At 59.5% G+C, this 114152-nt stretch carries 104 protein-coding genes and 2 pseudogenes (1 of these 106 running past the window's edge); 36 read left to right on the top strand and 70 right to left on the bottom strand.

From position 1 onward, the window contains the following. The 3 genes in view from AEQ67_RS16090 to AEQ67_RS16080 are tightly spaced (at most 3 nt apart) and all read left to right on the top strand, a layout consistent with a single transcriptional unit that may run on beyond the window. Positions 1–723 carry the 3' portion of an amino acid ABC transporter ATP-binding protein gene (locus AEQ67_RS16090; protein WP_059404823.1) on the top strand. It extends 54 nt beyond the left edge of the window, so 723 of the gene's 777 nt are visible here — the last part of the coding sequence; the start codon falls outside the window, past its left edge; it ends in the stop codon at positions 721–723. 3 nt (positions 724–726) lie between these two features. Then, a complete protein-coding gene (locus AEQ67_RS16085; protein ID WP_059404822.1) occupies positions 727–1407 on the top strand; it encodes an amino acid ABC transporter permease in 681 nt (226 codons plus the stop codon). 1 nt (position 1408) lies between these two features. Further along, positions 1409–2056: an amino acid ABC transporter permease gene (locus AEQ67_RS16080; RefSeq protein ID WP_059404821.1), complete on the top strand. Its 648-nt coding sequence runs from the start codon at positions 1409–1411 to the stop codon at positions 2054–2056. An 823-nt stretch (positions 2057–2879) separates the two neighbouring features. Here AEQ67_RS16080 and AEQ67_RS16075 read toward each other — a convergent pair. Then, positions 2880–3899, bottom strand: coding sequence for a GlxA family transcriptional regulator (locus AEQ67_RS16075; RefSeq protein ID WP_059404820.1), 1020 nt, complete (start codon positions 3897–3899; stop codon positions 2880–2882). A 191-nt stretch (positions 3900–4090) separates the two neighbouring features. Here AEQ67_RS16075 and AEQ67_RS16070 point away from each other — a divergent pair, with 191 nt between their 5' ends. After that, a complete protein-coding gene (locus tag AEQ67_RS16070) occupies positions 4091–5299 on the top strand; it encodes an NAD(P)/FAD-dependent oxidoreductase (RefSeq protein WP_059404819.1) in 1209 nt (402 codons plus the stop codon). A 236-nt stretch (positions 5300–5535) separates the two neighbouring features. Continuing rightward, positions 5536–6465 carry a LysR family transcriptional regulator gene (locus AEQ67_RS16065; protein ID WP_059404818.1) on the top strand — a complete coding sequence of 310 codons (930 nt, stop codon included), beginning with the start codon at positions 5536–5538 and terminating at the stop codon, positions 6463–6465. Here the strand turns inward: AEQ67_RS16065 and AEQ67_RS16060 are convergent. From AEQ67_RS16060 to AEQ67_RS16050, 3 genes are all read right to left on the bottom strand, one after another. Beyond that, positions 6458–7441 (bottom strand): cyclase family protein, encoded by a 984-nt coding sequence (locus AEQ67_RS16060; RefSeq protein ID WP_059404817.1) that lies wholly within the window; start codon positions 7439–7441, stop codon positions 6458–6460. The two genes, AEQ67_RS16065 and AEQ67_RS16060, sit on opposite strands and share 8 nt — an antisense overlap. A 169-nt stretch (positions 7442–7610) precedes the next feature. Then, the gene (locus tag AEQ67_RS16055; RefSeq protein ID WP_059404816.1) at positions 7611–7925 is read right to left on the bottom strand and encodes an NIPSNAP family protein; all 315 of its coding nucleotides are present in this window, start codon (positions 7923–7925) and stop codon (positions 7611–7613) included. Between the two features lie 31 nt (positions 7926–7956). After that, positions 7957–9120 (bottom strand): iron-containing alcohol dehydrogenase, encoded by a 1164-nt coding sequence (locus AEQ67_RS16050; RefSeq protein WP_059404815.1) that lies wholly within the window; start codon positions 9118–9120, stop codon positions 7957–7959. Positions 9121–9274: 154 nt separating this feature from the next. Here AEQ67_RS16050 and AEQ67_RS16045 point away from each other — a divergent pair, with 154 nt between their 5' ends. From AEQ67_RS16045 to AEQ67_RS16030, 4 genes are all read left to right on the top strand, one after another. Next, positions 9275–10063 carry an SDR family oxidoreductase gene (locus AEQ67_RS16045; protein WP_059404814.1) on the top strand — a complete coding sequence of 263 codons (789 nt, stop codon included), beginning with the start codon at positions 9275–9277 and terminating at the stop codon, positions 10061–10063. Between the two features lie 271 nt (positions 10064–10334). Beyond that, positions 10335–11648 carry an MFS transporter gene (locus AEQ67_RS16040; protein ID WP_059404813.1) on the top strand — a complete coding sequence of 438 codons (1314 nt, stop codon included), beginning with the start codon at positions 10335–10337 and terminating at the stop codon, positions 11646–11648. Positions 11649–11664: 16 nt separating this feature from the next. After that, positions 11665–12774 carry an NAD(P)/FAD-dependent oxidoreductase gene (locus AEQ67_RS16035; protein WP_059404863.1) on the top strand — a complete coding sequence of 370 codons (1110 nt, stop codon included), beginning with the start codon at positions 11665–11667 and terminating at the stop codon, positions 12772–12774. A gap of 245 nt (positions 12775–13019) precedes the next feature. Continuing rightward, entirely contained in the window at positions 13020–13616 is a 597-nt protein-coding gene (locus AEQ67_RS16030; protein WP_059404812.1) for a DinB family protein, read from the top strand. Here the strand turns inward: AEQ67_RS16030 and AEQ67_RS16025 are convergent. The 10 genes from AEQ67_RS16025 to gcvA all read right to left on the bottom strand — a co-directional run bounded on the left by AEQ67_RS16025 (position 13537) and on the right by gcvA (position 23354). Next, complete coding sequence (locus AEQ67_RS16025; RefSeq protein ID WP_059404811.1) at positions 13537–14457, bottom strand: LysR substrate-binding domain-containing protein; 921 nt, start codon at positions 14455–14457, stop codon at positions 13537–13539. The genes AEQ67_RS16030 and AEQ67_RS16025 overlap by 80 nt on opposite strands. Before the next feature lie 200 nt (positions 14458–14657). Next, positions 14658–15779 (bottom strand): RHS repeat-associated core domain-containing protein, encoded by a 1122-nt coding sequence (locus tag AEQ67_RS33870; protein WP_082377864.1) that lies wholly within the window; start codon positions 15777–15779, stop codon positions 14658–14660. Between the two features lie 316 nt (positions 15780–16095). Continuing rightward, a complete protein-coding gene (locus AEQ67_RS16015; RefSeq protein WP_059404809.1) occupies positions 16096–17307 on the bottom strand; it encodes a CaiB/BaiF CoA transferase family protein in 1212 nt (403 codons plus the stop codon). 9 nt (positions 17308–17316) lie between these two features. After that, positions 17317–18123 carry an enoyl-CoA hydratase/isomerase family protein gene (locus tag AEQ67_RS16010; RefSeq protein WP_059404808.1) on the bottom strand — a complete coding sequence of 269 codons (807 nt, stop codon included), beginning with the start codon at positions 18121–18123 and terminating at the stop codon, positions 17317–17319. A gap of 10 nt (positions 18124–18133) precedes the next feature. Beyond that, positions 18134–18361: an SDR family NAD(P)-dependent oxidoreductase gene (locus AEQ67_RS36520; protein WP_269084736.1), complete on the bottom strand. Its 228-nt coding sequence runs from the start codon at positions 18359–18361 to the stop codon at positions 18134–18136. 35 nt (positions 18362–18396) lie between these two features. Further along, positions 18397–18897 (bottom strand): SDR family NAD(P)-dependent oxidoreductase, encoded by a 501-nt coding sequence (locus AEQ67_RS16005; RefSeq protein ID WP_269084735.1) that lies wholly within the window; start codon positions 18895–18897, stop codon positions 18397–18399. A 4-nt stretch (positions 18898–18901) separates the two neighbouring features. Next, entirely contained in the window at positions 18902–20047 is a 1146-nt protein-coding gene (locus tag AEQ67_RS16000; RefSeq protein ID WP_059404807.1) for a thiolase family protein, read from the bottom strand. Further along, positions 20044–20403, bottom strand: coding sequence for a Zn-ribbon domain-containing OB-fold protein (locus tag AEQ67_RS15995; protein WP_059404806.1), 360 nt, complete (start codon positions 20401–20403; stop codon positions 20044–20046). The genes AEQ67_RS16000 and AEQ67_RS15995 overlap by 4 nt, the downstream gene beginning before the upstream one ends. Before the next feature lie 1055 nt (positions 20404–21458). After that, on the bottom strand, positions 21459–22355 hold the full coding sequence (locus AEQ67_RS15990) for an NAD(P)-dependent oxidoreductase (protein ID WP_059404805.1): 897 nt from the start codon (positions 22353–22355) through the stop codon (positions 21459–21461). A gap of 93 nt (positions 22356–22448) precedes the next feature. Next, complete coding sequence (gene gcvA / locus AEQ67_RS15985) at positions 22449–23354, bottom strand: transcriptional regulator GcvA (protein WP_059404804.1); 906 nt, start codon at positions 23352–23354, stop codon at positions 22449–22451. A gap of 195 nt (positions 23355–23549) precedes the next feature. Between gcvA and AEQ67_RS15980 the strand changes: the two genes are divergently transcribed. Next, positions 23550–24827 carry an OprD family porin gene (locus AEQ67_RS15980; RefSeq protein ID WP_059404803.1) on the top strand — a complete coding sequence of 426 codons (1278 nt, stop codon included), beginning with the start codon at positions 23550–23552 and terminating at the stop codon, positions 24825–24827. Positions 24828–25029: 202 nt separating this feature from the next. Here AEQ67_RS15980 and AEQ67_RS33865 read toward each other — a convergent pair whose 3' ends face one another. The 3 genes from AEQ67_RS33865 to AEQ67_RS15975 all read right to left on the bottom strand — a co-directional run bounded on the left by AEQ67_RS33865 (position 25030) and on the right by AEQ67_RS15975 (position 29226). Then, complete coding sequence (locus AEQ67_RS33865; protein WP_082377863.1) at positions 25030–26112, bottom strand: RHS repeat-associated core domain-containing protein; 1083 nt, start codon at positions 26110–26112, stop codon at positions 25030–25032. A gap of 310 nt (positions 26113–26422) precedes the next feature. After that, positions 26423–27559, bottom strand: coding sequence for an RHS repeat-associated core domain-containing protein (locus AEQ67_RS33860; RefSeq protein WP_082377862.1), 1137 nt, complete (start codon positions 27557–27559; stop codon positions 26423–26425). Between the two features lie 233 nt (positions 27560–27792). Further along, positions 27793–29226 carry an aldehyde dehydrogenase family protein gene (locus AEQ67_RS15975; RefSeq protein ID WP_059404802.1) on the bottom strand — a complete coding sequence of 478 codons (1434 nt, stop codon included), beginning with the start codon at positions 29224–29226 and terminating at the stop codon, positions 27793–27795. Between the two features lie 291 nt (positions 29227–29517). On the opposite strand from AEQ67_RS15975, the gene AEQ67_RS15970 reads away from it, so the two are divergent. Further along, complete coding sequence (locus tag AEQ67_RS15970) at positions 29518–30861, top strand: MFS transporter (RefSeq protein ID WP_082377861.1); 1344 nt, start codon at positions 29518–29520, stop codon at positions 30859–30861. 107 nt (positions 30862–30968) lie between these two features. Here the strand turns inward: AEQ67_RS15970 and AEQ67_RS15965 are convergent, their stop codons facing one another. Continuing rightward, a complete protein-coding gene (locus tag AEQ67_RS15965; RefSeq protein WP_059404861.1) occupies positions 30969–32162 on the bottom strand; it encodes an MFS transporter in 1194 nt (397 codons plus the stop codon). Between the two features lie 204 nt (positions 32163–32366). Continuing rightward, positions 32367–33266: a LysR substrate-binding domain-containing protein gene (locus AEQ67_RS15960; protein WP_059404801.1), complete on the bottom strand. Its 900-nt coding sequence runs from the start codon at positions 33264–33266 to the stop codon at positions 32367–32369. 194 nt (positions 33267–33460) lie between these two features. Between AEQ67_RS15960 and AEQ67_RS15955 the strand changes: the two genes are divergently transcribed. From AEQ67_RS15955 to AEQ67_RS15945, 3 genes are read left to right on the top strand one after another with little or no spacing between them, the layout of a single operon-like run. Then, the gene (locus tag AEQ67_RS15955; protein ID WP_059404800.1) at positions 33461–34477 is read left to right on the top strand and encodes an aldo/keto reductase; all 1017 of its coding nucleotides are present in this window, start codon (positions 33461–33463) and stop codon (positions 34475–34477) included. A 2-nt stretch (positions 34478–34479) separates the two neighbouring features. Then, the gene (locus AEQ67_RS15950; protein WP_059404799.1) at positions 34480–35277 is read left to right on the top strand and encodes an SDR family NAD(P)-dependent oxidoreductase; all 798 of its coding nucleotides are present in this window, start codon (positions 34480–34482) and stop codon (positions 35275–35277) included. Positions 35278–35304: 27 nt separating this feature from the next. Continuing rightward, complete coding sequence (locus AEQ67_RS15945; protein ID WP_059404798.1) at positions 35305–35715, top strand: SRPBCC family protein; 411 nt, start codon at positions 35305–35307, stop codon at positions 35713–35715. Positions 35716–35847: 132 nt separating this feature from the next. Here the strand turns inward: AEQ67_RS15945 and AEQ67_RS15940 are convergent, their stop codons facing one another. Both AEQ67_RS15940 and AEQ67_RS15935 read right to left on the bottom strand, forming a co-directional pair. Further along, complete coding sequence (locus AEQ67_RS15940; RefSeq protein WP_059404797.1) at positions 35848–37242, bottom strand: sensor histidine kinase; 1395 nt, start codon at positions 37240–37242, stop codon at positions 35848–35850. After that, on the bottom strand, positions 37220–37903 hold the full coding sequence (locus tag AEQ67_RS15935; protein WP_059404796.1) for a response regulator transcription factor: 684 nt from the start codon (positions 37901–37903) through the stop codon (positions 37220–37222). The genes AEQ67_RS15940 and AEQ67_RS15935 overlap by 23 nt, the downstream gene beginning before the upstream one ends. Before the next feature lie 358 nt (positions 37904–38261). Here AEQ67_RS15935 and AEQ67_RS15930 point away from each other — a divergent pair, with 358 nt between their 5' ends. Beyond that, a complete protein-coding gene (locus AEQ67_RS15930; protein ID WP_059404795.1) occupies positions 38262–39191 on the top strand; it encodes a hypothetical protein in 930 nt (309 codons plus the stop codon). 258 nt (positions 39192–39449) lie between these two features. Here the strand turns inward: AEQ67_RS15930 and AEQ67_RS15925 are convergent, their stop codons facing one another. After that, positions 39450–40061, bottom strand: coding sequence for a glutathione S-transferase (locus tag AEQ67_RS15925; protein ID WP_059404794.1), 612 nt, complete (start codon positions 40059–40061; stop codon positions 39450–39452). Between the two features lie 355 nt (positions 40062–40416). On the opposite strand from AEQ67_RS15925, the gene AEQ67_RS15920 reads away from it, so the two are divergent. The 3 genes from AEQ67_RS15920 to AEQ67_RS15910 all read left to right on the top strand — a co-directional run bounded on the left by AEQ67_RS15920 (position 40417) and on the right by AEQ67_RS15910 (position 43195). After that, complete coding sequence (locus AEQ67_RS15920) at positions 40417–40821, top strand: TraR/DksA family transcriptional regulator (RefSeq protein WP_007907888.1); 405 nt, start codon at positions 40417–40419, stop codon at positions 40819–40821. 214 nt (positions 40822–41035) lie between these two features. Then, positions 41036–42640: a methyl-accepting chemotaxis protein gene (locus tag AEQ67_RS15915; protein ID WP_059404793.1), complete on the top strand. Its 1605-nt coding sequence runs from the start codon at positions 41036–41038 to the stop codon at positions 42638–42640. 351 nt (positions 42641–42991) lie between these two features. Continuing rightward, positions 42992–43195 (top strand): hypothetical protein, encoded by a 204-nt coding sequence (locus tag AEQ67_RS15910; RefSeq protein WP_059404792.1) that lies wholly within the window; start codon positions 42992–42994, stop codon positions 43193–43195. Positions 43196–43202: 7 nt separating this feature from the next. Here AEQ67_RS15910 and AEQ67_RS15905 read toward each other — a convergent pair whose 3' ends face one another. From AEQ67_RS15905 to AEQ67_RS36515, 4 genes are all read right to left on the bottom strand, one after another. After that, the gene (locus tag AEQ67_RS15905) at positions 43203–43442 is read right to left on the bottom strand and encodes a DUF2789 domain-containing protein (RefSeq protein ID WP_059404791.1); all 240 of its coding nucleotides are present in this window, start codon (positions 43440–43442) and stop codon (positions 43203–43205) included. 131 nt (positions 43443–43573) lie between these two features. Beyond that, positions 43574–43804: a hypothetical protein gene (locus AEQ67_RS15900; protein WP_033057642.1), complete on the bottom strand. Its 231-nt coding sequence runs from the start codon at positions 43802–43804 to the stop codon at positions 43574–43576. A 159-nt stretch (positions 43805–43963) separates the two neighbouring features. Continuing rightward, positions 43964–44212 (bottom strand): hypothetical protein, encoded by a 249-nt coding sequence (locus AEQ67_RS15895; RefSeq protein WP_059404790.1) that lies wholly within the window; start codon positions 44210–44212, stop codon positions 43964–43966. Positions 44213–44524: 312 nt separating this feature from the next. Further along, the gene (locus tag AEQ67_RS36515) at positions 44525–44650 is read right to left on the bottom strand and encodes a hypothetical protein (protein ID WP_269084737.1); all 126 of its coding nucleotides are present in this window, start codon (positions 44648–44650) and stop codon (positions 44525–44527) included. Between AEQ67_RS36515 and AEQ67_RS15890 the strand changes: the two genes are divergently transcribed. From AEQ67_RS15890 to AEQ67_RS15880, 3 genes are all read left to right on the top strand, one after another. Further along, entirely contained in the window at positions 44624–45094 is a 471-nt protein-coding gene (locus AEQ67_RS15890; protein WP_063854453.1) for a hypothetical protein, read from the top strand. The genes AEQ67_RS36515 and AEQ67_RS15890 overlap by 27 nt on opposite strands. Beyond that, positions 45094–45297, top strand: a complete 204-nt coding sequence (locus AEQ67_RS15885; RefSeq protein WP_059404788.1) for a hypothetical protein — start codon at positions 45094–45096, stop codon at positions 45295–45297. The genes AEQ67_RS15890 and AEQ67_RS15885 overlap by 1 nt, the downstream gene beginning before the upstream one ends. A gap of 118 nt (positions 45298–45415) precedes the next feature. After that, positions 45416–46429 carry an ABC transporter substrate-binding protein gene (locus tag AEQ67_RS15880; RefSeq protein ID WP_059404787.1) on the top strand — a complete coding sequence of 338 codons (1014 nt, stop codon included), beginning with the start codon at positions 45416–45418 and terminating at the stop codon, positions 46427–46429. 93 nt (positions 46430–46522) lie between these two features. Here AEQ67_RS15880 and AEQ67_RS15875 read toward each other — a convergent pair whose 3' ends face one another. Continuing rightward, positions 46523–48655: a TonB-dependent receptor gene (locus AEQ67_RS15875; RefSeq protein ID WP_059404786.1), complete on the bottom strand. Its 2133-nt coding sequence runs from the start codon at positions 48653–48655 to the stop codon at positions 46523–46525. Positions 48656–48744: 89 nt separating this feature from the next. Further along, positions 48745–49131: a DUF2946 domain-containing protein gene (locus AEQ67_RS15870; RefSeq protein ID WP_059404785.1), complete on the bottom strand. Its 387-nt coding sequence runs from the start codon at positions 49129–49131 to the stop codon at positions 48745–48747. Between the two features lie 95 nt (positions 49132–49226). Between AEQ67_RS15870 and AEQ67_RS15865 the strand changes: the two genes are divergently transcribed. Continuing rightward, positions 49227–49664 (top strand): DUF3995 domain-containing protein, encoded by a 438-nt coding sequence (locus AEQ67_RS15865; RefSeq protein WP_059404784.1) that lies wholly within the window; start codon positions 49227–49229, stop codon positions 49662–49664. Positions 49665–49820: 156 nt separating this feature from the next. Here the strand turns inward: AEQ67_RS15865 and AEQ67_RS15860 are convergent, their stop codons facing one another. The 7 genes from AEQ67_RS15860 to AEQ67_RS15830 form a co-directional block, all read right to left on the bottom strand. Next, complete coding sequence (locus AEQ67_RS15860) at positions 49821–50183, bottom strand: Na+/H+ antiporter subunit G (protein ID WP_059404783.1); 363 nt, start codon at positions 50181–50183, stop codon at positions 49821–49823. After that, positions 50180–50458, bottom strand: a complete 279-nt coding sequence (locus AEQ67_RS15855; RefSeq protein WP_059404782.1) for a K+/H+ antiporter subunit F — start codon at positions 50456–50458, stop codon at positions 50180–50182. The genes AEQ67_RS15860 and AEQ67_RS15855 overlap by 4 nt, the downstream gene beginning before the upstream one ends. After that, positions 50455–50943, bottom strand: a complete 489-nt coding sequence (locus tag AEQ67_RS15850) for a Na+/H+ antiporter subunit E (RefSeq protein ID WP_059404781.1) — start codon at positions 50941–50943, stop codon at positions 50455–50457. Before AEQ67_RS15850 ends, AEQ67_RS15855 begins: the two co-directional genes overlap by 4 nt. Continuing rightward, positions 50940–52625: a monovalent cation/H+ antiporter subunit D gene (locus AEQ67_RS15845; RefSeq protein WP_059404780.1), complete on the bottom strand. Its 1686-nt coding sequence runs from the start codon at positions 52623–52625 to the stop codon at positions 50940–50942. Before AEQ67_RS15845 ends, AEQ67_RS15850 begins: the two co-directional genes overlap by 4 nt. After that, a complete protein-coding gene (locus AEQ67_RS15840) occupies positions 52622–52966 on the bottom strand; it encodes a Na+/H+ antiporter subunit C (protein WP_059404779.1) in 345 nt (114 codons plus the stop codon). Before AEQ67_RS15840 ends, AEQ67_RS15845 begins: the two co-directional genes overlap by 4 nt. Next, positions 52966–55884, bottom strand: coding sequence for a monovalent cation/H+ antiporter subunit A (locus AEQ67_RS15835; RefSeq protein ID WP_059404778.1), 2919 nt, complete (start codon positions 55882–55884; stop codon positions 52966–52968). The genes AEQ67_RS15840 and AEQ67_RS15835 overlap by 1 nt, the downstream gene beginning before the upstream one ends. Before the next feature lie 251 nt (positions 55885–56135). Continuing rightward, positions 56136–57161 (bottom strand): DMT family transporter, encoded by a 1026-nt coding sequence (locus AEQ67_RS15830; RefSeq protein ID WP_082377860.1) that lies wholly within the window; start codon positions 57159–57161, stop codon positions 56136–56138. Here AEQ67_RS15830 and AEQ67_RS15825 point away from each other — a divergent pair. The 6 genes from AEQ67_RS15825 to AEQ67_RS15800 all read left to right on the top strand — a co-directional run bounded on the left by AEQ67_RS15825 (position 57156) and on the right by AEQ67_RS15800 (position 63729). Further along, positions 57156–57719 (top strand): helix-turn-helix domain-containing protein, encoded by a 564-nt coding sequence (locus AEQ67_RS15825; RefSeq protein ID WP_059404777.1) that lies wholly within the window; start codon positions 57156–57158, stop codon positions 57717–57719. The genes AEQ67_RS15830 and AEQ67_RS15825 overlap by 6 nt on opposite strands. A gap of 156 nt (positions 57720–57875) precedes the next feature. Continuing rightward, the gene (locus AEQ67_RS15820; RefSeq protein ID WP_059404776.1) at positions 57876–59078 is read left to right on the top strand and encodes an SfnB family sulfur acquisition oxidoreductase; all 1203 of its coding nucleotides are present in this window, start codon (positions 57876–57878) and stop codon (positions 59076–59078) included. Positions 59079–59088: 10 nt separating this feature from the next. Next, entirely contained in the window at positions 59089–59526 is a 438-nt protein-coding gene (locus tag AEQ67_RS15815) for an acyl-CoA dehydrogenase (protein ID WP_059404775.1), read from the top strand. Next, on the top strand, positions 59526–60929 hold the full coding sequence (locus AEQ67_RS15810) for an LLM class flavin-dependent oxidoreductase (protein ID WP_059404774.1): 1404 nt from the start codon (positions 59526–59528) through the stop codon (positions 60927–60929). Before AEQ67_RS15815 ends, AEQ67_RS15810 begins: the two co-directional genes overlap by 1 nt. Positions 60930–61248: 319 nt before the next feature. Then, positions 61249–62154: an AMP-binding protein gene (locus AEQ67_RS15805; protein WP_059404773.1), complete on the top strand. Its 906-nt coding sequence runs from the start codon at positions 61249–61251 to the stop codon at positions 62152–62154. 144 nt (positions 62155–62298) lie between these two features. Continuing rightward, entirely contained in the window at positions 62299–63729 is a 1431-nt protein-coding gene (locus AEQ67_RS15800) for an FAD/NAD(P)-binding protein (protein WP_059404772.1), read from the top strand. A gap of 552 nt (positions 63730–64281) precedes the next feature. Here AEQ67_RS15800 and AEQ67_RS15795 read toward each other — a convergent pair. The 5 genes from AEQ67_RS15795 to ribBA form a co-directional block, all read right to left on the bottom strand. After that, a complete protein-coding gene (locus tag AEQ67_RS15795; protein ID WP_059404771.1) occupies positions 64282–65436 on the bottom strand; it encodes an ABC transporter ATP-binding protein in 1155 nt (384 codons plus the stop codon). A 17-nt stretch (positions 65437–65453) separates the two neighbouring features. Beyond that, entirely contained in the window at positions 65454–66263 is an 810-nt protein-coding gene (locus AEQ67_RS15790) for an ABC transporter permease (RefSeq protein WP_059404770.1), read from the bottom strand. Positions 66264–66269: 6 nt separating this feature from the next. Continuing rightward, entirely contained in the window at positions 66270–67211 is a 942-nt protein-coding gene (locus tag AEQ67_RS15785; RefSeq protein WP_152974860.1) for an ABC transporter permease, read from the bottom strand. Continuing rightward, a complete protein-coding gene (locus AEQ67_RS15780) occupies positions 67196–68221 on the bottom strand; it encodes an ABC transporter substrate-binding protein (protein ID WP_059404768.1) in 1026 nt (341 codons plus the stop codon). Before AEQ67_RS15780 ends, AEQ67_RS15785 begins: the two co-directional genes overlap by 16 nt. Before the next feature lie 394 nt (positions 68222–68615). Continuing rightward, the gene (gene ribBA / locus AEQ67_RS15775; RefSeq protein WP_059404767.1) at positions 68616–69725 is read right to left on the bottom strand and encodes a bifunctional 3,4-dihydroxy-2-butanone-4-phosphate synthase/GTP cyclohydrolase II; all 1110 of its coding nucleotides are present in this window, start codon (positions 69723–69725) and stop codon (positions 68616–68618) included. Between the two features lie 71 nt (positions 69726–69796). Here ribBA and AEQ67_RS15770 point away from each other — a divergent pair, with 71 nt between their 5' ends. Further along, entirely contained in the window at positions 69797–70093 is a 297-nt protein-coding gene (locus tag AEQ67_RS15770; RefSeq protein ID WP_059404766.1) for a DUF1330 domain-containing protein, read from the top strand. A gap of 595 nt (positions 70094–70688) precedes the next feature. Here the strand turns inward: AEQ67_RS15770 and AEQ67_RS15760 are convergent. The 23 genes from AEQ67_RS15760 to AEQ67_RS15650 all read right to left on the bottom strand — a co-directional run bounded on the left by AEQ67_RS15760 (position 70689) and on the right by AEQ67_RS15650 (position 98969). Continuing rightward, positions 70689–71252: an NUDIX hydrolase gene (locus AEQ67_RS15760; RefSeq protein WP_059404764.1), complete on the bottom strand. Its 564-nt coding sequence runs from the start codon at positions 71250–71252 to the stop codon at positions 70689–70691. A gap of 2 nt (positions 71253–71254) precedes the next feature. Next, positions 71255–72007 (bottom strand): GntR family transcriptional regulator, encoded by a 753-nt coding sequence (locus tag AEQ67_RS15755; protein WP_059404763.1) that lies wholly within the window; start codon positions 72005–72007, stop codon positions 71255–71257. An 88-nt stretch (positions 72008–72095) separates the two neighbouring features. Next, the gene (locus AEQ67_RS15750; RefSeq protein WP_059404762.1) at positions 72096–72485 is read right to left on the bottom strand and encodes a carboxymuconolactone decarboxylase family protein; all 390 of its coding nucleotides are present in this window, start codon (positions 72483–72485) and stop codon (positions 72096–72098) included. Positions 72486–72587: 102 nt separating this feature from the next. Then, positions 72588–74045 carry an NAD-dependent succinate-semialdehyde dehydrogenase gene (locus tag AEQ67_RS15745; RefSeq protein WP_059404761.1) on the bottom strand — a complete coding sequence of 486 codons (1458 nt, stop codon included), beginning with the start codon at positions 74043–74045 and terminating at the stop codon, positions 72588–72590. Between the two features lie 137 nt (positions 74046–74182). Beyond that, entirely contained in the window at positions 74183–74668 is a 486-nt protein-coding gene (locus AEQ67_RS15740; protein ID WP_059404760.1) for a flavin reductase family protein, read from the bottom strand. Between the two features lie 12 nt (positions 74669–74680). Then, the gene (locus tag AEQ67_RS15735; RefSeq protein WP_059404759.1) at positions 74681–76162 is read right to left on the bottom strand and encodes an aldehyde dehydrogenase; all 1482 of its coding nucleotides are present in this window, start codon (positions 76160–76162) and stop codon (positions 74681–74683) included. After that, the gene (locus tag AEQ67_RS15730) at positions 76159–76992 is read right to left on the bottom strand and encodes an alpha/beta fold hydrolase (protein WP_059404758.1); all 834 of its coding nucleotides are present in this window, start codon (positions 76990–76992) and stop codon (positions 76159–76161) included. Before AEQ67_RS15730 ends, AEQ67_RS15735 begins: the two co-directional genes overlap by 4 nt. A 45-nt stretch (positions 76993–77037) precedes the next feature. After that, positions 77038–77628, bottom strand: a complete 591-nt coding sequence (locus AEQ67_RS15725; RefSeq protein WP_059404757.1) for an amino acid synthesis family protein — start codon at positions 77626–77628, stop codon at positions 77038–77040. A gap of 433 nt (positions 77629–78061) precedes the next feature. Then, positions 78062–79159, bottom strand: a complete 1098-nt coding sequence (gene tssA / locus AEQ67_RS15720; protein ID WP_059404756.1) for a type VI secretion system protein TssA — start codon at positions 79157–79159, stop codon at positions 78062–78064. 94 nt (positions 79160–79253) lie between these two features. Next, positions 79254–79772: an Hcp family type VI secretion system effector gene (locus AEQ67_RS15715; RefSeq protein WP_059404755.1), complete on the bottom strand. Its 519-nt coding sequence runs from the start codon at positions 79770–79772 to the stop codon at positions 79254–79256. A gap of 165 nt (positions 79773–79937) precedes the next feature. Further along, positions 79938–82433 carry a type VI secretion system membrane subunit TssM gene (tssM, locus tag AEQ67_RS15710; protein WP_059404754.1) on the bottom strand — a complete coding sequence of 832 codons (2496 nt, stop codon included), beginning with the start codon at positions 82431–82433 and terminating at the stop codon, positions 79938–79940. Next, positions 82430–83356, bottom strand: a complete 927-nt coding sequence (tagF, locus tag AEQ67_RS15705) for a type VI secretion system-associated protein TagF (protein WP_059404753.1) — start codon at positions 83354–83356, stop codon at positions 82430–82432. The genes tssM and tagF overlap by 4 nt, the downstream gene beginning before the upstream one ends. Before the next feature lie 31 nt (positions 83357–83387). Next, positions 83388–87272, bottom strand: a complete 3885-nt coding sequence (locus AEQ67_RS15700) for a type VI secretion protein IcmF/TssM N-terminal domain-containing protein (RefSeq protein WP_059404752.1) — start codon at positions 87270–87272, stop codon at positions 83388–83390. 30 nt (positions 87273–87302) lie between these two features. Continuing rightward, positions 87303–88016 (bottom strand): type IVB secretion system protein IcmH/DotU, encoded by a 714-nt coding sequence (gene icmH, locus AEQ67_RS15695; RefSeq protein WP_059404751.1) that lies wholly within the window; start codon positions 88014–88016, stop codon positions 87303–87305. Further along, the gene (gene tssK / locus AEQ67_RS15690; protein WP_059404750.1) at positions 88013–89356 is read right to left on the bottom strand and encodes a type VI secretion system baseplate subunit TssK; all 1344 of its coding nucleotides are present in this window, start codon (positions 89354–89356) and stop codon (positions 88013–88015) included. The genes icmH and tssK overlap by 4 nt, the downstream gene beginning before the upstream one ends. Continuing rightward, positions 89349–90107, bottom strand: a complete 759-nt coding sequence (tssJ, locus tag AEQ67_RS15685; RefSeq protein ID WP_059404749.1) for a type VI secretion system lipoprotein TssJ — start codon at positions 90105–90107, stop codon at positions 89349–89351. The genes tssK and tssJ overlap by 8 nt, the downstream gene beginning before the upstream one ends. 23 nt (positions 90108–90130) lie before the next feature. Then, positions 90131–92734, bottom strand: a complete 2604-nt coding sequence (tssH, locus tag AEQ67_RS15680) for a type VI secretion system ATPase TssH (protein ID WP_059404748.1) — start codon at positions 92732–92734, stop codon at positions 90131–90133. After that, a complete protein-coding gene (tssG, locus tag AEQ67_RS15675) occupies positions 92731–93801 on the bottom strand; it encodes a type VI secretion system baseplate subunit TssG (protein ID WP_059404747.1) in 1071 nt (356 codons plus the stop codon). Before tssG ends, tssH begins: the two co-directional genes overlap by 4 nt. Further along, positions 93765–95597, bottom strand: coding sequence for a type VI secretion system baseplate subunit TssF (gene tssF / locus AEQ67_RS15670; RefSeq protein WP_059404746.1), 1833 nt, complete (start codon positions 95595–95597; stop codon positions 93765–93767). Before tssF ends, tssG begins: the two co-directional genes overlap by 37 nt. After that, positions 95597–96079: a type VI secretion system baseplate subunit TssE gene (gene tssE / locus AEQ67_RS15665; protein ID WP_059404745.1), complete on the bottom strand. Its 483-nt coding sequence runs from the start codon at positions 96077–96079 to the stop codon at positions 95597–95599. The genes tssF and tssE overlap by 1 nt, the downstream gene beginning before the upstream one ends. 25 nt (positions 96080–96104) lie before the next feature. Beyond that, entirely contained in the window at positions 96105–97607 is a 1503-nt protein-coding gene (gene tssC / locus AEQ67_RS15660; RefSeq protein WP_059404744.1) for a type VI secretion system contractile sheath large subunit, read from the bottom strand. A gap of 10 nt (positions 97608–97617) precedes the next feature. After that, the gene (tssB, locus tag AEQ67_RS15655) at positions 97618–98151 is read right to left on the bottom strand and encodes a type VI secretion system contractile sheath small subunit (protein ID WP_059404743.1); all 534 of its coding nucleotides are present in this window, start codon (positions 98149–98151) and stop codon (positions 97618–97620) included. 68 nt (positions 98152–98219) lie between these two features. Beyond that, positions 98220–98969, bottom strand: coding sequence for a hypothetical protein (locus AEQ67_RS15650; protein ID WP_059404742.1), 750 nt, complete (start codon positions 98967–98969; stop codon positions 98220–98222). Between the two features lie 705 nt (positions 98970–99674). Between AEQ67_RS15650 and AEQ67_RS15645 the strand changes: the two genes are divergently transcribed. Next, complete coding sequence (locus AEQ67_RS15645) at positions 99675–101840, top strand: M48 family metallopeptidase (RefSeq protein WP_059404741.1); 2166 nt, start codon at positions 99675–99677, stop codon at positions 101838–101840. Here AEQ67_RS15645 and AEQ67_RS15640 read toward each other — a convergent pair. The 7 genes and pseudogenes from AEQ67_RS15640 to AEQ67_RS15615 all read right to left on the bottom strand — a co-directional run. Then, positions 101837–102115: a DUF6966 domain-containing protein gene (locus AEQ67_RS15640; protein ID WP_059404740.1), complete on the bottom strand. Its 279-nt coding sequence runs from the start codon at positions 102113–102115 to the stop codon at positions 101837–101839. The genes AEQ67_RS15645 and AEQ67_RS15640 overlap by 4 nt on opposite strands. Before the next feature lie 9 nt (positions 102116–102124). Beyond that, positions 102125–103033: an immunity protein Tsi6 family protein gene (locus tag AEQ67_RS36200; protein WP_236710349.1), complete on the bottom strand. Its 909-nt coding sequence runs from the start codon at positions 103031–103033 to the stop codon at positions 102125–102127. 61 nt (positions 103034–103094) lie between these two features. Then, positions 103095–103358, bottom strand: coding sequence for a hypothetical protein (locus AEQ67_RS15630; RefSeq protein WP_059404858.1), 264 nt, complete (start codon positions 103356–103358; stop codon positions 103095–103097). 103 nt (positions 103359–103461) lie between these two features. Then, positions 103462–104577, bottom strand: coding sequence for an ADP-ribosylarginine hydrolase Tri1 (gene tri1 / locus AEQ67_RS15625; RefSeq protein WP_059404739.1), 1116 nt, complete (start codon positions 104575–104577; stop codon positions 103462–103464). Between the two features lie 236 nt (positions 104578–104813). Continuing rightward, a complete protein-coding gene (locus AEQ67_RS15620) occupies positions 104814–105128 on the bottom strand; it encodes a hypothetical protein (RefSeq protein WP_059404738.1) in 315 nt (104 codons plus the stop codon). A 107-nt stretch (positions 105129–105235) separates the two neighbouring features. After that, positions 105236–105457: pseudogene (locus AEQ67_RS36590) on the bottom strand (hypothetical protein); the annotation flags it as partial. Between the two features lie 120 nt (positions 105458–105577). Beyond that, positions 105578–105958: pseudogene (locus tag AEQ67_RS15615) on the bottom strand (DUF6861 domain-containing protein); the annotation flags it as partial. Between the two features lie 706 nt (positions 105959–106664). On the opposite strand from AEQ67_RS15615, the gene AEQ67_RS15610 reads away from it, so the two are divergent. The 6 genes from AEQ67_RS15610 to AEQ67_RS15585 all read left to right on the top strand — a co-directional run. Beyond that, positions 106665–107708, top strand: coding sequence for a hypothetical protein (locus AEQ67_RS15610; protein ID WP_059404737.1), 1044 nt, complete (start codon positions 106665–106667; stop codon positions 107706–107708). Continuing rightward, a complete protein-coding gene (locus AEQ67_RS15605) occupies positions 107705–108433 on the top strand; it encodes a hypothetical protein (RefSeq protein ID WP_059404736.1) in 729 nt (242 codons plus the stop codon). Before AEQ67_RS15610 ends, AEQ67_RS15605 begins: the two co-directional genes overlap by 4 nt. Positions 108434–108504: 71 nt before the next feature. After that, positions 108505–110352 carry a type VI secretion system tip protein TssI/VgrG gene (tssI, locus tag AEQ67_RS15600; protein WP_059404735.1) on the top strand — a complete coding sequence of 616 codons (1848 nt, stop codon included), beginning with the start codon at positions 108505–108507 and terminating at the stop codon, positions 110350–110352. Between the two features lie 12 nt (positions 110353–110364). After that, complete coding sequence (locus AEQ67_RS15595) at positions 110365–110946, top strand: hypothetical protein (protein WP_059404734.1); 582 nt, start codon at positions 110365–110367, stop codon at positions 110944–110946. A gap of 34 nt (positions 110947–110980) precedes the next feature. Beyond that, positions 110981–111448 (top strand): DcrB-related protein, encoded by a 468-nt coding sequence (locus tag AEQ67_RS15590; RefSeq protein ID WP_059404733.1) that lies wholly within the window; start codon positions 110981–110983, stop codon positions 111446–111448. Between the two features lie 5 nt (positions 111449–111453). Next, a partial coding sequence (locus AEQ67_RS15585) for a DUF6531 domain-containing protein (RefSeq protein WP_177333653.1) occupies positions 111454–114152 on the top strand: 2699 nt, incomplete at its 3' end.

Raw genomic sequence — 114152 nt, 5'->3', positions numbered from 1 at the left:
AGCCTGGACGTTCTCAAAGGCATCGACCTCAACGTTCAGCAGGGCCAGAAGATCTCGCTCATCGGCCCCAGCGGCTCGGGCAAGACCACCTTGCTGCGTTGCGTCAATTACCTGGAAGAACCGACCAAAGGCGACATTTACATCGATAACGAACTGATCGGCCAGCGCCTGGTGGGCACCCGCAAAGTGCCCATGAGTGACAAGGAGCTGGCGCGGATGCGCACCGAAATCGGCATGGTGTTCCAGCGCTTCAACCTGTTTCCGCACCTCTCGGTGCTGGACAACATCATCCTTGGGCCACTCAAAGTGCAGCAGCGCAGCCGCGCCGAAGCCGTTGAACTGGCCGAGGACCTGCTGAACAAGGTCGGCATGTTCGCCAAGCGTGACGCGTTCCCGGAACAGCTCTCGGGCGGGCAACAGCAACGCATCGCCATCGCCCGGGCGCTGGCGATGCAACCCAAGTTGATGCTGTTCGACGAAGCGACTTCGGCGCTCGACCCGGAACTGGTGGGCGAGGTGCTGACGGTCATGCGCAAGCTGGCGGAGGAGGGCATGACGATGATTATCGTGACCCACGAAATGCACTTCGCCGAAAGCGTCTCCGACCAGGTGATCTTCATGGCCGACGGCAACATCGTCGAACAAGGCCCGCCGCGGCAGATCTTCCGCGAGAGCCAGATCGAACGCACCCGCAACTTCATCCGCGCCGTGCAGGAGCATTGATCGATGTTCGATTCCACTGCTCTGCACAAAGCCATCGACATGCTTCCGTACTTTTTGAATGTGCTGGGCATCGGTGCGTTGACCACCGTCGGCTTGACCTTTGCGGCGTTCATCGTGGCGGCGCTGCTGGGGTTTTGCCTGGCGCTGATGCGGCTCTCGCGCAGCCGCGTGCTGAGCCTGATTGCCAGCGTGTACCTGGAGGTGTTTCGCAACATACCGATCCTGACGCAGCTGTTCATTCTGTACTTCGGCTTGACCTATATCGGTATCACCTTGCCGGCGATTGGTGCGGCGATCATTGGTTTCGGGTTGAACGGTGCGGCGATTCTGTCGGAGGTGTTTCGCTCGAGCATCCGCACCATCGATCGCGGGCAGAGCGAAGCGGCGTTTTCCATTGGCATGACCCGGTCTTTGGCGATGCGAATTATCGTGCTGCCTCAGGCGTTCAAGGTGGCGATTCCGGGGATGGCCAACTTCGCCATCGGCTTGCTCAAGGACACCTCGCTGGCGTCGGCGGCGGCCGTGCCGGAATTGACGTTCAAGGCAAAAATGCTGGTCAGCGAAACTTATCAGACCAACCTGATCTACTTCCTGTTGGCCATGATCTACCTGGTCTTGAGTCTTGTGCTTTCCCATTGGGCGGCGCGTACCGAACGTCGTCTTAAAGTGGTCAAGGAGAACTGATATGGGCTATGGCGACCTGTGGGAAGCAACCCATGTCGAGTTGATGGCAGCCGCCTGGGCGACGCTGCAGTTGGCGTTCGGCGCGCTGGTGATTGGCTTGATCGTCGGTTTGCTGGTGGCGCTGGCGCGACTGTCGAAGAGCCGGCCACTGCGGCGGGCGGCGTTGATCTACATCGAGGTGTTTCGTGGCACTCCGGCGCTGGTGCAGTTGTTCATCGTGTATTTCAGCCTGACCGAAATCGGCGTTCAGTTCAGCTCGTTTCAGGCGGCGATGATTGGGTTGGGATTGAATGCGGCGGCGTATCTGTCGGAGATTTATCGCTCGGGGCTGGAGGCGGTGCCCAAGGGGCAGGTGGAAGCGGCGAAGGCGATTGGCATGCCGCATCTGAAGGTGTTGCGTTGGGTGGTGTTGCCTCAGGCGATTCGCATTGTGCTGGCGCCGATTGGTAACGTGGCGATCTCTTTGTTGAAAGACACGTCGGTGGCTTCGCTGATCGCGGCGCCGGATTTGATGTTGCGGGCGCAGGATTTAAGCTCGGTGTATTTCATGCCGTTGGAGATCTACATTCTGGTTGGCGCGATTTATTTTGCGTTGTGTTATCCGTTGTCGCTGGGTGTGCGGTTGCTGGAGCGTAGGACGCGGCACTAGAAGCCTGTGTCCTGCATCCCCCTGTAGGAGCTGGCTTGCCAGCGAAGACGGCCTGACATCCAACCCATCTCTCACAGGTACACCGCATTCAAATGTAGGAGCAAGCTTGCTCGCGAAGGTCGTTAACGATGACGCGTTGACACAGGATAAATGTGGCGCATTTGAGTCCTTCGCTGGCAAGCCAGCTCCTACGGGGGGACGCACCTGGCTTGCCAACGAAGACGGCCTGACAGCCAATCCATCTCTCACAGGTACACCCTATTCAAATGTAGGAGCAAGCTTGCTCGCGAAGGTCGTTAACGATAACGCGTTGACACAGGATAAATGTGGCGCATTTGAGTCCTTCGCTGGCAAGCCAGCTCCTACGGGGGAATGCGTATGTTTGAAATCAGGCCGGCCCGCAGGCCGCCGTGCTTTTGATTTTGACGCACCGCCCCATCGTGAGGCCGAGTGGAGGTTCTGCGCAGTGGGTAACCCGGCAAGGATGCCGGGTTAGCCGCCCCCGGCCATGGATGGCCGATGGCGGCGGGCCCACGGAGCAGGACCGGAGCGAGGGCATGCCGAGCCACAGCGAGGCCCCGAACGAAAGGGGCAGAAGCCCTTGGTTACTTGGGGCTTTTCCAAGTGACACGCCGTAAGGGCGTAACCAATAGCCGCCGTTGCCGCAGGAATGGATATGTACACCTGAAAGAGAATGGCCGGCCCGGAGGCCGTCATCGCAGGCAAGCCAGCTCCCACAGGAGATTGGTGCATCCGCAAGAGAATGGTCGGCTATCAGGCCGCCTTCGCGAGCAGGCTCGCTCCCACAGTGAGATTGGATCATTCAACGGGAAAACCGGTTGCGATAATCGCGTGGCGAAACCCCAAGATTGCGTTGAAAGGTCGAGCGCATCCGCTCCTCATCACCAAACCCACACTCCCGGGAAATTTGATCGATATTGCGCCCGGAGTCCTCCAATAATCGCCGGGCGGCTTCCACACGCAGCACCTCCACCGCTTTGGCCGGTGTACGCCCGGTCTTGAGCTTGTACACACGCGCAAAATTTCGCGGGCTCATCTGCACCTGTTGCGCAAGCACATCAACCGATAGGTTTTCGCCGGCCAGGTTCTGCGTGATCCACACATGCAGGTCATCAAACGCAGCACCTTCGCTGGTTTGCGATTTCAGCAATTGACTGTACTGGGCCTGCCCACCGGGACGCTTGAGAAACACCACCATTTCCCGCGCGACCAGCAGCGTTACCTCACGACCACAATCCTCTTCGACCAGTGCCAGAGCCAGATCGATGCCGGCACTGACACCCGCCGATGTCCAGACCGAACCCTGCTGGACAAAAATCGCATCGCTGTCGACTTCAATCGACGGGTAACGCTCCTTGAGCATGTCGCACATCGCCCAGTGGGTGGCGGCGCGTCGGCCTTTGAGTAATCCGGCCTGGGCCAGCAGGAACGTCCCGCTGCACACCGAGGCGGTGCGTCTGGCGTTGGTCGAGGCCTCTGCCAGCCACGCGACCAGGTCCAGAGCATTGCCCATCGCCCGAAGAATATCCGGCGCCCCGGGCACGATCAGCGTATCGATCGATCGGTCCGCGAAGCGGCTCAACGGCACGGTATCGACGGCCAGGCCCTCAGCGGTGTGGATCAAGCCTCCGGCCAGGCTCGCCGTGTGCAATTCATACCCTGGCAAATGATTGCTGGTCATGTACCTGGAGGCGGCCCAAAACACGGTTTGCGCGCCGGTCAAATCCAGCAGGCCCAATTCGGGGTAGGCGAGAAACACGATCAGACGCGGCGGTTCCGGCTGAAGTGCGGGGGTGTCAGGAGTGCTGGCGATATCGTTCATAGGGTTCTGTATCAGCGAGTTGGAATAATCATAATTCGCAAACGGTATAAGCGTGATCGCATCTGATCGGCTGGCAGGAATTCAGGGTTTTATGTCATTGGGTCCGGCGAAGTTCAACCCTACCATCGATCGTTGGCTGCACCAGACAGTCGCTCGCTGTCTGCCTCCATAACGATAACGAAGGTAAGAACATGTCCCAGAAAATACTCATCGTCGGCGCCGGTTTCGCCGGCGTGTGGAGCGCCTTGGGCGCGGCACGCGTGCTGGAAAACCACGGCAAGACCGCCGACGTCGAAATCACCCTGATTTCCCCCAAGCCGGAAATCGTCATCCGGCCGCGACTGCATGAGCACGCACCCCACGAAATGAGCGCGCCGTTGCTGCCATTGCTGGAAGCGGCGGGCGTCAAGTTCATCGAAGCGGAGGTCGAGCGTATCGACACCTCCAACGCGCGGTTCGTGCATGCGCTTACATCCGATGGCCGTCACATCAACGTGCCCTACGACCGACTGGTGCTGACCAGCGGCAGCAAACTGAACCGTCCTCCGGTGCCGGGCCTGCTGGAGAACACCTTTGCGGTGGATCAACTGTCCGACGCAGTGAAACTCGACCGGCATCTGGCGGAACTGGTCAACCTGCCCGAATCGGCGGCGCGTAACACCATCGTGGTGGTCGGAGGTGGTTTCACCGGGCTGGAAGTGGCCACCGAGTTGCCAGAACGCCTGCGCAACATCCATGGCGCGGATGCCCGGTTCAACATCATCGTGGTCGAGCGAGCGGACGAAATCGGCCCGGATCTGGGCCCGAGCCCACGGCCGATGATCACTGAAGCGCTGGCCTCCATGGGCATCGGATTTCAGGTCGGCTCGGGTGTCGTCGCCATCGACGAGAACGGCGTGTTGACTGCTGCCGGCAAGCGCATCAACGCTAAAACTGTGATCTGGACCGGTGGCATGATCGCCAGCAGCCTGACTTCGCAAGTGTCGTCCCGGCTGGACCGGCAGGGTCGCGTCGAAGTGACTGGAGACTTGCGCGTGGTCGGTACGGATCACGTCTTCGCGGCGGGAGATGTGGCCCTGGCGCTGACCGATGACGAAGGTCATTACGCGCTGATGTCCTGTCAGCACGCGATCTTCATGGGGCGCTACGCCGGGCATAACGTGGCGGCCGATCTGGTCGGGGCGCCAACCCTCGAATACCGCCAGCCGTTCTATGCCACCTGCCTCGATCTGGGCGAGTGGGGCGCGGTGTACACCGAAGGCTGGGACCGCCAGGTGCTGCTGACCCACGACGAAGGCAAGGCGCGCAAGCGCATGATCAACACCCAGTGGATCTACCCGCCAGCGGCGAATCGTGCCGACGCGCTGGCCGCCGGCAATCCCGAGCAGTCCTACAGCTAACAGCGCCCCCTGTAGGAGCGAGCTCGCTCGCGAAAAACGTGATAGCAACGCGCAGTCAACAAGAGCGCGTTATCGTTAACGTCCTTCGCGAGCAAGCTCGCTCCTACATTCCATGCCTTTTCTCGAACGACACTCGTGAATATCCAGAACAAATGAATTGCTCACGGCCGCCTGTTTGACCGCCGAGGCGTTGCGTATCCTGCATGTTTTTTTCCTTGAACCGAGAACACACGGATATGGTTCCAACCCTTGGCAGCATCGCCTCGCGCCTGCGCCTGAAACAACTGCGGCTGCTGATCGCACTGGATGATCGCGGCTCCCTGCACAAGGCTGCCGAGCAGATTTCGATTTCCCAGTCCGGCGCCACCAAGGCCTTGCATGAGGTCGAGGCGTTGCTCGGCATGCCGCTGTTCGAACGTCAGCCCAAAGGCCTGGTGGCCAACGAAATGGGCCGTTGCATGATTCGCTACGCACGGCTGATCCATAGCGATGTCGAGCACCTGCACGAAGAAATGCTGAGCATCATGCAGGGCCAGGGCGGGCGGCTTTCGGTGGGCGTGATCATGGGCGCGGTGCCATTGCTGACGCGGGCCTTGACGGAGCTGCGGCTCAAACAGCCGCAGCTGTCTGTCGAACTGGTGGAAAACACCAGCGCCACCTTGCTCGGTTTACTGGATCAAGGGCGCCTGGATCTGGCCATTTGTCGTACCAGCGTCGGCCAGCGTTCGGACGCCTACGACTTTATCGAATTGAGCGAAGAACCCCTGGCGGTCGTCGCCAGTAAAGACCACCCGCTGGCGCGTGCCCAGTCTGTGCAGCTGTCGCAGTTGAGCGATTACCGTTGGCTGGTCTACCCCAAAGACATGCCCATGCGCCAGGCACTTGAGCACGAGCTCAACGAGGCCGGGTTGCAAATCCCGCGTTATCCGCTGGAAACCTCGTCGATCTTTGCCACCATCCTTTTGGTACAACAGGACCCGACCCTGTTGGCCGTGATCCCGTCGGAAGTCGCCGGGTTTTGCGAGCAATTCGATTTGCTGGTGAAGCTGCCGGTGTCGATGCGCGCGTTGATCGAGCCTTTCGGCGTGATCAGCCGGGCCGGCGCCGATTTGTCCCCGGCGGCGACCCTGCTGATCAACGCGCTGAAGCAGGACCTGACTACTTGATCACGATCGGGTTCACCGGTGCGCCCGTGCCGCCGACGATCTTCAGCGGCGCGGCGGTGTAAAGAAACTGCCACTGACCGTCTTCGGCACAATCACTGGCCAGCTCATCCAGCAGCGCCACTTCGGTAAAGGTCACACCGAGGTTGCGCATCAAGGCGTTGTGCAGCGGGATCATCACGCCGGAGCTCGGGTCGACGGCCACTTCGTTGGCCATGGTGTCGGTCACCAGGTTGGGAATTTCCATCTGGTGGAACCATTCCACCAGCTCGCGGCTGAAGGTCAGGCCCGGCTCGGCGAAATCCTTGTAGAACTCTTCCGGCTCGCGCTCGTAGAACGAGCCGATCCAGCCGGTGCGGATGATCAGGATGTCGCGTTTCTCGATCTCGATGCCCTGGGCTTTCGCGGCGGCCAGCAGGTCCAGGTGATTAAAGGTCTCACCCTTGTCCAGCACGGCTTTGCCGCGATGGCGGGCCATGTCGATCAGCACCGCGCGGCCGACAATCCCGCGTTCGGCAATCGGCAGGATGCTGGCCTTGTCCATGCTGCCGATGGTGCTCATGGCGTCGTAGCCGTTCCACAGTTTGTTGTCGTGCCAGACGTGGCCCAGCGCATCGTATTGGGTCGAGCCTTGCAGGTGCATGAAGATCACGTCGTCGGCGTACTCCACATGGCCGTCGAAGTGGGTCTTGCCGGCCAGGAAGTGGCCCTTGTCCAGCACGTTGACCCGCATCGACGGGCGTCGGCCGGGCCAAAGCGGTTCGCCTTTTGGATGGCCGATCTGCACTTGCAGGGTGAAGGTCTTGCCCTGGCGAACCGAGGCGATGCCCCGGAGGATTTCTGCGCTTTGCAGGTAATTCAGGGCGCCGACTTCATCGTCCGGCCCCCATTTGCCCCAGTTGGTTGGCAGGCCTTCGAGCAGGGCCTTGATGTCGGGAGAACGGTCGGCGGCGGTGTTATTGGGATTGTGGTCGCACATGAGGTTGTCCTGTTAATAAGTGGATTGGCAGGCCTGCGCAATCCCTGTGGGAGCGGGCTTGCCCGCGATAGCGGTGTGTCAGGCAACAACACTGTCGACTGACCCTGCCTCATCGCGGGCAAGCCCGCTCCCACAGGTTTTTCAGTGTGTATCGGTCCAATGCGGGGATTTATTTGATCGGCGAAAAATCCGCCGCGATCAACAGTTTCGATTCCATCTTCTCCAGCATCGGGAATGCTTTCGGCACGAAGCCATCCAGCCAGTCCGGGTCTTGATAGAGCGCGGCGCGTTTCTTGATCCGGTCATCGAGGCTCTCGTAGGCCCAGATATGGATCACCTGGTTCAACTCGCCGATTTCGGTGTACCACCAGCCCACCAGCGTGGTGTAGCGGGAGATCACCGGCAGGCCGGTTTCCTCGAAGTGCTTGAGGTAGGTCTGCATTTTTCCGATCTGGATCGTGTAGGTGCGCATTTCGTAAAACATGGGAGTTGTCTCTTGGGAAAGGGGGCTTGAATCAATGAACGCCGTGGTAAGCGTTGCTGATGATCCGTTCGATGTCGGTGGCGGTGGTCAGGCGTGGGTTGACCAGCACGTTGCCGCTGCGCATGGAGTCGCTGACCATTTGCGGCATGTAATCCAGGTCCACGCCCAGGTCCTTGATGTTGTCGGGGATGCCGATGGCCTTGTTCAGCGCCACCACGTGCTCCACCACTTTGTGCCCGGCGCGGGCCGGGCTCAGGCCATCGACGTTCTCGCCCATGGCGATGGCGATCTCGCGAAACAGCTCCGGGCAGGCGGCCAGATTGAATTCGATGACGTAGGGCAACAGCGTCGCATTGGCGATGCCATGGGGAATGTTGAACACGCCGCCAAAGGTGTGGGAGATCGCATGGACGTTGCCCAGTTTCGATTGGGCGAAGGCGACCCCGGCAAGGAACGACCCAAGCAGCAATTGTTCCCGGGCGTGCAGGTCGGAGCCGGCGAAAAAGGCTTTCGGCAGGTGGGTGCAGATCATCTTGATCGCTTGCAGCGCCAAGGCCTGGCTGACCGGGTTGGCCTGCTTGGAGACGTAGGATTCGATGGCATGGGTCAACGCGTCCATGCCCGTGGCGGCGGTGATCGACGGCGGTAATTTCAGGGTCAATTCGGCATCGAGAATCGCCAGTTTCGGAAACAGGGCCGGGCTGATGATCACGGTCTTGAACAAGGTCTTGGTGTTGGTGAACACCGTGGACGCGGTGCATTCGCTGCCGGTCCCTGAGGTGGTCGGAATAGCGAAAATCGGCAGAGGCGGGTGCAGCAGTTTGTCGTAGCCCTCGTAGTCGAGGATGTTGCCGGGGTTGGTCGCCATCGCCGCGACACCCTTGGCCGTGTCGATGCTGCTGCCGCCACCGACACCGATTACCGAGTCGCAGTCGTGGTTTTTCAGGAACGTCACAGCGCGTTCCAGCACGTCGGTGGTGGGGTTGGGTTCGACGCCGGAAAACACTTCGTAACTGATTTCACTCTCCGTGAGCGAGGCGAAGAAGCCTTCCATCACGCCCGACGCCATCAGCCCTTCATCGGTCACCACCAGCAGTTTTTTTCGAACATGAGGCTTGAGCAAGGCACCGGCCTGGCGCACCAGGCCGTTGCCGCTCTTCAAGGTCGTGGGGAAATAAAACTGGAACGGGTTCATGTGTGTCTCCGGTTCTTATTGGTCCCCAGACAGTAATAAGCGCCTGAGCCTGCCGATAATGAAAAGACCTGATCCGCTGATCACCCTTTGTCATCCCCGGCCAGAGGGTGTGAGGTGGTAACGTTAGGCCTTTGAAACTGACAGGAGCAGCGTCATGGAATTAGGTATATCGGGTCGTTGGGCAATCGTCTGCGCCGCCAGCAAGGGCCTGGGTCTGGCCTGTGCGCGAGCCTTGGCGAAGGAGGGCGTGAACCTGGTGATCAATGCCCGTGGCAACGAAACCTTGCAGGCCGCCGCCGCCGAGTTGCGCAGCCTGGCGCCGACCATCGAAGTGCGCACCGTGGCCGGGGACATCAGTGAACCGGCGGTGCGCGAGCAGGTTCTGGCGGCGTGCCCGCAGGTGGATATCCTGGTCAACAACGCCGGTGGCCCACCGCCGGGTGACTTCCGTGACTGGCAGCGCGAGGACTGGTTGAAGGCGCTGGATGCCAACATGCTGACGCCGATCGAGCTGATCAAGGCCTGCGTCGATGGCATGGCCGAGCGCGGTTTCGGGCGCGTGGTCAACATCACTTCCGGTGCGGTGAAGGCGCCGATCGATGTGCTGGGGTTGTCCAACGGCGCCCGCAGCGGCCTGACCGGTTTCATCGCCGGGCTCGCGCGGCAGTCGCGGCTGGCCGGGAACAACGTGACCATCAACAATCTGCTGCCAGGCCCGTTCGAGACCGAGCGTTTGCACAAGACCCTGAGTGCCGCCGCCGAAGCCAATGGCGCCAGCGTTGAAAGCATCAGCGCCCAACGGCGCAAAAACGTTCCGGCCCAGCGCTTCGGCCAGCCCGATGAGTTCGGTGCCTATTGTGCGTTCATCTGCAGCGCCCACGCCGGTTTCCTCACCGGGCAAAACCTGTTGCTGGACGGCGGCAGCTACCCCGGTACGTTCTGATCATTTGGGGGATGACGTTCGGTGATCCCCCAATCAGATCCCCTCATTATTCAGCTGTCGGGTGCGTGATTAGAGTGGAGCCGCTTGCCCAGTGCCAGTCAGTCAAAATACAAAACCTGTAGGAGCGAGGCTCGCCCGCGAAAGGAGCACCGCAAATCTGCCTGCTACACCGCGTTATCGTTCTTCGCGGGCAAGCCTCGCTCCTACAGGTTCTGCGTGTTGATTGCCGACATTGGGCCGCTTGTATCCACAACAATAAAGAGCGCCCCTCATGAACAATCCGAGTGCCGAAAGCCTGCCGTTGGCAGCCGCGTCCGCAACGATGCGTCCCACCAGCGTGCGATGGCGAATCTTCCTCATCATGTTGCTGCTGACCGCCATCAACTACATCGACCGCGCCTCGTTGTCGGTGGCCTTGCCGCTGATCTCAAGTGAATTCCAGATACCGCCGGCCCTTGAAGGCCTGATGCTCAGCGCGTTTTTCTGGTCGTACGCGTTGATGCAGATTCCCGGTGGCATGCTGCTGGACCGGTTCCAGACTCGCCGTGTGATTGTTGTCGCGACGGTCGCCTGGGGCGCTTTCCAGGCGTTGGCTGCCGGTGCGCACAACTGGATCACGCTGCTGATTACGCGCATGGGCCTGGGCATCGCCGAATCGCCGATCATGCCGGCCGGGGCCAAGCTCAACGGCGCCTGGCTGACCCCTAACGAACGCGGGCGTGGCGCGGTGCTGGTCGACGGCGGCGCACCGCTGGGCAGTGCCTTCGGCGCGATCATCATTGCCGGGCTGATCGGTTGGTTCGACTCGTGGCGCATTGCTTTTGTGATCGCCGGTATCGGCACCATGCTCGCCGGGGTGCTGGCCTGGAAATACATCCGCAACCACCCCAGCGAACATCCCGGCGTCAACGCCGCGGAACTGGCGCACATCACCGAAGGCAATACCAAGATCAGTCAACCTGGCGCAGTGACCAGCATCCCCCTCAAAGTGCTGCTCAAGGACCGTTCGGTACTGGCGATGTTCGCCGGTTACTGCTGCATCCTCAGCGTGTTCTACGGCTTGCTGACCTGGATGCCGAGCTACCTGCACCAGACTCACGGCCTGAACATTTCGAGCATGGGCGGGGCGACCTTCCTGATCTTCATGTGCGGTTTCGTCGGTGAACTGGTCGGCGGTTATCTGGGGGATAAATGGAAGTCCAGCGGCGCCTCGCCCAACCTGGTGATGCGCAGCATGTTCAGCGGCTCGGCGCTGATCGCGGCGGTGTGCATGCTGGCGGTGGCGTATGCGAGCGAGGCCAGCAAAGCGATCGGCCTGCTCTGCGTGGCGATGTTTTTCATTCGCTGGTGCGGCATGTACTGGTGCATTCCGTCGATCCTTGGCGGCACCTCGAAAACCGGCGTGCTGGCCGGCACCATGAACTTCTGCGGAAACATGGCGGGTGTGATCGTGCCGATCCTGATCGGGCTGATTGTGCAATTCACCGGCTCGTATTTCCTGGTGCTGATTTTCTTCGTGGTCATGGCCCTGTTGCTGGCGATATTCTCCAGCCTGATCGATTATCGGGAGCGAGGGTTGGCGTGACATGAGCGGAGGGCAAGTGAGCGTCGATATCCAATGTGTGGTGGTCGGGGCCGGTGTGGTCGGGCTGGCGGTGGCCAGGGCTTTGGCCTTGAGTGGTCGGGAAGTGGTGCTGGTCGAGGCGGGCGAGGGCCTTGGCACGGGGATCAGTTCGCGCAATTCGGAAGTGATCCACGCCGGCATTTATTACCCGAGCGGCAGCCTCAAGGCGCAGTTGTGCGTGGAGGGCAAGCAACGCCTTTACGCCTTCTGCGATGAGCACGGCGTCGATTATCAGCGGCTCGGCAAGCTGATCGTGGCCACCGATGAGGTGCAGTGCGCGGCGTTACGCCGGTTGCTGGAGCAGGGGCGGCGCAATGGCGTCGACGATCTGCACTGGCTGGATGCCGAGCAGGCGCGGGAGCGGGAGCCGGCTTTGTCTTGCGTCGCCGCGCTGTGGTCGCCGTCCACTGGCATTGTCGATTCCCATGCGCTGATGCTCGCGCTCCAGGCCGATGCCGAGGCCAGTGGCGCCTCGATTGCCTTTCACACGCCGCTGGTGTCGGCCCGTTGTACCGAGCACGGTTTCGAGCTGCACATGGGCGGTGCGCAACCGATGACGTTGAGCTGCCGTGAGTTGATCAATTGCGCGGGATTGTCCGCGCCCGAGGTGGCGAGCCGCATCGCTGGCCTGCCCTCGGAGCATGTGCCCAAGGCCCGTTTGTGCAAGGGCAGCTATTTCAGCTTCAGCGGCCGGGCGCCGTTTCGGCACCTGGTGTATCCGGCGCCGGAAAGTGCCGGGCTCGGCGTGCACATGACCCTCGACCTGGGCGGCCAGGCGCGTTTCGGGCCGGACGTTGAATGGGTCGACCATATCGACTACCGCGTCGATCCGCGCAGGTCCGAGGGGTTTTATCAGGCGATCCGGCGTTACTGGCCGGGATTGCCCGATCACAGCCTGCAACCGGCCTACAGCGGAATCCGCCCGAAAATCACCGCACCGACAGAACCGGCCGCCGACTTCATCATCAGCGGCCCGGCCGAGCATGGCGTGCCGGGGCTGGTGAACCTGTTCGGCATCGAATCACCGGGCCTGACCAGCTGCCTGGCACTGGCCGAACGGGTAGTGAAAACACTACGTTCTTTGTAGCAGCTGCCGAGCCCGCGAGGCTGCGTTCGGCGGCGAAGCCGTCGCTAATCCATTCACCGCGGTGTGTCAGACAAACAGCGTGCGAAGGGTTTACGACGGCTTCGCCGCCGAACGCAGCCTCGCAAGCTCGACAGCTGCTACATACCGGTCGCGGTGTGGCGAGGTGACCGGTAATCAGTGTCTGCGATGCTGGTCTCAGTGAGGGCTATGCTTGGCAGTGCGCCCATCACAATGGGAGACCTCTGATGATCAACGTAAAAACTGCCTGCATGCTTGCCGATTACAAGCGCTGGGCCAACCAACGGCTCTTTGACAGCCTGGCCGCGTTACCGCCGGGTGAGGTCAACAAGGAACGGGTCTCGGTGTTCAAGAACATGATCGGCACCCTGAACCACATCTATGTGGTGGACTGCATTTGGCAAGCCCACCTCGAAGGCCGAGGGCACGGCTTCAAGACGTCACACGATTTGCTGCATGCCGAACTCGCGAATTTGCGCTTGGCGCAAAAGGACATCGATCACTGGTACTGCGACTGGAGCGCCCGGCAGTCCGACGAGTCGCTGGATACACCCGTGGAGTTCAGTTTTGTCTCGGGCGAAAGCGGCAGCATGAGCGCCGGAGCCATGTTGATGCATGTGGTCAACCACGCCAGCTATCACCGTGGCTGGGTGGTCCAGAGGTATTTCGAAATTCCGGTCATGCCACCGGTCACTGACCTGCCGGTGTACTTGCGCGAGTGCGACCCTGCGTCTTTCCAATCCATCAGTGCCCCGGCAGCGGCGCCGACATGTGTTGGGCAATTCGCGAGCGCAACCAACGTTCTGCCGGATCGTTATCGTTGACCCCGTTCCAGACCATGGACAGTTCGGACAACACGATGTCAAACGGCGGGTCGTCGGCGCGCAGCTGGCTGCTGCCTTCGATCAGCGCGCAAGCGGCGTAATCCGGCACGGTGGCCAGCATGTCGGTGCCCGCGATCAACGCGCGCAGACCGGCGAACTGCGGCACCGCCAGCACCACCCGGCGTGAGCGGCCGATACGCGCCAGGTCGGTGTCGATGGCACCGGTCAAATCCCCGGAAAACGACACCAGGGCGTGAGGACGCTCGCAATAATCATCCAGGGTCAGCGCGCCGGGACGGTCATCGCCACGCAGGATCTTCACGCTCAGATCACGCAGCTTCTTGCGCTTGGCGTTGGCCGGCAATTCCGGGGTGTAGCTGACCCCTACGGAACCCCCCCCGGGGGCGAGCAGCGCCGACACCAGCAGGAACTCCACCCGCCGCACCACCACCACGACGTTCTGCGCCTCTTCACGTATCTGCTTGAGCAGTGGCGGAAACAGACCGAACTCGGCGTCGTCGGACAAACCGATGCGAAACACATCGCGGCTGGTCGACGGGTCGAAATCCTTGGCCCGGCTGACCGCACCGGAGATGGTGTCCATCGCCGGCTTCAACTCCTGAAGGATCGTCAACGCCCGTTGAGTCGGCTCCAGCACCCGACCGTTACGCACCAGCAGCGGGTCATCAAACAAATCGCGCAACCGCGCCAATGCGGCACTGACGGCCGGCTGGCCGAGAAACAGCTTCTCCCCGGCCCGGGTCAGGTTCTTTTCGAACATCAGCGTTTCGAAAATCACCAGCAGGTTCATGTCCACGCGGCGCAGGTCGTTGCGGTTCATGGTGGGGGTGCTCACATGGGCGGAATCTATTTAGTAAAGCACCAAACCCGGAGCGTGCGGTTAACAGATCGAACAAGGTCATTTCTCAATACATTGGTCTTATCCTATTTAAACGTAAATTTAGATGTGGTCTGGATTAGATGTTCGCACAATGATATTGGATAATTTGCAAGCAGGTGTTTTATGTGGTTATCAAGGTGTCAGATAAAATGAATACGTCGTATATGATGTATTTCATTTTGTAGTCTGTCTTGGTTTGGGTGTCGAATCGAATGGGTTTCGTTTAAAAATTTTATGGCGGCTTCTCTTGTTGGATGCAGTGATGACGGTATTGATGCATCGAAAATTCCCCATGTAGCATTTTGTAGAGCCGTTTCTGAGTAACTACTCTGAAGTTCAAAAGTCATGTCGTGTCGGCTGGCATTAATGTACTCTAGAACAGTATAGCGATCATTAAGTGGGACGACATGGTTTGCGAGGTTCTTTAATCGGCTTGGAAGTGTATCTGTAGGAATGGAATTCGATTGTATGGTTTTTATGGCTAATTTTTGCAAGTTTGAGTTTGTTTGATTGTTGACGCTGAGTCTTTCAGTGTTCAGGGCTTCGTTGTAGAAAACGTCCTTAAAAGGCTCCCGATCTAATGAGGTGCTTATTTCATATAATTGCAATGCGGCCGCCTCCCCTTGTTGTCTAGATATTCCTGGTCTTAATGTGTCGGTCGATGTCGACGTGCCGTGAGTAATGGTTATAACCTTTGAGGTGGAGGTGATACGTGGATGTGCAGTTTTTATGTGACCGTTTGGGTCGCTTGAATTTATTGGATCACCTGAACAATACGCATACGAATTCAATCCTCCTTTGCCAAGCGGGCTCCAACTGTCTGAGCTATTAAACCGCATCAGCACCGGATTAAACGCCCGATAACCATTTCCCAGCAAATAATGCCCAGTCACCGGATCCGGCCGTTCGCCGTTGAAGCCCAGCAGACGGGTCAAGCCGCTTTCGGCGCGACGGTGGCCATAGGGGGAATAAGCGATGGCCTGTCGCTGATTGTTTTTCTCCAGTGTTTGCAATACCGAACGCTGCAGATCGGTGGCCAGCAAAGTGGCGCTCACTTCATCACCCAGTCGCTGTTGTTGCGCGAGCAATAGATCGCCGTGCTGGAGGATCGATTGCCGCGTCGCCCCCTGTATCTCGGTGGCCAAACGACTTTTACAGTAGAAGCGCTGCTGCGTGGGCGCGTCTGCTCGGGTGTGATTGATCAGGCGATCCAGAGGGTCATAGCGATAGTGGCAGAGCAAGGTTGATGGTGTGGAAGACATCGTGCTCTCCGGCCTTTAAAGATCTGGGAACTCGAGTATCTGCGACGCAGCGAAAGTTGGGTACTATCAGAACTGATAGTCCTGAGCGTTTCGGAGGGCGGATGGATCGGAACTTCAGGCCGCGATGTCGGCCTTGAATAAGCCATCGCGAGCAGGCTCGCTCCCACAGGGGATTTTCTGCGAACACACATGCTGTGTACGACACATCAATCCACTGTGGGAGCGGGCTTGCTCGCGAAGAGGGCGTGTCAGTCGCCACAAATGCTGCCTGACCCACCGCTTTCGCGGGCAAGCCCGCTCCCACAAGGAATCGCTGTCAGCTCAGTGCCTCCTCTGGGCAACGCATGGCATCAGACGCCAGCAATGCCTCAATCTCATCCTCGGAAAACGCAAACTCCCGCAACACCGCGCACGAGTGTTCACCCTTCTCCGGCGCCGGTGCATAAGGCGTTTGCGCCGCTTCCAGGCTGTTGATCGGGAACCCTGGCACCCGCACCGCGCCGTGCTGCGGGTGGTGCAGATCCACCAGCATGCCGTTGCTGGCGATCTGCGGGTGGGCCAGCACATCGTTGTAGTCGCTGACCTTGGAGCAGAGGATGTCGGCCTCGCGCAGCACTTGCAGCCAATGCGCGGTGGGGCGGGTGAGGAAGACGTCGGTCAGCGCCGCACACATGGCTTCACGGTGCACCACGCGCTGCGCCGAACTGGTGAAGCGCGGGTCGTCGATCCATTCCGGGTGCCCGAGCACACCGCACAAGGCTGGCCAGCGATTGCCGTTGTACGCGGCGACCATCAGCCAGCCATCCGCCGCTTCAAAAGCTTCATTGGGCGCGGAGTAGGGCGCGGCGCTGCCGATGCGGGTCGGCAGTTTGCCGTCGCAGAGGAAACTGGCCAGCGACGCTTGTTGCAGCGCCAGTGCCGAGTTCATCAGGCTGACAGCGAGGTGGCCGCCCAAGCCGTCCTTATCCCGGGCGTGCAATTTGGCCAACACCGCCATGCACGCCATGTAGCCGGTGACCACATCGACCACCGGCGCCTGCACCTTCGACGGTGCCGAGCCCGGCGTGCCGATCAGGCTCATCAGGCCGGAATCGGCTTGCAGAATGCCGTCGACACCGGCCCGATCAGCGTACGGACCTTGTTGGCCGTAAGCGGAAATCGAGCAATAAATAAGGTCCGGTTTCAGTTCCGCCAACGCCTCGTAACCCAACCCGAGCCGCGCCATGACGCCAGGGCGCATGCTTTCCACCAGCACATCAGCCTGCAACACCAGACGCTTGATCACCGCCGCGCTGTCCGGGTGTTTCAGGTCCAGGCTCAAGCCCAGTTTTCCGCGGTTGAACGCGTGATACAGCGCGCTATCATCGCCGACCCAGGCCGGGCCGAGGGTGCGGCCCAGCTCGCCTTCGTGGGGTTCGACCTTGATCACCCGCGCGCCCATGTCGGCCATCAGCATGGTGGCCGTGGGGCCGGCGGCGATCTGGGTGAAATCGAGGACGGTCAGACCGTCCAATGCCTTGCGTAACATGTTCGCCTCCTAGCGGCCGGTGTAATTCGGCGCGCGTTTTTCGGCAAATGCCTGGCGACCTTCGATACGGTCCTCGGTGTCGCGCAGCACGCCCCAATACAGTTCGGTCAGGCGTTGGGCATCGCGGTCGCTCAGGTGCGCGGTGCTGCGGGCCAGGGTTTGCAGGGCCTGGATCGCCAGCGGCGCCTGGCGGGCAATCTGTTCGGCCAGCGCCAGCGCCCGTTGCAGCAGGGCTTCGCGGTTGTCCAGACGCTCCGAAATCAAACCGATGGCCTGGGCTTGCGTCGCATTAATGCGCGCCCCGGTCAGGGCCATTTGCAGGGCGTGGGCGGGCGGCACGGCGCGCATCAAACGATGCAAACCGCTGACCGCCGGGATCGAACCGACCAGCGCTTCCGGCAAGCCGAACGTGGCGCTGTCGCTGGCAACGCGCAGGTCGCACTGCAACGCCAGTTCCAGTCCGCCGCCGAGGCAATGGCCATTGATCGCAGCGATCAATGGCTTGTGCAGGTCGAGGTCGGTGAGGTCCATCTGGCGGATGTAGAGCCCGGCGTCTGCCGCCGCCTCATTGGCCAGAAACAGCGCCTCGGCGTAGGAGGCGTTCGAGTCCCGTGTGCTCTTCAGATCGGCGCCGACGCAGAACGCCCGTTCGCCGCTACCCGTGATCACGGCCGCGCGCAGTTCCCGACGGTCGCGCACTTCCAGCAGATGGCCGCGCAGGGCCTGCAACGAATCCAGGTCCAGGGCGTTCAGCGCTTGCGGACGGTCGAGGGTGATCAGCGCCACGGCGCCGTGTGTTTCGAAGGTGACGGACATGGCATTCACCTCACACACTGGCCGAGGACAGACTGCGTCCGCCACAGACATACAGGGTTTGCCCGGTGACGTAGCTGCTGGCCGGGGTGAGGAAAAACTCGACGGCATTGGCGATATCATCCGGGGTGCCGATGCGTTTCACCGGCACGGTATCCTTGAGTTTTGCCTGTACTTCGGGGGCGAAACTCTGGAACAGCGGCGTGTCGACGATGCCGGGCGCGATGGCATTGACGGTAATGCCTTTGGCCGCGAATTCGATCGCCAGGCTGCGGGTCAGGCTGCCCCCGCCCCCCTGGCCGCGGAATAGTGGGCCGGCCCAAAACCGCCGAGCCAGGCCCGGGACGACATGTTGACGATGCGCCCGAATCCTTTCTCCAACATCAGTGGCAAGGCCGCTTTGCAGCAGAGAAATTGCGCCCGCAGGTTGGTGTCCACCACCAGATCCCAGTCCTGTTCGGTCATGTTGAGGAAGCGTTTATCGCGCACCACTCCGGCGTTGTTCACCAGAAAATCCAGACGGCCATGGGCCTGCTGAATCTGTGCGAAGGCGGCGTTGACGGACTCGCCTACGGTCAAGTCCAGGGCAATCCCGGCGACCTGCAAGTCTTCCAATTGCAAGGCGCTGACGCTGCTGTTCAGCGCCTGTTCGTCGCGGTCCAACAAGTAGACAAACACGCCTTGGTGCGCCAGTCGCCGGGCGATGGCCAGTCCAATGCCACGGGCGGCGCCAGTGACGACGGCAACCTGGCCGGCAGAGAAGTTTTGAGTGTTCATGACTTCAGGCTCCAAGGATGTGCACGGCGGATGCCGCATGATCGACCCCGGCGAGACCGCCACCGGTGCATTGCGCCAGGCCCAGGCGTGGCGTGCCGGCTTGTCGATCGCCTGCTCGACCTTGCAACTGCCAGAACAATTCGCCCATTTGCGCGACGCCGGTGGCGCCCAATGGATGCCCCTTGGCCAGCAAACCACCGCTTGGATTGACCGGCCCCCGGCCGCCCAACGAAGTGGCGCCCGAGTGCAACAGCGCCACGGCTTCGCCCGGCGCCGCCAGACCGAGGGCTTCGTAATACAGCAGCTCGGCGATGGTGAACGCGTCGTGCAACTCGACCACGCCGATATCGGCGGGCGCGACGCCGGCCTGTTCATAGGCCAGGCGTGCGGCGCGGGCGGTGATCTCGGCATCGAGAATGTCCTCGTCACCGCTTTCGCGCAGGCCCGAGACGATGATCGAACCCAGCACTTTCACGTCTTTGGCATGCGGGCCGGGTTTGTTGCCCAGTACCAGCGCGGCGGCGCCGTCCACTTGCGACGGGCAGCACTGCAACAGGGTCAGCGGGTCGGCGATCATCCGCGAGGCGAGCACTTCTTCAAGGCTGACTTCAGTGCGTTGCTGGGCGAATGGGTTGGGGGAGCCGGGACGACGATTCTTCACCGCCACCGCCGCGAGATCGGCAGGTTTGGCGTCACGCTCATGGAGGAAGCGGGTGGCACGCATCGCGTAGACCGCCGGCAATACCATCCCGGCCGTTGCGTAAAGATCGGTCATGCGGTCATTGCGCTGCATCGGAATCGTACCGCCGCCTAACGCTGTCAGCTGCTCGATGCCGAACACCAGCACGCGCTCGTATTGACCGGCCAGCAGGGCGTGACGGGCCAGGGGCACAGCGGTGGCGCCACTGGCGCAGGCGTTTTCGATGTTGTAGACCGGAATGCCTTGGAGCCCAAGATCGCGCAGGATCACCTGGCCGAGAATCATCCCGCCCAGCACGTTGGCGCAGTAAACCGCCTGAATATCGGCCAGTTGCAGGCCGGCATCGGCCACTGCATCGAGAATTGCCCTTTGGGCCAATTCGGGCGCCATGACGCCGGGGTGACGACCGAAGACGGTCATTGCGCCGCCCATTACATGCATCTGGCTCATGGACGTGCCTCCAGGGATTGGAAAACGTAGCCGAAGGTTTCGTCGGCGATCACCCGGCATTTTTCGCCGATGGCGGGGCGGTCGGGGCTGCCGATCAAACGGCCGAACAGACGCACCGGACCGGGCAAATCGACATAGGCGAGAACGAACGGTGGCAGGCCGCTTTTCGGGCTCGGGTGCATGATGGTGAAGCTGTAGACCTGGCCCTCTACGTCGAGGAAGGTGTCGTCGAATTGACTGGTCAGGGGCGATTCGGCAGGTACGGCCGGAAAGAAGATGTCACCGCTGCGATGATGGCGCGAGGCGCGAAGGCTGGGCGGTGTGGTGGCTGCCCAGATGGGCGTGGAAAAACTCATGATGACCTCCTGTTGTTATGGGCTCGCGGGCGAGCGCTGGAGGTCATGGTCGGGCAGCGCACAGGGTGCGACAAACGATATAAAAACCGGGATTGATTGAGAAAAAATCAAACCATCGGTAAGGCAAAGCGCAGACCTGTGGGAGAGGGCTTGCCCGCGATGGCGGTGTGTCAGCCGACATGGATGCTCTGTGTACCGGCCTCATCGCGGGCAAGCCCGCTCCCACAGGGGTTCGTCAGCGAGCACAAACCCTGCGTACGACACCAATCAATTGTAGGAGCGGGCTTGCCCGCGAAGGCGGTGTGTCAGCCAATATGGATGCTGTGTGTGCCGGCCTCATCGCGGGCAAGCCCGCTCCCACCTTGGATCGTCAGCGAGCATAAATTCTGCGGACGACACCAATCAATTGTAGGAGCGGGCTTGCCCGCGAAGGCGGTGTGTCAGCCAATATGGATGCTGTGTGTGCCGGCCTCATCGCGGGCAAGCCCGCTCCCACAGGGGATCGTCAGCGAGCACAAACCCTGCGGACGACACCAATCAATTGTAGGAGCGGGCTTGCCCGCGAAGGCGGTGTGTCAGCCAATATGGATGCTGTGTGTGCCGGCCTCATCGCGGGCAAGCCCGCTCCCACCTTGGATCGTCAGCGAGCATAAATTCTGCGGACGACACCAATCAATTGTAGGAGCGGGCTTGCCCGCGAAGGCGGTGTGTCAGCCAATATGGATGCTGTGTGTGCCGGCCTCATCGCGGGCAAGCCCGCTCCCACAGGGGATCGTCAGCGAGCACAAACCCTGCGGACGACACCAATCAATTGTAGGAGCGGGCTTGCCCGCGAAGGCGGTGTGTCAGCCAATATGGATGCTGTGTGTGCCGGCCTCATCGCGGGCAAGCCCGCTCCCACCTTGGATCGTCAGCGAGCATAAATTCTGCGTACGACACCAATCAATTGTAGGAGCGGGCTTGCCTGCGAAGGCGGTGTGTCAGCCGATATGGATGCTGGATGTGCCGGCCTCTTCGCGAGCAAGCTCGCTCCTACAGATCAGGTGTCCGTTCGGTCAGCCTTGCAGTGTTACCCCTGCCAACTGCTCCAGCACCTGCACCACATGGGTCATATCCCGCGCCGGATCACCCTCACTCAAGGCCTGGTCAAAAAACTGTTTCACCACCGAACTGGTGAACACAGGCGCCCCGGCATTTTCCGCCTCGGCCAGAAACAACCGCACATCCTTGCGCATCAAATCCAGGCGAAATCCGAAATCGAATTCCCTGCGCATCACGGTCCCTGCAAGGATCTGTTCGCTGGTGAAACTGCGTGCCGTGCTGGCGTTGAGCATCTCGACCATTTGCCGCGCATCGAGCCCGGACTTGACCCCGAACAGCATGGCTTCGCTGGTGGCAACCAATGTGGCGGCGACGATCATGTTGTTGACCAGTTTCAAGGTCTGGCCTAGCCCCGGTTCAGTGCCAATGTGTTCGACCTTCTTGCCGAACGCCGCAAACACCGGCGCGCAGAGGTCATAGGCGCCGCGATCGCCCCCCACCATCACCGACAACGTGCCGTTCTGCGCCCCTGCAACACCGCCGGCCACTGGCGCATCGCGGGCGTCGATGCCGCGCTCGGCCAGCCCCGCCTGCAGGCGCCGGGCCAGGCTTGGGCCGGTGGTGGAGTGGTCGACGAGGATGTTGATCTGCTGGCCGTGGATCACACCGTCGGGCCCCAGCACCACGCGTTCGACAATGTCCGGGGTCGGCACACAGACCAGCACAATCTGCGCATGGTCAGCCACTTCTCGCGGCGTCGCAAAACTACGCGCGCCACGTTCAAGCAACGGCGCCAGGGCTTGGGGATTGGGGTCGAACACGTTCAGGTCAAAGCCTTTGTCGAGCAGATGGCGGGCCATTTTCTGGCCCATGGCGCCGAGGCCGATAAAACCGATGGAAGGGGTAGTCATGGCGGGTCTCTTTTTATGGTTGGAGACCTCATGCTAGACACGCCGACAATTGACCGACAAAGCAGTTTTACGCCGCTGTGCCTTGATTAAATCTCAATCCTGATCGCGGGCAATGCGTGTCTGCTCAAGCAGCCATTCCCGAAAAATCCGCAGGTCAGCACTTTCTTCTCGATGCTTGGGCGTCAGCAGGTAATAGGTGTAGACGCCCATGTCCACCACCTGCTCGAACGGCCGAATCAGGCTGCCATCCAGCGACTCCTTACTCGCCAGGAACAGCTGCGCCATGGCAATGCCCTGGCCACCGACAGCCGCCGCGTACACCATCGACGAGCTCTGATATGTCATGCCGGCGGGTGCATCGACTTCACGACTGACATCGCAGGCCTCGAGCCAATAACGCCAGTCTTCGAGGCGGGCAATCGAATGCAGCATGGTGTAGTTGGCGATGTCGGCCGGGGTCTGCAACCCCGGGCCGTGTTGCAGCAGCGAGGGGCTGCAAACCGGAGCCAACTGATTGTCGCTGAGCACGTAGCAATTGCAGTTCGGCCACTCACCGGAACCCAGGCGGATGGCTGCATCGATGTCTTCCTTGTAGAAATCCACCGGGTCGAGCGAGGCGGTCAACAGCACTTCGATCTTCGGGTTCTGCGCATGGAAACTCGCCAGCCGCGGGATCAGCCATTGCATCGCAAACGTGGTGTAGGCGCGGACCTTGAGCTGGCGGCGGCGGGGCGGCGACATGAGTTTTTTGGTGGCCCCGCGCAGATCTTCGACCACCCGTGCGACGGCGCGAAAATACTGCTCGCCGGCGGCGGTCAGGGTGATCTGCCGATGACCCCGCACGAACAAATCGAGTTTGAGAAACTCTTCCAGGGTGCGGATCTGCCGACTGACCGCACCGGGAGTGACGTTCAATTCGTCGGCAGCAACGGTGATGCTCAAATGTCGGGCGACGGACTCGAATGCGCGGATGGCATTAAGGGGGGGCAGGCGATCCATAGTGAGCAAACTCTTGTTCTTCTGGGAGGAGCGGCGCGCAGTGTACGTAACCCAGAGCCTAAACCCACTTGATTAAAACTCAAGGAAGGGGCGTGTTTTTCTCGATTGTCGGCCCGTGGCGGGGCTTTCAGGATCGGCCTTCACGCGCTTGTCTGGCGCGATGCCGAACCTGACAACAATAAGAGAAACATGCCCATGAACAACGCCTTATCCAAGGGTTTCCCAGTGGTCCCACGCCTTGCCGTTTGCATCGCGGCGAGCACCGTACTCAACCCGGCCTGTGCCGATATTTTTCAGGACGGCAAAGCCAGCCTGGAACTACGCAACTACTATTTCAACCGCGATTTCCGCCAGTCCGGCGTGGCCCAGAGCAAGGCCGAGGAATGGGCGCAGGGCTTCATCCTGAAGGTAGAATCGGGTTACACCGACGGCCTGATCGGCGTCGGTTTCGACGCCATCGGGTTAGTGGGCATCAAGCTCGATTCCTCGCCGGACCGCACCGGCACCGGCCTGCTCAACACGGCACGCGGGCCGGGTGGGCGGGCCGAGGACGAGTACGGTGCACTCGGCGCGACCGGCAAACTGCGCATGGCCCGCCGCACGCTGAAAGTCGGAACCTTGCTGCCGAAAATCCCGGTGGTCATGTACAACGATTCGCGCCTGCTGCCGCAAACCTTTCGCGGCGCCTGGTTCAACATTGCCGACATCGACAACCTGTCCCTGGACCTCGGCCGGCTCGACCAGACCAAATTGCGCAACTCCTCCGACAACGAGGACATGAGCGTCTACAACGGTGTGTCGCGCAACATCCGCCTCGGCCGCCATTCCAGCAGCGATCGCTTCGACTTTGCCGGGGCGACGTATCGTTGGTCGCCAGCGCTGAGTACGGCGTACCACTACGGGGAGCTGGAGGGGATTTACCAGCAGCATTACCTGACCCTTAACCACAAATGGACGATCGGCGAAGGGCAGACGTTGAGTTCCGATTTGCGCTGGGCGCGCAGCCTCGACGAGGGCGGCAGTAATGTCGACAACTCGGCGCTGGGCGCGATGTTTACCTACAGCGTTAGCGGTCATGCACTGGGCTTGGGTTATCAGCGCATGAGTGGCGACACCGGTTTCGCCAACATCAATGGCACCGACGGCTATTTGGTGAACCTGGTGCAGATCAATGATTTCGGTAATCAGGATGAGCGCTCGTGGCAGGCGCGGTACGACTACAACTTTGCGGCGTTGGGCATTCCGGGACTGACCTTCATGACTCGCTATTTGTCGGGTGACGACGTCAGCGTGCGCACGCGTACTACGGCGGGTAAGGAGTGGGAGCGCGATTCCGAATTGGGTTATGTGATCCAGAGCGGGCCGTTGAAGAACCTCGGGTTGAAGTGGAAAAATGCCAGTGCGCGGAGCAATTTTTCCAGTGATATTGATGAGAATCGGTTGATTGTCAGCTACTCGCTGGCGCTGTGGTAATCCGAAAATGGAAACACCAAAAAATTACTTTGTGACGAGGGCGATAGTACCCCTGTAGCAGTCGCAACACTCAGCAGTGTTTGGCTCAAGGAGTTTGGCGCTGCTGCGCGATTCTGTAAGAGGGCACTTCCTCATCGTGCAGATTTACTAAGTCTGTACGAACGTACCTCGTAACCCACTATGGCCAGATGTACAGGCGATTTTATTCGTAAATATTGTCAGAGAGGTTTTTTATGTAGTCGTCATAAAATCGGGAATCCTCTTTTCGTATATGTTCAAGTCGGGCCAGATACTTTTGAGCTATTCCGGGTTTTATTTTTTTTCCATTGCTATCATACTTAAATATTTCACGGCTGCTCATCTGTTTTAACATTTCATGGTCGTAGTTTGATACTTGCCCCCGTTCATTTTTTATAGCTATTGTTTCGAGTAAATCGCTGGAGTTGTATGGGCGAGCAGGTAGTGTGACGGCAGATCGCATTGTCGGCGGGAGATTCTCTAATGATAGGTTGTTTTTGCTTATTGTTTTGATTGCGGTATTTTGCAGGTTTGGAGAGTTTCTGTGTTCGTAATCGTGCAAGAACGTCGAAATTCTATCTGATTCTATTGAGTTTGGAAGTTGATTTGCTTTCGTGAAGTGTTTGGCAGCTTCTAAAATTTGTTTGCTGGATGCACTTTTTTTTATTTGAAATGAACCATTGTCTGATAGTAATGATTTTGCGTTATTTAGTGCTCGGATATAAGCGAAAGGAGAATGTCCATTTGGATCTCTTTTATTAATCAGCTCTCCCAAACAATAGGCATGCCCATTTAACCCGCCTTTACCAAACGGACTCCAACTGTCCGGGCTATTAAATCGCATTAACGTCGTATTAAACGCCCGATATCCATTCCCCAACAAGTAATGGCCGGTGACCGAATCCACCCGTTCACCGTTAAACCCCAACAGGCTGGTCAAACCGTTTTCGGCAGGACGGTGGCCGTAGGGGGAGTAAGCAATGGATTGTCGCTGATGGTTTTTCTCAAGTGTATGCAACACCGAGCGTTGTAGATCAGTGGCCAGTAAGTTGGCACTGGTCTCATCACCATCGCGCTGTTGCTGCGCGAGCAGCAGGTCGCCGTGCTGGATGATCGAATACTGAACCGCCCCCTGAATCTCGGTGGCCAAACGGCTCTTACAGTAGAAGCGTTGATGCGTGGGCGTATCCGGGCGGGTATGACTGATCAGACGATCCAGCGGATCATAGCGATAACGACAGCGCAAGGATGGTTGGGTGGAAGACATCTGTGCGCTCCGGGCTTTCGAGGGCTTGGAGCTTGAGTATCTGCCGTGATGCGAAGGTTGGGTACTATCAGAACTGATAGGTAGACGATATGGATGAGCATCGATTGATCAAGCCCCTGTAGGAGCGAGCTTGCTCGCGATGGACCTGAGAGCGCCGCATTTCTCCAGGAAACGTGCGTTTTCGTTGACGTCCATCGCGAGCAAGCTCGCTCCTACAGGGGGTCGACATCGATTCAGTGTGCGTGCGCGCTCTGCGTCGGGTAAGGAGTGGGAGCGCAATTCCGAATTGGGTTATGTAATCCAGAGCGGGTTATGGGAGAAGAAAGTGAATATCTCTGATAGCTAGGGCTTTAGCTTCAAAGCTGGCTTTTTTAGGATTGCGGACAGCAAGTATGTGATCCCAATACTCCTTGGCCGCTGCAGAGGTTGGTCGCAGGTAAAGTGGTGTTGATGGATGGTACTCACCACTTTTGGCTAGTAACAGTTTGGCGTGCGAGAAAGGGCCTGAATCGCCGTCATAGTGAGCATGTTTACCAGTTTCAATGTATTCAAGCAGAACGTGGCGTTCGTTGGGTGGAGTTATATTTCTTGAGATTTCTTGAAGCTTGGGTGGGAGAGCATTTGTAGGTATCGATTTTGATTGAATGGTTCCGATCGAAAGTTTCTGCAGGTTCAATTTGGAGTTGGTGGAGGCGATTCTCGCTGTGGTTAATTCTTCTAAATATGCGTCGTTTTGGACTATCTGATCCGATCCCCAATGATCTAATTCAGTAAGTTTTGAAAACGCTTTTGCGGCGCGGGTAGTTGAAATTCCAGGTCTTATTGTAAGTGGTGGAGAGAAACTCCCGAATGAGTCTTTAAGACGCACGGTTCTTGGTTGCGAGAATGAACTTGCAGGTTTTGTGATGAAGGAAAGATGTCCGGTGGGATCGCTTGAAGTTGTCGGATTGCCAAGACAATACGCATAGGAATTCAAACCACCCTCTCCAAATGGACTCCAGCTATCGGGGCTGTTAAATCGCATCAACACAGGATTAAACGCCCGATACCCATTCCCCAACAAATAATGCCCGGTCACCGGGTCGGGGCGTTCGCCGTTGAACCCCAGGAGGCTGGTCAATCCGTTTTCAACGTGACGGTGGCCGTAGGGGGAGTAGGCGATAGATTGTTGCTGATGGTTTTTCTCAAGCGTGTGCAACACCGAGCGTTGCACGTCGGTGGCCAGTAAGGTGGCGCTGATGTCCTCACTCTCACGCCGTTGTTGCGCGAGCAACAGGTCGCCGTGCTGGATGATCGAATGCTGCATTGCGCCCTGAATCTCAGTAGCCAAGCGGCTTCTGCAGTAGAAGCGCTGATGCGCGGGTGTATTTGCTTGGGCCAGGTTGATCAGACGATCCAATGGATCGTAACGATAGAGACAGCGCAGGGTTGGATGTGTGGAAGACATTCGCACGCTCCGGGCCATCGAGGGCAGAGAGCTTGAGTATCAGCGGTCGTGCGGCGGCTGGGTACTATCAGAACTGATAGGTAGACGATGTGGATGAGCATCGATTGATCAAGCCCCTGTAGGAGCGAGCTTGCTCGCGATGGACCTGAGAGCGCCGCATTTCTCCAGGAAACGTGCGTTTTCATTGACGTCCATCGCGAGCTAGCTCGCTCCTACAGGGGGGGCGAAATGCTTCAGAGGCGGATGATCACTGATTTCAGTTGTGTGTAATGGGACAACGCATCCACCCCTTGCTCACGGCCGTAACCGCTCTGCTTGAATCCGCCGCACGGAGTCTGCACGAAGCCGCCGCTGTATTCGTTGACCACAATGCGCCCGGCTTCGAGGTTCGCGGCGACGCGGTGTACGCGGCCGATGTCGCGGCTCCAGATCCCGGCCCCCAAGCCAAACTCGCTGTCATTGGCGATGCGCAACGCATCCGCTTCATCCTTGAACGGAATCACGCAAACAATCGGGCCGAAGATTTCTTCCCGGGCCAGGGTCATGTCGTTGGTCACGCCGGTGTAGACCGTCGGTTCGATGTACCAGCCGTTTTCGAAACCCTGATGGCTGGCGACTTTGCCGCCGATGGCCGGGGTCAGGCCTTCGCGTTGGGCGATGGCGAAGTAGCTCTGGATTTTCTCGAATTGCGCGTGGGTGGTGATCGGGCCGGAAGTCGCATCATCCTGCGGGCCAACCCGCAGGTTGGCGACTTCGGCCACCAGTTTGTCGACGAAACGGTCGTAAATGGATTCCTGCACCAGCAAGCGTGTCCCGGCCGCGCACCATTGGCCACTGTTCCAGGTGAAGGCGAGGGTCGAGCCTTTGGCGGCGGCGTCGAGGTCGGCGTCGTCGAACACGATGTTGGCGGACTTGCCGCCCAGTTCCAGGGTCAGCGGCAGGATGCGGTCCGCCGCGATATGCCCCAGTTCCTGACCGGCGCGGATCCCGCCGGTGAAGGAGATTTTGCGGATGTGTGGGTTGTGCGCCATGGCCGGGCCGATGACGCTACCCTTGCCCACGATCACGTTGAACACACCGGGCGGAATGCCGGCCTCGATGGCCATGCGCGCCAGTTCCACCAGTGATGCCGAGGTGTGTTCGGACGGTTTCGCCACCACGGTGTTGCCGGTGGCCAGTGCCGGCGCGATGGCCCGGGCGGCCTGATGCAGTGGGGCGTTCCACGGCAGGATGACGCCGATCACGCCGAACGGATCGCGGCGGGTGTAGACGTGGTAGTTCGGCCCCTGGTTGATCACTTCGCCGTCCATGACGTTGACGATGCCGCCGTAGAACTCGAAATACTGCGCGGTCAGGTCCATCAGCGTGGCCATCTCGCGCCCGGGCTTGCCGGTCTCGGCCCGTTCCAGGGCGCCGAGGGTGTTTTCGCTGGCGCGGATCAAGCGCCCGAAATCGTTGAGGATGCGCCCGCGCTCGGCCGGGCGCCGATCACGCCAGGCTTGCAGCGCGGCGGCGGCGGAATCGATTGCAATGGCCACGTCGGCAGGTCCGCTGCTCGCCACTTCGTTGAGTTTTTCGCCGGTGCGCGGGTCGATCTTGTCTTCGTATTGGCCGTCCAGCGGCGGCACGGAACGCCCATCGATGAAGCTGTGGGTTTGCTCGAACATTGCAGGGTTCTCCTCGTGGGACTTTTTTTATCGAAGCAGTGCAGTGCATGGGGGAAGTCGTGGGCAGCCCCATGATGACGTGCATTTACACCCCCTCGCCGAGGTCGCTTCAACCGAGATTTAAAGGGGCGTCCGTTGAGAAAATCTCAATGCAGTGACTTGATTTTTAGTCAACCCAACCGCCCTTAAAACTCGCTTCACGAGCAGGCGCCAACGCCGGATATTTCTCCCGTAGCAACGCTGAGGCCGCGTCCAAAGGTCAACAATAATAGCGCCCACGGGAGCCGTAAAATGAGCAATTCCAATACTGTGGACGGTGCACTGCCATCGTCATCCACCGCAACGACGGCGCCGCAAATCCAGGGCCGCCAGTTAACCGGAGCCGAGAACAAAGCAATCGTCGCAGCCACCCTCGGCACCATCGTCGAGTACACCGACTGGGTGATCTACGCGACATTTCCCCCCACCCCCGCCAAGCGTTTTTCCCCCGCCGGTGACGGCGTGACCGCATTGCTGTCGGTGCTGGCGGTGTTCGCCGTCGGCTTCATCATGCGCCCCATCGGCGGCGCCGTGCTCGGTCAACTGGCCGACCGCTACGGCCGCAAAAAAGGCCTGACACTGTCGATCCTGCTGATGTCCATCGCCTCGCTGGTGATCGGCATCTGCCCTAACTACGAAAGCATCGGCATTGCCGCGCCGATCATTCTGGTGCGGGCGCGGCTGGTGCGGGGCTTCTCTGCGGGGGGGGAGTTTGGCTCTGCTTCGGCGTTTCTGATCGAGTCGGCCCCGCCGCATCGCCGGGCCTTCGCTGGATCGTGGCAATGGTTCGCCATTAATGCCGGCACGCTGGTCTCGTTCCTGCTGGGCTTCGCTCTCGCGTCGATGGGCAGCGACACCGCGCTCTACGACTGGGGCTGGCGCGTGGCGTTCGTGATTGCGGCGTTGATGGGCCTGATCACTTTGTGGATTCGCCTGTCGGTGCGCGAGACCGAGATCTTCAAATCGAAGAGCGCCAGCCACACCAAAAAACGTCCGATCCGTGAACTGCTGTTCAGCCATCGCCGCGACGCCATGCGGGTGATCGGCATCGCCATGGCCGGCAACCTGCTCAACTACGTGTGGATGGTCAGCTACCCCAATCAGGTGCACCTGATCACCGGGATGTCGATTCGCGACACCTTGTTGGCCGGGGTGATTTCCGTCGGTGTCTCGCTGGTGTTGTTGCCGTTCGCCGGCAGACTGGCGGATCGGGTCGGGCGGCGTCCGGTGTTGATTGCCTTTGCCATCGCCTCGATCCTCTGGGCCTGGCCGAGCTTTGGATTGCTGCACGTCGGGATCAGCCTGATGGAGGTGACGTTGATCCAGACCGTGTCGATGGTGATCATGACCGGCTTTGGTGCGGCATCGGCGGTGACCATGGCTGAACAGTTTCCGGCGGAGGTTCGCGTGACTGGAATTGCCTTGCCGTATGCGTTGTCGGTGACCTTGTTCGGCGGTACAGCGCCGTACCTGATGGCCGCGATGGCGGGTTGGGGGTATGGCGGATTGTTCTGGATTTACCTGGCGGTGATCAGTGCGATCAGCGCCGTGGTTTACCTGCGGATGCCGGAGACGCGGGGGCAGCCGTTGCGGTGATGTAGGAGCGAGCTTGCTCGCGATGGACTTGAGGACGACGCGTATATCCAGCACACACGCGTTATCGTTGACGTCCATCGCGAGCAAGCTCGCTCCTACAGGTTTCCTCAACTGATTGCCCGGGTTTTTTCGGCTTGTCGGGAATAGATGATCGCCATCAACCCGCACACCGCAAACACCGCACCCACCACTGCCAGCCCTTGCCAGCCGTAAAACCCGGCAGCGCTGGCACCGAGCGCCGAGCCCAATGCACCGCCGGTGAAGTAGGTGACCATGAACACCGTATTAAGACGGCTCACCGCCTCCGGCGCCAGCGCCAAAATCCGTGCCTGGTTGGCCAGTTGATTGGCGCGGTTGCCAATGTCCAGCGCCGTGGCGCAGATCAGGATCAACCACCAGAACCCCGCAGCACCACCCAGGTACAACGCGATGAACGCCAACAGCACAGTGCCGGTTCCCAGGTAACTGAGCTTGATGCCGTAATGTTGAGTGAGTCGTCCAAGGTAAGAGGCAGCAAAAATCCCGACGATGGCCGAGAGCCCGAACAACCCGGCCTGGCCGCTGGAATACTGGTACGGCTCCAGCGCCAGCAACGAGGCCATGGAACCCCAGAACACGTTCAACGCGCCGAAAATCAGGCCACCGGTCAATGACGAGCGACGCAAGGTCGGATGCTCGCGGACCAGTTTCCACATCGATTTCATCAGGTCCAGATAGGGCAGGGTGCTGGACGGCGCGGTCGCCGGCATGCGCATCAGGATCGCCACGAACAACAACACGTTCATGGCGGCTGCGGCGAAGAACATCCCGCGCCAGCCGATCCAGGTGCTGACGGCACCGCTCAGGGCTCGCGCCAACAGACCACCTGCGGACAAGCCACTGACCATCATCCCCAACACGCTGCCCCGTTGGTCCGGGTGGGCGAGGGCGGTGGCGGCGGGGATGATGATTTGCGCACTGACGGCCGACAGGCCCAGCACCACACTGGCCAACAGCAACATCGAATAAGTCGGCGCGATGGCGGAGGCGATCAGGCTGAGGAAGTTCAGGCTCAGCATGCCGAGGATCAACGAGCGACGGGTGATCCGGTCGCCCAGTGGCACAAACAGCAAGAGGCCAAGGGCGTAGCCAAGCTGAGTCAGCATGGCGATCTGGCCGACGTGGGCGCCGGAGATACTGAACGTGGCGCCAATCAACGGCAGCATGGTCTGGTTGTAGTAGATGGTGGCGACCGAAAAGCCGCAGCACGTGGCCAGTGTCAGCGCGACGCTGGCGGGCAATCCGGTTTTGCTTTCAGGCATCTGATGTTCCCCATGAATGACAAACGAGTCGCTGTTGTAGTCGGCGAAAGGGAATCGGGTCAAAGCACAAAACTGCAGGCCCGCTTGAGCAAATCTCATGCGTTGAAACGAGCAAAGGATCGCAGCCTCGTTGCACTCGACAGCTCCTACAGGGAATCGCATTTCAATGTAGGAGCTGTCGAGTGCAACGAGGCTGCGATCTCTCTATTGCACCGACCCCGGCTCCGTCAGCAACTTCCTGAACGTTTCCACCAACGGTCGCAAATTGATCCGGTGCCACGCCGCCCACAGCGGTCGGGTGTAGGAAATCCACGGCACTTCCCGCAGCACCACGCCCGGCGGTGCATTGCGGCTCAAGCCTTTTTGAATCATGGCGATGCCCAGCCCCGAGGACACCAGAGCCAACGCAGTGAAGGGGCCGGTGGCTTCCATGCGGATGTCCGGGGTGAAGCCGGCGCGGATGCAGGCGCTGACGAAGTTTTCGCGGCTGGCGACGTTATGGTGGTGTTGCACGCCGATCCACTCCTGATCGGCGAGGTCGGCCGGGGTCAATGTTGTCTGGTTAGCCAATGGATGATCTTCAGGCAAGGCCAGCAACATCGGGTCGTCCAGCACCTGAAAACCCAGCAGGTCCGGATCGTCGGCGACGGGCGGTTCACTGACCAGGGCGATATCGAGACTACGCTGTCGCAGGCCTTCGAGTTGTTCGGCGGAGCTCAGGTTGTACAGCGCGACGTGCACGTTCGGCCGGTCGACCCGCAGCACGCGCAAGGCATTGGGCAAGACGCCGGCATGCATGGCGTTTTCGATGTAGCCGATGCACAAGCCGCCTTCTTCGCCACGGCCGAGGCGCTTGCCGAGGGATTCCAGACGATTGGCGTGGGTCAGCAGGGCGCGGGTTTCGGCGAGAAACGTCTGGCCGTCGCGGGTCAGGCGAATGCGCTGCTGGCTGCGTTCGAACAGGGTCAGGCCCAAGCGTTCTTCAAGTTGGGCGATCTGCCGGCTCAGGGGCGACTGGGAAATGTGCAGGCGTTCGGCGGCGCGACCGACGTGTTCTTCTTCGGCGACCGCGACGAAGTAGCGCAATTGACGGATGTCGATCATGTCAGACCTCTGGGGACTCAAGTGCTGCGCATTATGTCTTGGACGGTCCGATCATCGCAATCTAGGATCTGCTCAACGGTCACCTGTAGGAGCCAGCTTGCTGGCGAAAGCGACTCGCCAGGCGATATCAGTGTCGACTGTGCCGGCGCCTTCGCCGGCAAGCCGGCTCCTACAATATTCGAGAGGAATTGATTATGAGCTTGAAAGACAAACTGCCCGGCACTCTGGGTTTTGGCACTGCGCCACTGGGCAACATGTTCCGCGCCATTCCTGAAGACGAGGCCATGGCCACTGTTCACGCCGCCTGGGATGCCGGTGTACGTTACTTCGACACCGCGCCGTTTTACGGCTCGGGCCTTTCCGAAATTCGCCTCGGTGCCGCGTTGGCCCCGTACAACCGTGACGACCACGTGCTGAGCAGCAAGGCTGGCCGGGGGATTCTCGACGAACTCGAAGACGCCGCCGCCCGTGGTCTCGGCGAGAAGAGCGGCGTGGTCGACCACGGCCGCCCCAACAAGATCGTCAACGACTACAGCGCCGACGCGACGATGCGTTCGATCGAAGACAGCCTCAAGCGTTTGCAAACCGATCGCCTGGACATCGTCTGGGTGCATGACATCGCCCAGGACTTCTACGGCGATCAATGGCTGGAATACTTCAACCAGGCGCGCACCGGCGCCTTCAAAGTTCTGACTCGCTTGCGCGAAGAAGGCGTGATCAAGGGTTGGGGCCTGGGCGTGAATAAAGTTGAGCCATGCGAGCTGACCCTTGATCTGAGCGAAGCGCAACCGGACGGTTTTCTGCTGGCGGGTCGCTACACTCTTCTCGACCATGACCGCGCGTTACAGCGTTTGATGGACGCGGCCCTGGCGCAGAATGTCGAAATCGTGGTCGGCGGCCCTTACAGCTCGGGCATCCTGGCCGGTGGCGCGCACTTCGAATACCAGAAGGCCAGCCCGGCGATCATTAACAAAGTCGAGCAGATCAAACGCATTGCAGCCGCTCACGGTGTCGACATCAAAGCGGCGGCATTGCAGTTCTCCCTGGCTAACCCGGCCGTGGCGGCGGTGATTCCAGGTTCCAGCCGTCCAGACCGGATTGCTGAAGATGTCGCGGCGTTGTCGGCGGTGATTCCCGCAGCCTTTTGGCAGGCGTTGCGCGAGGCGAAACTGGTGTCCGAGCGTGCTCCCTTGCCCATCATTGGAGGTTGAAGATGAAAATCGATCTGACTGGAAAACTCGCCATCGTCAGCGGCAGCACCGCCGGCATTGGCCTGGGCATCAGCAAGGCGCTGGCCGAATCCGGCGCCACGGTGGTGGTAATCGGCCGCGAGACGGCCAAGGTCGAACAGGCGCTGGCGAGCATTCGCCAGCAGGTGCCGGGCGCTCAACTGCGCGGGCTGACTGCCGATCTCGGTACGGCCGAAGGTGCGGAAAAACTGTTCGCCGCCGAGCCACGGGCCGACATCCTGGTGAACAACCTTGGGATCTTCAACGCGGTGGATTTCTTTGACACACCCGACAGCGAGTGGACGCGTTTCTATGAGATCAACGTGATCTCCGGTGTGCGCCTGTCCCGGCATTACGTGCCGGACATGGTCAAGCAGGGCTGGGGGCGGGTGATTTTCCTGTCTTCGGAATCCGGGATCGCGATTCCGGCCGACATGCTCAACTATGGCGTGACCAAAAGCGCCAACCTGGCGGTGTCCCATGGCCTGGCCAAACGGCTAGCGGGCACCGGGGTGACGGTCAATGCGATTCTGCCGGGCCCGACATTGACCGACGGCGTGGAGCTGATGCTCAAGGATGCCATGGCCCAATCCGGTCGCGGCCTCCAGGAAGAAGCCGACGCCTTCGTGCGCACGGCCCGGCCAACCTCGATCATCCAGCGCGTGGCCCATGTCGAGGAAGTCGCCAATCTGGTGGCGTACATCGCTTCACCGTTATCCTCGGCCACCACCGGCGCGGCCTTGCGCGTTGACGGCGGTGTCGTCGACAGCATGGCGATCTGAACTTTACTGATTAAGAGAGCAATTCCTATGGCAACAGCATCAGCATCCATCGACATCCCGGCTTCGGCCGATCAGGTCTGGCAATTGATCGGCGGCTTCGACTCGCTGCCGGACTGGCTGCCGTTCATTCCCAAAAGTGAACTCAGCGAAGGCGGGCGCGTGCGCAGCCTGCAAACGGCGGATGGCGCGGTCGTTGTGGAGCGCCTTGAGGCGTTTGATAACGCGGCGAAAACCTACAGTTATTCGATCCTGCAGGCACCGTTTCCGGCCACTGATTACCTGGCGACGATCAGTGTTGAAGCGCAAGGGCAGGGCGCGCGGGTGACCTGGTCTGGCCGGTTTGCGCCGGTCGGTGTGAGTGAGGAAGAAGTGACGGCGCTGTTTACCGGCATCTACCAGGGCGGCCTTGAAGCCCTGCGGGCGAACTACCCCGCCTGACAACACCACAAATCCCTGTGGGAGCGGGCTTGCCCGCGATAGCGGACTGTCAGACGACGATGTTTTGTCTGTCAGGCCGCCATCGCGGGCAAGCCTCGCTCCCACAGGTTTTGTGTCAGTTCAGTGTATAAGTCAGGTTTGGGGGATCAGGCTCTGCTGGCAATCGAGTACCAACCGCGCGCCACCGAGTTCACTGCTGCCGACTTCAAGCGTGAACCCGTGCAGGCTGACAATCGCCGCGACGATCGACAACCCAAGCCCGAATCCGCTTTTCTGGTTGCCCCCATTGGCACGATAGAAACGCTGGAGCACTGCCTCTCGCTCGGCCAGTGGAATCCCGGGACCTGAGTCGAGCACTTCGATGCGCGTATGCCCCCCTTCATTGACCCCACGCAAAATCACCTCGCCTCCCGGTGGTGTGAATTTGATCGAGTTGCTCAGCAGGTTCGCCACCGCTTCGAACAGCAACGCCCGATCACCGTTCAGCACAGGCAACGATTCAGGCAATTGCAGTTGAAAAATCAGCCCGTCTTCTTCCGCCAGCGGCAGGTAAAAATCGTGCAGTTCTTGCAGCAACGGTAGCGGGTCCAGTTGCACGAATCCGGAGCGCCGCTGGCGATCTTCAAGCTCGGAAATCCTCAGCAATCCACGAAAGCGCGCCATCAAGGTGTCGGCCTCAGCCAACACTGAATCGAGTTGCGCCGCTTCCTGCGACCCTTCGCCCGCCTGTTGCTGCATGCGGTACAACTGCGCCCGCAGACGAGTCAGCGGTGTGCGCAGGTCATGGGCAATGTTGTCGCACACGCCCTTGACTTCGTTCATCAAGCGCTCGATGCGTTCGAGCATGGCGTTGACGATGGCGGCGAGCATGTCCAGTTCGTCGCGGCGGTGGGACAGGGGGAGGCGGCGAGTCAGGTCGCCGGCGACGATGGCGTCGGCGCTGGCCTGAATCCCGCGGATGCGCCGCAGGGGCCGGCGGCGCAACAAGTGCCAACCGGCAATGCCCGGCAGGATCGTCAGGGTCCCGCCCCAGAACAACGCGTGGAGGATGATCTGGGTGACGGCGAACAACGAACCGTTGTCCCGCACCAGCACCAGCCAGCGCCCGTCCCGGGTCTGGGTCGCCACCGCGTCGCAGCTGTCGGCGGGCAGGGTCGGGTCGTCGGAGTCGGCGCAGTCGCTGAGCATGTGAATCTTGCCGTCCAGCGGCAGGCCTTCGGGGATGTGCCGCAGGGCGCCATTAAGATAGCGATGCTGAGCATCGAACAAGCCATAGGCATCGATGCCACGAATGTCGAAGGTCATGCTGACAGCGAGGGCGTCCATCAGTTGTTCGCCCTGAAAACGCGAAAACAAATGCTGGCGCTGCATCAGCGAATGCTTGGCCAGGTTGTCCAGGTAATCGGACACCTCGTAGTACATGACCCCCATGAGAATGCCGCTCCAGAGCACGAACAGCGAACTGTAGAGCGCCAGTAGGCGACTGCTGGAGGAACGCCAGCCTTTAGACGGGTTCGGCAATGACATAACCCGAGCCTCGCACGGTCCGGATCAATGGGAGATTGCCGGGCGGGTCGATCTTCTTGCGCAGGCGGCCGATGTGCACGTCAATCAGGTTGGTGCCGGGGTCGAAGTGGTAACCCCAGACCTCTTCGAAAATCATCATCCGCGACAGAATCTGCCCGGTGTTGCGCATCAGGAATTCCAGCAACTTGTACTCGGTGGGCAACAGCGTCAGCAGTTGACCGTCGCGGCTGGCTTCGTGGCTGATCAGGTTCAGTTCCAGGTCCGCCACCCGCAGTGTGGTGGCCTGGGCGGTCACGGTGTTTTGCCGGCGCAACAGGACTTCGACCCGGGCGGCCATTTCATCGGTGGCGAACGGTTTGGTCAGGTAATCGTCACCGCCGGCACGCAAACCGCGCACACGTTCGTCGACGTCGGAGAGGGCGCTGATCATCAGGATCGGCGTGGCCACGCCCATGGTCCGCAACGTGGTGACAATCGCCAGGCCATCGAGCTCGGGCAGCATGCGATCGAGGGTGATCAAGTCATAGTTGCCGCTGACCGCGCGCTCCAGGCCTTCGCGGCCATTGTCGACCCAATCCACGTCGAGGCCATGGCTGCTCAGTTCGGCGACAATTTCCCGGGCGGTTACGGCGTCGTCTTCGATGGTCAAGATGCGGGTCATAGGGCGGGCCTGATTAAGAGTGCTCAACGTGAGCGGCATTTTGCCAATAAATGATGGCAGGCTTTCTAAATAAAACTTCACAAACAGCAAAAGATCGCAGCCTGCGGCAGTGCCTATATTGAGAACGCAATCCCCTGTAGGAGCTGCCGCAGGCCGCGATCTTTTGAGCTTTTACCGTTAATGCATAAAACCCGTTGATATTGCCCGCACCTTGCAATTTGCATGGATTTCGGAAGTTCAAACTTTATAACCTATTGAAATAATTCGATTTATTCAAAGTTGGCATCTGGCACGGTGACTGCAATTCCTCAATACGAAGAGTTGTAACACCATCTTTCATGCCTGGAGCGATACAACAATGAATAGATCCTCTGATGGTTTCTATCCTCTCGCGGAAGAATCAAGCACGTCCTCTGGCGTGTCCTGGGGCGCGATTTTCGCCGGGGCTGCTGCTGCGGCGGCGTTGTCGCTGATCCTGGTGCTGCTCGGATTCGGCCTGGGTTTTTCGGCGGTGTCGCCGTGGGCCAATGAAGGCGTGAGCGCCAAGGGCCTGGGCATTTCGACGATTGTCTGGCTGGCGGCGACTCAAATCGTCGCGTCCGGACTCGGTGGCTATATAGCCGGCCGCCTGCGGGTGAAGTGGGCGAACATGCACGGCGATGAAGTTTATTTCCGTGACACGGCCCATGGCTTTCTGGCCTGGTGCGTGGCGACGCTGGTGACCGCGACCCTGGTGGTCGGCTCGGTCAGCAGCATCGTCAGCGGTGGTGTTCAGGCCGGGGCGAATGTAGTCGGTGGGGCCGCGAGTGTGGCGACGCAGGCTGCTGGTACTGCCGCCGCTAACACCAACAGTGATCAGTACGGTTATTTCGTCGACAGCCTGTTTCGCGATGACCGTCCGGCCGCCGTCAGCGATGACGCCGCCCGTGGCACCGTGACTCGTATCTTTGTGCGCAGTTTGAGCAATGGCGGTCAATTGGCTGCCGAAGATCGTACCTACCTGGCACAAATGGTCGCCCAACGAACCAACCTCACCCAAGCGGACGCAGAACGTCGTGTCGATGAAGTCTATGCCCGCACCCAAAAAGCCGTGGCCGACGCCAAAGTGGCTGCACAACAGGCCGCTGACACGGCCGCCAAGGTTGCTGCATGGACCTCGTTGTGGATGTTCATTGCGCTGCTGATCGGTGCGTTTTTCGCCAGCCTCGCTGCAACCTACGGCGGTCGTCGTCGGGATGCGGTGGTGTATCTGGAATCCGAAACCTACGTCACCACCCCTGTTCGTTAACCCAGGAGAACCCTCATGCGCTCATTACTGTTGTTCTTTCTCGGCGTACCGATCCCGATCATCATCCTGATCGCCCTGTTCATGCACTGATTACGCTGGGGCTTGTGCCTCTGCCGCTTCTGCCTCTGGTGGAAGCGGCGTTTTGCGTTTTGGGGAGATCATAGTCAAAAGATCGCAGCCTTCGGCAGCTCCTACAGGGGATCGCGTTTTAAATGTAGGAGCTGCCGAAGGCTGCGATCTTTTGATCTTCACAAGCCATCACTCAATCGGTGTACTGACAAACGCCTCAAGCCCCTCGGCATACTCGGTGAACGCGCTGATCAACGGAAACTGCGCAGCCTCCACCTGATCCGGCACCACCAGGTTGGTAAAACTCCACGCTACCGCCAGGGTAATCCCGTCCTGATCAATCGAACCGTCAGTCTTCAGCGGCTGCTTTTCCAGTTCCCGCTCCAGCGCCGAATACGCCGCCGCCAATTGCCCTTCGACCCGCTCCACCCACGGTTCGAATTGAATGTGCGCCGGGCGCAGGGTGCGTTCGTAGTAAATCTGCACGGACTTCTCGCACGCCGCCAACGCCAGGCCAATCAGGCGCAACGCGCGCAGTCGTTGATCAAGGTTGCCGGGCATCAGGCTCTTGCCGGGACCCGCCAAGGCTTCCAGGTAATCGATGATCAGCGTCGAGTCGATCAACACTTCACCGTCATCCAGCACCAGGGTAGGGGCCTTGACCACCGGGTTGATCAGCTGGAACAGGTCGAAATGCCGAAACACTGAAACCGATTCGTGCTCCAACGGGATGCCAAGGCGTTTGGCGGAAATGGCGACGCGCCGCACATAAGGCGAATCCAGCATGCCGATCAACTTCATTGAACTGCTCCTTCAGATGACGATTTCAGGACGGACAACCTTAGCTTAGGCTCCGCGCGCTGCAAGCGTGGCGCAGCCGTTTGTCTTCTATATACAGCCGCTCGATTGAATTTCTTGCTATAAACGCACTCCGATAACCACCTCATAGCCTCCCGTAGAGCACTTTCGAGGCTTTGTCGGACAAATTCGCTGTCTTTTCAGTTGCTGAGGCCTCAAGTCGGCCTTAGACTGCCGCCCCTCGTAAATTGAGTGCCGGGTGGCGCTTGGAATAAACGGCGCCTTTCCGATGGCCAGACCAGGTCCGCCGGAACGCTCCCTAATTCGCCTTAATGCACGTTTTTTTATAGAGATATCAATGACAAAGGACAAGTTGCTGGCCATGCCGGCGGATGACTACATGAATGCCGAGCAACATGCTTTTTTCTCTGAGCTGTTGCAGAACATGAAAGTCGAAACCCATGAGCGCATCGAGCAGAACCGTATCGCCATCGAAAGCCTGGACACCCCGGCTGACCCGGCCGACGCGGCTTCTGTTGAAGAAGAGCGCACCTGGCTGGTGAACGCGATCGATCGCGACCAGCGCATGCTGCCTCAGTTGGAACAGGCTCTGGAACGCATCAAAGAAGACAGCTTCGGCTGGTGCGACGACAGCGGCGAGGCCATTGGCCTGAAGCGCTTGCTGATCAGCCCGACCACCAAATACTGCATCGAAGCTCAAGAGCGTCACGAACAGATCGACAAGCACCAGCGTCAGGCCTGATTTCGTAGCGTCCCCATCGCGGGCAAGCCCGCTCCCACATGGTTCGTGTTGAACGTGTGGGAGCGGGCTTGCCCGCGAAGCTTTTTGTCGCCCGCAAACCTTGCGCACTTCTATTGATCTGCTGCAACGCCCACTACTAATGGACCATAGATAATGGCCCACTAGTGGCGTTTAATGCCGACACAACAATTAGAAGACGCATGGGGTGACGAAGATGTCGAGAGACGGATCTCTGGTTGGGCCTGTGCCTGCACCAGTGCTTTTGCCGAAAAACCTCTGGCTGACGCCGACGCTGCAAAGCATCGCCCTGATGCTTTTGTTGTGCGGCATGACGCTTGGCGGCTGGTCGCTTTACCTTGGCCTGCCATTGGCGGTGCTGATTATCTGGCTGCCTCGCCTGCGCTCGCGCGCGATTCCTGAGGCAACCCCCACCGACAGCTCCAGCGCGATTGCCGAGCTGACTCGCGATCTTTCCTACACCACCAGTCATAACGCGCTGTCGGCTGCCGGCGTGGCATTTTCGGTCAAGCAACTGGCCGACAAGCTGCAATCGCAACTCAGTGCAGCGGCGCAGATTGTCAGCAATGCCGAAGTGATGATTGCCACCGAACAAGCCACCTCGACACTCAGTCGGGAGGCGCTCAGTGCGGCCAGCGAAGCTCATCAGAGCAGTGCGGCGGGGCGTACGGAGTTGATTGAGTCCATCTCCCGTATGCATCAACTCAGTCAGCGCGCCAGCAACAGTCGTGAGCTGATCGAAGCCCTGAGCCTGCGCAGCGATGATATCCAGCGCGTCACCCTGGTGATTCAGTCGATTGCCAGCCAGACCAATCTTCTGGCCTTGAACGCAGCGATCGAAGCGGCGCGGGCCGGGGAGCACGGGCGCGGATTTGCGGTGGTGGCCGACGAGGTACGCGGGCTCGCCGCACGCACGGCGACGGCGACCGGCGAAGTCGGGGAGATGGTCGCTGATATCCAGCAACGCACTGCGCAAGTGGTGGAGCAGATCCGCCAACTCTCCAGCGACCTCGACACCGGTGTCGAGCAGGTTGAACACACCGGTCAGCACCTGGAGAACATCGCCCGGCTGGCCGCGGGTGTCGAACGCCAGGTCGGGGAAATTGCCCGGGGTGCTGACACCAACCGCGAACAGCTCGACAGTCTGTTTCATGCCATCGAACAGATGCGCAGCGATCTGGCGATCAGCGACCAACAGACTCAGCGTCTGGCCCAGGCGGCCGTGCAAATGGAAGGTCAGGCTGAAACTATCAGTGAACGCCTGGCGGAAGTTGGACTGGATGATTATCACCAACGGATTTATGACCTGGCCCGTGAGGGGGCGGGTCAGATTGCGGCGCGCTTTGAAGCGGATATCGACGCAGGGCGTGTCAGCCTCGATGATCTGTTTGATCGCAATTATCAGACGATCCCCAATACCAGCCCGGTCAAGTATCAGACGCGCTTTGATCGCTATACCGATCAGGTGTTGCCGGCGATTCAGGAACCGTTGTTGCCGCGCCATGAAGGTCTGGTGTTTGCCATTGCCTGTACGCAGCAGGGTTATGTGCCGACTCACAATACGGTGTTTAGTCAGCCGCTTACGGGGGATGCGCAGGTTGATAGCCTGCAAAATCGCACGAAGCGTAAATTTGCTGACCGCACCGGGATTCGTTGTGGCAGCCATCAGCAGGCTGTGTTGCTGCAGACTTATACCCGTGACACGGGTGAGTTGATGCATGACCTCTCGGTGCCGATCATGCTCAAGGGGCGGCATTGGGGTGGTTTGCGGTTGGGGTATAAGCCGGAAAAAAACCCGTAGGAGCGAGCTTGCTCGCGAAGAACGTCAACGATGACGCGTGCCAACAGGATAAACACCGCGCCTTCAAAACCTTCGCGAGCAAGCTCGCTCCTACAGGGTATCGGTGCAACACAAATAGATGGGCACGCACGGCCAATGTAGGAGCTGCCGAAGGCTGCGATCTTTTGATCTTGCCGTTGCGTTGGCGCCATATCTGCCGCCCCTTTCCATGGCGGCGGGCCTCAACCCAACCCAATCCGCATTGTTGCCATTCTGGCAATTAATCTGTGCAGCCCAGTTACTGTTTCCTCCCCAACGAACTCATTATCATGCCTACATAGTTAGGCAGCTAATGAAATTCGAGAGGTCAACATGCAAAGCAGAGTAGATGTCGCCGTCATGATCGGCAGCGGTGTGCCCGCCAGCTTGCGTGCGATGGGGCAAAGTGTCTGCTGGGTGGTACTGCTCAACGGCGAACGGCGGGGGACGGCATTTTCCAGTCGCGAGGAAGCGCAAGAGTGCAGGGCTGCCTGGCTGGCGCAATTGAACGCCGAAGCACCCGACAGCCTGCATTAACCAGAGACTAGTGAATCTGGTGCATGCGCAGGTTCAGGTCGTCGACCACTCGAGCCCAATCGGCATCTTCACGCAATTGTTCTTTGAGGAAACCTGCTTGTTGCGGGGTCCAGAACTCGGCATCGATGAGCTTCTTGTCGTCGGCCATGGGTGAATGGCTGGCAATGAAATCATCGATGGCCTTCTCGTTGGAATCCAGGCCGAGTTGGTCGAACAAACCTTTCAAGTCATGTGTAGGTGAATCCATCTTCATCTCCTTGCTGGTCGCGCGGGTGCGAGATCTGAGGTGCGGCTTCACTGCATCTGAGGGGGCCGCGCTTCAGGAGTTCGATAGCGATGTTCAACAGCAGGAGTGAGCATAGACCGCAAACCGGACTATCAGGCTTTCAATGCGCCTTCATCGACGGCAAGCTTCAGGGCCTTGGCGGCCTCCTGGGCGGCGATGGCGGCGACGTCCGACGTCTTGAACCAGCGATCCTTCTCGACCTGGTGATACGTCACGGTGGTCAACGGAGGTTTGGCGCGCATGATAATGACTGCCTGGAATTCGCCTTCGACCTCTCTGGCTTCGCCCCGGATAAAAAATTCACCGATATCAAATTCCGTCACGTAGCTGCCTTCCCTTGGAAATGTTTTGTTGTGTTGAGCGCTGCCCGCCCTGGGGGATGCGCTTCAATGGTCGGCCAGTATGGCAGTAGTTGCCTGCCGGCGGCTGATCTAAGTCGCCGGCGTGACGAAACGTCTATAGCGATGAACGACGCAGATGTGTCAAATGCGTGATTCGAGCGAACGGGCGAGCGCGCAGGCTTCGTTATGGCTGGCTCGGAAACCTCTGACACGACCCGTGGAAATTTCCTTGATGTGGAAGAAGGCATTGCCGGCCAGAACCACCTGAAAGCGCAGCGGGGCGGGCACCTCAGGGTAAAATCCATGGTGTTCAAACACCACCGGATACGGCGACGGTGAACTGTTTGTGTAAGGCGTATGGGGGGTAGCGAAGTGTGTCAGCGTGCACATAGGAAGTCCTTTTCGTTATTTTGCCGACGCGTGTACGTCGTAATGGGTAGTCTCGGTGAGCATCGCTGCTCTAGAATCACCGTCACTGGATGGCAATTGATGTTCATCTAAAGCAATTTTTTGCGGGCGATATGTCGGAAAAGTGCTTTTTTTAAAGAGTTTTTTCCTTAAAGTTGGTAATCCTGTTTTTCTGGCCGTTAGAAGGGCGTTTTCCTTCAACCTCTGACGAACACCAGGCAAGACGCCGCGAGTGACATTCCAGTAGTCTTCTCACGCCTCGCGATGGATGAGCCCTCTGCTCGTTTCAGGATTTCAACCCGGGTTATTTGGCGACACCTTCGGCATTGCCGCTTTTTTCTGCCGTGTGCTTTTTTCGCGTGCGGCATCATTTTCAGATGTGGGGATGTTTCCTTGGCAGTAAGTAATCTCGATATGCATGCTTTGTTCGTGCTGGGTGATTTGCGCGCAAAGCTGGTTAAACAGTTCCAGTCGCGTTTCGTTTACATCACCGAACAGAACGCTGAAGGCATTTACATTGCCGAACTCGACACCGAATCAGCACTGGTGGTGGACGACAAGCCAGGGCTCAAACTCAAGGTCGGCGATCATTTCAGCGCGTCGGTATTGCCCAGCCGCGAAGGCGGCAAGTTGGACATCAAGTTCCGCGAAATCAAACTGACGGTCTACGGGCTGGGGGATTACGCGTTCGTGACCACCGCTGACGGCCACGCGATTGTGTTCAAGGAAGGGCATAGCGTGGTGATGGTGTTCGCCGCCCACCAACAGTTGCAGGAAGGCCTGACCAAAACCCTCAAGGCCGTGACCGCCAAGGCGGCCAAGTGGCGCAAGGGTGAGTTGGTGACCTTCAAGGCCAGCGAGTAATGCCCCTGACCCGCGCCGACTTCCACGAACAGAACCAGGCCAGCGCCCGAGTCGAGGCCCTGCGGCTGTTTGACCAGAAGGCCGTTCTGCAAGGCGCCTGGCTGGGTTGGGTGGCATCACAGATCTACACGTTGCGTCCGGCGGAGTACGCCAGCATGGTCAGAAGAGAGCTGGCGCGCTTGCAGGAAACTTCCGAAAATTAATCGACAACCCTCGAAAGCAGGAACCTCTACTACAGTCAGTTGACTGAGTATTCAGAGGCTTTGCGGTCTTCTGCCAGGCCATCCTGCTATTGCTGTGAACAGCACGAGGTGCAAAAGCATGAACGGATTTCGACGGTTGCTGGCGGCCACCCTGGCCACGTTCGGATTGTTGGCTTCGCCGGTTCCGGTGTTCGCGGCCCAGGCGCCGATCCACTTCGCCGACCTGAACTGGGAAAGCGGTAGCCTGATCACCGATATCCTGCGGATCATTGTCGAGAAGGGCTACGGGCTACCGACCGACACCTTGCCGGGCACGACCATCACCCTGGAGACCGCGCTGGCCAACAATGACATTCAGGTCATTGGCGAAGAGTGGGCCGGTCGTAGTCCGGTCTGGGTCAAGGCTGAGGCCGAGGGGAAAGTCGTGAGCCTGGGCGACACGGTCAAGGGCGCCACCGAAGGCTGGTGGGTGCCCGAGTACGTGATCAAGGGCGATCCGTCCAAGGGCATCAAGCCGCTGGCGCCGGACCTGCGCAGTGTCAGCGACCTGCCGAAATACAAAGGCGTGTTCAGCGATCCGGAATCGCCGGGCAAAGGGCGCTTCCTTAATAGCCCGATCGGTTGGACCTCGGAAGTGGTCAACAAACAGAAGCTCAAGGCGTATGGGCTGGATGAAAGCTATGTGAATTTCCGCAGCGGTTCCGGGGCGGCACTGGATGCGGAGATCAGCTCGTCGATCCGTCGCGGCAAACCGGTGCTGTTCTATTACTGGTCGCCTACGCCGTTGCTCGGTCGCTTCAAACTGATTCAGCTGGAAGAGCCGCCATTCGACGCCGAAGCCTGGAAAACCCTGACCGACGCGGATAACCCGAACCCGAAACCGACGCGCTCACTGGCCTCGAAGCTGTCGATTGGTGTGTCCACGCCTTTCCAGAAGCAGTATCCGCAGATTGCCGAGTTCTTCAGCAAGGTCGACTTGCCGATTGATCCATTGAACAAGGCGTTGGCGCAGATGAGCGAAAACCCCCCCCCGCCACGGCAAGCGGCGGAGGCGTTCATGAAGGCGCACCCGGATGTGTGGCAGGCCTGGGTGCCCAAGGATGTGGCGGATAAGGTGGCTGCCGGGCTGTAGGAGCCGGCTTGCTGGCGAAACAGGCGCCGCGGTCATTCGGACATACCGCGCAACGGCCATCGCCGGCAAGCCGGCTCCTACAGGGGGGGAGGATTAAACCCGCGTCTGCACCGCCAACTCGAACGTGCGCGGCGTCCCCAGGTAATACGCCGGCGAGACATGCGCAAACTCGGCATACACCTCGTTGGTCAGGTTGCGCACACGGCCGGTTACGGTGGTGTGCTGATCGACCTTAAAACTAAGGAATGTCCCGAACAGCGTGTACGACGGCACGGTCAGGGTATTGGCGCTGTCGGCAAACACCGAGGCCACATACCGCGCATCCACGCCCCCTTGCCATTGCGGCGCAAAGTCATAGGTCAGCCACAGATTGCCGACCCGGTCCGGCACGTTGGTCGGGGTGTTGCCTTTGCGCGAAACCACCACGCCGGCGGCATTCTTTTCGGTGAATTCGTCGTACTGCGCATCGACCCAGGCGAAGTTGCCCTCGGCCAACAGCCTGTCGGTGATGCGCAACGAACTGGCCAGTTCGATGCCCCTGGACGTCTGCTGACCCACCGCAATGCTGGCGGTCGGGTCCTGCGGATCGGTCACGGCGAAGTCCTTGCGCTCGATGGTGTACGCCGCCACCGTCGCCGAACCGCGTCCGTCCAGATAATCAAACTTACTGCCAACCTCCCATTGCTTGCCCGTCGAGACGTCGAAGTCCTGAGTGCCGTTGGGCTGTTCGGCGGCGGTGCTGTATTGCACGTAGACGTTGGCGGAGGGAATGAACTGGTAGGTCAGGCCGACCCGGCCGGTCACCGGCTCCCAGCTGCGTTTCAGGTGCCGGGGATTGCTGGCGGTCACCTCCCGGTGATTGGTCACGTCGAGGTCGATGTCGTCGTAGCGCACACCGGTCAGCAACGCCAGTTTGTCGGTCAGCGCCAAACGGTTCTCGGCGAACAGGGCTTTGGTCGTGACTTCGTTGGTTTTGTCACTGACAAAACCCTGTCGGGTGCCAGGAATGTCATAGAAATGCCCCGGCTGAAAGTTGTTCGGGTCGACCGTGCTCGCGCCTTTGACGTTCAGCGGCGAGTTGGTGGTCTGGTTGACCTTGTACTCGAAACCGCCGCTCCAGGTGGTGTCCAGTCCGAACAGCGTGGTGTCGTGACGCAGTTCGAACTGGTTGCCATTCTGCTCACCCTGATGCCGGACCTGATACGCCGTGGAGCGGTTCACCGCGCTGTTGTCGGCGTTGTACTGGTAGGTTTCGAGGTTGCGGTAATCGCGCTGGCTGTCGAGGTGGTAGAGGGTGTTGCGCAGGGTGGTGCTGTCGTTGATCCGGTAGTCGATGATCGAGCGCACCCAGATCGTGCGCTGCTCGTAGCGCCCGTCTTCGACGTTGTAGTTGTTGAAGCGGTTGTGCTTGTCGATCTTCAATTCACCGGCCTTGGGGTTGAGCACCGGTGTGCCCCAGTAAGGGCTGTCTTCATGCTCGTCCTGATATTCCAGGGCCAGGGTGTGGGACAGGTTCGGCGTCAGGTCACTGAGCAAGGAAAACGCCACGCTCCAGGCATCGCGCTCCTGACGGTCGATGTAGCCGTTGCCGGTGTTGTGGCTGACATCGAGGCGCGCGTAGTGCTGCACGTCCGCGCTGGCATCACTCAGGGCGTGGTTGAGGCCGAAAGCGGTCTCGGTGGTGTCGTACGTGCCGTAGCTGACCCGGCCTTCGACAGCTTGCTCTTCACGGGTCGCCAGTTTGGTCACGTAGTTCAGCGAACCGCCCACGGAGCCGGCGCCGTTGATCAGCGACGACGGGCCGCCCACCAGTTCCACCCGGTCGTAGATCCACGCATCCACCGGCCGCGCGAGGCCGCCGGAGACGTTGATGCCGTTGAACATCTGGGTGATCTGGCTGCTGGTGAAACCACGGTAGGAGACGAATCCGCCGAAGCCCGGCGGCGCACTGGCATTCACCCCGGGCAGGGTGTTCGCCGCGTCCTGAAAGTTTTGTGCGCCGTGGCGCTCGATGTCATTGCGATCGGCGATGGCGACAGACGCCGGAGTGTCACGCACGCTCAGCCCCAGGCGTGAGGCCATACCGCTGGACTGATCGAGGCTCAGGCCCGGTTCGGTGCCGGACTCGCCATCAATGGTAATCGGCGCCAGATCAACGGTGGCTTGCGCCCAGGTGTTAACAGACAGGCAGCCGAACAGGCTCGCCAGTAAAGGAATGCGTTTCATCGGTAAATCCTGAAGGCTTGGCTAGGAATCAGCGCACACACGAACGCCACGCGTTGGCGAGGTGGGCTGATCGGTAAAAGCGAAGGGAATCAGGCGAGGGGCGGTGCGCGGGGATTGGCCGAGGGCCAGGTGAGGCGGGCAGGGAGGTCAGCCTTGGCGATGATGGCCAAGGGCGGGCTGTGTTGCTGCGGGAGGATCGCCAGGGTCAGGCTGGAGTTGAGCGCCGGGCCCATGCCACCGGAGGAGCACAACGGGCAGCCGAATGCCTTGGAGAGGGTCGGCAGTTGCTCTTCGGAGGTGTTCGACGAGGCCGGCGCCTGGGTGGCCGGGTCGACCGCACAGAACTGGCCGCCGATGCCGTTGAGCTGCATCCCGACCATTTGGCCGTGACCGATGCTGCAGGCGAACACATTGAACAGGACGCAGCAATAGAGCATCCAGGCAATGAGTGAGCGATCGGTTCGAGCGAATTTCATGGAGCGGCACTTTACCACCGCCTATGACGAATACCCTTACAAAATCATTCAATGAAGTTCATCCTGCTGCGACATTTCACGCTGGATGTCTGAATATGAGCCTAATGGTCGCGCAATGGATGGCTGCAATCTTCCTGTTGATCAGCCTGATCCACCTGTACTGGGCGGCGGGTGGCAAACTCGGTAGCGAGGCGGCGGTGCCGCGAGTGCCGGCGGAGGACGGCCGGGAATCGAGGCCGGCCTTCAAGCCTTCGGGCTTTGCCACGTTGCTGGTGGCGGTGGGTTTGCTGCTGATCGCGATGCTGGTGTGCCTGCGGGTCGGCCTGTATCTGCCGACGGTGCATCACTGGTCGTTGCAATGGGTGATCAGCGCGATTGCGATGCTGATGTTCGCCCGGGCGATCGGCGATTCGAACCTGGTGGGGTTCTTCAAGCAGGTCAAGGATTCGAAATTTGCCCGGCTCGACACCTGGGCCTATTCGCCGTTGTGTGTGGTGTTGGGGGCCGGGTTGTTGGCAGTGGCCTGGATCTGAGTCGACTGGACTTGCTGTGTTGTCTGAACTGTTGCTATCGCGGGCAAGCCCGCTCCCACAAGTTCGGTGCCGGACACAGAATATCTGTACGACATCGGTCACTGTGGGAGCGGGCTTGCCCGCGATGAGGCCAGATCAATCTACATAAACCGTGGATCAAATCCCGGTCTCGGAGCGCCGACTACTCACCTCAGCCGGCACATCATCCCCGGCCATGCGCTTGCGAAACAACGCCGCCCGCGCCAGCAACAGCGTGGTCACCGGCACCGTAATCGCCAGCAGAATCGGGATCAGCCAGGCATGCAGCACCGGCGCGGATTTCAGTGCCGAAAAATAAATGATCGAGGCCAACGCCACGCACCATGCGCCCAAGGTCGAGGCCAGCGCCGGCGGGTGCATGCGCTGGAAGTAATCTTTCATCCGCACCAGGCCAATCGCCCCGATCAGTGCAAACAGGCTGCTGAGCACCAGCAGGATCGCCACCGGAATTTCAACCCACAGAGACAGTTCCGCGTTCATTCGATGACCTCGCCACGCAGAAGGAATTTCGCCAGGGCAAACGAGCCGACGAAGCCGAACAGCGCAATCAGCAGCGCCGCCTCGAAATACGTGTCACTGGCATAGCGAATGCCCAGCGCCAGCATCATCAGCATCGCGATGATGTACAGGTAGTCCAGCGCGAGGACCCGGTCCTGCGCCGACGGCCCCTTGAACAGCCGGATCAGGGTCAGAATCATCGCCAGCGAAAAAATAAACAGGCTCAGCAGGATCGCGTTCGACAGCAACGGGCTCATTCGAAGATCTCCATCAAGGGGCGCTCATAGGTCGCCTTGAAGTGCTGGATAAACAGCGCTTCGTCATCCAGATCGAAGACATGCAGCAACAAAATGCTGCGGTCCAGCGCCAGTTCCGACCAGACCGTGCCGGGCACCACCGTGCAGATCATCGACAGCGCCGCCAGGCCGTTGGCATCGCGCAGGTCCAGCGGCACCTTGATGAACTGCGAGCGCGGCGGACGCCGGCCGGCATTGAGCACGCCCCAGGCCACAGCGAGGTTGGACACCAGCACATCGCGACCGACGATAAAGAACAAACGCAAAATGACACCGGGCCGACGAATGCGGATCGGCAGCGGTCGCAGCTTGCGCATCATCAGCGGTGCGCAGACGCCCAGCACCGCGCCCATGAGCAGATTGCCGGGGCTCATCGACAGGTTCAGCACCAGCCACAACAGCCACAGTGCCAGCGACAACCACGGTGCAGGAAACACACGCTTCATGGCTGCACCTCCAGCATCGCGGCCCTGGCTTCAGGGCTCGGAACCGCACGCGTGCCCAGCACCGCCATCACGTATTGCTGCGGGTTGTTCAAGGCATCGGCGGCAGCCTGGGTGTAGCGCAGCAGCGGTTCGGCCTTGAAGGTCAGCGCAATGCTCAAGCCCAGCAAAGCAATGATCGGCACGCATTCGAAGCGGCGTAACAATGGCGACGGCCGTTCTTCAGGCGTCCAGAAACGCTGGATGCCCAAGCGCGAGAAGGCAATCAACGACGCCAGCCCGGAGAGAATCAACAGCGCCAGCAAGCCCCACGCCGCGTTCGATACAGGTTCATCACTGCCGTTGCCCAGACCCAGTGGGTTGAGCAGGGCGCTGAGCAGGCTGAGCTTGCCGATAAACCCGGAGAGCGGCGGCATGCCAATGATCAGCAGCGAACAGGCAATGAAACTCAAACCGAGGAAGGCCATCGTCCAGGGGATCACTTGGCCGACCACGGCTTTCTGTTCATCGTCGAGGTTGATGCCTTTGGGCGGTTGCAGCGATTCCATCGGCCGTGGCAGCAGGTCGCCGTCATCGAACAGCGGCATTTCATTGGCCGAACGCGAACGTTCGATCAATTCAGCCAGCAGAAACAGCGCGCTCAACGCCAGGGTCGAGCTGACCAGATAGAACAGCGCCGCGCCGATCAGGTTCGGCTGGGCGAAACCGATGGCCGACAGCAGAATCCCCGCCGACACCAGAATGCTCAGGCTGGCCAGGCGTTCCAGACGTTGCGCGGCGAGGATCGCCATGCCGGCGCAGACGATAGTCGCCATGCCGCCGTAGATCAGCCAGTCGCCGCCAAAGTACGCCGACGCCCCGGCCTGGCCGGAGAACAGCAAGGTCCACAGGCGCAGCAAGGTGTAGATGCCGACCTTGGTCATGATCGCGAACATCGCCGCCACCGGTGCGCTCGCCGCCGAATAGGCCGGCACCAGCCAGAAGTTCAGCGGCCACATCCCGGCCTTGGCCAGGAACGCGACCGCGAGAATCCCCGCGCCTGCGTGCAGCAGGCCGCGATCGGCTTCCGGCACCAGCGGGATTTTCAGCGCCAGGTCGGCCATGTTCAGCGTGCCGGTGACGCCGTAGATCAGCGCCGCGCCAATCAGGAACAGCGACGAGGCCAGCAGGTTGATCGAGATGTAATGCAGGCCCGACGACACCCGCGCCCGGCCCGAACCGTGCAGCATCAGGCCATAAGAGGCGGCCAGCAGCACTTCGAAAAACACGAACAGGTTGAACAGGTCCGCCGTCAGGAAGGCGCCATACAGGCCCATCATCTGAATCTGGAACAGTGCGTGGAAGCTCGAGCCGGCGCCGTCCCAACGGGCCATGGCGAACAGCAGGGCGCTGACGCCGATGATCCCGGTCAGCACCAGCATCAACGCCGACAGGCGATCGACCACCAGCACAATCCCGAACGGCACTTGCCAGTTGCCCGGCAGGTACACGCCGATTGAACCGGGGACGCCGGTTTCCTGGGTCCATTGCAGCAACAGCACGGCAATGCCCAACCCCACCAGGCTGGAGAACAGGTTGATCTTGGCTTTTAACGGTCGGTGTTTCTCGCCGAGCATCAGCATCACGGCGGCAGTCAGCAGCGGCAGCAGAATCGGTGCGGCGATCAGGTGCGTCATCGCATTCATTCTTTAGGCTCCCGGCCATCCACATGGTCAGTGCCGGTCAGGCCCCGGGAGGCGAGCAACACCACCAGGAACAGCGCGGTCATGGCAAAACTGATGACGATGGCGGTCAACACCAGCGCTTGCGGCAGCGGATCGGTGTAATGCAGCAAGTCCTGGGGCACGCCGCCCTTGATGATCGGCTCCTTGCCGATGAACAGACTGCCCATGCTGAAGATGAACAGGTTGACGCCGTAAGACAGCAGGCACAAGCCCATGACCACCTGGAATGTCCGTGGCCGCAGGATCAGCCAGACGCCGGACGCCACCAGTACGCCGATGGCGATTGCGATGACTTCTTCCATCAGACGGTTCCTTTCGTGGCGACGGCTCTCGGCAGGGCCGCCGTTTTGTGGCCGCGTACCGATTGGTGGGCGAGGGCGGTGAGGATCAACAGCGTCGAGCCGACCACCACGGCGTACACGCCGATGTCGAAGAACAGCGCACTGGCGATGTGAATATCGCCCAGCACCGGCAGTTCGACATGCCAGGGGTGGGTGGTCAGGAACGGATAGCCGACGGCCATCGCCCCGAGCCCGGGGGCCGTGGCGAACAGCAAACCGGGGCCCATCCAGCGCAGCGGTCGCAGGCTCATTTGCGCCTCGACCCACTGAGTGCCGGCGACCATGTATTGCAGGATGAACGCCCCCGACATCACCAGGCCCGCGACAAACCCGCCGCCCGGTTGATTGTGCCCGCGCATGAACAGGTAGACCGACACCACAAACGCAATCGGCAGCAGCAGGCGCACCAGCACCGCCGGGACCATCATGAAACCGAGCGCGGTGTCGCTGGCGTGACGCGGGTTGACCAGGTCGGTGACCACGTCGGGCGCGAGCAAGCGCTGTTGGGCCGGCAACTGAAGGCTTTCTTTCGGTGGGCGGAAACGGCGCAGCAGGGCAAACACGGTCAGCGCCACGGCCACCAGCACGGTGATTTCACCAAGGGTGTCGAAGCCACGGAAGTCCACCAGCATCACGTTGACCACGTTGCTGCCGCCGCCTTCAGGCAAGGCACGGCTAAGATAGAACGAAGAAATGTCGTTCGGCGTCTGCCGCGTGAGCATTGCGTAAGCCAGCAACGCCATGCCGCCACCGACCACCGTCGACAGCAGCAAGTCGCGGATACGGCGGATGCGCGCCTTGCGCAAAGTGCTCGGCAACGGCGACACCTCTTCGATCCGTCGCGGCAACCAGCGCAGGCCGAGCAGGATCAGCACCGTGGTGACCACTTCGACCACCAGTTGCGTCAGCGCCAGGTCCGGCGCCGAGAACCAGACGAAGGTGATGCAGGTCATCAGGCCGCAGACGCTGACCATGGTCAGGGCCGCGAGCCGGTGATACTTGGCTTGCCAAGCGGCGCCGAGTGCACAGGCAATCGCCAGCAGCCAGAGGGTCACGAACACGATGGAGCCCGGTATCTTCGGCCGGTCGCCCCAGCTCAGGCTGCTGTGAAGCATCGGGATCAACCCGGCCAGCACGGCGGCGAGCACCATCAGGAACAGTTGAGTTTGCAGGCGCTTGGTACTGATCCGCCGCTCCAGACGACGGGCCAGGCGCATCATGACCACCAGGCTGCGCTCGAACAGGCGCTTGCCGTTGAACCGGCCAATGATCGGCGGGTACTTGAAGCGCCCGCGCTTGAGCTGATTGCGCAGCAACAGGTAGAGCACAATGCCGCCAGACATGGCGATCAGGCTCATGATCATTGGCGCGTTCAAGCCGTGCCAGATTGCCAGGCTGTATTCCGGCAGGGTGCCGCCAACCACCGGCAACGCAGCGGCGGCAAGCAATGGGCCGACCACTTGCGCCGGAAAGATCCCCACGACCAGGCACGTGAACACCAGCAACTCCACCGGCGCGCGCATCCAGCGCGGCGGTTCGTGCGGGGTGTGCGGCAGGTCGGTGGCGGTCGGGCCGAAGAACACGTCAACGGTGAAGCGCAGCGAATAGGCGACGCTGAATGTGCCGGCGATGGTCGCGACGATCGGCAGGGTCATCTCGACCCAGGCGGTGGCGTTGATGAACACGGTTTCGGCGAAGAACATCTCTTTCGAGAGGAAGCCGTTGAGCAGCGGTACACCGGCCATCGAGGCGCTGGCGACCATGGCCAGGGTGGCGGTGAACGGGATCAGCTTGATCAGGCCGCTGAGCTTGCGAATGTCGCGGGTCCCGCTTTCGTGGTCGATGATCCCCGCCGCCATGAACAGCGAGGCCTTGAAGGTGGCGTGATTGAGGATGTGGAACACCGCGGCGACGGCGGCCAGCGGGCTGTTCAGGCCCAGCAGCAGGGTGATCAGGCCCAGGTGGCTGATGGTCGAGTAGGCCAGCAGGCCTTTGAGGTCGTTCTGGAACATCGCGCAATAGGCGCCGAGCAACAGGGTGCAGGCGCCGGCGCCGCTGACGATGTAGAACCATTCTTCGCTGCCGGAGAGTGACGGCCAAAGCCGTGCCAGCAGAAATACCCCGGCCTTGACCATGGTTGCCGAGTGCAGATACGCCGAGACCGGCGTTGGCGCCGCCATGGCGTGGGGCAGCCAGAAGTGGAAGGGGAATTGCGCGCTTTTGCTCAGGGCGCCGATCAGGATCAGGGGCAGCAGAATGGGGTAGAGGGCATGTGCACGAATTAGATCGCCGGCGGCCAGGACCTTGTCCAGGTCATAGCTGCCGCCCACATGGCCAAGCAGCATGACCCCCGCCAGCAAACACAAACCGCCCGCGCCGGTGACCATCAGCGCCATGTAGGCGCCACGTCGCGCATCGGAGCGGTGGTGCCAGTAGCCGATCAACAGAAACGAAAAGAGGCTGGTCAATTCCCAGAAAAACACGATCTGGATCAGGTTGCCGGAGATCACCAACCCGAGCATGGCGCCCATGAACGCCAGGAAAAATGCAAAGAACCGTGGCACCGGATCGTCCGGCGACATGTAGTAGCGGGCATACAACGACACGAGTGTGCCGATCCCCAGCACCAGCATCGAGAACAGCCAGGCGAAGCCGTCCATGCGCAGGACAAAGTTCAGGCCGAGGCTCGGTAACCAGAAGAATTCTTCGCGAATGACGCCGCCGTGGGCGATTTGCGGGTACAAGAGGGCCACCTGAATGGTGCCAATCAAGGCAACCAGGCCAGCCAATAGCGATTCGGTGTTGCGCGCGTTGTGGGGCAGCAAGGCCGCCACACAGCTGCCGATAAAAGGCAGAAGCAGTAGAACTATCAGGGACATAGGCTTCTAATCTGCGGAAGTTTGTGAAGCATCATACGTGCCAGCCCCCGGATCACCAAACGACAAGCTGTCGCAGAATCCTACAAAGTAGCTGGAAAAAACCTGTTATTCATTGTTTCAAAGGTCTGTATTTGGCAGGTCCGGCCTCTTCGCGGGCAAGCCTCGCTCCTACAGGTTCTCGTCGCTCCAAGACCTGTAGGAGCGAGGCTTGCCCGCGAAGGCAATCTATCAGGCCCCGCTGAAACTAAAGATCAACCCTGCGTCTCCCGCTCCAACTCCTCCTCAGTCGCAACAGCCTTCCCCCTGGTCTCCAACTCACTGACAATCCCCGCCGCCACAATCAACCCCGCGCCCACCAACGCAATCGCCGGCAACCGCTCACCGGCAATCCGCCCGACAATCCCGGCCCACACCGGCTCGCCGGCATAGATCAACGTCGCCCGCGTCGGCGAAACACTCTGCTGCGCCCAGTTCATCGCCACCTGAATCGCCGCACTCGCCGCACCCAAACCCAGCGCACTGCACAGCAGCAGCCATGAGAAGCCCGGTATTACTTCCTGCGTCGGCACCACCAACCGGAACGACAGCACCGACGTCACCGCCAATTGCACCACCGTCACCCGGCGCACATCGACCTGGCCGGCATAGGTGCTGATCAAAATAATCTCTGCAGCAACCCCCCCCGCGCTGACCAACGTGGCAATTTCGCCCGGGCTGAAATTGAAAGCCGCGCCGGCAGGCCCCGACAACAACATCAACCCGGTAAACGCCAGCATGACCCCGATGCTCGGCATCAACCCCGGGCCCCGCCCCAGCACCAGCCATTGCAGCACCGGCACGAAGGGCCCGTACAACGCGGTGATAAACGCCGACTGACTGCTCGGAATGCTCTGCAACCCGACGGTCTGCAAGCCGTAACCGAGCATGATCGCCACGCCGATAAAAGATCCGGCCTTGAGTTCGAACAGGGTCAGGTTGCGCAGGTGACGCCAGGAGAACAGCGCAACGATGATCGCCGCCGCGGCAAAGCGCAGGCCGACAAAGAACATCGGCCCGCTGACGGTCATCGCATGCTGGACCAGCAAAAAGGTCCCGCCCCAGACCATGGTGATCAACACCAGCACGCACTCGGCCTTGCTGAACCTTGAGAAACGGGAAGAAGCCTGGGAGGAGTTCACCGACGTCATGACCTTGCGCGCTACCTGAGGGGGACGCACAATGCGCCGAATGTTGCGCAGTATACTGCCCAGCCCCACCAAGTGAGCAATATAGTGCACAAAGATTCCACGCAACGGGCTTCGGTCCTTCAGCACGTCAGCCAGAACGTTCGACGCTTGCGCCATGCCGCCGACATGAGCCAGACCGCCCTGGCCGAAAAGTCCGGGGTCAGCCGACGGATGCTGGTGGCGATCGAGGCGGGCGAAAAGAATGTCAGCCTGACCACCCTCGACCGCGTGGCCGAAGCACTGGACGTGGCATTCAGCGACCTGATCCAGGCCCCGGACGTCCGCGATTACAGCCGCATCAATGAAGTCGCCTGGGCCGGTATGATTGCCGGCAGCAAAGCTGTTCTACTGTCCAGGGCCACCGCCACCCGCGAAGTGGAGCAATGGGAATGGTGCCTGCAACCGGGCGAAATCTACCCGTCGCAACCGGATGCCGATGGCTGGAGCGAACAGATCTACGTGTTCGAAGGCTGCCTGACCTTGATGCTCGGCGACACGCCGCACGAGATCGCCGCCGGCGAGTTCTATATGTTCGCCAGCAACCAGCCCCATGCCTATCGCAACGATGGGGCAGTGGCGGCGCGGTTCGTCAGAAACGTGGTGATCTAACTGTTTGCCAGTCAACAGTGGATCGACACTTTGCTGTTTTAAAGCGCCAAGTCTTTCTCTGATAATTGCTCAAGCTATTGAAATAAAACAAATTTAACTTCAGGCATGACTCCTGCAGAAGCTCTGGGCATTCACCCGGAACCAAGGAGTCGGCCCATGACAACCTCTGCCCAACCCACTCGCACCGCCCATGTGATCCGCTCGGACGCCGAGGCGATTGCCGTCGCCCACAAGCTCGCCGCACGCTTCGCCATCGAGGCCAGCACGCGTGATAGCGAGCGGCGCCTGCCTGTTGCCGAACTCGACGAATTCTCCGCCAGCGGCCTGTGGGGCATCACCATTCCCAAGGCCTACGGCGGCGCGGGCGTTTCCTACGTGACTGTCGCCGAAGTGATCAAGATCATCTCCGCCGCCGACTCATCCCTCGGCCAGATTCCGCAGAACCACCTCGGTGTGCTCGACATCCTGTTGCAAACCGGCACCGAGGCGCATAAGCGCTACTACTTTGACAAAGTCCTGCAGGGTTATCGTTTCGGTAACGCCTTCTCCGAATCCAAGAGCAAAAACGCCGGCGCCTTCGAAACCACCATCCGCTTCAATCAAGACACCGCGCAAATCGACGGCGAGAAGTTCTACTGCACCGGCGCGTTGTTCGCGCACATCGTGCCGGCGGTGGCGGTCAACGAGCAGAATCAGGCGTTCATCGCCTTCATCGAACGCGACAATCCCGGTTTGACCGTGATCGACAGCTGGGACGGTTTCGGCCAGCGCACCACCGCCAGCGGCGGCGTTACGTTGAACGCGGTGAACGTGCCGCTCAGCGCGGTGATCCCGGCCCACAAAGCCTTCGACGAACCCACCGCCGACGGCCCGATCTCGCAAATCATCCAGGCCGCCGTGGACACCGGCATCGCCGTCGGGGCGCTGGAAGAAACCAAACGCTACGCCCGTGAATCCCGGCCCTGGATCGACAGCCAGCAGGATCACGGCTGGCAAGACCCATTCAGCATCGCCGCGATCGGCGACCTCGAATGGCGAGTTCACGGCACCGAAGCGATCCTGAAAAAGGCTGGCGAGGCCATCGACGCCGCGCTGCTCAACGCCAATGAAGACACGGTGGCAAACGCCTCGGTGGTGGTGGCCCAGGCCAAAGTCCTGTCTGCCGAGATCGCCTTGCTCGCCAGCAGCAAACTCTTCGAACTGGCCGGCACCCGCTCGGTGCTCGGCAAATACAACCTCGACCGCCACTGGCGCAACGCCCGGACCCACACGCTGCATGACCCGGCACGCTGGAAGTATCACTTGATCGGCAACTACCTGCTCAACGGCGTGAAGCCTGCGCGCCACGCCTGGAACTGAGGAGCGACCCATGAACGCACTGACCCAACCGATCATTGCCGGGCAGCCCCTGGCGAAAAGTCAGCATGATCTGCACAACGCTCGCAGCGTGCTGGACGCGACCTTGCGTTTCGTCCGCCAGCAGGCCCAGGCCACGGATGATCCTTACGTCATCAGCCGTTTCGGTGACTTGCACATCCGCATCGAAGTGGCCGCTGCGCTGCTCGAACGCGCCGAAGAATTTTTGAACGGCGATGAAGACGATACCGAAATCAGTGTCGCCATCGCCGAATCGCACCTCGCCAGCGCCGATGCGCTGAATGCCGTCAGCAATGCTGAATTTGAACTCACCGGCCAACGCACCGCATTGCCCGGATCACTGCACGACCCGCTGCGCTGGAAGCTTCACCTGATCGGCAACTTCCGCCTCAACGGCATCCATCCCCCAAGCTTCAGGAGCGCCGTTTGATGGCCCGTGAAATTCGTCTCAACGCTTTTGACATGAACTGCGTCGGCCACCAGTCGCCGGGATTGTGGGCGCACCCGCGAGATCGCTCGTGGCAGTACAAGGACCTGGAATACTGGACCGATCTGGCGAAGATCCTTGAACGCGGCAAGTTCGACGGTTTGTTCATTGCCGATGTGTTGGGCATCTACGACGTCTACAACGGCAACGGTGACGCAGCGATCCGCCAGGCGGCGCAGGTGCCGGTCAACGATCCGCTGCAATTGATTCCGCCGATGGCGCTGGTGACCGAACACTTGGGTTTCGGCCTGACGGCGTCGCTGTCGTTCGAGCATCCGTATCCGTTCGCCCGCCGCCTGTCGACCCTCGATCACCTGACCAAGGGCCGCGCTGGCTGGAACATCGTCACCTCGTATCTGGAGAGCGGCGCGAAGAACCTCGGCCAGAAAGCCCAGACCGAACACGACGCGCGTTACGACTTCGCCGAAGAGTACCTGGAGGTTTGCTACAAACTCTGGGAGGGCAGTTGGGAAGAGGGCGCGATCCTGCGCGATCGCGAGCGCCGGATCTTCAGCGACCCGAGCAAGATTCATGAGATCCAGCATGTGGGCAAACACTTCCAGGTGCCGGGGATTCACCTCTGCGAGCCCTCGCCGCAGCGCACGCCTGTGCTGTATCAGGCCGGCGCGTCGAGTCGCGGCAAGCAGTTTGCGGCTGAGCATGCCGAATGCGTGTTTGTCGCCGCACCGTCGAAAGTGCTGCTGAAGAAGACCGTTGCGGACATCCGTCGCCGTGCCGCCGAAGCCGGGCGCGATCCGTCGAAGATTCTGATCTTCAACCTGCAAACGGTAATCCTCGGTGAGACCGACGCCAAGGCTAAAGCCAAGTTCGAGGAATACAAAACCTGGGTCAGCTACGAAGGTGCCATGGCGTTGATCTCGGGCTGGACGGGGATTGATTTCAGTCAGTTCAAACCGGATGAGCCGCTCAAGCATGTGCATACCAACGCGATTCAATCGGCGGTGGAGGCCTTTTCGACAGCGGATCCGAACAAAGTCTGGACGCCCAATGAGCTAGCCGATTGGGTGGGCATCGGTGGTTTTGGGCCGCTGTTTGTCGGCAGTCCCGAGACCGTCGCCGACCTGTTGCAGGAGTGGGTTGAGGAAACCGATGTCGATGGCTTCAACCTGGCTTATGCACTGACCCACGAAACCTTCATCGACGCCGTGGAACTGCTGGTGCCGGAGTTGCAGAAGCGCGGCGTGTACAAGACCGAATACGCACCGGGGACCCTGCGTGAGAAGCTGTTCGGCGAAGGACCACGCTTGCCGGAGATCCATCCGGGGAGTGGTTATCGCGACCTGGCGGCGTTGCGTCAGCAGGAGAAGAAGTTAGTGTCTGCCTGATTGTCAGCACAACACACATCCCTGTGGGAGCGGGCTTGCCCGCGATGGCTGTCTGGCAGTCGACATCAATGCTGAATGTACCGGCCCCATCGCGGGCAAGCCCGCTCCCACAGTTGATTGAGGTCGTATACACAACCCGAGCCCACCACAGATCCCTGTGGGAGCGAGCCTGCTCGCGAAGGCGATCTGACAGGCGACATTGATGTTGGATGTGCTGGCCTCTTCGCGGGCAAGCCCGCTCCCACAGGGGCGGTGGTGTTCCACATATCGGGCCCGGCGGACTACCGCATGCTTTTGTCCATGAACAGGAGGTCAATTCATGAGCGTGCACGAACTCAAGCGTCCGCTGATTGCGGACATCACCGAGTGGCAGGTCAACGTGCCCCGAGCTTTGGAGCAATTGCGTCACTGGGCTCAGGTCAGTCCGTTGCAACCGGCGTTGCGGCACAAGCGTCACGGCCAGTGGCTCGTCTGGCGCTGGATTGATGTATTGCGCGATGTCGAGCGCCTGGCCGATGGTTTACGTCAACACGGTTTTACCGAGGTTTCGCGCCTGGCCCTCAGCGGCGCTTTCGAACCGGACCTGTTGCAGTTGGCCCTGGCCGCACAACACATCGGCGGTGAAGTGTTGACGCTGCCGGACAATCTCGAACCCGAAGAGCTGCACAAAGCCCTGTGGCGCAGTCGTCCGACTCATGCCTTCGTCCACGGCCGGCAGACGCAGCAACTGTGGATCAACCACAGCCAGTCGCTGCTGGATTTTACCGAACTGCTCGGTCCGTCAGACCCCCCGCAACGCCTTAACCGCTGGGCGCAAGGTGATCAATTGTGGAGCGAAGAGAGCACCCAATGGCAGAGCGGCCTGACGGTGTTGCTTGAGCAATGGCTGAGTCGCGGCCACTCCCTGGCCTTCCCGGAAAGTCCTGGCAGCGCCAGCCGCGATCGTCGTGAAGTGGCGCCCTCAGGGCTCCTGCTTTCCACCGAAGGCCTGCAACGGCTGGCCGCCGAAATCGAAAGCCGTCTCGCGCCGCAAGGCACCTGGCGCCGGCGCCTCTGTGACTGGGCCATTGCCCATCCGGAACGCGGACTGCGACGCCTGATCAAAAACCTTGTTCGCCGGCGGCTGGGCTTTCACAACCTGCATTTCATCTGGCAAGCCACCCGCAGCCCTGACGCTCAACCCAAGGCAACCTGGCTCGCCGAATTCAAACAGGACATCGCATGAGCTCCACCGATTCCATTCTGCACGTCGGCGCAACGCCTCCTACTTTGGTACTGTTTGATGAATCATCCATGGGTTTGGCGCCTATGATCGTCCAGGAGATCTGCATGACTTCTATCCAGGTAAACACTGATCAGTGAGAACGGCATGAGTGAAACCCAAAGCGGACAGGCGACTCGCGCCATCCGTCACGCAGACATCCTGATCGTCGGCGGCGGCCTCAGCGGCGCGATGCTGGCGGCGCAGTTGTTGCGTTTGCCCGGCAAGCGTCAGGTGCTGGTGATCGAACCTCGGGCCGAATTGGGCCGGGGCGAGGCGTACAGCGCGGTCGAGTTGGGCCATACGCTCAACGGTAACGCGGCGCGCATGAGCGTCGACCCGGACAACGTTGACGACCTGACCCAATGGCTGACCGAATACATTGCGGCGGGTGGCTGGCCCGAGTCTGACGAGCAACATGTGCCGATCAGCGAGTTGTTCCCGCCACGGGGGATTTTTGGTCTGTACGTGCAGCAGCGTCTGGCCGAAGCGCAAGCCGTTGGGGCCTTGAGCGGTTCAACGATCGAACATGTGCGGGCCGAGGTGGTTGATCTGCAAACGCTGGACGATTCAGTGCTGCTGACCTTGAGTGACGGGCAGCGGTTACAGGGGATTTATGCCGTGCTGGCGACCGGAATGTTCCCCGCCGCACGCACGCCGCAAACCGAATCCAGTGGCTTGAACGCAGCGGCACTCGATCCGTGGGACGTCGCTGCCATGCAGCAACTCGACCCGCAGTCGACGGTGCTGATCATCGGCTCGGGCCTGACCATGGTCGACGCCGTGGTGTCGCTGGAACAGGCCGGGCATCGCGGGCCGATCGAAGTATTTTCCCGGCATGGCTTGTTGCCTCACGTGCGCCGGCAACCGCCGGCCTGGGTGGATTTTCTGGCCGAGGATCACAGCATTCGTACACCCCGTCAGTTGGTGCGCGAACTGCGCCGGCATTGTCGGGAGGCTATCGCACAAGGCGTTGATTGGCAGGCGCCTTTGGACACGGTGCGTGCGCACATCGGCCGCTTGTGGAATCAGGCAACGGACGTGCAGCGCCGGCAGTTTGTGCGGCATGTGCGGCCGTGGTGGGAAAGTCATCACCACCGCTCACCGCCGTTGAGTGCGCAGTTGGTGGCGCGGTTGCATGGGGAAGGGCGATTGCGGATTCAGGCTGCTTCGTTCAAGGGGCTGGAGCCTTCCTTGGGCGGGGAAGTGAGTATCCGGATTCGTCGTCGTGGGGAGGTTGAAACGTGCGTTGTCAGTGGCGCGGCGTTGATCAATTCCAGCGGCATTGAGTACGACTGGCGTCGGGTTGCGCGACCGTTGCCGCGGCAACTGCTGGCACGCGGGTTAATTCGGCCGGGGCCGTTGGCGTTGGGGATTGCGGCGGCTGTTGACGGTGCGGTGCTGGATGCTGATGGGCAGGTCGCCAGTCGGCTGTTTGCGATGGGGCCGCCGTTGCGGGGGATGTGGTGGGAGAGCACGGCCGTTACGGATGTGGCCAGTCAGGCTCAGGCTTTGGCGGCTCGATTGGCTTCTCTTTGATTGGGGGCCAATCCGATACCGCGCTTGTAGGAGCTGGCTTGCCAGCGAAGCATTCGAAGGCGCCACGTTATCCTGATGAAACGCGTCATCGTTGACGACCTTCGCTGGCGAGCCAGCGCCTACAGGGGATTGGTGTACAAAACGAAGAAGCGGCCACACACGGTCAATGTAGGAGCTGGCTTGCCAGCGAAGCATTCGAAGGCGCCACGTTTATCCTGATGAAACGCGTCATCGTTGACGACCTTCGCTGGCGAGCCAGCTCCTACAGGGGATTGGTGTACGAAACGAAGAAGCGGCCGCGCACGGTCAGTGTAGGAGCTGGCTTGCCAGCGAAGCATTCGAAGGCGCCACGTTATCCTGATGAAACGCGTCATCGTTGACGACCTTCGCTGGCGAGCCAGCTCCTACAGGGGATTGGTGTACGGAACGAAGAGGGGGTCGCACCCAAAAAAGCGGATTTGCCCCCCCATCAAACAGCCAAAAAAAAGGCCGCCGCAACCCGACGTTGCGGCGACCACAGGGTGACACGGTAAAAGCAGGCCCACCCGGCGATCAATGCGCCCCGGCAGCCTTGTTCAAATCACTTTCAGCCCATTGCGTGTACACACAAGCATCAGCCGTAGCCCAGCGCACTTGCACCGGATCACCCGCCTTGAGCGGCATCCCCGCAGCAGACAGCGCCTTGACGGTCATCGATGTACCGCCTGAGGTCACCACGCTGCAGGTCTGGCTTTCGCCAAGGAACAGCACTTCCACGACCGTGGCCGAGACTTCGTTCCAGCCAGCCGCCAGCGGTTCCTGAATGGCTTGCTTGACGCTCAATGCCTGGGCCTTTTCCGGACGCACCATCAGCAGCACATCCTGATCAATCTGCAACCCGGCCGTCAGGCGAATCGACAACGACTGCCCCTCAAACAAAGCCACCGCATTCCCCTGAGCCTTGAGCTTGAGGAAGTTCGAGTTACCCAGAAACGAAGCCACAAACGCATTCGGCGGGTTCTGGTACAAGTCAAAACCGCTGCCCAAACCAACGATCTTGCCATGACTGAAAATCGCAATACGCTGCGACAACCGCATGGCTTCTTCCTGATCGTGGGTCACATAGACAATCGTAATCCCCAGACGCCGGTGCAACTGGCGCAATTCGTCCTGCAAATCCTCACGCAGTTTTTTATCGAGCGCACCCAGCGGTTCATCCATCAGCAAAATGCGTGGCTCATACACCAGCGCCCGGGCGATGGCGACACGCTGTTGCTGACCACCGGACAGTTGCGAAGGGCGGCGATGGGCGAACTGTTCCAGTTGCACCAGTTTGAGCATGGCATCGACCCGGCGCTCGCGTTCGGCGCTGGCCAGTTTACGAATGGTCAACGGGAACGCGATGTTGTCGCGCACCGACAGATGCGGGAACAGCGAATAACGCTGGAACACCATGCCGATGTCGCGCTTGTGCGGCGGCACGTTGACCAGTGACTGGCCATTGACCAGGATCTCGCCGCTGCTCGGGGTTTCAAAACCGGCGAGCATCGACAACGTTGTACTTTTGCCTGAGCCACTGGAGCCGAGGAAGGTGAGGAATTCACCGTCCTTGATGTCCAGCGAGATGTTGTCCACGGCGGCAAAGTCGCCGTAGTGCTTGTTCAGGTTGCGCAGGCTTACCAAGGGTTGGTCATTTTGCTGCGCGGCATCTTTGATCACTGCACTCATGTCGTACTCCTGGGCGCTCAGGCGCTGATTTCATTGCGCCGGCGAAGGGCGGCGGCGATCACCATGACCAATACCGAGAGGCCGATCAGCAGCGTCGAAGCGACGGCGATCACAGGCGTCAGGTCCTGGCGCAGGGTGGTCCACATTTTCACGGGAAGGGTTTGCAGGGTCGGGCTGGCCATCATCACGCTCAGCACCACTTCATCCCAGGACACCAGGAACGCAAACAGGGCGCCGGCGACCATGCCCGGACGAATTGCCGGAAAGGTCACCTTGAACACCGCTTGCAGACGCGATGCACCGCAGATCACCGCGGCATCTTCGATCGACTGATCGAACAGCTTCAACGAGTTGATGATCGAGATGATGGTGAACGGCAACGCCACGATCACATGGCTGACCACGAACGCGAACATCGTCCCGGTGTAGCCCAGTTTGAGAAACAGCGCGTAGACCGCCACCGCGATGATCACCAGCGGCACGATCATCGGCAGGGTGAACAGGCCGTAGAGCATTTCCCGGCCCGGGAAGCGTCCACGCACCAGTGCAAATGCGGTCGGCAAACCCAGTGCCACGGCGAAGAAGGTGGTCAGCACTGCAACCTTGAGGCTGGCCAGCGCCGCGTTCATCCAGTCGGCATTGGAGAAAAACTGGCCGTACCATTTCAGCGTCCAGCCCGGTGGCGGGAACACCAGCCACTGGGAGGAACCGAAGGACAGCAGCACGATGAACACGATCGGCAACAGCAGGAACAGCGCGATCAGCCCGGTCGTGAAGTACAGGCCGAAACGCATGCGGCGGCTCATCGCATTGGGGGTCAGGAGCATGACGGCTTACCTCGCGTTGCTGGCGCCAACCGGGGATTCCGGCTGAAGCTTCAGGTAGAAGTAGAACAGCACCAGCGTAATCACGATCAGCAACGCAGCGCCGGCGCTGGCCAGGCCCCAGTTGAGGAACGACTGCACCTGCTGAATGATGAACTCGGGCAGCATCATGTTCTGCGCGCCGCCCAGCAGCGCCGGCGTGACGTAGTACCCCAGCGACATCACAAACACCATCAGGCCACCGGAGAACAACCCCGGCCGGCACAGCGGCAGGAACACCCGGAAGAAGTTGGTCCAGGGACTCGCGCCGCAGATCGAACCGGCCTGCAGGATCATCGGGTCGATGGCCTGCATGGTCGCCTGCAACGGCAGCACGATGAACGGGATCATGATGTAGCTCATGCCGATCACCACGCCGGTCAGGTTATGCACCATCTCCAGCGGCTGATCGATGATGCCCATCGCCATCAAGGCCTTGTTGATCACCCCGGAGGCTTGCAACAGCACCAGCCAGGAATAGGTCCGGGCGAGGAGGCTGGTCCACATCGACAGCAGCACGATGTTGAGGATCCAGCGGCCCCAGCCTTTTGGCACCAGGGTGATCGCCCAGGCCAGTGGAAAGCCGAGCAGCAGGCTGAACAGCGTTACCAGTCCGGCCACCGAAAAGGTGTTCAACAACACGCGGGCATACGCCGAGTTGGCGAACAGCTGCTCGTAGTTGCCCAACCCCGGCACCGGCTCCAGCACACCGCGCAGCAACAGCCCGATCAACGGCGCGAGAAAGAACAGGCCAAGGAACAGCAAGGCGGGGAGCAGGTTACTCGCGCCACGCCAGCGCTGTGCCAGGGAAGGGGCTTGCGTCATCACAGCCGCCTTGGCGGGAACTGCTCCGGCAACGCCAGCGGCGCTACCGGGCGGAGTGCTTACCGTCATTTTCATTTGACCAGCCATTCGTTCCACCGTGTCGCGATGGCCGGACCGTTCTTGGCCCAGTACGCGAAATCAAGAGTGATCTGATCCTTAGCGTAGGCAGTCGGCAGGTTAGGGGCCAGCACCGAATCGAGGCGCGCCACGCTGTCGACGTTGACTGGCGCATAGGCCGTCAGGTTGGAGAAGTCGGCCTGTCCTTTGGCGCTGCTGGCGTTGGCCAGGAACTTCATCGCCGCGTCCTTGTTTTTCGACCCTTTGGGGATCACCAGAATGTCGGCCATCACCAGGTTCTGTTTCCAGCTCACACCCACGGGTGCGCCGTCTTCTTGCAGGGCGTGGATCCGGCCGTTCCAGAACTGGCCCATGCTCGCTTCGCCAGAGGCCAGCAACTGTTGCGACTGCGCACCGCCACCCCACCAGACGATGTCTTTCTTGATGGTGTCGAGTTTCTTGAAGGCGCGATCCAGGTCCAGCGGATAGAGCTTGTCTGCCGCTACGCCGTCGGCCAGCAAGGCCAGTTCCAGCACGCCCGGGCTCGGCCATTTATAGAGGGCGCGTTTGCCGGGGAAGGTTTTGGTGTCGAACAGCGCAGACCAGTCCTGAGGCTTGCCGGCGCCGAGCTTGCCTTCGTTGTAGCCGAGGACGAAGGAGAAGAAGAACGAGCCGACGCCGTGATCGGAGACAAACCGTGGGTCGATCTTGTCGCGCTGGATTACTTTGAAATCGAGGGGTTCGAGCAAGCCTTCGGAGGCGGCGCGCAAGGCGAAGTCAGCTTCGACGTCGACCACGTCCCACTGCACGTTGCCGCTTTCGACCATGGCTTTGAGTTTGCCGTAGTCGGTGGGGCCATCCTGGACCACGGTGATGCCGCTGGCCTTGCTGAACGGGTCGGCCCAGGCCTGCTTCTGTGCATCCTGGGTGCTGCCGCCCCAACTGACGAAGTTGACGCTTTCAGCCGCCATTGCCACGTGACTGGCCGTGGCCAGTAAGCCGGCGAACAGTACTGCGGTTGCACGTTTGTTCAACACCATTTTCACGCCCTCATTTGTTGTGTTTTTGAGCGGGCTTGGTAATGCCCGCTTATCGGGAGCAGTAGGTCCATCTGGCCTCTAAAGGCGACCGTGCCAAGGGCTGTTATGGGTGCTTTCCCTGGCGGGGGCACTTGGCTGAATCGTCCGGTCTATGGAATATCATATTATGGTATTCCAAACTTTGTGCAAGCACTTTGCCTGACCGGCTATCAGCCAAAAGAGAGGTTTTTTGGCTGTCGGGGCTTGCTCTGGCCGGTCAGGCAACGAAATCCATTGTGGGAGCGGGCTTGCCCGCGATGACGGCGGCACATCCAGAATCGATGTATCAGGGAGACCGCTATCGCGGGCAAGCCCGCTCCCACAGGGATTGCGCAACACCCAAGATGTTTGCGCATCATTGGGTGAAGGGAATGCTCTCCACCACTTCCAGGTTGTAACCGGTCAAACCTGCGTATTTCAGTGGCGGGCCCAGATGCCGTAGCTTGCCGACGCCAAGGTTTTGCAGGATCTGCGCGCCGGTGCCGACTTCCGAATAAATCCGCGACTGCGAGCGGCTGAATTGCCGTGGCGCCTGGGTCAATTGCGGCACCCGCTCCAGCAACGCCTGCGAAGATTCGTGATTGGCCAGCACCACCACCACGCCGCGACCTTCCTGGGCCACGCGCTGCAGTGCCGCCCACAAAGTCCAGTTGGTTGGGCCGCTGTACTCGGCACCGACCAGATCGCGCAGCGGATCGATCACATGCACGCGCACCAGCGTCGCTTCCTCGCGGCGCAAGTCACCCATGACCATTGCCATGTGGACACCGCCTTCGATGCGATCCTCAAAGGTGATCAGACGAAAGGTGCCATGCACGGTCGGCAGTTCGCGTTCACCGATCCGCACAACAGTGTGCTCGGTGCTGAGGCGATAGTGGATCAGGTCGGCGATGGTGCCGATCTTGATCCCGTGTTTGCGCGCGAACACTTCCAGATCCGGGCGGCGGGCCATGGTGCCGTCATCGTTCATCACTTCGACGATCACCGACGCCGGGGTGAAGCCGGCCAGGCGCGCCAGGTCGCAACCGGCTTCGGTGTGACCGGCGCGGGTCAGCACGCCGCCTGCCTTGGCGCGCAGGGGGAAGATGTGGCCAGGTTGCACCAGGTCGGCGGGCCCGGCATCGACGGCAACGGCGGCTGCCACCGTACGAGCCCGGGCGGCGGCGGGGATACCGGGAGTCACGCCGACGGCGGCCTCGATGGACACGGTAAACGCTGTGCTGAACACGCTGCCGTTGCTCGGCACCATCTGTTCCAGGCCAAGACGCTGGCAGTGGTCGTCGGTCAAGGTCAGGCAGATCAGGCCACGGGCTTCCCGGGCCATGAAGCTGATGGCCTCGGCCGTGCAGCAGTCGGCGGCCAGCAACAGGTCGCCTTCGTTTTCTCGATCTTCGTCGTCAACCAGTAGCACCATCTTGCCTTGCCGATAGTCGTCGATTATTTCTTCGATGCTGTTGAAGGCCATGTCAGGACTCTCAGTGTTTGGTGGGAATATTTTGTGGTATACCATAATACAAAATTAACCGAGAGGTCACTATGAAGGCGTACTGGATTGCTCATGTGAATGTCACCGACCCCGATCAATACAGCCAATACACCCAGCGTGCGCCGGTGGCGTTCGCGTTGTACGGCGGGCGGATATTGGCTCGGGGTGGGCGTAGCGAAGCGCTGGAAGGCGGGCCTACACCGCAACGCAATGTGGTGATTGAATTCGATTCCTACGAGAAGGCGCTGGCCTGCTACCACTCGGAGCAATATCAGGAGGCGAAGGGGCACCGCGAGGGAGTGGCTCGGGCGCAGATCATCATTGTCGAGGGTGTGGCGCCGGTTTGAGTCGGGGGCGGTCCAATTGTGGGGGCTGGCTTGCCACCATTCTTATGCTGATGTGCAACCCTGTAGGAGCTGGCTTGCCAGCGAAGCATTCGAATGCGCCACGGTTATCCTGTTAAAACGCGTCATCGTTGACGACCATCGCTGGCAAGCCAGCTCCTACAGGGGGTGGAGTGTAGGAGCTGGCTTGCCAGCGAAGCATTCGAATGCACCACGTTTATCCTGCTAAAACGCGTCATCGTTGACGACCTTCGCTGGCAAGCCAGCTCCTACAGGGGGTTGGAGTGTAGGAGCTGGCTTGCCAGCGAAGCATTCGAATGCACCACGTTTATCCTGATAAAACGCGTCATCGTTGACGACCTTCGCTGGCAAGCCAGCTCCTACAGAGGGTTGGAGTGTAGGAGCTGGCTTGCCAGCGAAGCATTCGAATGCACCACGGTTATCCTGATAAAACGCGTCATCGTTGACGACCATCGCGAGCAGGCTCGCTCCCACATTTGAATGGGGGATACTTGCGGGAGATTGGTTGGCTGTCAGGGCGTCTTCGCTGGCAAGCCAGCTCCTACCGTAGATTTGGTGTGCGCGCGTTTTTCACCATTCACCGAATAAAGTGAATCTTGCCAGTGTCGTCGTTACCGATATAGATGCCGTAGACCCCAGCCTGCCGCTCCTCGATGTACCGCTCAAGGATCTGCCGAATTGCCGGATAGTAGATGCTCTCCCAAGGAATATCCTCAGGCGCGAAGAATTTATAGTCGAGCGTCTCCGGCCCAAACTGACCGGTGATCTCCAGCGCAATGGCGCGGAAGATGATGTACACCTCACTGATCTTCGGTACGCTGAAAATCGAGTACGGCGAGAGAATTTCCGCCCGCACGCCACTCTCTTCCCAGACCTCACGCAACGCCGCCTGCTCGGTCGTCTCGCCGCCTTCCATGAAGCCGGCCGGCAACGTCCATGTACCCGGACGCGGCGGAATCGCGCGCTGACACAGCAAATACTTGCCGTCCTGCTCAATGATGCAGCCGGCAATGATCTTCGGATTGATGTAGTGGATATAGCCGCAACCGCGGCACATCAGGCGCTCGTGCGTATCGCCCGGCGGAAGCTGGTGACTGAGGTCACTGCCGCCGCACTTCGGACAAAAGCTCGGGCTGAACATGTTCAGCGACCTATGCGCGGTTCTTTAAGCGCGATCGGCAGGGTGATCTGCGGGATCGCCCCGGTCTCTTCCTGTTTGCGCTTGAGGTATTCCAGGGCGACGGCCGCGGCGGCGCGGACGTGGTTGACGCAAGCCTGGTGGGCGGCGAGGGGATCGCCGCTCTTGATCGCTTCAACGATCAGCTCCATCTCCTGATTACTCGCACCGCGACGGTTTTCCTGGGACACCGACGTCGCGCGCAAGTAGCTGATTCGCGCCTGCAACTGACGCAATTGCAACGCCGCCACATGGTTGCCGGAGCCCTCGAGCAGCACGTCGTAAAAACCCTGAACCGAGTCGATGACTTGTTGCAGCTCGCCATCCTTGAGGGCCTTGCGGTTGTCCTCGAGGGCTTTTTCCAGGGCCTTGATGTCCTTGGCCTTGGCGCGCAGGGTGAACAGCTGAACGATCAGGCCTTCGAGCACACAACGCAGCTCATAGATATCGACGGCATCGGCCAGGGTAATGATGGCGACCCGTGGCCCCTTGGCGTCGGCGAACTCCACCAGGCCTTCGGATTCCAGGTGACGCAAGGCTTCACGTACCGACGTGCGGCTGACGCCCAGGCGATCGCACAGATCGCGTTCGACCAGACGGTCTCCCGGCAGAAGCTGGAAGTTCATGATGGCGCTTCGCAGTTTATCCAGCACGATTTCGCGCAGGGTAACGGGGTTGCGATTGACCTTGAAGCTGTCGTCGAGTGGCAGGCGTTTCATGGGGTCCGCTCTGAATGTGGCTGTCCATGCAAAAAGAGCACTTCGATCGCAAGAATCTTCGTGCCCGGTCAGATCAAACAGCCAAGGGTTAACTGGAGGCCTCGGCATCGGCTTCGGCGAACGCTTCACGGGCGAGCCGGAAACTGTCTACGGCAGCGGGGATACCGCAATAAATACCGACCTGAAGCAGAATTTCGCGTATTTGTTCACGACTCAGCCCGTTACGCAAGGCACCACGCACATGCAGCTTGAGTTCGTGCGGCCGGTTGAGGGCCGAAATCATGGCCAAGTTTATCATGCTGCGTTCTTTAAGCGACAAACCCTCACGACCCCAGACGTGGCCCCAGCAGTATTCGATGACCATCTCCTGCAGCGGTCGGCTGAAGTCGTCGGCGTTTTCCATCGAACGCTTTACATAGGCTTCGCCCAGCACCTGGGTGCGGATCTGCAAACCTTTTTCGTACTTCTCGTTGCTCATTTCGATTGCCTCCCATTGAGGGCAGATGCCGCCTTGTAGGAGCCGGCTTGCCGGCGAAGGCGATCTTTAAGGCGCCTTCGCCAGCAAGCCGGCTCCTACAGGTCACGTTCCGAGTCCACCCATCAGGGTGTATTTGAGTTCCAGGTAATCGTCGATGCCGTACTTGGAGCCTTCGCGACCCAGGCCGGAGGATTTGATCCCGCCAAACGGCGCGACTTCGGTGGAGATCAAGCCTTCGTTGATCCCGACCATGCCGTATTCCAACGCCTCGCTCATGCGCCAGGCGCGGCCCAGATCGCGGGTGTAGCAATAAGCCGCAAGACCGAATTCAGTGTCGTTGGCCATCTGCACCGCCTCGGCTTCGGTGTCGAAGCGGAACACGGCGGCCAGAGGACCGAAGGTTTCTTCCTGGGCGACTTTCATCGCGGACGTCACGCCAGCCAGCACCGTGGGCTGGAAGAAACCGTGGCCGAGGGCATGGCGTTCACCACCGCAGTAGAGTTGTGCGCCGTGGGCGAGGGCATCCTGCACATGGTCTTCAACCTTGGCCACGGCGCGTTCGTTGATCAGCGGACCCTGATTGATACCCGCTTCGAAACCACTGCCGACCTTCAATTGCGCCACTCGTTCTGCCAGTCGCACGACGAAAGCGTCGTGAATGCCACCCTGCACCAGGAAGCGATTGACGCAGACACAGGTCTGCCCGGCGTTGCGGAATTTGGCGATCAACGCGCCTTCCACGGCACGCTCCAGATCGGCATCGTCGAAGACGATAAACGGCGCATTGCCGCCCAACTCCAGCGAGACTTTTTTCAGCGTCGGCGCGCACTGGGCCATCAGCAGTTTGCCGATGGCGGTAGAGCCGGTGAACGACAACTTGCGCACCCGCGGGCTGGCGGTCAGCTCGGCGCCGATGGCCACGGCGTCGCCGGTGATCACATTGAAAATGCCCGGTGGAATCCCGGCCTGTTCTGCCAGCGCGGCCATGGCCAGTGCCGTAAACGGCGTTTCCGGCGCCGGTTTGACGATGCACGGGCAGCCGGCTGCAAGCGCCGGTCCGGCCTTGCGGGTGATCATCGCTGCCGGGAAATTCCACGGGGTGATGGCCGCGACGACGCCGATCGGTTCCTTGCTGACCACGATGCGCGCATCGCCTTTATGGCTGGGAATGGTGTCGCCGTAGATGCGCTTGGCTTCTTCGGCGAACCACTCGATGAAGCTCGCGGCATAGAGGATTTCGCCCTTGGCTTCGGCCAGTGGCTTGCCCTGTTCGAGGGTGAGGATTTCTGCCAGTGCATCAGCATGTTCCAGCATCAGCGCGTACCAACGCTTGAGCACGTTGCTACGTTCCTTGGCGGTCAGCGCACGCCACGCCGGCCAGGCGTTGTTGGCGGCTTCGATAGCCTGGCGGGCTGCGGAGGCGCCAAGGTTCGGCACCCGGCCGATCAACTCACCGGTGGCCGGATTGAAGATGTCCTGACTGGCGCCGTCCGGCGCCTCCAGCCACTGGCCGTTGATGTAGGCCTGCTGACGGAACAGTTGCGAGGCTGCTGGGCTCATGCCGGCTCCCGGGAAAAAGGGTGATTACCTGTAGGAGCCAGGCTTGCCGGCGAAGGCGGTGGGTCAGTCAATGGGGTGTCAACTGACACTCCGCCTTCGCCGGCAAGCCTGGCTCCTACAGGGTTTGTGTACAGCCATCAGGCCAGGACGGGCAGGGGGCCCAGCTTGCCTTTGTGGTAAATCATCGGGTTCACCGGTTGCTCGGGCAGGATCAGGTTCTTCACCGCGCCGACGATAATCGCGTGGTCACCGCCGTCGTATTCGCGCCACAGTTCGCACTCGATGATCGCCGTGGCTTTTCGCAGCAACGGGTTGCCCAGTTCGCTCAAGTGCCAGTCGATACCGTTGGCCTTGTCTTTGCCTTTACCGGCGAACGCATAGGCTTCGGCGGTCTGGTCGGCGGACAGCAGATGAATCGCGAACTGCTTGCTGTCGCGCAGGATCGGGTAGGTGTCAGAGGCGTAGTTGGGGCAGAACAGCACCAGCGCCGGATCAATCGACAACGCACTGAAGGCGCTGGCGGTGATGCCGACGATGCCGCCGTCCGGGTCCAGGGTGGTCACCACCGTGACCCCGGACGGGAACGAGCTCATGACGTCTTTGTAAATGCCGGGTTCGATCATTTCGCAAATCTCCTAGCGCATCACGAAGGGGTCAGGCATCGGTGCCTGGGAGAGGTTGATCCACACCGTTTTCAGCTCGGTGTAGGCCAGCACCGAATCGATGCCGCTCTCGCGTCCATAGCCGCTGTTCTTGAAGCCGCCGATCGGCGCCATGGCCGACACGGCGCGGTAGGTGTTGACCCAGATGATCCCGGAACGCACGTCCCGCGCCAGGCGATGCGCCCGGCCCAGATCGCGGGTCCAGATGCCGGCGGCGAGGCCGAACTGCGAGTCGTTGGCAATCGCCAGGGCTTCGGCTTCATCCTTGAAACGGATGACCGAGGCCACCGGACCGAAGACTTCTTCCTGCATGATCTTCATCGAGTTGCGGTCGCATTCGAACAAGGTCGGCTCGTAGAACCAGCCATCGCCCAGATTCTGCGGACGCTTGCCGCCCAGGCGCAGGCGCGCGCCTTCAGCGATGGCATCGGCGACCAGGCCTTCGACGACCGCCAGTTGCTGCGCAGTGGCCATCGGGCCCATTTCGCTGCTGTCTTCCTGCGGGTTGCCGATGCGGATGCGTTTGGCGCGTTCGACCAGGCGATCGACGAACTCATCGTAGATTTCATCCTGCACCAGCAACCGCGAGCCGGAGACACAGCTCTGCCCGGACGCTGCATAGATCCCGGCGATAGCGCCGTTGATCGCGCTATCGAGGTCGGCGTCGGCGAAAATGATGTTCGGTGATTTGCCGCCGAGTTCCAGCGACAACTTGGCGAAGTTTTCCGCGCTGCTGCGCACCACATGCCGCGCCGTGGCCGCACCGCCGGTGAAGGCAATCTTGCGGATCAGCGGGTGGCGAGTGAGGGCTGCGCCGGTGCTTGGGCCGTAACCGGTGACGACGTTGACCACGCCTGGCGGGATGCCCGCTTCGAGGGCCAGACGCGCCAGCTCGAGAATGGTCGCGGAGGCGTGCTCCGACGGCTTGATGACGATGGTGTTGCCCGCCGCCAGTGCCGGGGCCAGTTTGATCGCCGTCAGGTACAGCGGGCTGTTCCAGGGAATGATCGCGGCGACCACGCCCATGGCTTCATGCACGGTGTAGGCAAACAGGTCCGGCTTGTCGAGGGGCAGGGTGCCGCCTTCGAGCTTGTCGGCCAGGCCTGCGGTGTAGTGGAAGAACTCGGGCAGATAGCTGACCTGGCCACGGGTTTCGCGAATCAGCTTGCCGTTGTCGCGGCTTTCCAGCTGCGCCAGGTGTTCTTTATTTTCAGCGATCAAGTCGCCCAGGCGCCGCAGCAACTTACCCCGCGCGGTGGCGGTCAAGCCGCGCCATGCCGGGCTATCGAAGGCGGTCTGCGCTGCCTGCACGGCGCGCTCGACGTCAGCTTCATCGGCATCGGGCAGTTCCGCCCAGGCTTGGGCCAGGGCCGGGGTCAGGCTTTCAAAAGTCTGGCCGGAGAGGGCATCGACCCATTCGCCGCCGATGCACATCTGGAAGCGTGCGAGTGTCATGCAACGATCCCCTTTATTTGGTTTTGTCGGGCGTTTGCCGTGTCGAGAAACTCCAGCAACAGCTGGTTGACCAGGCGCGGCGATTCTACGGGCATCATATGCCTCTGCTCGGCGAGCACGGCGACTGTCGCGCCGGGAATCCGCTCGGCCAATTGCTGGGCCATTTCCGGTGTCGAGCCCGGATCCAGTTCGCCGGTGGCGACCAGCGTCGGCACCTGAATGCTGCCCAGGTCGTCGGCACGGTACATGTCCTGCGTGGCAAACAGCTCATAAGTGGTCAGGTAACCCTGCGGGTCATTGCCCGCCAGGGTCTGGCGCAGGGCGGCAATCTGTGCCGGGTTGGCGGCCTGATACTCACGGCTGAACCAGCGTGACAGCGCGGCTTCGGCGTTGGCATCCGGCCCGTGCTCAGCCGCCTGAGCGGTGCGGGCGATGACGCCGGCACGCTGTTCGGCGCTGCGATTGAATACGCTATTGAGCACCACCAGACCCTGCAAGCGTTGCGGGTAATGCAAGGCAAACGCCCTGGCGACCAGCCCGCCCATGGAAAAACCGATCACAGCCGCCTGCGGCAGTTGCAGATGGTCGAGCAACTCCAGCAACTGGTCGGCATAGCCGAGCAGGGGCGTGCCGCTTTCCGGCCGCGGGCTGGCGCCATGGCCGAGCATGTCGTAGGCAATCACACGGTATTTGGTGGCCAGGCCAACGACCTGACCGCCCCACATTTCTTTGTTCAGGCCCACGCCGTGGATCAAGACCACGGGCTGGCCTTGGCCGGTCGCCAGATAACTGGTGCCAGCCGGGGTGCGTTCAGCGGTGAGCCGAATCATGGAGCGCTCCTGCATGCCTTTTTGTTGTAGTTAGGCTGACCGGAATTACTGGGCCTTCTCGGCCGCCAGTTCTTCCAGATCGATATAACGATTGCCGATGCGTGGGTGCAGGCGGCCGCCATCGGCGCAACCCAGGACCACAACGATTTCGTCGGCACGCGGTGCATCTTCGATCTGCATTTCCAGGGTGATGTAGTGCGAGCGCAGGCCTTCGTCGTCCTTGTGCATCATCGGAATCTGGATCGATGTGCCCGGGCCGCCACGCTTGTTGGTAAAGCTCAGGTAGCTCTTGGCTTTGACCGCTTCGCGATAGTGGTTGCCGAACCGCAGGGTGTGGATGACGGCGGAGGCGTGTTCGATTTCGCCGTCGGCGCCCACCACGGCGGCTTTGCCGTCCGCCTCGATCTTCCCGGCACCGCCGATGATGCCTACCAAACGCTCAACCATCAGGGCACCGAGGTCGGAGCAATTGGCGCGGATTTCCGGTTTCAGGTCTTCGACAAAGCCGCGACCCAGCCAAGGGTTTTTCATCACCACGGCCAGCCCGACCATGGTCACGGGCGTATCGGTGGCCTTGCCGCCTTCGATAAAGGTTTCTTCGACGTAGCTGACGATCTTGCGGATTTCGAAACTCATGAGCTGCTCCGTAGGAGGTTTGGGTGTCTGTGCGTCTGATGGTATACCATAATACCGGAAGCACAAGTCCCTCAAATGAGTTTCTGGTCGGACGGTTAAAAAGAGGTCGGCCCTGACGCAACCTGTAGCAGCTGGCGAAGCCTGCGTTCGGCTGCTACGGGCGGCGGGATGGCTGGGATGTAGGTGTCACCACCCATACCTTGTGGGAGCGGGCTTGCCCGCGATGGCGGTGTGTCAGTCAACATAGATGCCGAATGTGAAGGCCCCATCGCGGGCAAGCCCGCTCCCACAGGGGATTTTCAGCGAACACGAAATCGACGAACTGCCGCCATAAATGTGGGCGAGCCTGCTCGCGATGGCGGAGTGTCAGGTGGCAGGTTCATTGGCTGGACGGCCGCTTTCGCGAGCAAGCTCGGCTCCTACAATGGTAGGGTCAGGACTTTGCTTCTTTAGTCCCCAGCACGTCGCGGATGCTGTCGACCACATTGCTGTCTTTGATCACATCGTTCAGCCAACCCTCGAGCGGCATGTTGCCCCATTTGATCGCGCGTTCGATCAGGTAAGGGACGGGGCTCTGCGGCTCGGTCTGTTTGAAGAACTGGGCGATGCCCGCCAGCAGGGTGAACGCTTCATCGCGGGTCTGCGGTGTGGTTCGAAGTGGCGTGGTCGCAAGGCTTTGCTCGGGCTGGGTCATTACGGAACCTGCGGGTTGTTCACCAATGCTTTCAGGGATGGCCGGAGCCGGCGCGACAGGGGCCGGGGACAGTTCGATGCCGCGATCCTTGAGCAGTTTCTCGGCCAGTTGTCCGGCGCGGAACAAAATGTCATTGAGCCCGGCAAAGCTCGGCGCCTCATGGCCAAAGTGTCTGTCCGCGGTGCTCTGAAGCTGCTGGCAGGCTTTCAGGCAGGCGGCTATTTCGCCGGCTTTGAGGCGTAGATGATCCGAGTCGGTCAGCACCACCGAACGCTGGAAGACTTCCGCGTTGATCTTGCCTTCGTCGAGGGCGGCACGCATCGCCTGAGGGTTTTGCAGCGCCAGGTTTTCGATGTGCCTGGATTCATCGTAACGAAGCAGACCGAAATGTTGTCCCTGGGTGATCGGCAATGCGCCGACGATGTCGGCCAGTGAGGTTTTCATCCACGCCAGGCGTGCGGCGCGTTCATCGACGCCGTCCTCAAGGGAGGGGAACAGATCCGCCCAGAAGGTTTGCAGAATGCGCTCGGCCAGGGTCAGGCCGAAGGTGATACCGACAAAATGGTACTTGTGCGCCAGGCCTTCACTGAGCCAGGCGACCAGCATCAAGTCTTTGCTCTGTCGAGCCAGGCCTTGTGCCGCCAAGGTAATGGTCAGGTCCCAATCGGAGGTCTTCAGATCGGTTTGCCAGTCACCCTGGGTAAGGTAATCGGGGTCTGCTCGACGCGCTTCTTTCACCTGATCGAACAAGGTGGAAAAGCTCAAGTCTTCACCGCTCCCCTCATTGATGGGCGCTGTCAGTTCGGCCAGCGAAAGGTCGTTGAGAAATTCAGACATAGGCAACTCTGATCAAAATAAAAGAACACCGTGCCTGTTTGGCAGGCACGGTGCTGAATACGGACCGCTTGCGCGGCCCGCTATCGCTACGGACTTAAGCGAAAACTTTGTTCGCCGTGCGATCCCAGCCACCGGTGACGTTGCCGCCACCCTGGCCATCGGCCCGGCTTTGTTGGGTGTAGGTGGTTTTGATGCGCGCGAAGTTGAAGCTGATTTCTTCAATCGGCAGATCGCTGACCGCTTTGTCTTCACCGCCCTGACTGCCGCCGGCGACTGCCTTGACAGACGAGACCACGACTTCTTCCAGGTTGATGGTCAGGTAGGTGACCTTGTCACCGCCAGCGCGGTTGACGTTCAGCTGGATCTTGGCGATGTGAGTGCCTTTGCAGCAGGCTTCGAACAGCTTGGCAGAAGCCTTGTCCACGGCTTTGCGGATGCTGAAATCGCTCAACGACACACGCTCCGACGAAGCACCGCCCGAAGAGCTTGCAGTCGCGGAAGTCGCCTGAGTTGCGCCGTACTCGTAGCCCAGCACTTCGATCCAGTCCTTGTGCTTGTCGTCGAGCACTTCACCTGGAATGCCTTCGATCTGAATGTATGCGTCAAATGCCATTTCTAATTTCTCCTTACCTTCATTTAAAGGGCTGTAACAACCTGCGGACAGATCACAACCCTTCGTTTTTAACCTCTTTGAAACGATCAAGAGAGGTGTCTTACCGGCCTGGGCCGAACATCAAGCGGGCCCAGGCAACAGTTTTCCTTCACAAGCACGGCCGACTCAGTTGAGCGCCCGTACTTCGATTTCCACGCGCCGGTTAGGTTCCAGGCACTGAATAAGCTGCGCTCTTGGTTGCTGCATATTGCATTTGACCAAGGGCTTGGTGCTGCCTTCGCCGACGGCTTCCACCAGTTCACCCGGCACGCCTTTGCCCACCAGATAGGTCTTGATGGTTTGTGCGCGCTGCCGGGAAACCTGCAGGTTGCCTTGTGGGTCGCCCAGTTGATCGGCGTGCCCGGCGATGATGATTTTGCCGATGTCCGGCGTACTCAACAGCTTGCCGGCGATGGCGCTCAACTGGCCCTGGCCTTCGGTTTTCAGGCTCTGGAAATCGGCACGGCCAAAGGCGAACAAGGTGTCCGATTCCAGGGTGATGGTCTCGATCGAGCGCAACGATTGCGTGAGCAAACTGTTGATGTAGTTACGCGAACTGGACGTCAGGAACGCGTTATCAAGGATCCGCGGCACGTCTTCCTCGTGGATCTGGTCGCTGTAGAAATTGATCTGCCGGCTGGCAAATTCGTAATCCTGATTCGAGGTCGAACCGTCATTCGAGGCACCGATGGTTTTACCGGTCTGGCGGGCGATCGCCGGATACCAGTAATCCGGCATTTTCGCTTTCAGGAACGCAGGGTCAGCCTTTTCGCGCTGGGCCCGCGAGAGCATGACGTAGGTGTCCAGCGTGGTCTTGCCGAAGGCAGCGATGGACTGCGCCCGGTTGTCGCTGGGCAGCGCCTTGGGTTCGACACTGTCCACGCCGGTCACGGGCAGCAGTTCCTTGCTGTTGCGCTGATACACCTTGAGCGTGGTCAACAGGTACAGCGAGCGGGTCAGGTTGTCGGCGGTCGGCTTGAGCATCACGCTTTCCAGCCGATTGAAATACTGACTGCGCACCAGCGGCTCGACTTTGTAGCCTTGATAAAGCCCCAGGCGCATGCGCATCGGTACGCCTTCATCGTGATGTTGCGCGTAGTAATGGGCGGTCCAGAAACGCATGCGATCCAGCGTTTGCCAGTCGGTGTATTGCCCCGTCGCCGTGGCGTCGGTTTTGGCCGCCTGGGCCAGTTCCGTGGAAATAGTCTGCACGGTGTTTTTGTTGTTCACATAAGACCAGCCCAGCAGACCGCACAGCAGCACCGCGACCAGCCCGGCACCGCCAATCCATGCCGCCTTGCGCCGACGTTCGCGGTGGTTGGTGGTGTACAACGCCACCAGATGCTGGTCGGGAATGATGACTTTGCGGAACAGGCTGTTGATGAACAGTGGACGCGGTTGCGCATTGCCGCTGGCGATCTCTTGATCGCTGTCCAGTGAGAAGCGCTCTGTGACCTGGCGTGCGTGCCCACCCATTTCCGGCTGGTCGGCGTCCAGTGCACTGGTGAAATAGAAGCCGCGCAGCAGTTCTGCCTTTTGATACGGGTTGGCGCGCAATAGCGCGTCGACGAACAATTGCAGTCTCGGCTTCAGCGCCGCCAGTTCCAGCGGGAAGCGATACACCGCCGAATCCTGACGGGTGATCTGAATGTCCTGCATGACCAGTTGTTGACTCGCCACCTGCTGCCAATAGCTGACCAACTCGTCCATCGCCGCGCCAAATTGCCGGCCCCAGTCGGCATGCTCATAACCTTTATGGGAAAACGTCTTGCCCATGACTTCGCCGCGCGCCACATCATCCAGTTGGCGATAGAACGGAGCAAAACCCGGCACCAGATCGCATTTGGTGAACACCAGGTAGACCGGCAGGCGCACTTCCAGCAGCGCGTGGGTTTCCTGGATGCGTTCGCGCAGGCGCTTGGCGATACGCTCCTGATCCTCGAGCGAGGTTTGCAGAATGTCGTGGATGCTGACGGTGACGATCAAGCCGTTCAGCGGCCGACGCTGGCGGTGTTGGCGCAGCAGTTGCAGGAAGGCCCGCCATTTGCCGGCTTCTTCCTGGTTGTTCATGTAGCGCCCGGCGGTATCGAGCAGCACGGCCTCGGAACTGAAAAACCAGTCGCAATTTCGGGTGCCGCCCAGGCCGGCGACGCGTGCACCTTCACGCTCCGCATAAGGGAAATTGAGGCCCGATTGATAGAGCATCGTACTTTTGCCAGCGGCCGGCTGACCGATCACCAGATACCAGGGCAGGGCATACAGCGCATCTTTGGGATTGCTGCCGCGCGGCTTGTTGCTGTGCAGCCGCTCGATGCTCTGCAACAGGCGCTCGCGCAACAGACTGACTTCTTCGCGGTCCGCCGGACTGGCGTTCAGTACCGCCTGATCGGCGTCGTCGCGCAGCAGCCCTTCCAGATTGTGGTGCCGCGACACGCCCCGATACAGCAGCAGCACGTAACCGGCCGAGAGCAGCAGGAACACGCCGATGCCGGTCAGCAGGCTGTTCAGCGAGCTGAAGTCAAACGCACGCCCAATGCCCCACACCACGAAGATGGTGAGGAAAAAGCAAACCCCCAGAATGTAGGGTTGGAAGCGCAAGAAGTAATACTTGATCTTGTTCATACGGACTTCACATCCAGCGCGTCGACAAAGCGGTCGATAACGTCATCAAGAGGGCGGTCGATTTCGGGAAAGGCGTGTTTCGGGTGGTGCTCATCAAATGCATCGAACGACGCCAGCACGTCATGGCTCTGCAAGCGGTTGCCGCTGCCGGTCAGCACGCGATAGGCATCGCTGTTGTTGCGTGACGGGAAGCAGATCAGCCGGGGGCGCATGAAGTCGTCTGCCAACAGGCTGACCTGCGGCACGCCGCAGCCGGCTGTCATTCGCGTCAGCCAGGTGACCCACAAATCGGCGGTCGGATTCTTCAGGCCTCTTTCCGCCGGCAAGGGCAGGGAAATCCCCATCGGCGTTGGCTGGTGCAGATGGCTTTTAAAAGCCCGCAGCCGGGTCAACGCGGCATTGGTGACAAATTCCGGGTAGGCGCCTTCGAGCGCGGTGGCGATGTCACGCAGGTTGAAGTTCACCAGGAACTTGCCATGCACGCGCCGGAACAACTCGAAGTCCTGACCTTGCAACGGGCGCAAGGCCTTGATGCGGTCGAACAGCACTGACGTGCTTTCGCCCTGGGCGGCCATGTGCAGCAGCGGCCTGATCTGCCCGCTGAACAGTTCGCTCAGGGTGAAAGGATTGACCAATGGCTCGGCTTCGCTGGCTTTTACCGTTTGAAAAATAAAAAACGGATAACGCCGCTGGCTGGAATCCCTCGAGCTGATCAAACCGCCCAGCAACCAGTTGCCGCTGCGTGCGCGATAGCTGAAAAAGCACACGGGCAAGGCGTCGAACAGCTCCCGCCAGTCCTCAAGAGGCTGCAGGGCGGCCAATGCGCCTTGCAGCCAGGCATCGAACTCGCAGACGTCGTCGGCTGCACCGTGCAGGCTGACGAAGTCCGGGCTCGCGGGCACTTTTCCGAAACAGCCAATCATTGGCCGCGTCCCTGATTCAAGGCGAGCGTGCTCACTGGACCCGTCCGCCGCTAGCGTTGAGTGCACTCAGTGCCTTGACGTTCGCCAGATCGGTCAGCTTGACGCCACCGTAGTTGCGCACGGCGAGGCTGACCTGGCCGCTGGCGGTGTTCCAGCTGAAACGCTGCTGGATACCATCCAGATCGCTGACGCGGGCGCTGTCATTCATGCGCAACAGGCCCCAGCGCCCGGGGTAATCGAACACCGTGATGCGTTCGCCGCTCAGCGTGACCACGTCCATGCGCGCGCCGGGTGCGGTGGTGGTGCCTGGCCAGGAGAAACGGCTCCAGCTGGTCTTGCCGTTGCGATAGTGCTGCACCTGACCGTCCAGGGTGAAGATGATGTCGGTGAACCAGGCCGCTGGCTCCAGCATGATTTCAAAGCCGTTTTCCCGGTCCGACAGGCTGGCAATGACCTGGCCCAGCGAGCTGGCCTTGTCGATGCTGTTGACCATGTTCGGATTGACCAGCGGCGTTGCCTTGCTGGCACTGCTCATGCCGAGGCCTTCGCCCCCGGACAGGTTGCCGATTTCGTTACGCTTGAAGTTCGGCAGCAAGCCGGATTCCGGGTCGACGAAACGCTGCAGGTCCTTGACCGAGGCTTCATTGCGACTGCCCGCCGCGATTGGGTAGCGGTGCGCCATGACTTGTTCCCAAGGTTTGGCGATCTGTTGCGCCCAGGCCTTGGCGATCTGCTCGCCGGCCGGATCGCGCAGGGTTTCCCAGGCGAACTGAATCGGCAGACTGAACAGGCCTTGCAGCGAAGTCGACAGGCCGCCCTGACTGGTGTCGACGGTGGTCTCGACGTAGTTGCGCACGCTGGTGACTTCGCTCGGCTGGCCTTCGAGGGTCTCGCTGATCAGTTGCTTGCTGCTTTTGCCGACGTCTTGGGAGCGCTGGATGTTGTTCATCCGCACTTTGAGTTTGCGCAGCGCCGCCAGGTAGCGATCCATGATCGTGCTGTCGGCGCCCTCGGCGTTCTGTACGGCGAAGACCCGCGACACCGGCTCGAAGCGCTTGGCCAGGCTGCCGTCATCCACCGCAGGCAGCGGCGAAATCAGCGCGTTGGGCGAGGCATCCTGCGCATCGAAAATCCCCGTGACCTTGCCCCAGAAACCGTCATCGCGCTTGATCCCCGGTTGCTGCGTTTCACGCGGTGCAGGCACATCCCATTGAGTGTTGTCGTTGACCGCGGCCAGCAGGTTTTTCACCGGCGAGTTCTGCACGTCGCTGAGCAGCGACAGTTGTTGGGTCGCGTTGGCCATGTCGGTGAAATGGCGAACACCGACGCTGTCGATCAAGGTGTACCAGGCTTGGGTGTAGTCGCGTTTGTAACGCGTCATGAACTCACGGATGAAGTTGGCTTTCTGCACCAGGCTGTCGCCGCCTTCGCCATCGAGTACCCAGTCCGATTCGTTTTGCAGGTTGCCCGACAGCAGTTTGATCAGCTCAGGCTTCACAAACTGTTCCCAACCCTGACGGGTGAAAATCGCCGGCACCGCTTCGCTGCCGTACAACAACTGACGCCCAGGCAGGGGCACCAGATCGCTCAGGCCCACGGCCGGAAACTGGCGGCTGGACTCCAATTGCAGGCGCAGATATTCACGGTCCACCAGCGAGCTGGAAATCATGAACGACTTCAAGCTATTGCGGGTTTCGCTGATTAATTGGTCGTTACGGGGCAGGGACGGCGCCTGGCCATTTTTCAGCAGTTGCACGTAGACCGGCGAGTTGTCCTGAATAACGGCCGTGCTGACCGGGTTGTCGGTATTGGCGGTGTTGGCCCAGGCAACCGGCAACGCCGCGCCGACGAACTCTGGCTCAGGGTGGGTTTCAGGTTGCGTCAGCATCAAGTACAGCTTCAGCGCGTTATAGGACTCGATGATGGAGGCGACCTGGCGCTCATCCAGTCGACCGAGCATTTCCTCGGACAACGAGAGCCCACCGGTGGTCGCCGACAGTTCAGCGGCATCGCTCGCCGTGGCTGGATTGCGCAGTGCGGTCATCGCATCCCCGCGCACCTTGTTCGCGGAACCCTTGGCCGCCGCGCTCAAACGACTGGTGACATCGCCGGCGCTGCGCGGAACGCTGCTCAAGCGGGTCGGCAGTTTCAGGCCTTGCGCGCGAGCTTTGGCTGACGGACTGCCGGCCTTGACGGGCGCCGCCGCGAAGCTGTTCTGCGGGTCCATGGTTTTTGCGAACTCATTGAAAGCGCGCATCTGCAATTGAAGTTGCAGGGTGATCGGTTCGAGCGCCTGAGTACGCAACTGCTGCAAATAAGCAGTCTGTGCGACGCGGTAGATGTCATCGCCGCGATAGAGGCCAGCGCTGAGTTGCAGTGGCACGCCTTTGGCGCGGTGCTTCTCGATGGCGGCGAGTTGATCGCGGAGCAATTCCAGGCCTTGGCCCGAGGCCAGCAACTCGGCGCGCTCCGGTGATTGTTGCAGCTCGTTCAGTTGCTCACGCAACGCGGCCAGCCACTGACGATTGTTCTGGAAGGACAGGGTTTGCCAGCCAATGAACACCAGCGCGGCCAGCACTGCCACGCCCAGCACAGCAGGGCTGAACGATTTGTTGTGTCCGGAGCGCGACTGATAAAGCGTCAGGTCGCGGTCGGGGAAAATCACCCGGCGGAACGTATCGGTAATGAAATAGCTGCGGTCGCTGATTTTCTTGCCGCTGCTGTGCGGGTGCTTGTCGTGCTCGGCTTCTGGCAACAGCGAAAATGACTCGGCGAGATCATCTTCATAGACTTGGCTCAGTTGCTGATCGGTTTGCAGGGCGCTGGTGAAATACAGGCCGCGCAGCAACAGTTGCGTACCGGTATGGCGCGTCTGGGCGAAGTGCTGGAGAAATTGCTCGAGCACCACCGACAGTTCGGAAAAATAGTTCGGGAAGTTCAGCAGCGCGCTGTTGGCATCGGCGCCCAACGCAATCATCTGCGCGTCGACGTGACGGCGAATATGGCTGTGCAGGTTGGCCAGCTTGGCATCCAGTACCGGGCGCAAACCCTGGTTGCGGATTTCCGACAAACCGAAGGTCATGCCCAACGGTTGCTGGCGTTCGTTCAGGTCCAGGCCTTCAAAAGCCTGGCTGAAACCCGGCAGCTGATCGGTCTTGCTCAACATCAGGTAGATCGGCGGGTTGGGGTCCAGGCAGGCGGTGTACTCCTCGATGCGCGACACCAGTTGCGCCGCGAGCTCGTTGCGCTCGGTGGCGCTGGCAGCCAGCAGCTCGGGCAGGCTCACGACCAGCACCAGGCCGTTGACGGCGGCTTTGTTGCGTTGCTTTTTCAGCATCCGCAAAAACGCGGCGAATTCGCTGGCCGACTGGTCGTCCCGCAGGTAACGACCGGCCGTGTCGATCATCACGGCCTCAGGGCTGAAGTACCAGTCGCAATGTTGCGTACCGCTTTGGGTGTCATTGGCGCTGTTGGCGATGCTCGCGGAGAGACCGGAGCGCGTCAGCAATGAGGTCTTGCCGGCGCCGGACATGCCGATGACCAGATACCACGGCAGATCGTAAAGCGCCGACGAACCGCCGCCACCGGCCGAGCGGTCGGTGCGCAGCATCGCGATAGCGTGCTTGAGGCGTTCGCGCAGCACTTGCTGGTCGCGGAATTCACCGGTGGATTTAAGCGATCGATCGACCTCGATCTGCACCAGGTTCTCAAGGTTGTGTTCAGCGCGGATGCGCTTGTACTGACGCAGCACGATGATCAGCAAATAGAAGGCGCTGATGATCGCCATCGCCTCCAGCGTGTAGCCACGCAGCCAGCTCACGTGTGGCGCAGCGAACCAGCAAACCGCCAGGCTCGCCAGCCACAGCACGGGGATGACAAACCAAAAGCTTTTCAACAAACGCAATAATGTCTTCATGTCTTCCTGACTCGATTACCTGAGGTGCGCTCAGGCACTGAACAGCTGGCTGATTTGTTCGGACAATGCGGCTACGTCCTTGGCCAACAGCCAGTCCAGCGTCAGGTAAACACCCACGCAGACCAGCGCAATGAGCACCAGATAGAGCCAAACGGGAACTTCATGGCGCAGCATCTGCGAGACCTGGTCGGGCAATGCCCAATCCGGCGAGAGCGCCTTGGGCGTCTTGCGGTAGCGCGCGATGTCCTGGCCCAGGGTGTTGGCCAAGTAGCGCAACTGGTCTTTCTGGCCGAGGCTGAATTTGCCTTCGAAACCCAGCGCCAGGCACAGGTGATAGACCTCAAGCACATCCAGGTTTTGCTTGACGTCACTGCGCAACGAATCGATTTTCTCGAAAAAGCCTTCGCCGGCCAGGTGCACGCCGAAATAGCGGAACTGCAAGGGCTGCAGTTCGAAGTGACGACGCAGGTCGTTTTCGCCGGAGCGCAACACGCTTTCGTCGAGGAAGGCACACAGGGCGTATTGCGTGTCCTTGACTTGTTCAACGCTGTAGTTGGCGTTACGGGCTTCGCGTTCCAGCGTCGAGAAGAACGCGTCGATGCTCGCCTCAAAGGCGGTGACCGAGGTTACTTGACGGCCTTTGCGCACGATCAGCGCCATGCTGATGAAGTCTTGCACCAGGTCTTTCAACACCGGTTTTTCAGTTGCGGCCGCCACGGCGCCTTGCATTACGGCTTCGTTCATTTGAGTACCGCCATCAGTTCAAGCTTGAGATTGGTAAAGGCGCTGGGTGCGTAAAAAGAGATGGCCTGGGCACTCATCATGCGTTCATACACCCGGCCATGCGGCTCGATGGAGAAGTAGTGATTGTCCAGCCGCACCGGAATCGCGTTGGGCAAGCGGGTCGAGTGATTGAGCGTGACGCCCGGCATGGCGCTGTTGACCACGACTTCAATGTCTTCCGGCGAACCGACTTTGAACGCGCGTGGCACCAGCTCCAGCAGGCTGGAACCAGGCATGTCGGCGTGCACCGAAATATAGAAATCGGCCTCGGCCAGGCGCGGGTCGAGCAACTGTCCCTGCCAGTACGAAGGCTTGGTCTGGGTCAGGTTGATGATCACGCATTGGTTAGGCACGACGTTGTCGAGCAGTACGCGAATCATTTCATCGAGCTTGACCAGCGAGGCCGCCGGGTCGTGATGGTCATATTCGGGGATGTCGTTGAGTTGCGTGTCCAGCGAAAACGTCAGCAAGCCGCCGGCGAGTTCCGCCAGAAACAGGTACAAGCGCTCGGGGTGCAGGCGCGGGTGGGCGAGCAGGTGCGCCAGGCCCGGGTGCGCACGGTTCACCGTGTTCAACAGCCAGAACAGGGTGACGTCGCTGGAGCCGAATTCGGCAATCTGGTCCGCGCGTTCACGACGACGGCCCGACAGCGCCTTGCTTTTCGATTGCAGCGCGCCGAGCAGTCGCTTGCCCAGACCGGTCAGGGTTTCGTGAGTGCCAACGTGCAAGGTCGGGTGCACGAAGTGTGGATCGAGGTTGAAGCCACCGATGTTGTTGCGCGACAGTCGGGCAATCGGGCAGTGGCTGTAGCCATCCAGCGTGTCGCCGTCGATCAGCATCACCACGTTCAGGCGCAGGCTGGTGATTTCGTTTTCGAGGTCGCCTTCGTTAAGGTCCGGCAAGGTATCGAACTGCTTGCGAAACCGTCGTGCACTTTTTTGTTCCTGGCCGTCTTCGACGTAGTTCATGCCGAAGGGCTCCGGCAGTTTCAGCGCAGCGTAGACCTTCAAGTCGTTGCCCTTGAGCAAGTCCTTCAAGTCACGCGCCGCCGGCAGCGGATCATGTTGCGGCGCGTCGTAAAGGCTGCCGTCGGGAAACACCAGCTTCAACCGTTTCAGTTGCAACGAACCGGCTGCGAGCGCCTCTTCATCGACCTGCAGCATTTGCACGCCCCAATGGAAAGGCGTGTTGCGCAGTGTCGACTCCGCCAGCTGATGCTGGTGGAACTCATCCTGATATTGGAAATGTTGTGGCAAAAGGAACATGCCTTCCGACCACATCACCCGGCTTTGCTTACTCATGAACGCCTTCCAATAGAGAGTTTAATTTTGACTCGGTGACTTTTTGCGCAGAGCTGGTCGCGGTGTCTTCAGCCTGTTGCACGGCCGCGTCCTGCACACGCTGGGTGAGGGTTGGTTGCGCGGGCGGGTCGGGCAGGGCAGAGGCTTGGGCGAGCTGTTCCTGGGTCTTGGGTTTGTTCAACACATCGACGCCGCTCACGGCGGTTACGCTGTTGTTATCCACCAGCACCCGCAGGCCATCAGCGGAAAACCAGATGCCATCCTTGCGCAGCGAGTTGGCGTCAAACGCGACCTTCCAGCGGCTGTTTTCATCCGAGCGGAAAAACGCCGCGACGCCGACGTAGCCGGCGGCCTTGTTCAACGGCCACTTGTCGACTTGCCCCATGCCCGGCAGCAAGGTGATTTCGCGGTTTTCGAGCAGCGTATTGCCGAGGGCTTTTTGCGGGTCGTCCCACAGCGTGTCGGCGTCGATCGACGAAAAACGTTCCAGCGACGTCAGCTGATACACGCGAATCACCACCGACAACGGTTTGCCGGACTCGTCGGGATTGAGCTGATTGCCGCCGTCGGACGTGAGGATGACCTTCTCGTTATCGTCGAACAGCATGTCGCCGGCCCACGTATCGTCGACCCGCTTGCTGACTCGGTCGGTGACGCCACAGGCCGTCAACGCCATCATCAATGCCACTGCGGTCAGGCATTTTGCCAATGCCGGCTGCGCAGGGCGCTTCCTTGAATGTCTGTTATCCATGATGGCTACCTTTAAATACTCATTCAGCACAGGCTGTAGGCGAAATCGCCGTCGCTGCCCAACGCGATGTTCAAACTCTGGATCGGCTTGTCCTGCGCCATCCGTTCCAGCACTCGTTGCGCCAGTTCCGGCATCAGGCTTTTCGACAGAATGTTGTCGATGTTGCGAGCGCCGCTGTCGACTTCGGTGCAGCGCGAGGCAATGGCTTTGACCAGGGCTTCGTCGTAGCTCAGGACGGCTTGATGGTTGCGCTCGAAACGCTTGCGGATGCGTTCGAGTTTGAGCGCGACGATGCGCTCCAGGATGGCGTCCTTGACCGGGTAGTACGGGACGATGGTCAGGCGGCCGAGGAACGCCGGTTTGAACACCTGGTTCAACTCGTCGCGCAGGCCTTCGACGATGTCTTCCGGCGTCGGTTGCTGCTCGGCATTCAGGCACCACTGCATGATGCGATCGGTGCCGGTGTTGGAGGTGAGGATGATCACGGTGTTGCGGAAGTTGATCTCCCGGCCTTCACCGTCATCCAGCACACCTTTATCGAACACCTGGAAAAACAGTTCGAGCACGTCCGGGTGGGCTTTTTCCACTTCATCCAGCAGCACCACGCTGTAAGGCTTGCGCCGCACGGCTTCGGTCAGCACACCGCCTTCGCCGTAACCGACGTAACCCGGTGGCGAACCCTTGAGGCTCGATACCGTGTGCGCTTCCTGGTACTCGGACATGTTGATGGTGATCAGGTTACGTTCGCCGCCGTACAGGGTGTCGGCCAGGGCCAGCGCGGTTTCGGTCTTGCCGACGCCGCTCGGGCCGAGCAACAGGAACACGCCGATCGGCTTGTTCGGGTCTTCCATGCGTGCGCGGGATACCTTGATGCGCTTGCCGATTTCCTGCAGGGCGTGATCTTGTCCCAGTACCCGTTCGCCCAGCAGCGCGGGCAGGCGCTGGACGGTGTCGATTTCGTCACGGAGCATTTTGCCCAACGGGATGCCGGTCCAACCGGAAATCACTTCGCCAATGGTCCCGCCATCGACCAACGCATGTACCAGCGGTTGTTCACCCTGGACGCTGGTCAGCTCGGCGCGTACCGCCGCAATCTCGCGGGCATCGGGAGTCTGGTTGTCCGGATGGCTGAGCGCGCCGAGTTTTTCCACCAGTGCCAGTTCGCGTTTCCACTGTTGTTCCAGGGCATCGCGGGTTTGCTGCTGCGCTTGCAACTCGGTGTCAAGGATCGCCAGGCGCCGGGCATGGTCGCTGCCCTTGGCGGCTTCCTGTTGCAGCACGGAGATCTCAGCCTGAAGGTTGTCGAGGGTTCTTTTGCAGTCTTCCAGCGGCCCCGGCTGCGACGATTGGCCGAGGGCAACCCGCGCGCAGGCGGTATCGAGGACGCTGACGGCCTTGTCCGGCAACTGGCGCCCGGTGATGTAGCGATTGGACAAACGCACGGCTTGCACCAGCGCTTCATCCATCACCGTGACTTTATGGTGATCCTGCATCTTGGCCAGCAGGCCGCGAAGCATGTGGATCGCCTTGTCTTCGTCCGGCTCTTCGACCTTCACCACCTGGAAGCGACGTGCCAGGGCGGCGTCTTTCTCGAAGTATTTCTTGTACTCAGCCCACGTAGTCGCCGCGATGGTGCGCAGTTCGCCACGGGCCAAGGCTGGCTTGAGCAGGTTGGCCGCGTCGTTTTGCCCGGCCTGACCACCCGAGCCGATCAGGGTGTGGGCTTCGTCGATGAACAGGATGATCGGGTGCAGGCTGCGCTTGGTTTCTTCGATGACCGACTTGAGGCGGCTTTCAAACTCGCCTTTGACCCCGGCACCGGCCTGGAGCAAACCCAGGTCCAGCGTGTGAATAGCCACGTCTTTCAGGACTGACGGCACATCACCCTGGATGATGCGCAGCGCCAGGCCTTCCACCACGGCGGTTTTACCGACGCCGGCTTCACCGGTCAGGATCGGGTTGTTCTGACGCCGACGGGTGAGGATGTCGACCATCTGCCGAACCTCGAACTCCCGGCCCAGCACCGGATCAATCCGGCCTTCGCGCGCACTTTGCGTCAGGTTGATGGTGTATTGATCCAGAGCCGGGGTCTTGCCGTTGCCTTTAACCGTGCTGCGCGTTGCGACGTCCGCACCCGCCAACGGCTTGGCTTGCTGCGATTCGGCGCTGCCTTCGACCAGCGCGCCGAGGTTGACCCGCAGGTCGTCGGCATTGATTTTTTCCAGCTCGGGAGCGGACGCGATCACCACCCGGCGCAGCTCGTTGTCATCCAGCAATGCCTGCAACAGATAACCGGTGCGAATCTGCCCTTGCCCGAATTCGATAGAGGCCAGCACCCAGGCTTGCTCGATCATTCGCGTAATGTGCGGCGACAGTGCAGGCGTGCGGGTATTGCCTTTCTTGAACGTCCCCAGCGCGGTCACTAGCTGAGCCTGCAGGCGATCCGGCACCACATCGTAGTGACGCAGGATGGCGGGCAGGTCGTTGTCGTTGCTGTCGAGCAACTGCAACAACAGGTGCTCGATCTCGACGTCGTAATGCTGTTCCGACAGGCACAAGGCTGCAGCGCTTTCGGTGGCGGTGCGGCTGGTGTCGTTCAGTTTGGCAAACAGGGACTTCAGGTTCACAGGGAGACCCCATCAAAAGGAATGTGGAAGAGGGCGCAACGGGAAGGTTCCACGTCGACACCAGGGCGTTTGAGCCAGCCTTGCCAGCCCAGTGCAACGTTGCCCTGGCGACCGAGGCGGGCCACGGGGATTGCTTCGGGTTTGAGCCGGGGCGACAACTGGAAGTCCAGTTCGGCGCCGACGTAGAACCGCACCAGCTCCACCAGTTTCTGGTAGTCCACGGTGCCTGGCTGGAAGCGTTGATAGTCGACCAGGTCCAGCGGACCGAGCTCGATGCGCACGCACGATTGGTAATCCCAGACCCGGTTGCCGGCGACTGCGCTTTGCCCGAGCACGGCGTTTTTGCGACCCAATTGCGTGCATTGGCTGGCGTCGAGTTTCAGCCAGCGTCCGGCAAACGGCTTGACCTTGAACGGCAGCGAAAAATAGAAGGACAGCATCACTTCAAGGTTCAGCGAGTTGCGCGGTTTCTGCGCGAACAGACCGGAGAAGTAGCTGAACAGTTCGCGCCGTAACGGTGAGCCTTGCTTGTCGAATTTCTGCTTCTGCGCCTCAGGCCCGAAACCCACCAGGTTGAGCAGGTAGCGATCAAAATCCGAGGTGCCGTTGCGTTCGTATTCGATGTAGAACTTGTATTTCTGCCAGGCCTCGTAGAACAGCGTGGTCATGCGATGCGAGAACATATCGAGGAACGCATGGGCCGCATCATCGCGGTGCTGGATATGCCGTTCGATCAACAATTCGGTGTAGGGGCGCGGCAACACGCCGGACGGCCCGACCAGCCCCATGAACGTGACTTGCACTTCAGACAGGGGCAAACCTGCCGCCGACACCTTGCCTTCACGCTCAAACTGCAAATCGCTGACTTCGCTGGCAGGGAAGTTCAGCGACAGCTGCGAGCGAAAACGCAACGGGTCTTCGTGCGGTCGAGTGTCCAGGTCCATGCGCCCGGTTCTGCTGTAATGCAGGCGGAGCAAACGCACCAATTGGAAAAACTCGAATCGGTGCGGCTCAGCCCTTGCCTGGTCGATCAGACCAGGGGTTGATCGCCGGTTCGCGGTGGCCATTGGACGACTCTCTTTTCGCGCTGCAAGGTGCGAAGGGTTAATTGGGTAAAACTGTTCATCGTGCAGTACTGGCCAAAGAAGTGGTCGAGCACCATGCCGAACAAAAACACACCGCTGCCGGTGTACTGGCTTTCATCGAAATTGAGGGTGATGCCGACGCCGCGGACAAAGTTCGGGCGCGGATGGCCGATGCGTGCCACCACCGCCTCGCTGCTGACCGAGACAATGCCGTTGATCTGTTTGCGCAGTGCCGAGACGTTGCGGTAGTTGTAGAGCGACAGCAGCTCCAGCAGCACTTCGCGACCCTGGGACACCAGCGACATGTGGTTGAGCGAGAGGTGCGAAATCAGCCGCCAGATCACCCCGTTGCCCAGCGGGACACGCGCTGTTGCGGTGGGTTTGCGCAGGCAACGGATGTCCTGGATCACCGAGTTGCCCGGAATGTTGAAGTCGCCGCGCTCACCGCCGAACGGCAACATCAAGGGCAGGTCGCGATTGCTGCAGGTCAGGCGCAGGCTCAAGGTGTCGTTGCTGGAATTGATCAACTCCAGTTCTCGATCCACCACGCGGATAAACACGTCCGAGCCATCACGCTGGCGCGACTGCACCGGCCGACGGCGGGCGATCCAGAAGCTCTGGCCGGGACCCTGATCGCCACGCGGTTCGAAGAACGGATGACAGGTGCCGACCTGATCGACACCGGCGACTTTTCGCACCCGCCGCACTCGATCGATCGACACCACTTCTGCCGAGCCTTGCAGGCGCACATCCGGCGTCACGGCATATTCGTGCTGGGCATGGGTCAACTTGATCGGCTCCGCCTGCTGGCGGAACAGATTGATGATCGGCGTGCAGTTGAGCTTGAAGTTATTGCGCCCGATGTTCTGCGTCAGGCGCGCCAGGCGATCACTCAGGTCGTAATCGGAAAAGTAGAAGTTGATCTCGATTTTCTCGAGGTTCTTGCCCGCTAACAGCCGCGCAAAACCCGAAAGGTCGAAGAACATGAACTTGTCCGGGAAGGTGAAGTACTCGTGCAGCAAGCGATAACCCAGGAACGAGCGCTCCGAGTAGTCCACCAAGCCTTCATCGCGACCATAACCGACCGCTTTCAACGCGTTCGCCGGCAAGGTGATCTCGCGGGTTCGCCCCTCATCCTCGAACGACAACGTGGCCTTCGCCAGATTGTTGAACAGCAACTCGTAGAGCTGCAGCATCAGGGTGCTTTCGCCGTCGAGGAAAAAGCGCAGGCTGTCCAGCTCCATCTTGCCGAACAACACGTCGGAGGTCGCCGTCAGGCCGATGCGCAGGCGCGCGACCAGGTCAGCGCTATGACCGTTGAACGCCGAGCGTTCCATTTCAATGAACGACGCTTGATGCACTGCCACCGGCCACAGTTCGACGGGGTAGCAGGTGCGGAATTTGCACACCACGCCATCAATCGGGTTGGCGCTGAGTTCGGTGTGACGGGCGACGCGGAAAGCTTCGGTGACTTTTTCCTGCTTGCCCAGGTTGAATTCGACGATCGACATCGACGGGGTAGGGCGCAGGTAATGCGGGTACAGCACTTCGAGAAACGACTCGACGATTTCCGGCAGCTCATCGTCGAGTTTTTTGTGCACGCGAGCGGACAGGAACGAGAACGCTTCGATCAAGCGCTCGGTGTGCGGGTCTTCGCAGTTATCGCCCTCGATGAGCAACCGCGAAGCAATCTTCGGGTACTGGCTCGCGAACTCCTGGCCTAAAAAGCGCAGGTGCGACAGTTCCTTTTCGTAATAGGGCAGCAGATCGTCGAGCATCAGTTGAGGTTCTGCACTTTGTATTCCTGGGTGTTGACCTGCAGCACAGCGTCGAAGGAAACCTGACGAGTGATGTCCTGCAGGCGCAGTACTGCGTCCACGCGGAAGGTCAGCATGCGTTGGCCGGTTTGTTGGGCGAGCAGTTGGACTTTTACGCTGCGAAACCGCCGGTCGCCGACGGTGATCGCTTTCTCCAGTTGTCGTTGAATCAACAGGCGATCTTGTGGATCAAGCACGCTGCGACTGGTGAAATCCGGCATGCCGTAGTCGAGGATGGTTCCGCTCAAATTGACGAAACCCTCCAGCTCGTTGGCGACCAGGGACTGGCGCGTGTTGACCAGCACCTCCAGGTCGCGAACGATGCTGGCCTTGTAATCGGCCAGCGAACACAAGCGTTGCGATGAGGCTTCCATGGATTGATGCGGATGATCGTCCAGCAATCGATCCAGCAGCGATGGCAACAGCTTGTGTTGACTACTCATATTGCCTCCCTGGCAATGGTGTGGATCAACCGCGAGTCGATTGCGGCAATTCGGCGACCAGGCGCAACGAAGCGGTCAGCTCGTCCAGTTGATAATGCGGACGCAGGTACGTCACGGCCTTGTACACGCCTGGCTTGCCGGGAACCTCGAACACTTCGGCCCGTGCTTCGCGCAACGGGAACTTGGCCTTGGCTTCCTGGCTGGCGGTGTCATCCAGCAGCACGTAGCTCGACAGCCACTTGTTGAGGAACATCTCGACGTCCTTGCGGGACGCGAAGCTGCCGATCTTGTCGCGCATGATCGCCTTCATGTAGTGCGCGATGCGCGAGGTGGCAAAGATGTATTGCAGCTGTGCGGACAGCCGGGCGTTGGCGTTGGCGATGTCGGTGTTGTAGTGCTTCTGTTTCTGCGCCGACTGCGTGCCGAAGAACGCGGCGTAGTCGGTGCCCTTGCAGTGCACCAGCGGAATGAAGCCAAGGTCCGACAGCTCTTTTTCACGACGGTCGGTGATGGCGATTTCGGTCGGGCACTTGAGGGCGATTTCGCCGTCATCGGTTTTGAACGTGTGCGTCGGTAGGCCTTCCACCAGACCGCCACCCTCTACACCGCGAATCGCCACGCACCAGCCGTAACGCGAGAACGCGTCGGTGACCCGGGTGCCCAGCGCGTAGGCGGCGTTCATCCACAGGTATTTGTTGTGGTCGCGGCCATCGACGCTTTCCACGAAGTTGAATTCTTCAACCGGTGTGGTATCCGGGCCGTAAGGCAGGCGACCCAGCACGTGCGGCAGCGTCAGACCGACATAACGCGAGTCTTCGGAGGCGCGGAACGACTTCCACTTGGCGTATTCGACGGTGTCGAAAATCTTCGCCAGGTCCCGTGGGCCGGACATGTCGGTGAACGAGTCCCAGCCGAACAGCTCAGGCGAGGCCGCCGAGATGAACGGTGCGTGAGCCGCTGCGGCGACATGGGAAATCTCTTCGAGCAGGTACATGTCTTCGGGGCTGCGATTGAACTCGTAGTCGCCCAGCAACATGCCGAACGGTGCACCACCAAAGGTGCCGTATTCTTCTTCGTAGATCTTTTTGAACAGCGCGCTCTGGTCGAATTCGGAGGCGGACTTGAGGTCGCGCACCAGGTCTTTCTTCGACGCATTGAGCAAATGAATCTTCAGCGTGGTGCTGGTTTCGGTCTGGTCCACCTGATACTTCAGGCCACGCCACGACGCTTCCAGTTGCTGGAATTCGCGAGCGTGCATGATTTCGTTCATCTGCTCGGAGAGCATCGCGTCGATTTCGGCGATGCGCGCATCGAGCACGGCAATCAGGTCCTTGCTCGGCGTCATTTCGCCTTCCAGCACCTGGCTGACCAGCTCGCCGATCAAGTCACGTGTACGGGTGCGCTCAGTCTCGGAGCGCGCCACACGGCTTTGCGAAATGATGCTGTCGAGCAGCGAGGATTGCGGGGCGAAGTTTTCCACTTCAACCAGATCGCCGTCCTGTTGAGTCACGGTTTGCTTGTCGTTCATCTTCAGGCTCCTACTCTTTGCCATCGGTGGCTGGAACGCCGGCTTCACGGCCGAATTCCTTGCCCAGCGTTTTCAACTTTTCGGTGTTCTGCAACACGTCCATGAGCAGCTCTTCGAGCTTGTCGTTGCCGCCCATCTTGTTGCGCAGATCAGCCAGCTTGTTGCGTACTTCCAGCAGCTTGCGCAGCGGCTCGACCTGCTTCACCACGTTCTGCGGCTCGAAGTCTTCGAGGGCGTTGAAGTTGAGCTCGACACCCAACTGCGTGCCGTTCCTGGCCAGCGTGTTGTCGACCCGATAACTCAGGCGCGGCTTGATGCCCTTGAGCACGCCGTTGAAGTTGTCGCGGTCGATGAAAATGAACTTGCGGTCCTTGAGCTTCGGCAGCGGCTCCAGCGGGTTGCCGGAGAAATCGCCCAGCACACCGACGACAAAGGGCAGCTCTTTCTTTTCCTGAGCGTCACCGATATCCACGTCGTAGGTGATATGGACCCGAGGCGCGCGAACGCGGTCGAGTTTGTGCTGGGTACTTTCCTTCTTCGCCATCGTGATCTCCTGGTGCGAACAATTCGCTGCAAGTCATTTGCGTTCCGGCCAACGGGTGGCCGGGCGCGTTACATTCCTTCGATCGTCAGCAGAAGGCGCTGACGGATTTCATCGTTCATTTCAATAATGTTGTCGTGCCCCACCAACTCTTCGAAGCTGGTGTTGCCGGCGATTTGCGTGCTATTGCGGATAACCGATTCATCCGGCAATTGGGAGCGCACCGGTGAGCCGATGACGCAAAAGGGCAGGTCGCCAAAGTCTTTCAGGCGTTCGAAACTGAGGGGGAAGCGCAGGCCGCCAAACAGACGACCCAAACCGGGTGACTGGCTCAGGCAGTAGAACAACACCAGGTAGTGCACGACAAAGCGGTACAACTCGGCGCTGCTGCGATTGGGGTCTTTGATGACGGTGCGAAAGCGCGCCAGGTCGAATGAGTTGAAACCCACGACCCAGCGCACGGGGCTGGTGATGCGAATGGTCTGGCCGCTTTGCGAGAGCACCTTGTCGTACTCCAGCGGAAACAGTTCCGGCGTCGTCCCGATCAGGTTCAGGGGCACTTCCAGTTCATTGACCAGCTGAAAGGGCGCTGCCGACCCAATGCGGTCATAGAGTTCCTTGAACTCCTTGAAGTGGTGCTGGGTTTCGCGGCCGCTGCTGCGTTGCGCACCTTGCAGGTACTCACCGAAAAACGTCTGTGGACGGATCAGCAATGCGAGGGTCGACAGATAATCCGAAGCCTGCGCCTTGAGCGCATCGGAAATGGCCCGGGTCTGGCTTCGCAGTTTGATCAGTGCTTCAACGTCAAACGTCTGAGTCATCGGTATATCGTCCTTGAACTCTTCACGACCGCCTCCTGAATATCCAGGGAGAACGTGAAGAGCTACGAATATCTCAATTGAGTACCTGTTCACAAAGTGCGATGGCCGATGTTTCCACATCGAAAATGCACATTGTCAGGATTTTGTAGGAACACGGTGCTGGCATTTGGATGTTGAGTGGCCAGCAACGTCGTATATGGCAACATCTCGTACGGAAAAGTTCAGTCAGGAAAGGATTTTTTCTCGTTTTTGATACATGCCGCAATGATGTCCGCTTGCCATTAGACGGTGGATCTGTCTGACAGAAGCCTCTGAAACCCAGCAGGTTCAATGGTTTGAGAAGGATTGTGGATCCAGTTTTCAATTAAAATTAAATTGAAAAAAGGTGAACCGGTTCACCAAATTCCGGTTTATTTAGCGCCGATAAAAACGGGAATGGGAAAAAGTGAGATTTATTGCGCGTGAAAGTGATGGCAACGCAGAGTATTTGGAATAAGGAAAGATTTATCTCACCGTTCTGTTTGTAGGACGGCTTTGTGGGGTTACATAGGGCTGGCATCACTGTATAACGCGTTCTGTGCAATTACGTCCCTGGGAACTTTAGCGGCGGGCTGTGCAAATGCGCAAAGGCCTTCGGGCATTTGTTAAATGGATTTTGCGCTCGCTAAGGACAGTAGAGCGGCGCATTTATTAGGCCTATGCCTCATGAAAAGTTTAAAACTCATTGCCGTCCTCATTCTCCTGCCGCTTTGCCTGGGTTTGTTTGGCATCTGGGTGCTGCAACGCAGCAGTCAGACCGAAATGGAACTCGCCCGGACCAACGCTGACCTGATCGACCTTCGTCCCCAACTTGAATCGCTGGCCGCGCAACCTGACTCACGTTCGATCACGGTCAATATTGACGATGAACAGGTCAGTGTAGCGTTGGCCTTGTCTCGCCTCACTGAAGCCGAAGAGGTGCTAAGCACTCTGCAACCGTTGAGTGCAGTGATGACCGTTTTGGCCAAGGCTGTCGTCGTCCTTGGTCTGCTGGCCTCGCTGGCCGGTGTTTTGGGTCTCATCTGGCTCCGTTGGGCCGGATCACGCGCGAACCAGTCCCGTGAACAACTGCTGCGCACCTTCACTGAAGTGAGCCGGACTCTGCCTTACCTTCTGGTGGGCCATATCGTCGCCATCGGCGCGGCGGTCGCGGCCATCCTGGGCTTCGAAGCGCTGGGGATCTGGCACGCAGGGAAAATGTCTACCGGTGAATTCAAGCTGATGGGTATCGCCTTGGCAGTGATGTTGGGCTGCCTGTATTCGATCTGGCAAATGGGCAAGCAACTGCGCGTCATGCTGCGCATGTTTGAGTCGACGCCGATGCCCGTTCTCGGCCAGGTGGTCACGCCAGAACAAGCGCCGGTGCTGTGGGCCTACGTTCGCGATCTGGCGGATCAACTCGGCGCACTGGCACCTGAACACATCGTCATGGGCATGACCGAAGGTTTCTACGTAACGTCCAGCGACGTCGATCTGCTGCCCTCAGGCACCGCGCTCAAAGGCCGAACCCTGCACATACCGATGATGTACCTGGGGTTGCTCGACGCTGCGGAAACCAGCGCGGTGATCGGGCACGAACTGGCGCATTTCGCTGGCGACGATACCGAGTACAGCATGCGCTTCGTGCCGATCTACGACGGCATCGGCCGCAGTCTGGGCCTGATTGCCGGAACCATGCTGGAAAGCGACCTGCTGCAACGCTCAATCTTGCGTCCGGCCTTCATGCTCGGCATGTACTTCATGGAAAGTTTCGATCACGCGGTGAACCACTGGAGCCGCGTACGGGAACTGGCTGCGGACGCCGCAGGCGCAACGTTGGCCGGAAATATCGCCGCCGCGTCGGCGCTGGTACGGATCTCTGCCATCGACCCGCTGCTGCAAGAGCGGGTGGGTGCGCATGTGGGTCATGCGACCCACCCGGCGGAGCACGACCTCACCCGCGACCTGCCGACCAGCGTGTTGCATGAATTGGCCGCTCTGACGCTGACCTTGCCTGACGAGGAAATGGAAACCCGGCTGCCGCATCCGTCGGACACTCACCCCTCCAATGGCGAGCGCTTGGCGTCGTTGCAGGTAACGGTCGAAGAGGCTGTGAGCCGCGGCACCCGACCCATCGTTGCAGCACAAGCCTGCGCCGCGCTGAATCAGTATTTTGCCGATCCCCAGGCATTGCGCACCCGCGTTACCGAGGACTTTCTCGGCCATTACGTGACACAAGACGCGGCGGCAGTTGAAGAGCTGCGCACCCATGCCAGCCAAGCCACAGAAGAAGTCCGGCTACACGAAGGTGCGCGCTTGCGCGGCTGGATCACCCTGGTTTTCTTCGCCATGCTGATGTTGCTGGGCCTGGGTCTGCTGATGTGGCCGCTACTGTTCCCGGAGGCTGTAGGGAGCAAGAAGGGCTTGATACTGGTGACGGGCGGCGTGCTCGCTTTCCTGATGGCGTGCCTGCTGCCGTTCTCGCTGCGCATGCTCATGCGAGCGGACAAGACCGCGTTACTGCTGACCCCCGATCAATTCGTTTTCGCCAACCTCAAGCAACCACTGCCGATACAACACGTCGCCGATTTCGGCCTGCGAGTGGGGCAGGGGGTGCATTTGAACCTATTGCTCGAAGACGACGCGCCCATGCCAGAACTGATCTCGCGCTCGTTCTTTGCCCCAGATGTGAAGCTCGACAAGAAAAAACGCTGGGTCCAGTTGCAACTGATGCAGTTCTGTCGCGACGACAAAAAACTCAAGGAGAAGGAGCTGGCGGAACTGATTGGCACGTACCTGAACGCAGGGACGGCGCGGCATTTGTTGCAGCAGCGGTTTGAGCAAGTGGATTAATGACTGCCGACGCATACGTCATAGAGTTCTGCTAGCAGCGCATGCAGTTTGTTGTTCTCGTCCAACAAGGGTTTTGCCTGCTCGTACAGAACGATGTCATTGATCGAGCCTGATCCACCGTAAAGCGATACGATTTGAGATAGCGCGTACGTGGTGTCGTGGGGCAGGGCAAGTCTGCATTTTTCGAGTTTGTCCGCCCATTCAGGGCAGCCGAACTTGCGCAGTAAGGCGGTCGTCTGGACGATGATTGAAGAGATTTTGCTGATGCTTTTCATATCACAACACTATGTGTGAGGAAGACTTTCTGGCGGCCGCCCATTTGGCAGCTGAATCTTTAAGCCTTGTGCAATCTGATGGCCAATGTAGAAGGCATTCCCCAGTGCGCTGGCAAGTTCAGGGTCGTTGGCTTCAAAGTCTTTGCTGGCCCAGGCACCGATAGTCAATTGGTGCAGCCTCGCTTTATCTTTTTCAATGCCCTGCAACACGTTTTTGATGAATTGCAATTGAATCAACGAGCTTGAGTAGATCTGGAATTCTGGGCACCCGTTGTATCTCAGGGCGGTAATTGCTATCGCATTGTCGATGTAATCCAGAGCAGTTATTGGTGTTTTAAGGAGGTGGTCCCTCCGGGCTCCAGCGGTTTGGTCGCTACGCGACGCCACGTAATCATCAAACATTTGAACCTGCTCCCTGATCAAGTCATCGTCCCGATAATAATCAACGTGTTTTCTATCCCTAAGGAATTGTTCCGATTGTGGTCCTTGAGTCAATAGCGAAACGATGGCTACGCATTGCATGAGCCAATAGATTTCAAACGAGGATTCAGTGCCTCGACAGTAGCCAAGATATTCCCCTTGCTTGTACAAGTCAGCGGCCAGTTGGCTGGCTGTATCGCGGTTTATCGTCGTCTCTGATGTCAAACCGGCCGAGTCATTCGCTATGACGAATACCCGATAGCGCTGCAATAGGATGTCCTCCACAAGCGTCAGGTCCGGACAGGCGGGGGGCATTAGCGGGACAAATACCTCCGCTTTAAGATTGATCGGTAGCCAGGACAGGTTCCTCTCCACTTGGGAAGGTGCCTTGACCAACTCGGTCAAGGGGACTTCATCAACAACCTGCTCGGTGGGGGCGGGAGGAAAACCAGTCTTTTGCCTGAAAAGAGCTATCAAATGATGCATTAGTTTTGTCATGGGAAAGCCTTCAGTGGTCCAATCAACGTTATTTATCCATTTACCTGCTTCTATCTACATATTAAATAGCCGACCCTCTGTTAGTTCCAGGCTTCTCAATGAGCAACTCGTCCAGTTCTCTGCGGCGGCATTTCATAGCGAAATCCACTGCGGCATCAATGTCTTTTTGAAAAAGCTCGAAGCTTGCGCGATCTATTTCGTAATATTCCTCGTAGTCAACCATGCCGTTGCTCACCGGAATCGACACGTAAAGGCGGCCTGTAGTCTCTTCGACTCCTAAAGAGAACATGTGTTTACGGCTTATGAACGCGTCACTGAATTTCATCATGTTCTTGATTCCGATTTCCTAGGCGGCTTTTTTTGCGACAGCAGAGCTGCCGTTTTCAGCACGATCGTGTCCACCTTATATTCTGATTTTCAGTGTCGCTTCATCGATTCCCATAAATCACTTCGTCCATGTCGTCATGTAGTGGGGCGCTTTCGAATAACTGTTGCGCCAGGTGTTGTATATGTTCTGACCAAGCAATCGTTTTGACCCATTCTTCGGGCATTCCCGTCACCCCGTACAGCGCCCCGGCTATCTGGCCGGCCGTAGCTGCCACGCTGTCGGCATCATCCGCCAGATTGGCAGCCAGCAGGATCGCATCCTTAAAGTTGTCCGTGTTCCACACCGCCCATAGTGCCGCTTCCAGCGTGTCGATGACGTAGCCGGAGGAGCGGATTTGATCGCGGGTTTTTTGTTTGTACTCGCCTGCATTGATGATCAATGGGCGGGGGTAAAGGGCTCGTAACATTGGCGACAAAGTTTCTTCCTTGTCCGCACCGTTGAGAGACAGGTGCAATTGTGCACCCAATAGTTCGCAGCAATTCACTGCCTCTACGGCCCGGTGGGTGCATCGGCTCTGTGCCGCGCTTTCCCGCCAGGTGCCGGACAAGGTGTGGCGCCGGAAAATAGCGGTGGGTGCCAACCGGATGATTGACCCATTGCCAGCTGTCGATGGATGGTCATTACCGTACCAATCAACACCCTGCGCCAGGGACCCTTCCAGTGCAGTACGAGTGGCATTGCCAATATCGAAACACTTTCCGTTATGACTGTTCTCGCCGTTTTTGTACCAACGACAAAGCCGTAGTGAAAAGTCACGGAAGTCGAAATTGTTGTTTGCTACGTAAGTGTCCGCCAAGGCCAATGCCATGCTCGTATCGTCGGTCCACTCGCCCTTTTTCAGATTGAAGGGCCCACCTCCCACCATGTCACTGATATGTTCGATATCACGGGGCAAGAACTCTAGCGTTGTACCTACCGCATCGCCAATCGCGAGCCCTAGCAGGCAACCCTTCGCACGGTCCAGTGCCTGTTCTTCAGTGAGGGTGCAAGGCCTGGAAGACAGCCAGCCAGGTTTCTTGTTTGTTACCTTGGGGGCGTCCGGCTGCAACATGAAGTCCATGCGCTGACGCAGCTGAAGAGAAGGGGATGGGAGGAGATGATCGTAACGCTCAGTGTATTTGGAGAGCGCTTCGTCCGAGCTTCTCAAATCAATCATGGCTTGTCTCTAGTTTGGTGTGCTCTCAAAGATACTTCTTCCAGGCAGCTCGGGCGAGATCATAAGGATTTTGGTTTTCGATAAAATGTGTCTCATAACTCCTTCGTCACTCCAGAAACATTCGACTTAGCTTCACGTTACGACTTTTTTTCTTTTATAAACCTTAGTGGTTATTTCATCCCGTCTACCTGAATACAAACTTCCTGATTGCCGATCATTTTGCATGCTCAGCTATTTCAGGGTCTGACTTTTTTCATGATGTCTTCTATTATTTTAAGTGTGTCCGAGCTGCGGCCGTCGATAAGCTCAACATAAAAATTGCTGTAAGCAACCGAAAGCGCCCGATAATTCCGAAGGTTTGACTCATCCATGATGCGATGGCCAGGTATGTTCCTTGCTTCAACTTCGGTGTCGATTTCACCACGCTCAGCTGCGGATATCAAAGATTCCATTTGTCCGTACAAAGCCAGCGCTGCCGGTTCTTTTGCTTTATACAGTTCCAGTTGTTTTCGCAATTCGATGGCAGTCTGTTTTAACGCTTGCATATCCATGCTGATTCCTGGTTTTTGATTTCGCCAATGAGCTTTGCTGCAGACCGCTCTCGCCGATTAGGCACTAGATACTGAGCCACCTCTCCCGTTCTTGTGATTCTATTTATCCCATCTGCCCGAATACAAATTTCCTGATTTCCAATCATTTTGTAAGGCCAGTTATCGTTGATGTAGCGGGTGGGTTTAAAGCATGCGTTATCTTGGTTGACCCAAAACAGCTGCCCAGCCGATCCAGAAGTCAGGAGCTTTGGGCACGGGGTGTAGTCTCGGCAAAGCAACGTGATTGTGGTCAAGATCATAATGGCGGGCACGATGTAAATAATTGTCTTCCTCCAGGCCACTCTGGAAGGACGGCTTTGTCTATTCGCGTTTGCAATATTCCGGATGGAGCCTCCTGACCAAAAAATTGTCCCAACGGCTGACCTTCTACGCCAGCTCTTTTTAGTACTGCCGAACGCAAAGGCACCCGCCGCACCACCGGCGATAGTGCCAACCGCAACGCTGCCGCCCAGAATCATCGAAACTTCTTTGACCAATTGCAGCAGCACAGGAAGGATCTGCTCGATTTCGATCGAGGCCCACTTGCGCTTGAGGTCCATCTGGATGATCAGGTAGGAGAGGGCGAACGCCCGGTTCACCGCATCGATGCGGTGGCCGCCCATGTAGCCATAGGCCTGGCTCGCCCCATTGCCGACGCGACGGGTAAAGCCGTTCCAGTTGTCGTGAGCGCTCTGCAAGCCCTCGTTGACGCCCTGGTTCAGTTCGCTGAATTTCTGGTCGAGGTTGCGTTCGACGTCGGCCCAGATGGGCACATTCGCTAAAAGATCCATTTACACATCACTGTCCTTGGGGGAAGAAGCGTCCCAACCTAATCGTCTTGTGAAACACGGACGCTTGCGACGGCTTGATTCCTCCGACTGGCCGATGGTGGCGTTGGTGCCGCTAGCGCATGATTCTCCCCAAGTTTCACCCCGGTGCCTTGGGTGTCAAAATTCCAGATTTGCGTCTACGCATGCTAAAGCTGATCGTCCGATAGGTTGACACCATCGGCTCGGCGGTGTCTCCTCTGGACGATTGGGTGTACGTCCAAGCAACTGTGACCGGTTTCTCTTTTTTGAAACACTGATGGCACTTTCCCATTTATCCGTTGTCTCAGCGGTTCAGTCTGGTGAGCCGTACGGCTGCCGCCACCAGCATGATGATTGGCGGAAGGCTATAGCCTATGTCCTACAGAATTCTAGGGGTGTAGTGCGGCTCGATGCGATGCAAGCGTTAGGACCGTCTCGCTGGAAGCGTTAATTTTGGCGTCCCGATTGTAGTTCACCAATACCTCGACTGGTCACTCCAGCGCGGTGGTATTCCGGTCGAATCCAAGGATATATGCAGAAATATGGACATCACTAGGCTGCTGATACCGTCAAATTGCCATCTATTGCAAGATACCGATCTGCGTCGTAGGTGCGAATTATTGAGCACGACTGGGTCGATTGATGCCGCGGTTCAGAGTCTGAGCGGGCAGACAGTGAAGGAGCACGCATGAGTAACTTTCTGACACCTCCCACTTCGGCCAGCATGCGATGTGAGCGCAGGCAGCCGGGCCTACTAGGGCGTGGGCAGCAGGGGTTTGCAGGCGAGTCCGCAATGGATTTCTACATGCAGCCTGGGCAATTCGCCGGAGAATACGCGACCGATGATTACACGGCTGCGGTGTATCTGGTGCATCAACTGTCATCTCGCGACGAGGATATGAGCCCTGATGAATTCAGACGTGCTGCTCTGCTGCTCCGCGAACTCCTGCAGAAACTGAAGTCCGCCACTAATGTATCGGCTGAAGCGTTGCAAGCCCTGCAAAAGGCCGCCGAAAAAATACCAGTAATTGGAACTCTGATGTTTTCGGGAGGTAACTTGCCCGGAACCATTGCGGCTGCAGCGGGTGGCGTTATGGCAGCAGCTAAGGCGAGGAAGGTTACTGATCTTCTGGACATGACTCCCGCGCAAAAAGCGAAGCTTCATGAGTGGGCCAATAGCCGAGGAACCCCCGGAGCACAGTCGGCCGGTAAAACATTTAAAGGCAGCATAAAAATCATTGCTAAAGAAGGTCAGTTGTTTTTTGAAGTGCCTGTGACGGCCGTAGCGAAGCATTATAAAATATTAGGTGCGGTGGGGCCGTCTGTCGCTCATATCCCTATCGGGAATACCAAGGCTGCACTGAACCAACGTACACATCTGCATGCGAATGGCGCTACCGGCATGTTGAAGTTCATGGGGGGGAATTCTGTCGGTGCTGCTCTGGCTGTAGGGCCGCAAGCATTTCTGGATTATTCAAGTTCAACAACAGGTACGGAGTTCTATAACAAGTCTGTGCAAAGTCAGCCAACTAACATTGCATCGGCAGCTGCCGGAGTTGGCGCTGGTTGGTTGATGACAGCTGGTGCGGCTGCCCTTGCGCTTCCTGCTGCGCCCTTGGTAGCGGTGGTGGCCGTCAGCTTTGTTGCAGGTGTACTTGTACAATGGGTCATAGTTAAAACCGGACTTGATAAGACGGTCAGCGACGCGTTAAAGATTGAGGATGATGAATGATCGATTCCCAGAATATTAAGAGAATTAGTTGGGGTTTTTTTGGGTTCTTGGTTTTTTTTATGGTGTTTGGGCCTTCAAATTTAAAGTATTTTTGGCCGGCATTTTTTATTATGTCGTTGCTTGCATTCATGTGTACTATATATCTTGTCTATGTATGTGAGAGAATTACTTTTTATTTGACTTGGATACTTGTTGCGGTCGTAGGCACATTTTCCTATATGGCCTGTACGGCAGCTTATATGATTGGTGAAAGTTTCTGGGGAAAGGCAAGTATTGCTGCCCTCATGGTAGGGCTTTTTCCAATGAGCGTCACATTGCTAACATATTTGGTCTTGGCAAATGGCAAATCGTCATTTCATCCATTCGAATATGATGGAATCAAGGTCCAGCCACGTCCGCAAAACAAGCAAAAAACATCGGCCGCATATAGCCCTCTTTTGGTGGCTGGCGCAACCACCTTGGCGGCAAGTGTTTTTACCAAAACAGCCGGCTTCCTCACTACCGGTATGGTTGTCCTGTTTGGGATGCTAGCTGTTTCCGTCACAATATTATTCTACGCACGCCACATAATCCGAGGCCTGCGGACCCTCCGCATCCAAGAAAAAACCATGCCCACCCCCTACACCTTCATGCAAATCGACGACATTCGCGAAGCGCGCAGTCGTTGGTGGTTGAGCAGATTGTTCAAGTGGGTCGCTTCCTGGCGCAAGTCGCCGGGTGCCTGATTTTCGATGATCACTACGTGCAGGCCGTTCAAGCCTGATGACGTGTTACCGGTTAAGGAGTAGTTGAAGCGATGGATCTTTCCTCACTGTTTATGGCGCAGAACAGGCGCATGTTCAAGCTGACCATGGCCCTCAAGGGCGGCCAGGAGTTGTTGCTTGAATCCTTTTCCGGGAGTGAAGGTTTATCGACTGATTTCGGATTTCAGCTGGACCTGATTTCCGCGGACGCGAGCGTAAAACTCAAGTCTGCCATCGGCCAGGCCGCGACGATTGAAATCGAACTTGCTACTGGCGGTAGCCGTTATATCAACGGCCATGTGCTGAGCTTCGGGAACAACGGCAGTGATGGCGGCATGTCGCGCTATTCAGCCTATGTGGGTTCATGGTTGAGCTTGATTGCGCAGCGGTATGACTCTCAAATCTATCAGGATCAAACCGTAGAGCAGGTGATCAGGAAGGTATTTGGTCGTTATGAAGGTCTCGCGAAATACGAGTTCCGCGTCAGCCGTACACTCAAGCCGCACAGCTATATCACTCAGTACCGCGAAAGCGACAGTCACTTCGTCATGCGGCTGCTTGAGCAAGAGGGGTTGTTCTTCTACTTCGAGCACACGGCCGACAGCCACACGCTCATCATCATGGACGACTCCAGCGTTCTGACGCCGCTGCCCGAGCAGCCGCAAGTGCGCTTCCACACAGCATCAGTGACCGAAAACTCTGACTCCATCACTCACTGGAGTTCCGCTCGGGAGTTCCAGGCCGGAAAGATCTCGGTGCAAACCTTCGATTATCGACAGCCGGGAAATCGGATTCCCGTCACGATGAACAGCCTCAATCAACAAGGTGATGTTCCGTCGTATGAAATCTTCGATTACATGGGGCAGTACACCCACGGCACGTATGAAGATGGCGAACTTCTGGTACGTAACCGCATTGAGGCGCTTGAGCTCAAAGGCAAGACATTTGTCGGGTCAAGCAACTGTCGCGCTATGCGCCCAGGCAATACGTTTGAGCTGACGCAGCATTACGAGCATGACGCTGGCTCTGCCGATGACAGGCAGTTCCTGGTGATGAACATCGAGCACCGCGGCAGCAACAATTACACCTCGGGAAGTCAGGCTGGCTACGGTAATAAATTTTATTGCGTGCGGAAAAAGATCAAATTCCGTCCACAGATGGACCTGCTCAAGCCTGCGATTTCCGGCCCACAAACAGCCATCATCGTCGGCCCGCCCGGCGAAGAAATATACACCGACGAAATGGGCCGCGTGAAAGTGCAGTTCCACTGGGACCGCTACGGCGAGTTCAACGACAAAAGCTCCTGCTGGGTCCGCGTGGCCCAGACCGGAGCCAGCGGTGGTTTCGGCAGCATTCAGATTCCTCGTGTAGGCGATGAAGTCGTGGTGGTCTTCCTCGACGGCAACCCTGATCGTCCGTTGATCATGGGCAGCCTCTACAACAGCCAAAACATGCCACCGTGGTCGCTGCCGGCAAACAAGACGCAGAGCGGGTTTTTGACGCGGTCGATGAAGGGCGATGGTGGTACGGCGAACTTTTTCCGCTTTGAAGACAAGGCGGGGGCCGAGCAGGTCATCGTGCATGCCGAGCGCAACATGGACACCGAGATCGAGGTCGACGAGATCCACAGCGTTGGCAGCAATCGCACGATCACGGTCGGTGGCACGCACACCGAAACGATCAAGAAAGACACGGTGATGAATGTCCAGGAAGGCTCGCTGACGATTCAGGTCGACAATCAGTTCATTCAGGTCAATGCCAAGCAGCACATCATTCTTCAGGTGGGGGACAGCAGCATCACCCTCACGCCGGATGGCATCGAGATCAAAGGCAAGACGATCGTCACGACCAGCACTGGCACCACCCAGATCACGGGCTCCGAGGTTCGGGTCAATGACTAGGGAAGCGTGTCTATGACCAGGACCAGTATTTACGATCGTATTTCCGCCAAGCGTATTGCGCTGGAGGAAGCTGCGCGCCTTGAGCAGCAAAATGCGCCGATCGTTGAACAAGCGCCCAAGCCGGAACCCGTACCTGTCGTTGCCCTGCAGAGCACGCCCAGCAGCTTCAATTTCGGCGGTTTCAATCTGGCATTCCCAGCGGGTTTCAACTTCCGCGATATCCAGACGACCATCGAACACGAAGGCGAGCCGATCATCTTGACGATCAAACGTCGTGATGTGGCGCAGGGCCAGAACCTGGAAAAGCTTTTCGAAGCGTCCGTGCAGATGTTTCGCACGATTTATCCCGAGTTGCGCATCATCCGTCAGCGCGAGTACAGCGTGGCAGGCAATGCCGCCAAGTGCCTGGATTTCCACTTCAAGATCGGTCACGCCGAACGCCACGGACGTCTGGTGGGCGCCATTGTTCCTGTTGCCGGGAGTGACGAAGTGCAATGGCTGAATATTTCGTGCGTGATTGATCCGACCAAGCCTGCGCTGAGTCTTTGGCTGGTGGATTTCGACAGCATGCTTGAAGGCCTCGCGGCCCGCTGATACCTCATTTTTCGATTTCAGGAATTTACATCACATGGATTATGAATTGCAGGAAGGCAGCATCGCGTTGCCGCAGGGTTTTCAGGACCGAACGGTAAACATGTTTGTGCTGGGGGCGAGCGTTCCTGCGCCGTTAAGCATCACCATTTCCAGGGACATGCTGCTGCCCGCCGAGGCGCTCAAAGCCTACGTTGATCGTCAGGTGAAAATGCTTGCCTCCAAGCTGCGTGGCTACACCCTGCTAGGCAAGAAGGCGGTTGCGTTGTCGACCTCTGCGCCGATCGACGGCATCCAGATCGATGCGTATTACATGACTGATGGTCGACCGTTTTATCAGCGCCAAGCGGCCTTTCTGATTGAGCCGGGTCGCGCGATTATTTTCTCCACTACAGCCCAGGCCGATTTCAGCAGCGAGCAAAACCAGAACTGGGTGGACCTGCTGGCCAGCTTCCAGCCTCGCCAGCCCGGCGCAACCAAGACCGACTCCAGCGAACAGGAGTAACGGCCATGTTTGAAGCCGCAAGGTTTGGCGATGAAATCGCTCACACCAGTGCCCTGGGCGGGTTTCTGATCGGTGCCGCGCTCGGTATTGCGCTGATCGCCACGGTTGCCATCGCGACGTTCACCTGTGGGTTTGGTGTGGCTTTGTTGGCGGGTCTTGCGGCAGGCGTCGGAGGTAGCCTGCTGACTGCCGCAGGGGAGGCGATAGGCAGTATGTTTTCATCGCCCTCCGGGACCATCGTCACCGCGTCGGACAACGTATTCATCAATAGCCGCAAGGCCGCCCATGTCGAAAAAAGCATTGGCGCCTGCGACAAGCATCCCGGTCCGGTGCAAGTCGCGGAGGGCTCGACCAACGTCTTCATCAATGGCACGGCGGCGGCGCGCAAGGGTGACAAAATCACCTGCGGTGCAAAGATTTCCAGCGGCTCGGGCGATGTTTACATTGGCGGTGGAACCCACCGCTACCTGCCGGTAGACGACGAGATCCCCGGCTGGCTTCGAACCACGGTCGATATCCTCATGGCGGTCGCCGGGGGGGCGGGGGGGATCGCTAAATTGATCACGGCCGGGACACAGGCCGGCATGAAAGCCACCATGCCCTGCGTGTTGAGGTTCACTGCCGGCTTCGTCGCCGGTGGGGTGGCGGGCCGCTACATTGTAGGGCCGGCCATCGAGCGTGCGGTCGGTGGTCTGGTGGGCAACCCTGTTGACGCCACCACTGGCCGCAAGGTCATTCCTGACGAACCCGACTTCAGCCTCCCGGGCCTGATGCCCATCGAATGGTCACGCTTCTATGCCAGCGACCTGACCGTCGACAGCGTGCTCGGCCGGGGCTGGGTATTGCCCTGGGAACAAAGCCTGCGTCGCAGTGGCAGCTTCGTTTACCTGATCGACAACCAGGGGCGCAGCGTGCCGTTTGTGGACGTGCCGCCGGGGGACCGCATCTACAATCCCCACGAACAGGTCTATCTGGTCCGCACCGAAGGCGGTCATTACCTGCTGCAAACCCTCGACAACATCTTCTTCTACTTCGGCGAAGTACCGGACGATAACGTCCCCGTACCGCTGCAACGCATCGAAAACGCCCTCGGCCATTTCCTGCATTTCACCCACACGGTCGAAGGCACGCTCACCGACATCAGCGCCACCGGCGGCGTACGTGTTCACCTGCATTACGACAACCCGCTGGGTCGCCTGACCGACGTCAAACGCATCGTCGATAACCAGGCCGTCGAGACAATGGTGCAGTATCGCTACGACGACAATGGCCAGCTCATCGAGGTGATCAATCGCAACAGCGATTCGGTCCGACGCTTCAGCTATGCCGACGGCGTCATGGCCAGCCACAGCAACGCTCTGGGTCTGACCTGTAATTACCGCTGGGAAACCATCGGTGAGCAGCCCCGCGTGGTGGAACACTGGACCAGCGATGGCGAACATTTTCATTTCCGCTACGACGTGAAGGCCCGCACCACTTGGGTCACCGATGTGCTCGGGCGCGAAGCTGAAATTCACTACAACGACGATCATCGCGTCATCGCCAGTCGCGACTTCGGTGGCGAGCACTACGTCATCGACATCGACGACAGCGGCAACATGACCGGCCTGACGCTGCCAGACGGTAATACGGTCGAGCTCAAGTACGACGACTACGCACGACTGGTCGAAGAAACCGATCCGCTCCGGCGCAAGATCAAGTACCAGTATCACCACTTGACCACGCTGGTCACGCAGGTCGATTATCCCGACGGTAGCACCTGGAAAGCCCGTTACGACGCCAAGGGCAACCTCATCGCCGAAGTCGATGCGTTGGGCAACAAAACCGAATACCTCAACAGCGATGACGGCTTGCCGCACACCGTCATCGACGCCACCCAAAAGTCCAAATACCTGTGGTGGAACACCCTGGCCCAAGTCGAGCGTTTCCAGGATTGCTCGGGTAAAAACACTCTTTACCGCTTCGACGAGCGCCATCACCTGATCGCCGTCACCGATGCCCTGAACCAGACCACCACCCTGGAACGCAAACCCGACGGCGAAGTGCTGCGTATCCAGCACCCGGACGGCAGCGCCGAGTCGTTTACCTACAACGCCCTCGGCCAGGTGCTGACGCACACCGACGGCAAAGGCCAGACCACGCGCTTGCTGCGCACCGCTCGCGGCCTGCCGAGCAGCCGCCAGGACGCCAAAGGCCAACGCATCCGCTACGAATATGACCAGGCCATCCGCCTGACCGCGCTGGTCAATGAAAACAACGCCGCCTACCAGTTTGCCTACGACGCATCCGATCGCCTGATCGAAGAAAAACGCATCGACAACCTGACCCGTCGATTCAGCTACAACCTCGGCGGGCACCTGACGCGTGTCGAGGAAATCGGCTACGGCGAACGCGCCGAACGACCACAGCGCCACACCGAATTTGAACGCGACACCATCGGCCGATTGCTGGCCAAGCTCAACGCCGATGCGCGTCAGGATTACACCTACGACGACGGCGATCGCTTGCTGTCCATCGAACGCCAGCCCACCGCCCACGGCAAGAAACTCGGCGTCAGCGAAGAGAAACTCGACTTCTCCTACGACCTGCTGGGCCGCCTGATCAAAGAGACCACGCCGCAAGGCGCCTTGTCTTACGACTACGATCCGCTGAGCAACCTGACCACGCTGACCCTGCCCACCGGCCAGCACCTGAACCACCTGTA

This window comes from Pseudomonas sp. RIT-PI-q, assembly GCF_001297125.1.
GTDB lineage: Bacteria > Pseudomonadota > Gammaproteobacteria > Pseudomonadales > Pseudomonadaceae > Aquipseudomonas.
Note: the sequence above shows the minus strand (reverse complement) of the source record. Positions and strands in the feature narration are given on the sequence as shown.

Bases quoted from the DNA above. Each gene is read 5' to 3' on its own strand.
- AEQ67_RS16085 (WP_059404822.1), top strand. From the start codon at position 727: ATGTTCGATTCCACTGCTCTGCACAAAGCCATCGACATGCTTCCGTAC.
- AEQ67_RS16080 (WP_059404821.1), top strand. From the start codon at position 1,409: ATGGGCTATGGCGACCTGTGGGAAGCAACCCATGTCGAGTTGATGGCA.
- AEQ67_RS16075 (WP_059404820.1), bottom strand. From the start codon at position 3,899: ATGAACGATATCGCCAGCACTCCTGACACCCCCGCACTTCAGCCGGAA.
- AEQ67_RS16070 (WP_059404819.1), top strand. From the start codon at position 4,091: ATGTCCCAGAAAATACTCATCGTCGGCGCCGGTTTCGCCGGCGTGTGG.
- AEQ67_RS16065 (WP_059404818.1), top strand. From the start codon at position 5,536: ATGGTTCCAACCCTTGGCAGCATCGCCTCGCGCCTGCGCCTGAAACAA.
- AEQ67_RS16060 (WP_059404817.1), bottom strand. From the start codon at position 7,441: ATGTGCGACCACAATCCCAATAACACCGCCGCCGACCGTTCTCCCGAC.
- AEQ67_RS16055 (WP_059404816.1), bottom strand. From the start codon at position 7,925: ATGTTTTACGAAATGCGCACCTACACGATCCAGATCGGAAAAATGCAG.
- AEQ67_RS16050 (WP_059404815.1), bottom strand. From the start codon at position 9,120: ATGAACCCGTTCCAGTTTTATTTCCCCACGACCTTGAAGAGCGGCAAC.
- AEQ67_RS16045 (WP_059404814.1), top strand. From the start codon at position 9,275: ATGGAATTAGGTATATCGGGTCGTTGGGCAATCGTCTGCGCCGCCAGC.
- AEQ67_RS16040 (WP_059404813.1), top strand. From the start codon at position 10,335: ATGAACAATCCGAGTGCCGAAAGCCTGCCGTTGGCAGCCGCGTCCGCA.
- AEQ67_RS16030 (WP_059404812.1), top strand. From the start codon at position 13,020: ATGATCAACGTAAAAACTGCCTGCATGCTTGCCGATTACAAGCGCTGG.
- AEQ67_RS16025 (WP_059404811.1), bottom strand. From the start codon at position 14,457: ATGAACCGCAACGACCTGCGCCGCGTGGACATGAACCTGCTGGTGATT.
- AEQ67_RS33870 (WP_082377864.1), bottom strand. From the start codon at position 15,779: ATGTCTTCCACACCATCAACCTTGCTCTGCCACTATCGCTATGACCCT.
- AEQ67_RS16015 (WP_059404809.1), bottom strand. From the start codon at position 17,307: ATGTTACGCAAGGCATTGGACGGTCTGACCGTCCTCGATTTCACCCAG.
- AEQ67_RS16010 (WP_059404808.1), bottom strand. From the start codon at position 18,123: ATGTCCGTCACCTTCGAAACACACGGCGCCGTGGCGCTGATCACCCTC.
- AEQ67_RS16005 (WP_269084735.1), bottom strand. From the start codon at position 18,897: ATGAACACTCAAAACTTCTCTGCCGGCCAGGTTGCCGTCGTCACTGGC.
- AEQ67_RS16000 (WP_059404807.1), bottom strand. From the start codon at position 20,047: ATGAGCCAGATGCATGTAATGGGCGGCGCAATGACCGTCTTCGGTCGT.
- AEQ67_RS15995 (WP_059404806.1), bottom strand. From the start codon at position 20,403: ATGAGTTTTTCCACGCCCATCTGGGCAGCCACCACACCGCCCAGCCTT.
- AEQ67_RS15990 (WP_059404805.1), bottom strand. From the start codon at position 22,355: ATGACTACCCCTTCCATCGGTTTTATCGGCCTCGGCGCCATGGGCCAG.
- gcvA (WP_059404804.1), bottom strand. From the start codon at position 23,354: ATGGATCGCCTGCCCCCCCTTAATGCCATCCGCGCATTCGAGTCCGTC.
- AEQ67_RS15980 (WP_059404803.1), top strand. From the start codon at position 23,550: ATGAACAACGCCTTATCCAAGGGTTTCCCAGTGGTCCCACGCCTTGCC.
- AEQ67_RS33865 (WP_082377863.1), bottom strand. From the start codon at position 26,112: ATGTCTTCCACCCAACCATCCTTGCGCTGTCGTTATCGCTATGATCCG.
- AEQ67_RS33860 (WP_082377862.1), bottom strand. From the start codon at position 27,559: ATGTCTTCCACACATCCAACCCTGCGCTGTCTCTATCGTTACGATCCA.
- AEQ67_RS15975 (WP_059404802.1), bottom strand. From the start codon at position 29,226: ATGTTCGAGCAAACCCACAGCTTCATCGATGGGCGTTCCGTGCCGCCG.
- AEQ67_RS15970 (WP_082377861.1), top strand. From the start codon at position 29,518: ATGAGCAATTCCAATACTGTGGACGGTGCACTGCCATCGTCATCCACC.
- AEQ67_RS15965 (WP_059404861.1), bottom strand. From the start codon at position 32,162: ATGCCTGAAAGCAAAACCGGATTGCCCGCCAGCGTCGCGCTGACACTG.
- AEQ67_RS15960 (WP_059404801.1), bottom strand. From the start codon at position 33,266: ATGATCGACATCCGTCAATTGCGCTACTTCGTCGCGGTCGCCGAAGAA.
- AEQ67_RS15955 (WP_059404800.1), top strand. From the start codon at position 33,461: ATGAGCTTGAAAGACAAACTGCCCGGCACTCTGGGTTTTGGCACTGCG.
- AEQ67_RS15950 (WP_059404799.1), top strand. From the start codon at position 34,480: ATGAAAATCGATCTGACTGGAAAACTCGCCATCGTCAGCGGCAGCACC.
- AEQ67_RS15945 (WP_059404798.1), top strand. From the start codon at position 35,305: ATGGCAACAGCATCAGCATCCATCGACATCCCGGCTTCGGCCGATCAG.
- AEQ67_RS15940 (WP_059404797.1), bottom strand. From the start codon at position 37,242: ATGTCATTGCCGAACCCGTCTAAAGGCTGGCGTTCCTCCAGCAGTCGC.
- AEQ67_RS15935 (WP_059404796.1), bottom strand. From the start codon at position 37,903: ATGACCCGCATCTTGACCATCGAAGACGACGCCGTAACCGCCCGGGAA.
- AEQ67_RS15930 (WP_059404795.1), top strand. From the start codon at position 38,262: ATGAATAGATCCTCTGATGGTTTCTATCCTCTCGCGGAAGAATCAAGC.
- AEQ67_RS15925 (WP_059404794.1), bottom strand. From the start codon at position 40,061: ATGAAGTTGATCGGCATGCTGGATTCGCCTTATGTGCGGCGCGTCGCC.
- AEQ67_RS15920 (WP_007907888.1), top strand. From the start codon at position 40,417: ATGACAAAGGACAAGTTGCTGGCCATGCCGGCGGATGACTACATGAAT.
- AEQ67_RS15915 (WP_059404793.1), top strand. From the start codon at position 41,036: ATGTCGAGAGACGGATCTCTGGTTGGGCCTGTGCCTGCACCAGTGCTT.
- AEQ67_RS15910 (WP_059404792.1), top strand. From the start codon at position 42,992: ATGCAAAGCAGAGTAGATGTCGCCGTCATGATCGGCAGCGGTGTGCCC.
- AEQ67_RS15905 (WP_059404791.1), bottom strand. From the start codon at position 43,442: ATGGATTCACCTACACATGACTTGAAAGGTTTGTTCGACCAACTCGGC.
- AEQ67_RS15895 (WP_059404790.1), bottom strand. From the start codon at position 44,212: ATGTGCACGCTGACACACTTCGCTACCCCCCATACGCCTTACACAAAC.
- AEQ67_RS36515 (WP_269084737.1), bottom strand. From the start codon at position 44,650: ATGCATATCGAGATTACTTACTGCCAAGGAAACATCCCCACATCTGAA.
- AEQ67_RS15885 (WP_059404788.1), top strand. From the start codon at position 45,094: ATGCCCCTGACCCGCGCCGACTTCCACGAACAGAACCAGGCCAGCGCC.
- AEQ67_RS15880 (WP_059404787.1), top strand. From the start codon at position 45,416: ATGAACGGATTTCGACGGTTGCTGGCGGCCACCCTGGCCACGTTCGGA.
- AEQ67_RS15875 (WP_059404786.1), bottom strand. From the start codon at position 48,655: ATGAAACGCATTCCTTTACTGGCGAGCCTGTTCGGCTGCCTGTCTGTT.
- AEQ67_RS15870 (WP_059404785.1), bottom strand. From the start codon at position 49,131: ATGAAATTCGCTCGAACCGATCGCTCACTCATTGCCTGGATGCTCTAT.
- AEQ67_RS15865 (WP_059404784.1), top strand. From the start codon at position 49,227: ATGAGCCTAATGGTCGCGCAATGGATGGCTGCAATCTTCCTGTTGATC.
- AEQ67_RS15860 (WP_059404783.1), bottom strand. From the start codon at position 50,183: ATGAACGCGGAACTGTCTCTGTGGGTTGAAATTCCGGTGGCGATCCTG.
- AEQ67_RS15855 (WP_059404782.1), bottom strand. From the start codon at position 50,458: ATGAGCCCGTTGCTGTCGAACGCGATCCTGCTGAGCCTGTTTATTTTT.
- AEQ67_RS15850 (WP_059404781.1), bottom strand. From the start codon at position 50,943: ATGAAGCGTGTGTTTCCTGCACCGTGGTTGTCGCTGGCACTGTGGCTG.
- AEQ67_RS15845 (WP_059404780.1), bottom strand. From the start codon at position 52,625: ATGAATGCGATGACGCACCTGATCGCCGCACCGATTCTGCTGCCGCTG.
- AEQ67_RS15840 (WP_059404779.1), bottom strand. From the start codon at position 52,966: ATGGAAGAAGTCATCGCAATCGCCATCGGCGTACTGGTGGCGTCCGGC.
- AEQ67_RS15835 (WP_059404778.1), bottom strand. From the start codon at position 55,884: ATGTCCCTGATAGTTCTACTGCTTCTGCCTTTTATCGGCAGCTGTGTG.
- AEQ67_RS15820 (WP_059404776.1), top strand. From the start codon at position 57,876: ATGACAACCTCTGCCCAACCCACTCGCACCGCCCATGTGATCCGCTCG.
- AEQ67_RS15815 (WP_059404775.1), top strand. From the start codon at position 59,089: ATGAACGCACTGACCCAACCGATCATTGCCGGGCAGCCCCTGGCGAAA.
- AEQ67_RS15810 (WP_059404774.1), top strand. From the start codon at position 59,526: ATGGCCCGTGAAATTCGTCTCAACGCTTTTGACATGAACTGCGTCGGC.
- AEQ67_RS15805 (WP_059404773.1), top strand. From the start codon at position 61,249: ATGAGCGTGCACGAACTCAAGCGTCCGCTGATTGCGGACATCACCGAG.
- AEQ67_RS15800 (WP_059404772.1), top strand. From the start codon at position 62,299: ATGAGTGAAACCCAAAGCGGACAGGCGACTCGCGCCATCCGTCACGCA.
- AEQ67_RS15795 (WP_059404771.1), bottom strand. From the start codon at position 65,436: ATGAGTGCAGTGATCAAAGATGCCGCGCAGCAAAATGACCAACCCTTG.
- AEQ67_RS15790 (WP_059404770.1), bottom strand. From the start codon at position 66,263: ATGCTCCTGACCCCCAATGCGATGAGCCGCCGCATGCGTTTCGGCCTG.
- AEQ67_RS15785 (WP_152974860.1), bottom strand. From the start codon at position 67,211: ATGGCTGGTCAAATGAAAATGACGGTAAGCACTCCGCCCGGTAGCGCC.
- AEQ67_RS15780 (WP_059404768.1), bottom strand. From the start codon at position 68,221: ATGGTGTTGAACAAACGTGCAACCGCAGTACTGTTCGCCGGCTTACTG.
- ribBA (WP_059404767.1), bottom strand. From the start codon at position 69,725: ATGGCCTTCAACAGCATCGAAGAAATAATCGACGACTATCGGCAAGGC.
- AEQ67_RS15770 (WP_059404766.1), top strand. From the start codon at position 69,797: ATGAAGGCGTACTGGATTGCTCATGTGAATGTCACCGACCCCGATCAA.
- AEQ67_RS15760 (WP_059404764.1), bottom strand. From the start codon at position 71,252: ATGTTCAGCCCGAGCTTTTGTCCGAAGTGCGGCGGCAGTGACCTCAGT.
- AEQ67_RS15755 (WP_059404763.1), bottom strand. From the start codon at position 72,007: ATGAAACGCCTGCCACTCGACGACAGCTTCAAGGTCAATCGCAACCCC.
- AEQ67_RS15750 (WP_059404762.1), bottom strand. From the start codon at position 72,485: ATGAGCAACGAGAAGTACGAAAAAGGTTTGCAGATCCGCACCCAGGTG.
- AEQ67_RS15745 (WP_059404761.1), bottom strand. From the start codon at position 74,045: ATGAGCCCAGCAGCCTCGCAACTGTTCCGTCAGCAGGCCTACATCAAC.
- AEQ67_RS15740 (WP_059404760.1), bottom strand. From the start codon at position 74,668: ATGATCGAACCCGGCATTTACAAAGACGTCATGAGCTCGTTCCCGTCC.
- AEQ67_RS15735 (WP_059404759.1), bottom strand. From the start codon at position 76,162: ATGACACTCGCACGCTTCCAGATGTGCATCGGCGGCGAATGGGTCGAT.
- AEQ67_RS15730 (WP_059404758.1), bottom strand. From the start codon at position 76,992: ATGATTCGGCTCACCGCTGAACGCACCCCGGCTGGCACCAGTTATCTG.
- AEQ67_RS15725 (WP_059404757.1), bottom strand. From the start codon at position 77,628: ATGAGTTTCGAAATCCGCAAGATCGTCAGCTACGTCGAAGAAACCTTT.
- tssA (WP_059404756.1), bottom strand. From the start codon at position 79,159: ATGTCTGAATTTCTCAACGACCTTTCGCTGGCCGAACTGACAGCGCCC.
- AEQ67_RS15715 (WP_059404755.1), bottom strand. From the start codon at position 79,772: ATGGCATTTGACGCATACATTCAGATCGAAGGCATTCCAGGTGAAGTG.
- tssM (WP_059404754.1), bottom strand. From the start codon at position 82,433: ATGAACAAGATCAAGTATTACTTCTTGCGCTTCCAACCCTACATTCTG.
- tagF (WP_059404753.1), bottom strand. From the start codon at position 83,356: ATGATTGGCTGTTTCGGAAAAGTGCCCGCGAGCCCGGACTTCGTCAGC.
- AEQ67_RS15700 (WP_059404752.1), bottom strand. From the start codon at position 87,272: ATGAAGACATTATTGCGTTTGTTGAAAAGCTTTTGGTTTGTCATCCCC.
- icmH (WP_059404751.1), bottom strand. From the start codon at position 88,016: ATGAACGAAGCCGTAATGCAAGGCGCCGTGGCGGCCGCAACTGAAAAA.
- tssK (WP_059404750.1), bottom strand. From the start codon at position 89,356: ATGAGTAAGCAAAGCCGGGTGATGTGGTCGGAAGGCATGTTCCTTTTG.
- tssJ (WP_059404749.1), bottom strand. From the start codon at position 90,107: ATGGATAACAGACATTCAAGGAAGCGCCCTGCGCAGCCGGCATTGGCA.
- tssG (WP_059404747.1), bottom strand. From the start codon at position 93,801: ATGGCCACCGCGAACCGGCGATCAACCCCTGGTCTGATCGACCAGGCA.
- tssF (WP_059404746.1), bottom strand. From the start codon at position 95,597: ATGCTCGACGATCTGCTGCCCTATTACGAAAAGGAACTGTCGCACCTG.
- tssE (WP_059404745.1), bottom strand. From the start codon at position 96,079: ATGAGTAGTCAACACAAGCTGTTGCCATCGCTGCTGGATCGATTGCTG.
- tssC (WP_059404744.1), bottom strand. From the start codon at position 97,607: ATGAACGACAAGCAAACCGTGACTCAACAGGACGGCGATCTGGTTGAA.
- tssB (WP_059404743.1), bottom strand. From the start codon at position 98,151: ATGGCGAAGAAGGAAAGTACCCAGCACAAACTCGACCGCGTTCGCGCG.
- AEQ67_RS15650 (WP_059404742.1), bottom strand. From the start codon at position 98,969: ATGACTCAGACGTTTGACGTTGAAGCACTGATCAAACTGCGAAGCCAG.
- AEQ67_RS15645 (WP_059404741.1), top strand. From the start codon at position 99,675: ATGAAAAGTTTAAAACTCATTGCCGTCCTCATTCTCCTGCCGCTTTGC.
- AEQ67_RS15640 (WP_059404740.1), bottom strand. From the start codon at position 102,115: ATGAAAAGCATCAGCAAAATCTCTTCAATCATCGTCCAGACGACCGCC.
- AEQ67_RS36200 (WP_236710349.1), bottom strand. From the start codon at position 103,033: ATGACAAAACTAATGCATCATTTGATAGCTCTTTTCAGGCAAAAGACT.
- AEQ67_RS15630 (WP_059404858.1), bottom strand. From the start codon at position 103,358: ATGAAATTCAGTGACGCGTTCATAAGCCGTAAACACATGTTCTCTTTA.
- tri1 (WP_059404739.1), bottom strand. From the start codon at position 104,577: ATGATTGATTTGAGAAGCTCGGACGAAGCGCTCTCCAAATACACTGAG.
- AEQ67_RS15620 (WP_059404738.1), bottom strand. From the start codon at position 105,128: ATGGATATGCAAGCGTTAAAACAGACTGCCATCGAATTGCGAAAACAA.
- AEQ67_RS15610 (WP_059404737.1), top strand. From the start codon at position 106,665: ATGAGTAACTTTCTGACACCTCCCACTTCGGCCAGCATGCGATGTGAG.
- AEQ67_RS15605 (WP_059404736.1), top strand. From the start codon at position 107,705: ATGATCGATTCCCAGAATATTAAGAGAATTAGTTGGGGTTTTTTTGGG.
- tssI (WP_059404735.1), top strand. From the start codon at position 108,505: ATGGATCTTTCCTCACTGTTTATGGCGCAGAACAGGCGCATGTTCAAG.
- AEQ67_RS15595 (WP_059404734.1), top strand. From the start codon at position 110,365: ATGACCAGGACCAGTATTTACGATCGTATTTCCGCCAAGCGTATTGCG.
- AEQ67_RS15590 (WP_059404733.1), top strand. From the start codon at position 110,981: ATGGATTATGAATTGCAGGAAGGCAGCATCGCGTTGCCGCAGGGTTTT.